68 protein-coding genes, 1 rRNA gene and 4 pseudogenes are annotated in these 92,965 nt (G+C 71.9%); 50 read left to right on the plus strand and 23 right to left on the minus strand.

The annotated features are described in order from the left end of the window. Both KCH_RS37795 and KCH_RS25355 read left to right on the plus strand, forming a co-directional pair. Window positions 1-846, plus strand: an 846-nt coding sequence (locus tag KCH_RS37795) for an IucA/IucC family protein (protein WP_035866776.1), incomplete at its 5' end; no start/stop codon positions are given. Window positions 847-858: 12 nt separating this feature from the next. Then, window positions 859-2,940 (plus strand): ATP-dependent DNA helicase, encoded by a 2,082-nt coding sequence (locus tag KCH_RS25355; protein ID WP_244305431.1) that lies wholly within the window; start codon window positions 859-861, stop codon window positions 2,938-2,940. Between the two features lie 101 nt (window positions 2,941-3,041). Here KCH_RS25355 and lexA read toward each other — a convergent pair. Together lexA and KCH_RS43450 are read right to left on the minus strand one after the other, a co-directional pair. Then, window positions 3,042-3,719, minus strand: a pseudogene (gene lexA, locus KCH_RS25360) (transcriptional repressor LexA); the annotation flags it as partial. Then, the gene (locus KCH_RS43450) at window positions 3,659-3,877 is read right to left on the minus strand and encodes a hypothetical protein (RefSeq protein WP_035866781.1); all 219 of its coding nucleotides are present in this window, start codon (window positions 3,875-3,877) and stop codon (window positions 3,659-3,661) included. The gene KCH_RS43450 and the pseudogene lexA, both read right to left, overlap by 61 nt. A gap of 330 nt (window positions 3,878-4,207) precedes the next feature. Between KCH_RS43450 and nrdR the strand changes: the two genes are divergently transcribed. Both nrdR and KCH_RS25375 read left to right on the plus strand, forming a co-directional pair. After that, window positions 4,208-4,684, plus strand: coding sequence for a transcriptional regulator NrdR (gene nrdR / locus KCH_RS25370; RefSeq protein WP_035866783.1), 477 nt, complete (start codon window positions 4,208-4,210; stop codon window positions 4,682-4,684). Window positions 4,685-4,837: 153 nt separating this feature from the next. Then, the gene (locus tag KCH_RS25375; RefSeq protein ID WP_035866784.1) at window positions 4,838-7,717 is read left to right on the plus strand and encodes a vitamin B12-dependent ribonucleotide reductase; all 2,880 of its coding nucleotides are present in this window, start codon (window positions 4,838-4,840) and stop codon (window positions 7,715-7,717) included. 110 nt (window positions 7,718-7,827) lie between these two features. Here the strand turns inward: KCH_RS25375 and KCH_RS25380 are convergent, their stop codons facing one another. Then, entirely contained in the window at window positions 7,828-8,850 is a 1,023-nt protein-coding gene (locus tag KCH_RS25380; RefSeq protein WP_035866786.1) for a hypothetical protein, read from the minus strand. A 326-nt stretch (window positions 8,851-9,176) separates the two neighbouring features. On the opposite strand from KCH_RS25380, the gene KCH_RS25385 reads away from it, so the two are divergent. The 8 genes from KCH_RS25385 to KCH_RS25420 all read left to right on the plus strand — a co-directional run bounded on the left by KCH_RS25385 (window position 9,177) and on the right by KCH_RS25420 (window position 19,765). Beyond that, a complete protein-coding gene (locus KCH_RS25385) occupies window positions 9,177-9,839 on the plus strand; it encodes an SDR family oxidoreductase (RefSeq protein WP_341865408.1) in 663 nt (220 codons plus the stop codon). Window positions 9,840-9,938: 99 nt separating this feature from the next. Then, on the plus strand, window positions 9,939-10,169 hold the full coding sequence (locus tag KCH_RS25390; RefSeq protein ID WP_035866788.1) for a hypothetical protein: 231 nt from the start codon (window positions 9,939-9,941) through the stop codon (window positions 10,167-10,169). Window position 10,170: 1 nt separating this feature from the next. After that, complete coding sequence (locus KCH_RS25395) at window positions 10,171-10,737, plus strand: Clp protease N-terminal domain-containing protein (RefSeq protein WP_035866790.1); 567 nt, start codon at window positions 10,171-10,173, stop codon at window positions 10,735-10,737. 181 nt (window positions 10,738-10,918) lie between these two features. After that, window positions 10,919-12,289, plus strand: a complete 1,371-nt coding sequence (locus KCH_RS25400) for an ABC transporter substrate-binding protein (RefSeq protein ID WP_063750179.1) — start codon at window positions 10,919-10,921, stop codon at window positions 12,287-12,289. Between the two features lie 89 nt (window positions 12,290-12,378). Further along, a complete protein-coding gene (locus tag KCH_RS25405; protein ID WP_035866792.1) occupies window positions 12,379-13,404 on the plus strand; it encodes a carbohydrate ABC transporter permease in 1,026 nt (341 codons plus the stop codon). Then, window positions 13,401-14,357, plus strand: coding sequence for a carbohydrate ABC transporter permease (locus KCH_RS25410; protein WP_035866795.1), 957 nt, complete (start codon window positions 13,401-13,403; stop codon window positions 14,355-14,357). The genes KCH_RS25405 and KCH_RS25410 overlap by 4 nt, the downstream gene beginning before the upstream one ends. A gap of 199 nt (window positions 14,358-14,556) precedes the next feature. Then, complete coding sequence (locus KCH_RS46180) at window positions 14,557-17,670, plus strand: Ig-like domain-containing domain (protein WP_157032189.1); 3,114 nt, start codon at window positions 14,557-14,559, stop codon at window positions 17,668-17,670. Between the two features lie 580 nt (window positions 17,671-18,250). Then, window positions 18,251-19,765: a DUF4153 domain-containing protein gene (locus tag KCH_RS25420; RefSeq protein WP_157032190.1), complete on the plus strand. Its 1,515-nt coding sequence runs from the start codon at window positions 18,251-18,253 to the stop codon at window positions 19,763-19,765. A gap of 229 nt (window positions 19,766-19,994) precedes the next feature. Here KCH_RS25420 and KCH_RS25425 read toward each other — a convergent pair whose 3' ends face one another. Beyond that, window positions 19,995-21,548: an MFS transporter gene (locus KCH_RS25425; protein ID WP_425268820.1), complete on the minus strand. Its 1,554-nt coding sequence runs from the start codon at window positions 21,546-21,548 to the stop codon at window positions 19,995-19,997. A gap of 136 nt (window positions 21,549-21,684) precedes the next feature. On the opposite strand from KCH_RS25425, the gene KCH_RS25430 reads away from it, so the two are divergent. The 3 genes from KCH_RS25430 (at window position 21,685) to KCH_RS44910 (ending at window position 23,995) form a co-directional block, all read left to right on the plus strand. Then, the gene (locus KCH_RS25430; protein ID WP_167574116.1) at window positions 21,685-22,314 is read left to right on the plus strand and encodes a TetR/AcrR family transcriptional regulator; all 630 of its coding nucleotides are present in this window, start codon (window positions 21,685-21,687) and stop codon (window positions 22,312-22,314) included. A 168-nt stretch (window positions 22,315-22,482) separates the two neighbouring features. Then, a complete protein-coding gene (locus tag KCH_RS25435) occupies window positions 22,483-23,166 on the plus strand; it encodes a ribonuclease HII (protein ID WP_035866799.1) in 684 nt (227 codons plus the stop codon). A 553-nt stretch (window positions 23,167-23,719) separates the two neighbouring features. Next, complete coding sequence (locus KCH_RS44910) at window positions 23,720-23,995, plus strand: hypothetical protein (protein ID WP_244305432.1); 276 nt, start codon at window positions 23,720-23,722, stop codon at window positions 23,993-23,995. Window positions 23,996-24,467: 472 nt separating this feature from the next. Here the strand turns inward: KCH_RS44910 and KCH_RS25450 are convergent. Both KCH_RS25450 and KCH_RS25455 read right to left on the minus strand, forming a co-directional pair. After that, window positions 24,468-25,034, minus strand: a pseudogene (locus tag KCH_RS25450) (hypothetical protein); the annotation flags it as partial. Window positions 25,035-25,336: 302 nt separating this feature from the next. After that, entirely contained in the window at window positions 25,337-27,532 is a 2,196-nt protein-coding gene (locus KCH_RS25455; RefSeq protein WP_035866806.1) for a RecQ family ATP-dependent DNA helicase, read from the minus strand. A gap of 547 nt (window positions 27,533-28,079) precedes the next feature. Between KCH_RS25455 and KCH_RS44915 the strand changes: the two genes are divergently transcribed. Both KCH_RS44915 and KCH_RS41650 read left to right on the plus strand, forming a co-directional pair. After that, window positions 28,080-29,642, plus strand: a complete 1,563-nt coding sequence (locus KCH_RS44915) for an AAA family ATPase (RefSeq protein WP_035866807.1) — start codon at window positions 28,080-28,082, stop codon at window positions 29,640-29,642. Further along, window positions 29,642-30,529 carry an HNH endonuclease gene (locus KCH_RS41650; protein WP_157032191.1) on the plus strand — a complete coding sequence of 296 codons (888 nt, stop codon included), beginning with the start codon at window positions 29,642-29,644 and terminating at the stop codon, window positions 30,527-30,529. The genes KCH_RS44915 and KCH_RS41650 overlap by 1 nt, the downstream gene beginning before the upstream one ends. A gap of 92 nt (window positions 30,530-30,621) precedes the next feature. Here the strand turns inward: KCH_RS41650 and KCH_RS25465 are convergent, their stop codons facing one another. Genes KCH_RS25465 through KCH_RS25480 form a run of 4 tightly spaced genes read right to left on the minus strand, consistent with a single transcriptional unit; the run spans window position 30,622 to window position 36,501 of the window. Beyond that, window positions 30,622-31,062: a hypothetical protein gene (locus KCH_RS25465; protein WP_035866808.1), complete on the minus strand. Its 441-nt coding sequence runs from the start codon at window positions 31,060-31,062 to the stop codon at window positions 30,622-30,624. Further along, window positions 31,059-33,278 carry a hypothetical protein gene (locus KCH_RS25470; RefSeq protein WP_035866810.1) on the minus strand — a complete coding sequence of 740 codons (2,220 nt, stop codon included), beginning with the start codon at window positions 33,276-33,278 and terminating at the stop codon, window positions 31,059-31,061. The genes KCH_RS25465 and KCH_RS25470 overlap by 4 nt, the downstream gene beginning before the upstream one ends. Continuing rightward, complete coding sequence (locus KCH_RS25475; RefSeq protein ID WP_035866813.1) at window positions 33,275-35,008, minus strand: hypothetical protein; 1,734 nt, start codon at window positions 35,006-35,008, stop codon at window positions 33,275-33,277. Before KCH_RS25475 ends, KCH_RS25470 begins: the two co-directional genes overlap by 4 nt. Next, on the minus strand, window positions 35,005-36,501 hold the full coding sequence (locus KCH_RS25480) for a site-specific integrase (RefSeq protein ID WP_244305433.1): 1,497 nt from the start codon (window positions 36,499-36,501) through the stop codon (window positions 35,005-35,007). Before KCH_RS25480 ends, KCH_RS25475 begins: the two co-directional genes overlap by 4 nt. 195 nt (window positions 36,502-36,696) lie before the next feature. Here KCH_RS25480 and KCH_RS47340 point away from each other — a divergent pair. Continuing rightward, window positions 36,697-37,539 (plus strand): annotated as a pseudogene (locus KCH_RS47340) (DUF4192 domain-containing protein); the annotation flags it as partial. A gap of 555 nt (window positions 37,540-38,094) precedes the next feature. Here KCH_RS47340 and KCH_RS25490 read toward each other — a convergent pair. Further along, window positions 38,095-39,408: an alpha/beta fold hydrolase gene (locus tag KCH_RS25490; RefSeq protein ID WP_035866817.1), complete on the minus strand. Its 1,314-nt coding sequence runs from the start codon at window positions 39,406-39,408 to the stop codon at window positions 38,095-38,097. Between the two features lie 1,213 nt (window positions 39,409-40,621). Between KCH_RS25490 and KCH_RS25495 the strand changes: the two genes are divergently transcribed. The 7 genes from KCH_RS25495 to KCH_RS25525 all read left to right on the plus strand — a co-directional run bounded on the left by KCH_RS25495 (window position 40,622) and on the right by KCH_RS25525 (window position 51,019). After that, window positions 40,622-42,871, plus strand: a complete 2,250-nt coding sequence (locus KCH_RS25495) for an amylo-alpha-1,6-glucosidase (protein WP_051653440.1) — start codon at window positions 40,622-40,624, stop codon at window positions 42,869-42,871. Between the two features lie 81 nt (window positions 42,872-42,952). Beyond that, window positions 42,953-43,711: an NUDIX hydrolase gene (locus KCH_RS25500; RefSeq protein WP_035866818.1), complete on the plus strand. Its 759-nt coding sequence runs from the start codon at window positions 42,953-42,955 to the stop codon at window positions 43,709-43,711. A gap of 250 nt (window positions 43,712-43,961) precedes the next feature. Then, on the plus strand, window positions 43,962-45,212 hold the full coding sequence (locus KCH_RS25505) for an ATP-binding cassette domain-containing protein (RefSeq protein WP_051653441.1): 1,251 nt from the start codon (window positions 43,962-43,964) through the stop codon (window positions 45,210-45,212). Window positions 45,213-45,846: 634 nt separating this feature from the next. Next, a complete protein-coding gene (locus KCH_RS25510; protein ID WP_157032192.1) occupies window positions 45,847-46,656 on the plus strand; it encodes a hypothetical protein in 810 nt (269 codons plus the stop codon). A gap of 361 nt (window positions 46,657-47,017) precedes the next feature. Beyond that, window positions 47,018-47,890, plus strand: a complete 873-nt coding sequence (locus KCH_RS25515; protein ID WP_035866823.1) for a FadR/GntR family transcriptional regulator — start codon at window positions 47,018-47,020, stop codon at window positions 47,888-47,890. A gap of 451 nt (window positions 47,891-48,341) precedes the next feature. Further along, window positions 48,342-49,958 (plus strand): RNA polymerase sigma factor, encoded by a 1,617-nt coding sequence (locus KCH_RS25520; protein WP_035866825.1) that lies wholly within the window; start codon window positions 48,342-48,344, stop codon window positions 49,956-49,958. Window positions 49,959-50,167: 209 nt separating this feature from the next. Further along, window positions 50,168-51,019, plus strand: a complete 852-nt coding sequence (locus tag KCH_RS25525; protein ID WP_157032193.1) for a S1 family peptidase — start codon at window positions 50,168-50,170, stop codon at window positions 51,017-51,019. A 109-nt stretch (window positions 51,020-51,128) separates the two neighbouring features. Here the strand turns inward: KCH_RS25525 and KCH_RS25530 are convergent, their stop codons facing one another. After that, the gene (locus tag KCH_RS25530; RefSeq protein WP_035866827.1) at window positions 51,129-51,359 is read right to left on the minus strand and encodes a DUF7455 domain-containing protein; all 231 of its coding nucleotides are present in this window, start codon (window positions 51,357-51,359) and stop codon (window positions 51,129-51,131) included. Window positions 51,360-51,788: 429 nt separating this feature from the next. On the opposite strand from KCH_RS25530, the gene KCH_RS25535 reads away from it, so the two are divergent. The 6 genes from KCH_RS25535 (at window position 51,789) to KCH_RS25560 (ending at window position 58,732) form a co-directional block, all read left to right on the plus strand. After that, the gene (locus KCH_RS25535) at window positions 51,789-53,939 is read left to right on the plus strand and encodes a DNA gyrase/topoisomerase IV subunit B (RefSeq protein WP_425268821.1); all 2,151 of its coding nucleotides are present in this window, start codon (window positions 51,789-51,791) and stop codon (window positions 53,937-53,939) included. 138 nt (window positions 53,940-54,077) lie between these two features. Then, window positions 54,078-54,560, plus strand: a complete 483-nt coding sequence (locus KCH_RS25540; RefSeq protein WP_051653442.1) for a CcdC protein domain-containing protein — start codon at window positions 54,078-54,080, stop codon at window positions 54,558-54,560. Between the two features lie 100 nt (window positions 54,561-54,660). Next, window positions 54,661-55,821, plus strand: coding sequence for a sensor histidine kinase (locus tag KCH_RS25545; protein WP_425268822.1), 1,161 nt, complete (start codon window positions 54,661-54,663; stop codon window positions 55,819-55,821). Between the two features lie 77 nt (window positions 55,822-55,898). After that, a complete protein-coding gene (locus tag KCH_RS25550; RefSeq protein WP_244305690.1) occupies window positions 55,899-56,594 on the plus strand; it encodes a response regulator transcription factor in 696 nt (231 codons plus the stop codon). Between the two features lie 201 nt (window positions 56,595-56,795). Further along, window positions 56,796-57,131 carry a DUF485 domain-containing protein gene (locus KCH_RS25555; protein WP_341865409.1) on the plus strand — a complete coding sequence of 112 codons (336 nt, stop codon included), beginning with the start codon at window positions 56,796-56,798 and terminating at the stop codon, window positions 57,129-57,131. Further along, window positions 57,128-58,732 carry a solute symporter family protein gene (locus tag KCH_RS25560; RefSeq protein WP_035866836.1) on the plus strand — a complete coding sequence of 535 codons (1,605 nt, stop codon included), beginning with the start codon at window positions 57,128-57,130 and terminating at the stop codon, window positions 58,730-58,732. The genes KCH_RS25555 and KCH_RS25560 overlap by 4 nt, the downstream gene beginning before the upstream one ends. Window positions 58,733-58,786: 54 nt before the next feature. Here KCH_RS25560 and KCH_RS25565 read toward each other — a convergent pair whose 3' ends face one another. Both KCH_RS25565 and KCH_RS25570 read right to left on the minus strand, forming a co-directional pair. Then, window positions 58,787-59,692 carry a sucrase ferredoxin gene (locus KCH_RS25565; RefSeq protein ID WP_035873643.1) on the minus strand — a complete coding sequence of 302 codons (906 nt, stop codon included), beginning with the start codon at window positions 59,690-59,692 and terminating at the stop codon, window positions 58,787-58,789. 126 nt (window positions 59,693-59,818) lie between these two features. Next, window positions 59,819-62,265: pseudogene (locus tag KCH_RS25570) on the minus strand (DNA gyrase/topoisomerase IV subunit A). A 224-nt stretch (window positions 62,266-62,489) separates the two neighbouring features. Here KCH_RS25570 and KCH_RS25575 point away from each other — a divergent pair. The 3 genes from KCH_RS25575 (at window position 62,490) to KCH_RS25585 (ending at window position 66,765) form a co-directional block, all read left to right on the plus strand. Continuing rightward, complete coding sequence (locus tag KCH_RS25575) at window positions 62,490-63,824, plus strand: M16 family metallopeptidase (RefSeq protein WP_035866838.1); 1,335 nt, start codon at window positions 62,490-62,492, stop codon at window positions 63,822-63,824. A 29-nt stretch (window positions 63,825-63,853) separates the two neighbouring features. Next, the gene (locus KCH_RS25580) at window positions 63,854-65,221 is read left to right on the plus strand and encodes a M16 family metallopeptidase (protein ID WP_035873646.1); all 1,368 of its coding nucleotides are present in this window, start codon (window positions 63,854-63,856) and stop codon (window positions 65,219-65,221) included. Between the two features lie 350 nt (window positions 65,222-65,571). After that, the gene (locus KCH_RS25585; protein ID WP_035866840.1) at window positions 65,572-66,765 is read left to right on the plus strand and encodes an RtcB family protein; all 1,194 of its coding nucleotides are present in this window, start codon (window positions 65,572-65,574) and stop codon (window positions 66,763-66,765) included. Between the two features lie 68 nt (window positions 66,766-66,833). Here the strand turns inward: KCH_RS25585 and KCH_RS25590 are convergent, their stop codons facing one another. The 4 genes from KCH_RS25590 to KCH_RS25605 all read right to left on the minus strand — a co-directional run bounded on the left by KCH_RS25590 (window position 66,834) and on the right by KCH_RS25605 (window position 69,657). After that, window positions 66,834-68,147, minus strand: a complete 1,314-nt coding sequence (locus KCH_RS25590; protein WP_035866842.1) for an ABC-F family ATP-binding cassette domain-containing protein — start codon at window positions 68,145-68,147, stop codon at window positions 66,834-66,836. Between the two features lie 176 nt (window positions 68,148-68,323). Then, complete coding sequence (locus KCH_RS25595; RefSeq protein WP_035866845.1) at window positions 68,324-68,638, minus strand: branched-chain amino acid transporter permease; 315 nt, start codon at window positions 68,636-68,638, stop codon at window positions 68,324-68,326. Between the two features lie 27 nt (window positions 68,639-68,665). Next, complete coding sequence (locus tag KCH_RS25600) at window positions 68,666-69,322, minus strand: AzlC family ABC transporter permease (RefSeq protein WP_244305434.1); 657 nt, start codon at window positions 69,320-69,322, stop codon at window positions 68,666-68,668. 56 nt (window positions 69,323-69,378) lie between these two features. Then, complete coding sequence (locus KCH_RS25605; RefSeq protein ID WP_035866847.1) at window positions 69,379-69,657, minus strand: HPr family phosphocarrier protein; 279 nt, start codon at window positions 69,655-69,657, stop codon at window positions 69,379-69,381. Between the two features lie 154 nt (window positions 69,658-69,811). Here KCH_RS25605 and KCH_RS25610 point away from each other — a divergent pair, with 154 nt between their 5' ends. The 5 genes from KCH_RS25610 (at window position 69,812) to KCH_RS25630 (ending at window position 76,035) form a co-directional block, all read left to right on the plus strand. Next, complete coding sequence (locus KCH_RS25610; protein WP_035866850.1) at window positions 69,812-72,607, plus strand: bifunctional acetate--CoA ligase family protein/GNAT family N-acetyltransferase; 2,796 nt, start codon at window positions 69,812-69,814, stop codon at window positions 72,605-72,607. A 122-nt stretch (window positions 72,608-72,729) separates the two neighbouring features. Further along, window positions 72,730-73,314 carry a DUF5998 family protein gene (locus tag KCH_RS25615; protein WP_035866851.1) on the plus strand — a complete coding sequence of 195 codons (585 nt, stop codon included), beginning with the start codon at window positions 72,730-72,732 and terminating at the stop codon, window positions 73,312-73,314. A 7-nt stretch (window positions 73,315-73,321) separates the two neighbouring features. Next, on the plus strand, window positions 73,322-74,482 hold the full coding sequence (locus KCH_RS25620; RefSeq protein WP_035866853.1) for an alkaline phosphatase family protein: 1,161 nt from the start codon (window positions 73,322-73,324) through the stop codon (window positions 74,480-74,482). Between the two features lie 46 nt (window positions 74,483-74,528). Further along, window positions 74,529-75,176, plus strand: a complete 648-nt coding sequence (locus tag KCH_RS25625; RefSeq protein ID WP_035866855.1) for a thymidine kinase — start codon at window positions 74,529-74,531, stop codon at window positions 75,174-75,176. Between the two features lie 34 nt (window positions 75,177-75,210). Further along, window positions 75,211-76,035 carry a sulfurtransferase gene (locus tag KCH_RS25630; protein ID WP_035866858.1) on the plus strand — a complete coding sequence of 275 codons (825 nt, stop codon included), beginning with the start codon at window positions 75,211-75,213 and terminating at the stop codon, window positions 76,033-76,035. Between the two features lie 201 nt (window positions 76,036-76,236). Here the strand turns inward: KCH_RS25630 and sepH are convergent, their stop codons facing one another. Beyond that, the gene (gene sepH, locus KCH_RS25635) at window positions 76,237-77,319 is read right to left on the minus strand and encodes a septation protein SepH (RefSeq protein ID WP_084223916.1); all 1,083 of its coding nucleotides are present in this window, start codon (window positions 77,317-77,319) and stop codon (window positions 76,237-76,239) included. 438 nt (window positions 77,320-77,757) lie between these two features. Here sepH and KCH_RS25640 point away from each other — a divergent pair, with 438 nt between their 5' ends. After that, window positions 77,758-78,567, plus strand: a complete 810-nt coding sequence (locus KCH_RS25640) for a hypothetical protein (RefSeq protein ID WP_157032194.1) — start codon at window positions 77,758-77,760, stop codon at window positions 78,565-78,567. 7 nt (window positions 78,568-78,574) lie between these two features. Here the strand turns inward: KCH_RS25640 and KCH_RS25645 are convergent, their stop codons facing one another. After that, on the minus strand, window positions 78,575-79,876 hold the full coding sequence (locus KCH_RS25645; RefSeq protein ID WP_035866862.1) for a D-arabinono-1,4-lactone oxidase: 1,302 nt from the start codon (window positions 79,874-79,876) through the stop codon (window positions 78,575-78,577). A 130-nt stretch (window positions 79,877-80,006) separates the two neighbouring features. Further along, a complete protein-coding gene (locus tag KCH_RS25650; RefSeq protein ID WP_035866864.1) occupies window positions 80,007-81,257 on the minus strand; it encodes an MFS transporter in 1,251 nt (416 codons plus the stop codon). Window positions 81,258-81,438: 181 nt separating this feature from the next. Between KCH_RS25650 and KCH_RS25655 the strand changes: the two genes are divergently transcribed. Beyond that, the gene (locus KCH_RS25655; protein WP_035866867.1) at window positions 81,439-82,575 is read left to right on the plus strand and encodes a ferrochelatase; all 1,137 of its coding nucleotides are present in this window, start codon (window positions 81,439-81,441) and stop codon (window positions 82,573-82,575) included. Window positions 82,576-82,580: 5 nt separating this feature from the next. Next, window positions 82,581-83,381 carry an inositol monophosphatase family protein gene (locus KCH_RS25660; RefSeq protein ID WP_035873649.1) on the plus strand — a complete coding sequence of 267 codons (801 nt, stop codon included), beginning with the start codon at window positions 82,581-82,583 and terminating at the stop codon, window positions 83,379-83,381. 68 nt (window positions 83,382-83,449) lie between these two features. Here KCH_RS25660 and KCH_RS25665 read toward each other — a convergent pair whose 3' ends face one another. Next, window positions 83,450-83,635, minus strand: coding sequence for a hypothetical protein (locus tag KCH_RS25665; RefSeq protein ID WP_035866869.1), 186 nt, complete (start codon window positions 83,633-83,635; stop codon window positions 83,450-83,452). Between the two features lie 469 nt (window positions 83,636-84,104). Here KCH_RS25665 and KCH_RS25670 point away from each other — a divergent pair, with 469 nt between their 5' ends. The 4 genes from KCH_RS25670 (at window position 84,105) to KCH_RS25685 (ending at window position 88,198) form a co-directional block, all read left to right on the plus strand. Next, window positions 84,105-84,758 carry a response regulator transcription factor gene (locus KCH_RS25670; RefSeq protein WP_030458051.1) on the plus strand — a complete coding sequence of 218 codons (654 nt, stop codon included), beginning with the start codon at window positions 84,105-84,107 and terminating at the stop codon, window positions 84,756-84,758. Between the two features lie 104 nt (window positions 84,759-84,862). Beyond that, a complete protein-coding gene (locus KCH_RS25675; RefSeq protein WP_051653444.1) occupies window positions 84,863-86,101 on the plus strand; it encodes a sensor histidine kinase in 1,239 nt (412 codons plus the stop codon). A gap of 214 nt (window positions 86,102-86,315) precedes the next feature. Further along, window positions 86,316-87,293 carry an acyl-ACP desaturase gene (locus KCH_RS25680; RefSeq protein WP_035866871.1) on the plus strand — a complete coding sequence of 326 codons (978 nt, stop codon included), beginning with the start codon at window positions 86,316-86,318 and terminating at the stop codon, window positions 87,291-87,293. Window positions 87,294-87,898: 605 nt separating this feature from the next. Continuing rightward, on the plus strand, window positions 87,899-88,198 hold the full coding sequence (locus KCH_RS25685) for a DUF4193 domain-containing protein (RefSeq protein WP_014138508.1): 300 nt from the start codon (window positions 87,899-87,901) through the stop codon (window positions 88,196-88,198). A gap of 234 nt (window positions 88,199-88,432) precedes the next feature. Here KCH_RS25685 and KCH_RS25690 read toward each other — a convergent pair whose 3' ends face one another. Then, entirely contained in the window at window positions 88,433-88,882 is a 450-nt protein-coding gene (locus KCH_RS25690; protein ID WP_035866874.1) for a DUF3093 domain-containing protein, read from the minus strand. 94 nt (window positions 88,883-88,976) lie between these two features. Here KCH_RS25690 and KCH_RS25695 point away from each other — a divergent pair, with 94 nt between their 5' ends. From KCH_RS25695 to KCH_RS25710, 4 genes are all read left to right on the plus strand, one after another. Beyond that, a complete protein-coding gene (locus tag KCH_RS25695; protein ID WP_035866876.1) occupies window positions 88,977-89,558 on the plus strand; it encodes a PaaI family thioesterase in 582 nt (193 codons plus the stop codon). After that, window positions 89,555-90,022, plus strand: a complete 468-nt coding sequence (dut, locus tag KCH_RS25700; protein ID WP_035866879.1) for a dUTP diphosphatase — start codon at window positions 89,555-89,557, stop codon at window positions 90,020-90,022. The genes KCH_RS25695 and dut overlap by 4 nt, the downstream gene beginning before the upstream one ends. Window positions 90,023-90,173: 151 nt before the next feature. Next, the gene (locus KCH_RS25705) at window positions 90,174-90,971 is read left to right on the plus strand and encodes a DUF3710 domain-containing protein (protein WP_035873653.1); all 798 of its coding nucleotides are present in this window, start codon (window positions 90,174-90,176) and stop codon (window positions 90,969-90,971) included. Window positions 90,972-91,373: 402 nt separating this feature from the next. Continuing rightward, window positions 91,374-92,890, plus strand: a 16S ribosomal RNA gene (locus KCH_RS25710). The last annotated feature ends 75 nt before the right edge of the window (window positions 92,891-92,965 follow it).

The raw sequence follows: 92,965 nt of genomic DNA on the forward strand, positions 1-92,965 counted from the left end.
CGCGACGAGTGCCGGGTGATCCTGCTCGGCGAGATCGCCTCCGTCACCGTCGAACACCCGCTGTACCGGGACCTGCCCGACGCGCCCTACCAGTACAAGGAACTGCTCGGCGCGATCTGGCGGGAACCCCTCGGCCGCCACCTCGACGACGGCGAACGCGGCCGCACCCTGGCCGCCCTGCTGCAGACCGGCTCCGACGGCCGCGCGCTGACCGCCGAACTCGTCGCCCGCTCCGGCCTGGACGTCCGCGACTGGGTCGACCGGCTGTTCGCCGTGATGCTGCCGCCGCTGCTGCACTTCCTGTACCGCTACGGCCTGGTGTTCTCCCCGCACGGGGAGAACGCGATCATCGTCTTCGACCAGCAGGACGTCCCGGTCCGGCTCGCCGTCAAGGACTTCGTCGACGACGTCAACATCAGCGACCGGCCGCTGCCGGAACTCGCCGACCTGCCCGACGGGATCGGCGAGGTGCTGCTCCGCGAGAACCCCGACTACCTGTGCCAGTTCCTGCACTCCGGGCTGTTCATCGGCGTCTACCGCTACCTCGCACCGCTGCTGGAGGACCAACTCGGCTTCCCCGAAGCCGAGTTCTGGGAGCTGCTGCGGGAGCGGATCCTGGACTGCCAGCGCCGCTTCCCGGAACTCGCGGACCGGCACGAGCTGTTCGACCTGTTCGCGCCGCGGATCGACCGGCTCTGCCTGAACCGCAACCGGCTGCTGCTCGACGGCTACCGCGACCGGCCCGACCGGCCGCACGCCGCCGTCCACGGCCAGGTCGACAACCCGCTGCACAGCGCCGCGCACCTCCCGGCCCAGGGGCACCGGATTGTCACCCCGGCCCCGTAGGCTGGGAACGCCATGACGAACGACACCGCACCCCTGCCCGGCGGCCCGGACGCGTCGGCGCCCCCCGTCCCCGCCTCCCGCATCCCGGAACTGCTGCACGCCGCCGTCACCGCCGTCGGCGGCGTGGAGCGGCCCGGGCAGGTCAGGATGGCCGAGGCCGTCGCCGCCGCCGTCGACGAGGGCGAACACCTCCTGGTCCAGGCCGGCACCGGCACCGGAAAGTCCCTCGCCTACCTGGTGCCCGCCCTCGCCCACGGCGACAACGTGGTGATCGCCACCGCGACGCTCGCCCTCCAGCGCCAGCTCGTCGAGCGCGACCTGCCGCGCACCGTCGACGCCCTGCACCCGACGCTGCGCCGCCGCCCGCTGTACGCGATGCTCAAGGGCCGCTCCAACTACCTGTGCCTGCACCGGGCCAACGAGGGCACCCCGAGCGACGAGGGCGAGGGCCTGTTCGACCCGGTCGACGCGCTCGGCGGCCCCACCGGCAAGCTCGGCCAGGACGTCCTGCGGCTGCGCGACTGGGCCGACGAGACCGAGACCGGCGACCGCGACGACCTCACCCCGGGCGTCTCCGACAAGGCCTGGGCGCAGCTCTCCGTCACCTCCAAGGAGTGCCTGGGCGCCGCCCGGTGCGCCTACGGCCAGGAGTGCTTCGCCGAACAGGCCCGCGAACGCGCCAAGTTGGCGGACGTGGTGGTCACCAACCACGCGATGCTGGCGATCGACGCGATCGAGGGCGCGCCGGTGCTCCCCGAACACGGCCTGCTGATCATCGACGAGGCCCACGAACTGGTGAACCGGGTCACCGGCGCCGCCACCGCCGAACTCACCGTCGGCGCGGTCAACCGGGCCGTGAAGCGGGCCGCGAAGCTCGCCAACGAGAAGTCGGTGGACGCGCTCCAGGCCGCCGCCGAGAACTTCCACGGCCTGATGGAGACCGCGCAGCCCGGCCAGGTCGAGGAACTCCCCGAGTACCTCGGCTACGCCGTCGCCGGCATCCGCGACGCCTGCCGCCAGGTCATCACCTCGCTCGGCGAGACCCGCGACAAGGGCCTCAGCGACGAGGACGCCGTCCGCAAGCAGGCGATGGCCTCCGCCGAGACCCTGCACGAGACGGCGGACCGGCTGCTCACCGGCTCCGAGTACGACGTGGTCTGGATCGAGCGCAGCGACCGCTTCGGCCCCGGCACCGCCTCGCTGCGGGTCGCCCCGCTGTCCGTGTCCGGGCTGCTGCGGGAGAACCTGTACCGGGACCGCTCGGTGGTCCTCACCTCCGCCACCCTCAAGCTCGGCGGGGACTTCAACGGCGTCGCCGGGTCCCTCGGCCTGCCCTCCGAGACCAGGCTGCCCGACCACCGCACCCCCGACGGGCCCACCGCCGAGACCGGCGAGGACGCCCCGCCGTACTGGCGCGGGCTGGACGTCGGCTCCCCGTTCACCTACCCCAAGCAGGGCATCCTCTACGTCGCCAAGCACCTGCCGCCGCCCGGCCGGGAACCCGACCGGCCCGAGATGCTCGACGAGCTCACCGAACTGATCGGCGCCTCCGGCGGCCGCACCCTCGGCCTGTTCTCCTCGATGCGCGCGGCCCAGGCCGCGGCGGAGGCCCTGCGCGAACGGCTGGACGTGCCGATCCTGCTGCAGGGCGAGGACACCCTCGGCGAACTCATCCGCGCCTTCGCCTCCGACGCGCAGACCTGCCTGTTCGGCACCCTCTCGCTCTGGCAGGGCGTGGACGTCCCCGGCTCCGCGTGCCAGCTCGTCGTCATGGACCGGATCCCGTTCCCGCGGCCCGACGACCCGCTGATGAGCGCCCGTCAGAAGGACGTCGAGTCCCGCGGCGGCAACGGCTTCATGGCGGTCGCGGCCACCCACGCGGCACTGCTGATGGCGCAGGGCGCCGGCCGCCTGGTCCGCGCGGCGGACGACCGCGGCGTCGTCGCGGTCCTCGACCCGCGCCTCGCCACCGCCCGCTACGGGAGCTTCTTCCGGGCCTCCATGCCGGACTTCTGGTACACCACCGACCGCAACCAGGTCCGACGCTCCCTGGCCGCCATCGACGCCTCGGCTCCGCCGGTCCGGGAGCGATAACAGGGGCGCGGGGAACGGCGCGAAGCGGTAGGCACCCAACAGCAAGGTCCGGTCGAGGACGGTACTCCCGTCCTCGACCGGACCTTGCCGTGCGTCACCCGTCAAAGGCGCCGGAGCACCGCCACGACCTTGCCGAGGATGGTCGCGTTGTCGCCCGGGATCGGCTCGTACGCCACGTTGTGCGGCATCAGCCAGATCTTGCCGTCCTCGCGCTTGAGGCGCTTCACGGTGGCCTCGCCGTCGATCATCGCCGCGACGATGTCCCCGTTCTCGGCGACCGGCTGGCGGCGGACCGTGACCCAGTCGCCGTCGCAGATCGCGGCGTCGATCATCGAGTCGCCCTTGACCGTGAGGGCGAACAGCTCGCCCTCGCCGACCAGTTGGCGGGGCAGCGGGAAGACGTCCTCGACGGTCTGCTCGGCGAGGATCGGGCCGCCGGCGGCGATCCGGCCGACCAGCGGGACGTACGAGGTGGAGGGGCGGCCGGAGGTCTCGGCCGCGGCGGGGCGGGCGACCTCGACGCCGCGGACCTCGTAGGCGCGCGGGCGGTGCGGGTCGCGGCGCAGGAAGCCCTTGCGTTCGAGGGCCATCAGCTGGTGGGCGACCGAGGAGGTGGAGGACAGGCCGACGGCCTGGCCGATCTCGCGCATGGACGGCGGGTAGCCGCGGCGCTGGACGGAATCGCGGATGACCTCGATGACGCGGCGCTGACGCTCCGTCAGGCCCGCTTCGTCGGTGCGGATGCCGGGGGCCGGCCGGGGAGGGCGCGGACGACGGGGGTGGGCACACCGAGCGGGGACTCCTCGATCGGCTGACTACGGCTCATGGTCTGATCCATGCTCTCCTGGTCAGTGGTGCGTGCGGAACGCTCCTGCACCGGGATGGCGGTCTTGGCTTCGACGGTGTGCATGACGCTGGCGGCGCTGGGGGTGGACATCGCGGCGACCCTCTCGACTGGTGCTCCATCTGCCCAGCTCAACTGGCGCCTCTATCGAAAGGTTGCGCCAAACACACGTTCGAGTGAATTTATTCGAGGTCGCCTGACTTGATCAAGCCTCCGGGTGTAAGTCGATTGCATGTTCGACTCGAACAGTCTATGGCGTCCTGGCGGGAGGTGTTCCCGACTCTCACCCGTTCGCCCGGCGTGGCGCGGCGTCCGCCACTAGATCTAGTGGCTAGTGTCCTCGATCGGGCACAGGTCTTGTGTTTGGCTTCGGGTAGAGTGGTCCAAGTCGTTCGCCGTCGGGTCGCAGGGAGGGAGTTCCAGGTGCACTGCCCCTTCTGCCGGCATCCGGACAGCCGAGTCGTGGACAGTCGGGCCAGTGACGACGGGAGCTCCATCCGGCGCCGCCGCCAGTGCCCCGACTGCAGCCGCCGGTTCACCACCGTCGAGACCGCCACTCTGATGGTGATCAAGCGCAGTGGTGTCACCGAGCCCTTCTCCCGCGAGAAGGTGATCTCCGGCGTGCGCAAGGCGTGCCAGGGCCGCCCGGTCACCGAGGACGCGCTCGCCCAGCTCGGGCAGCGGGTCGAGGAGTGCGTGCGGGCCAGCGGCAGCGCCGAGCTCTCCACGCACGACGTGGGCCTGGCGATACTCGGCCCGCTGAAGGAGCTCGACGTGGTGGCGTACCTCCGGTTCGCCTCCGTCTACCGGGCGTTCGACAACCTGGAGGACTTCGAGGCCGCGATCGCGGAGCTGCGCTCCGAGCGGCCCGCGGTTCCCGTCCCGGTGCCCGTGCCGTAACGGCCGGGCCCTCTCAGTTTTTCCCGTTCAAGTCACCGCAGTACCCGTGTGCCGTGGCCGGGCTTCGGCCTGCCCGCACACCAGGAGAACGAACCAGTCGTGCCCGGACTTTTCAGGGCACTTCGGGCGTTTGCCCAGGAGGAGGAGCAAGGCATGACAGACACCACGAGCGGTTCCGCACGCGGGTCGAAGTCGGAGAAGGCCGCGAAGGGCGCCAAGGCCCCCAAGACCGGCCTGCGGCTGGAGCGGATCTACACCACCCCTGGGGTCCACCCGTACGACGCGGTCACCTGGGAGCGCCGCGACGTCGTGATGACCAACTGGCGCGACGGCTCGATCAACTTCGAGCAGCGCGGCGTCGAGTTCCCCGACTTCTGGTCGGTGAACGCGGTGAACATCGTCACCAGCAAGTACTTCCGCGGCGCGGTCGGCACCCCGCAGCGCGAGTGGAGCCTGAAGCAGATCATCGACCGGGTGGTGCTGACCTACCGCGCCGCCGGCGAGAAGCACGGCTACTTCGCCTCCCCGGACGACGCCGAGATCTTCGAGCACGAGCTGACGCACGCCCTCCTCCACCAGGTGTTCAGCTTCAACTCGCCGGTCTGGTTCAACGTCGGCACCCAGCAGCCGCAGCAGGTCTCGGCCTGCTTCATCCTGTCCGTCGACGACTCCATGGAGTCGATCCTCGACTGGTACAAGGAAGAGGGCATGATCTTCAAGGGCGGCTCGGGCGCCGGCCTGAACCTGTCCCGGATCCGCTCCTCCAAGGAACTGCTCTCCTCCGGCGGCAACGCCTCCGGCCCGGTCTCCTTCATGCGCGGCGCCGACGCCTCGGCCGGCACCATCAAGTCCGGCGGCGCGACCCGCCGGGCCGCCAAGATGGTCGTGCTGGACGTCGACCACCCCGACATCGAGGCCTTCATCGAGACCAAGGTGAAGGAGGAGGAGAAGATCCGCGCGCTGCGCGACGCCGGGTTCGACATGGACCTCGGCGGCGACGACATCGCCTCCGTCCAGTACCAGAACGCCAACAACTCGGTGCGCGTGAACGACGAGTTCATGACCGCGGTCGAGAACGGCACCACCTTCGGCCTGCGCGGCCGGATGAACGGCGAGGTGCTGGAGAGCGTCGACGCCAAGGGCCTGTTCCGCAAGATGGCCGAGGCCGCGTGGGCCTGCGCCGACCCGGGCATCCAGTACGACTCGGTGATCAACCACTGGCACACCTGCCCCGAGTCGGGCCGGATCAACGCCTCCAACCCGTGCTCCGAGTACATGCACCTGGACAACTCCAGCTGCAACCTGGCCTCGCTGAACCTGATGAAGTTCCTCCGGGACGACGACAGCTTCGACGCGCAGACCTTCGCCAAGGTCGTCGAGCTGGTCATCACCGCGATGGACATCTCCATCTGCTTCGCCGACTTCCCGACCGAGAAGATCGGCGAGACCACCCGCGCCTACCGCCAGCTCGGCATCGGCTACGCCAACCTCGGCGCCCTGCTGATGGCGACCGGCCACGCCTACGACTCCGAGGGCGGCCGCGCGCTGGCCGGCGCCATCACCTCGCTGATGACCGGCACCGCCTACCGCCGCTCCGCCGAACTCGCCGGCGTGGTCGGCCCGTACGACGGCTACGCCCGCAACGCCGCCCCGCACCGGCGGGTGATGCAGCAGCACGCGGACGCCTCCGCCGCGGTCGCCCCGCTGGACGACCTGGACTCCCCGGTGTGGGCCGTCGCCAACGACACCTGGGCCGACGTGGTCCGGCTCGGCGCGCAGAACGGTTTCCGCAACGCCCAGGCGTCGGTGCTCGCCCCGACCGGCACCATCGGCCTGATGATGGACTGCGACACCACCGGCGTCGAGCCCGACCTCGCCCTGGTCAAGTTCAAGAAGCTGGTCGGCGGCGGCTCGATGCAGATCGTCAACGGCACCGTCCCGCGCGCCCTGAAGCGCCTCGGCTACCAGGACGAGCAGATCGAGGCGATCGTCGCGCACATCGCCGAGCACGGGAACGTCATCGACGCGCCCGGCCTGAAGGCCCCCCACTACGAGGTGTTCGACTGCGCCATGGGCGAGCGGTCGATCTCCCCGATGGGCCACGTGCGGATGATGGCCGCGATCCAGCCGTGGATCTCCGGCGCGATCTCCAAGACCGTCAACATGCCGGAGAACGCCACCGTCGAGGACGTCGAGGAGATCTACTTCCAGGCCTGGAAGCTGGGCGTCAAGGCGCTCGCGATCTACCGCGACAACTGCAAGGTCGGCCAGCCGCTCTCGGCCAAGACCAAGGCCCCGGCGGCCACTTCGGCCCCCGCCCCGGTCGCGGCCCCCGCCGTGGAGAAGGTCGTCGAGTACCGACCGACCCGCAAGCGCCTGCCCAAGGGCCGGCCCGGCATCACCACCTCCTTCACGGTCGGCGGCGCCGAGGGCTACATGACGGCCAACTCCTACCCGGACGACGGCCTCGGCGAGGTCTTCCTGAAGATGTCCAAGCAGGGCTCGACCCTCGCGGGCATGATGGACGCCTTCTCCATCGCCGTCTCGGTCGGCCTCCAGTACGGCGTCCCGCTGGAGACGTACGTCGCCAAGTTCACCAACATGCGCTTCGAGCCGGCCGGCCTGACCGACGACCCGGACGTGCGGATGGCGCAGTCCATCGTGGACTACATCTTCCGCCGCCTGGCGCTCGACTTCCTGCCCTTCGAGACCCGCTCCGCGCTCGGCATCCACTCCGTCGAGGAGCGCACCCGGCACCTGGAGACCGGCTCCTACGAGCCGATCGAGGAGGAGCTCGACACCGAGTCCCTCGCCCAGTCCGCGCCGCTCGCCGCCGAGAAGCCGCACGTCACGCTGCCGGTCGTCGAGCAGCCCAAGCCGGCTCCCGCCGCGCACAACTCCACGGAGCTCGCCGAGATCCGCCTCGGCCTGAACGCCGACGCGCCGCTCTGCTTCTCCTGCGGCACCAAGATGCGCCGCGCCGGCAGCTGCTACCTCTGCGAGGGCTGCGGCTCGACCAGCGGCTGCAGCTGACGGCCCCTCAGGGCCTGCTCTGAGTCGCTGACCTGACAGGGTGTCCCCCCGGATCCTCCGGGGGGACACCCTGTTCCGCGTTCCCTGTTCGCGTTCCGGCGGACCGCCTCTCACTGCACGGCGGCGTAGTGCGGGTGGTCGAAGGACGAGGGGCAGACGTAGAGCTGCAGGTGGTAGCCGCGGCCGATCTGCACCATTGGCGGGTCCGACGGCCGGCGGAGCCCGGTCGGGCCCGCCGGGGGCTCCCGGTCCTCCAGCGGGATCCAGCTGCCGCTCCCGCCGTCCCACTCCCCGGAGTCGACGGTGAACAGCGGCCGGTACGCGGCCCCGCACTCCGGGCAGTCCATCGGACACGGGTCGCAGAAGCTCCACGGGCCCCAGCCGCCGACCTTCCAGCCCGGCGCGACCGACAACTCGTACTGGTAATAGGCCCCGCCCGGCCCCGACCCGTCCGCCGCCTTCGTGCCCTCGCCCCACTCGTGCAGGCGCGCCGCGAGTTCCTCCGGCAGCTCGTGCGGCGCCGGGTACTCCGTCACCGGCTCGGGGTGCAGCGCGCACGGCTCGGGCACGTAGTTGCCGTAGTGGTCGACGTCGAGGGGCGCCGGCGGGTCGGTGAGCAGTTCGCCGACGCCGGCCGAGTCGCGCCAGAACAGGCGGGCGGCGGGCATCGCCTCGTCGTGGTCGAGCGGGCACCACAGCACCTGCAGCAGGTCCGCCCCCGCCGGGCCGGCGAGCCCGGGGACGTCGCGCAGGTACAGCTGGGCGACGGGCAGCAGCGGATTGGGCCCGGTGTGGGCGGGGTGCCCGGCCCCGAGCCGGTCGAGCAGGGCCCGCTGCTCCGGGTCGAGCAGGTTCTCCTCGGGCGCGCGCGGACGCAGCCAGGCCGCCTCCAGCAGCGCCCGGCGCCGGCGGACGTCGTCGAGCGAGACGGGCGGCTCCCAGTGCTGGTGCGGCTCCGTGCAGACCGGCCACTCCTCGCCGGCCGGCCACAGCAGCGGGCCGCCCACCGAACTCTCCCGGACACCCGGCTCGCCCGGCCGCGGGTGCAGCCGCACCGCCTGCCGGGCCAGCGGCGCCAACTCCGGGAACAGGGCCGCGATGTCGACCGGTCGGGGCGGAGTGGTTCTGGCCATGGGAGTCCTTCCGCAGCTGTCTGCTCGTACCGGGCCGCACTCTATGCGGCCGCGCCCACACCGCTGCGCGCGAACTCGGCCGCCGGGCCGGGCGGTTCGCCGCCGCAAGGGGCGCGGCGCCAGGCCCGGGGGGACGGATCGCCCGCCGGCCCGGGCGCCGTCCGTTCCCCGGGTGCGTTGGCCGGGCTGCCGGGGCGGGCGGCGCGGGCAGGCTGGGGGAGGAGAGGGGTGAGTGCGATGGGGCAGACGGTGGTGACGGGCGGGACGGGGACGCTGGCCGGGCCGTGGTGCGCCGGCTGCTGTCGCGCGGGTGCCCGGTGCGGGTGGTGAGCCGGCAGGCACACACGCCGGGGGAGCACGGGTGGGCGGTCGCGGACCTGGTGACCGGGCGCGGGCTGGACGCGGCGCTGACCGGGGCCGGCACGGTGGTGCACTGCGCGACCACCCACGGGAAGCGGGACGTCGACGCCACCCGGCAGCTGGTCGCGGCGGCCCGCGCGGCCGGCGTCGCGCACCTGGTGTACGTGTCGATCGTCGGGGTGGACGCGGTGCCGCTCGGCTACTACCGGGCGAAGGCGGAGTGCGAGCGGCTGGTCGCGGAGTCCGGTCTGGGGTGGACGGTGCTGCGGGCCACCCAGTTCCACGACCTGCTGCTGCGGATGCTGGACGGCCTGTCGAAGGCGCCGGTGCTGCTGCTGCCGCGCGGGGTGGCGTTCCAGCCGGTGGACGTGCGGGACGTGGCCGAGCGGCTGGCGGACCTCGCGGAGGCCGAACCGGCCGGGCGGGTGGCGGACTTCGGCGGGCCGCAGGTGCGTCCGGCGGAGGCGCTGGCGGCGGAGTTCCTGCACGCCCGGGGCCGGCGGAGGCCGGTGCTCCGGGTGCCGGTGCCGGGCGGGGCGGTGAAGGCGCTGCGGGCCGGCGGCAACCTGGCGCCGGAGCACGCGGACGGGCGGATCACCTTCGCGGAGTTCCTGGCGGGACGGCACTGAGAGTTCCCGGCGGGGCGGCACTGAGAGTTCCCGCGGAGCGGCGCCGAATTCTGTCAACCAGGGTTGACGTGGGCGGTGGCGTCAACCTATGTTGACGGCATGAGCGAGACGAGACAGCTCGCGGCCGACGCGAGCAGCAGCGACCCGGCGATCGGCCTGCGCGCCGTCCGGGCGCTGCGCGACCTGGCCGACCGACTGGAGGAACTCCAGGTCGGCAACGCCCGCGGCAAGGGCTGGTCCTGGCACGACATCGCGGTCTGCCTGGGCGTCACCAGGCAGGCGGTGCACAAGAAGTACGCCCGGCGGACGACGGAACGGGGAGGGGCCTGAGATGTTCGAACGGTTCGCGGCGGAGGCCCGCCGCACGGTGACGCTGGCCGGCGACGAGGCGCGGCGCCTGCACCACCGGCACCTGGGCACCGAGCACCTGCTGCTCGGCCTGCTCGCCCAGCCGCAGGACCCGGCCGCCCGGCTGCTCGCCCGGTTCGGCCTCGACCTGGCCGCCGGCCGCAGCGCCGTCGCCGGCCTGGTCGGCGGCCCGGACCCGGAGCGGGACGGGGCGGCGCTGGCCGCGATCGGCATCGACCTGACGGCGGTGCGCGAGGCCGTCGAGTCGACGTTCGGCGCGGGCGCGCTGGACGCCCCGCCGCCGGAGCGGCGCCCGCGGTGGGGCGGGCCGCGCATCACCGAGCGGGGCCGGCAGGTGCTGGTGCTGTCGCTGCGCGCCGCGGCCGATTCGCGGTCGCGCCGGATCGAGACCGGCCACCTGCTGCTCGGGCTGCTGCGCGAGGGCGGCGGCGCGGCGGTCCGGGTGCTGCGCGAGCGGGGCGTCGACCTGGCGGAGCTGGAGCGGGAGACGGAGGCGATGCTGGCGGACGGCCTGTCCGCGGCCTCGTAGCACGGGGCGGTCACAACTGGGGCGCTGCCCGATGAAGGTCGAACGCGCTCCTTGGCGTGGGGTGACCGGTGGGTTAACGTCTTTGAGCCAGCGATCAGCTGGGTACACCCTCATCTCCGGTACAGCGCAGTGTTGTTCGTCTTACGGCTGGCATGCCCATGCCCTGGCTAGGAGGACCGCATTGACCACCCCCGTGACCACTGGACGCCGACGGCTGCTCGCCGTACCGGCCGTCCTGGCACTGGCACTGACAGCCGCCTGCTCGAACAGCTCCTCGTCCGGTGGCGGGGGCGGGTCCGGTGGCGCCGCGCTGACCGGTGACTGCGCCAAGTACCAGGCGTACGCGGGCCATTCGGGCACCAAGGTGTCGATGTACGCATCGATCCTGTCGCCCGAGTCGGACTCGCTGGAGAAGTCCTGGGCCGACTTCAGCAACTGCACCGGCATCAAGATCGTCTACGAGGGTTCCAACGACTTCGAGTCGCAGCTGCCGGTCCGGGTGGCCGGCGGCAACGCCCCCGACCTGGCGATCATCCCGCAGCCCGGCCTGCTGGCCCAGATGGTGAAGACCGGCAAGGTGGTCAAGCCGCCGCAGCAGACCGTCGACAACGAGAACAAGTGGTCGCCGATCTGGAAGACCTACGGGTCGGTCAACGGCACCTTCTACGCGGCGCCGATGAGCGCCAACATGAAGTCCCTGGTCTGGTACTCGCCGAAGGCGTTCAAGGCCGCCGGGTACGAAGTGCCCAAGACCTGGGCCGACCTGATGGCGCTCAGCGACAAGATCGCCAAGTCCGGCACCACGAAGCCCTGGTGCGGCGGCATCGGCTCCGGCACCGCGACCGGCTGGCCGGCCACCGACTGGCTGGAGGAGATCGTCCTCGGCTCGTACGGCGGCGACGTCTACGACCAGTGGGTCGGCCACCAGGTGAAGTTCTCCGACGAGAAGATCACCACCGCGATGAAGACCGTCGCCGACTGGATGCAGAACCCGGCCTGGGTCAACGGCGGCTTCGGCGACGTCAAGTCGATCGCCACCACCACCTTCCAGGACGCCGGCACCCCGATCCTCAGCAACAAGTGCGCGATGCTCCAGCAGGCGTCGTTCTACCGCGCGCAGTGGCCCAAGGGCACCAGCATCGGGCCCGACGGCGACGTCTTCGCCTTCCACCTGCCCGCGGTGAACCCGCAGGTCAACAGCCCGGTCGAGGGCGGCGGCGAGTTCGTCGGCGCGTTCTCCGACCGGCCCGAGGTGCAGGCCGTGCAGAACTACCTGTCCAGCTCCGAGTGGGCCTCCAGCCGGGTCAAGGTCTCCCCGGGCTGGGTGTCCGCCAACCAGGGCGTCGACAAGAGCCTGTACACCGACCCGATCGACAAGCTGTCCGCCGAATCGCTCACCGACCCGGCGGCCACCTTCCGCTTCGACGGCTCCGACCTGATGCCCGCCGCCGTCGGCGCCGGCGCCGAATGGAAGGCGCTCACCGCCTGGTTCGCCGAGGGCCAGTCGATCCAGAAGACGGCCGGCGACATCGACGCCGCCTGGCCCCAGTAGGCCCAGGCCACCGGGCAGCGCGGGCGGGTGCACCACCCGCCCGCGCTGCCCTCCGTCCGCCCCGAGGTCTCCGAGGAAGGACCCTCCGCATGCCCACCGACACCCGGCTCGCCGGGCCGGCGCTCCAGCTCGCGGACTCGCTGTGGCAGGACGCGGCGATCAAGTTCGGCAACACCGGCGGAGCCGTACTGGGCTTCCTGGGCGTCCTGCTGGCCGTGTTCTTCGCGGCCGGCCGGGCCACCGGACGCTTCTCCCGGCCGCTGGCGATCGTGCTGATGCTCGGCCCCGCGATCGTGCTGCTGCTCACCGGCCTGGTCGTGCCGCTGCTGCGCACTGTCGTCCTGAGCTTCCTGGACGCCGACGGCGCGAAGTTCGTCGGCGGGAAGAACTACGGCTGGGCGCTGACCAGTTCACCCATCCACGGGGTGCTGCTGAACACCCTGCTGTGGCTGGTGATCGCCCCCCTCGCGGCCACCGGGCTCGGCCTCGCGCTGGCCCTGATGGTGGACCGGATGCGCGGCCAGGCGGTCTGGAAGTCGCTGATCTTCATGCCGATGGCGGTCTCGCTGGTCGCCGCCTCGATCGTCTTCAAGCTGGTCTACGAGTCGCGCGGCAGCGGGCAGAGCCAGGTCGGCCTGCTCAGCCAGCTCGCCGTCACGCTCGGCTGGGACGACCCGCCGAACTGGATCCTGTCCCAGCCGCTGAACAACTTCCTGCTGATGGCCGTCCTGGTCTGGGTGCAGACCGGCTTCGCCATGGTGGTGCTGTCCGCCGCGATCAAGGCCATCCCGGACGAGATCACCGAGGCCGCCCGGCTCGACGGCGCCACCGGCGTGCGGCTGTTCCTGCACGTCACGGTGCCGATGATCCGCACCACGGTGGTGGTGGTGCTCACCACCATCATGATCATCACGCTGAAGGCCTTCGACATCGTCCGCACCATGACCGGCGGCAACTTCGGCACCCAGGTGCTCGCCAACGAGATGTACTCGCAGAGCTTCGAGCAGTACAACTTCGGCCGCGGCAGCGCCCTCGCGGTGATCCTCTTCCTCGCGGTGGCCCCCCTGGTGGTCTACAACATCGCCCTGCTGCGCAAGGAGCGTGCGACCCGATGAGCGCCCAGCCCACCATCGCCCCCGCCAAGGCCGCCAAGCCCGAACTGCCGCCGGTGAAGGCGGTCCGACGGTCCTTCAGCAGCCCGCTGGCCAGCATCCTGGTGGTCGCCGTCACCGCCCTGTGGACGCTGCCGACCGTCGGCCTGCTGGTCACCTCGCTGCGCCCGAAGGGGGACGTCGCCTCCACCGGCTGGTGGGAGGCGTTCGTCCACCCCGACCTCGGGTTCGAGAACTACCGCTCGGTGCTGTTCGACAACTCCTTCGGCACCTCCGGCGGCCTGATGCCGTACCTGATCAACTCGGTGGCGATCAGCATCCCGGCCACCGTCTTCCCGCTGGTGCTGGCCGCGATGGCGGCGTACGCGCTGGCCTGGGTGCGGTTCAAGGGCAGCGACACGCTGTTCTTCGTGATCTTCGCGCTGCAGATCGTGCCGCTGCAGATGTCGCTGATCCCGCTGCTGCGGCTGTTCTCCGGCGGCGCCCACCTCGGCTCGGTCACCGTCATTCCGGCGCTCAACCTGAAGGACACCTACCTGCCGGTCTGGCTGACCCACACGATGTTCGCGCTGCCGCTGGCGATCTTCCTGCTGCACAACTTCATCGCCCAGCTGCCCCGCGACCTGATGGAGGCCGCGGTGGTGGACGGGGCCTCGCACTTCAAGATCTTCCGGTCGATCGTGCTGCCGCTGAGCGCCCCCGCGCTGGCCTCGTTCGCCATCTTCCAGTTCCTGTGGGTGTGGAACGACCTGCTGGTCGCGCTCACCTTCGCCGGCGGCAACCCGACGGTCGCGCCGATGACCTCCCGGCTCGCCCAGCTGTCCGGCTCCAACGGCAGCCGCTGGGAACTGCTCTCGGCGGGCGCGTTCCTGTCGATGATCGTGCCGCTGGCGGTGTTCTTCGCGCTCCAGCGCTTCTTCGTCCGGGGCCTGCTGGCCGGGTCGGTGAAGGGCTGAGTCCGTTCGATTCTTGAACGCAACGGGCCGTGTTGATTATGTGCAGACAAACCGGTCGGATGCGGAGCGTTCGCGTTCGAGTTGGCCGGAAGTCGTGGCTGTGATGTGAGGGTTCTGCGGACGTGCCGGGGTCGGAGCCGGTAGGACGGAGGGCGGCACTTCTGCCGTTCATCCGGTCATCCGACCTTGGGGGGTTGGCGTGAGGTTCAGAAAACGGCTCGCCGGGCTGCTCGTGGCCCTGCTCGCATCCACCGGACTGATGGCGGCGCCCGCGGCACACGCGGACACCACCGCCGTCCTCGGCAACAACACCGTCGGCACCGCCACCGACTCCGGCGACTCCAACTACATCAACACCTCGCGCTTCGTGACCGGCGCCAGTGGCGGCGCGGTCACCAGCGTCAGCGTGTACGTCGGCGCCGTCGGCGCCACGCCCAACGACCAGTACCAGGTCGCGGTGTACGGCGACGTCGCCGGCAAGCCCGGCGCGCTGCTCGGCTCCTCCGCGTCCGGGACGCTCACCGCGCACTCCTGGAACACCCTGCCGGTCACCGCGACCCTCGCGCCCAACACGCCCTACTGGCTGGCCTACAACTCCAACGGCGTCACCGCCGCGGTCAACAACCTCAACTACTCCACCGGCGGCCAGAGCGGCTACTCCACCGGCGGCGCGGCCTTCGGCACCTGGCCCAGCAACTTCGGCGCCGTCTCCACCGGCAACCTCAACTACTCCATCTACGCCACCTACACCCCGTCCGGCGGCGGCGCGGCCACACCCGGCAACGGCCCCGGCAACGAGGGCCCGATCCTGCTGGTCACCGACCCGGCCAACCCGTACACCTCGTACTACGGCGAGATCCTCAAGGCCGAGGGCCTCAACTACTACAAGCTCGCCGACATCGGCACCGTCACCGCCGCCACCCTCGCCTCCTACGACGTGGTGCTGCTGGCGGAGAACCAGCTGACGGCCGCTCAGACCACCATGTTCACCACCTGGGTGAACGGCGGCGGACGGCTCGTCGCGATGCGGCCCGACAAGCAGCTCGCCGGCCTGCTCGGCCTCACCAGTACGCCCGACACGCTGGCCGACGCCTACCTGAAGATCGACACCACCGCCGCGCCCGGCACCGGACTCACCGCCGACACCATGGGCTTCCACGGCACCGCCGACAAGTACACCCTGAACGGCGCCACCGCCGTCGCCACCCTGTACAGCGACGCCGCCGTGGCCACCACCAACCCGGCCGTCACGCTGCGCACCGTCGGCACCGGCCAGGCCGCCGCGTTCACCTTCGACCTCGCCAAGTCCGTCGTGCAGACCCGCCAGGGCAACGCCGCCTGGGGCGGCCAGCAGCGCGACAACGTGGACGGCATCGAGGCCAGCGAGATGTTCTTCGGCACCGGCGGACAGCTCAACTGGAACAACCTCGACAAGGCGCAGATCCCGATCGCCGACGAGCAGCAGCGCCTGCTCGGCAACCTGATCACCACCATGGACGCCGCCAAGAAGCCGCTGCCGAAGTTCTGGTACTTCCCCCGCGACGCCAAGGCCGTCGTGGTGATGACCGGAGACGACCACGGCATCGGCGGCACCACCGGACGCTTCGACGGCTACATCGCGCAGAGCCCCGTCGGCTGCAACGTCGCCAACTGGGAGTGCGTGCGCGCCTCGTCCAACGTCTACGCCAGCGGGCCGATGACCGACGCCCAGGCCAAGGCCTACTCCGACCAGGGCTTCGAGATCAGCACCCACATCACCACCAACTGCACCCCGTGGGGCACCCCCACCGACCTGCAGAACCTCTACGCCACCCAGATCGCCGCGTGGAAGGCCAAGTACCCCTCGCTGCCCAACCCGGACAGCACCCGCACCCACTGCGTCGAGTGGGACGACTGGGCGACCCAGGCCAAGACCAAGCTCGCCAACGGCATCCGGCTGGACACCGATTACTACTACTACCCGGGCAGCTTCGTGCAGGACCGGCCCGGCTACTTCAACGGCGCGGGACTGCCGATGAAGTTCGCCGACAGCAACGGCGCCACCATCAACGAGTACCAGGCCACCACCCAACTCACCGACGAGGCCGGCCAGTCCATGCCCGGCACCGTCAACACGCTGCTGGACAACGCCTACAACTCCAAGGGCTACTACACCGCCCTGACCGCCAACATCCACACCGACTACGCCGCCTCCACCGCGTCCGACCAGGTCATCGCCTCGGCCAAGGCGCACGGCACGCCCGTGGTCTCCGGCCGCCAGCTGCTGACCTGGCTGGACTTCCGCAACGGCTCGGCGTTCTCCGGGACGACCTGGGCCGCGAACACGCTGAGCTTCAGCATCACCGGCGGCGCGAACGGCCTGCGCGCGATGGTCCCGGTCAACTCGGCCGGCGGCACGCTCACCGGCATCAAGCAGGGCACCACCGCCGTCAACTACCGGATCGAGACCATCCACGGCATCACGTACGCCTTCTTCGACGGCAACGTGGGCTCCTACACGGCGACCTACGGCACCGACACCGTCGCGCCGACCGTCACCGGCTCCGTCCCGGCCAACGGGGCGACCGGCGTCGCCGCCACCGCCGCCGTGAAGGCCTCGTTCAGCGAGCCGGTCCAGGCCGCCACCGTCAACGCCACCAACGTCACCCTGAAGACCACCACCGGCGCCGTCGCCGTGGCCGGCACGGTCGCGCTGGATACCGCGACCAACACCGTCACCTTCACCCCGACTGCGGCCCTCGCGCTCAACACCGGCTACACGCTGACCGTCGCCAACGTGAAGGACCTGGCGGGCAACACCCAGACCGCCGCCTACACCGCGGCCTTCACCACGGCCGGCGCGCCGCCGCAGACCATCGGCAACAACGCCGTCGGCACCCAGCTCGACGACACCAACTCCAACCACCTCAACGGCTCCAGGATCACCACCGGGGCCTCGGCGATCGCGCTCACCTCGCTGAACGTGCACACCGGCCAGACCAGCGCCTCGCCCAACAACCAGTTCCAGATCGCCGTCTACACCGACAACGGCGGCTCGCCGGACGCGCTGCTGGCCACCAGCTCCGTCGGCACCCTGAGCGCCAACGCCTGGAACAGCGCGCCCATCACCTACACGCTGGCCGCCAACACCACCTACTGGCTGGTCTACAACTCCAACGGCACCAGCTCGACCGTCAACAACATGCACTACAGCTCCGGCCCCGCCGGGTCTGGCGTCTACAGCAACGCCAGCGTCCCGTTCGGCACCTTCCCGGCGAGCTTCGGCACCGCGGTGAAGGACAACCTCGTGTACTCGCTGTACGGGGCCTACTGATCGGGCCTACTGATCGGGCCCACTGATCGGGCCCACTGAACGGGCCCACTGAACCGGTCGGTTGTTTCGGGCTGCCGGGGCGGTTTGTGTCACAACTCTGTGACCGAGCCGCCCCGGCGGCTTTTTGAACCTGTTCAGAAGTGGCGTTCGGGCCCTAGAGTCGCCGGCACGACCAGGCGTGCGGCTGGCCGAAAACCGTCGCACGCACGCTTCCTGAGGGGGTTTCATGTCTCAGCCGTCCGACTCCAGCAGCTCCGGCAGTCCTGACGCTGTCAACGCCGGTGGTTCCGGCCGTTCTGATGGGGCCGGTGGCGCCGAGGGCTCGGGTGGTGCGGCGGGTGGCGCCGGTGCGGTGGGTGGTGCTGGTGGTGACGGAGCTTCGGGCAGTGCCGGTGCGGCGGGTGGCGCTGGTGGATCTGCCGGGGGCGTTGGGCGGCCGGAGCCGGCGAACCCCTTTGCGGCGCCCGGGGGGCCGCGGCCCGGGGCGTTCGGGAAGGGGACGCCGGTCGGGGCCGCCGCAGGTCCGGGGGTGAAGGCCGCGTCGGTCGGAAACCCCTACGCGCCGTATCAGCACCGGCCGTTGGACCCGCTGCCCGAGCCGGAGTGGTTGCGGCCCAGCAAGGCCCGGACCGCCGCGCCCGCCAGCCTGCGGGTGCTGGTCGCCGCAGGGGTGTCCGGACTGGTCAGTGCGGTGGTGCTCGGTGACGGGATCGGCGCCAACCTGCTGCTCTGCGCCCTCGCGGGTGCGATCGGCGCCGGGATGACCGCGCTCGGCACCGGGCGGAAGATCAAGCCCTGGCACCTTGCGTTCGCCGCGACCGCGCTGCTGCTCTGCCTGGTGCCGGCCATCAGCGGCGCGGGCGGGGCGGTGACCCTCGCCCTGATCGCCGCGATATGCGTCGGCTCGCTCACCCTGCACGGCGGTGCCCGCTGGGTCGGCGTGGCGATGGGCTCGATCGGCCTGTGGACGCACTTCATGCCCGGAGTGGCCTGGGGGATCCGGGCGCTGAGGGAGCGTCGTTTTCCGGCCAAGGCCCGGGCCGGGCAGGTGTTCAAGGCCGTCCTGGTCTCGCTGGTGCTGCTGCTGATCTTCGGCTCGCTGTTCGCCGGAGCCGACTCCACCGTCGCCGACCTGCTGGAGGGCCTCGTCCCCTCGATGGACGTCGGGGACGTCCCGCTGCGCTTCGTGTTCTTCGCCGCTGGAGTGTCGCTGGCGCTCGGCGCCGCGCACGCCGCTGCCGCCCCGCGCCGCTGGGACCGCACCCGCACCCGGGCCGGCAAGGAGCGCGGCCGGCTGGAGTGGGCGATGCCGCTGGTGGTGATGAACCTGCTGTTCGGCACCTTCGTGGTGGTGCAGTTGGTGGTGCTGATCGGCGGCTACGGCTCGATCATGCGCCGCACCGGGATGACCCCCGCCGAGTACGCCCGGCAGGGCTTCTGGCAGCTGCTGTGGATCGCGGTGCTCACGCTGGTCGTGGTCGCACTCGCCAAGTACTGGGCGCCGCGCAGCAATGCGGGCGACCGGCGGCTGGTGAAGGTGCTGCTCGGACTGCTCTGCACGCTCACCCTGATCGTGGTCGGCACCGCGCTCGTCCGGATGAGCCTGTACATGGACGCCTTCGGACTCACCCGGCAGCGAGTCGACGTCGCCGCCGTGGAGATCTGGCTCGGCCTGGTCTTCCTGATGGTGCTGTTCGGCGCGGTGCTCTCCTCCCGCCGCTGGCTGCCCCGTGCGGTGGTGCTCAGTGCCGCCGTGGCCGTGGCGCTGTTCGGCCTGCTGCGGACCGACAGCCTGATCGCCGAGCAGAACGTCGACCGTCACCGCACCGCCGGCGCCCACCTCGACGTCAGCTACCTGCGCAGCCTCTCCGTCGACGCGGTGCCCGCCCTGGACCGGCTGCCGGACGACCTGCGCACCTGCGCGCTCCAGCCCATCGCCGCCGAGCTCGCCGACAAGCCCGCGCCGCCCTGGTACGCCATGAGCCGGGCCGAGGCCCGCGCCCGGGAGATCCTTGCGGCGAACCCCGTGACCTGGGACCGGGGCGTGGCCTGCCAGCGCGTCGGCCTGGTCGAGGATCGGCGCGAGGACTACTGACGTTCGTCGGTTGCTGGTTGCTGGTTGCTGGTTGCTGGTTGCTGGCGGTCGAGCGGAGTTGGTGACCGGTGGCCGGTGGCCGACCGGGGGCTGGCGGCGGTTGGTGGTCGGGGCTTCGGGCTCATGGGCGGCGGGGGAGGGGGAGGGCTCAGCTCTCCTGCCTCTGCCCCCGCCCACGCCCCCGGCCCCCCGCCGTCGACGGCGGCGTCTCAGGCGAGTTGAGTGGCCGTCATATCGCCATTCCGGCTGGTGCCTCGGCGGGCAGGTCGGAGGCCTTCGCCTTGACCACGAACAGCGCGGACAGCAGGGCGACCGCGGCGAACGCCACGCCCACCACGAAGGCGTGCGAGACGGCGTACGCCAGCACCTCGTTGGCCCAGGTGGTGCCGGGCGGGAAGGCCTGGTGCTGCTGGGCGTACTGCAGGTCGGCCGGGGCGGCGTGGGCGAGGAAGTCCGGCTGCTGGCGGGCGCCCTCGGAGGCCGCGGCCTTGGCGAAGACCGTGGTGAGGATCGACAGGCCGACCGAACCACCGATCTGCTGCACCGAGTTGAGCAGGCCCGAGGCGGCGCCCGTCTCGTGGGCCGGGACCCCGGAGACCGCCATCAGCATCACCGGGACGAATATCAGGCCCATGCCGAAGCCGAAGGTGACCGTCGGGCCGAGCACGCCCAAGGTGTAGCTGCTGTCCACGTCCGTCCGGGTCAGCCAGCTCAGGCCGACCGTCACCAGGACGCTGCCGGTGACCAGGAACGGCTTGGGGCCGAGCTTCGCCTGGAAGGCCGAGGCGAGCTGCGCGGCGATGATGATCGCGACGCTGATCGGCAGGAAGGCGAAGCCCGCCTTGAGTGCGCTGTACCCGAGCACGCGCTGCACGAAGAGCGTGACGTAGAAGAAGATGCCGAACATGGCGGCGGCCAGGCAGAGCATCATGATCAGCCCGCCGGCGCGGTTGCGGCTCCGCAGCAGCCGCAGCGGGGTGATCGGTTGGGCGGTGCGCTGCTCGATCACCACGAACGCCACCAGCAGAGCGGCGCCGACGGCGAACGAGGCGATCGTCACGCCGTTGCCCCAGCCGGCCGCCGGATCCGCGGCGTGGATGAACCCGTACACCAGGCTGACCAGGCCGAGGGTGGAGGTGAGCGCGCCGGGCAGGTCGAAGGTGCCCGGGTGCCGCTCGGACTCGTTGATGTAGCGCGGTGCGGCGATGGCGATCAGCGCGGCGATCGGCACGTTCACGAAGAACACCCAGCGCCAGTTCATGTACTCGGTGAGCACACCGCCGGCCAGCAGGCCTATCGCCGCGCCCGAGCCGGCGACCGCCGAGAAGACACCGAAGGCCCGGTTCCGCTCCGGCCCCTCCTTGAAGTTGGTGGCGATCAGCGCGAACGCCGTCGGCGAACAGATCGCACCGCCGATGCCCTGCAGCGCGCGGGCCGCGAGCAGCATCCCGCCGTTCTGTGCGAAGCCGCCGAGCAGCGAGGCCAGACCGAACAGCAGCACGCCCACGACGAACACGCGGCGGCGGCCGAGGATGTCGCCGGCCCGCCCGCCGAGCAGTAGCAGGCCGCCGAACGTCAGCGTGTAGGCGTTGATCACCCACGACAGGTTGGTGGTGGAGAACTTCAACGCGTCCTGGATGTGCGGAAGCGCGATGTTCACGATGGTCGCGTCGAGGACGACCATGAGTTGCGTGGCCGCGATGACCGTGAGCGTGATGCCCTTGCGCTGGTCGCGACCGGCCCCCGGCGGAGCCGACTTGCTGAGCATGTCGGAGATAGCCACTGTTGTGCCCCCTGCTGGCTACTGCTATCGGTTGCTGTTCGGTAAAGTGCTCGGCGAGGTGGATAGTGAACGGTCCCGTTCACTGCGGGGGACATTAGTCGGCACCGATAGTGAACGCAACCGTCTTTTAGGGTGGATGACGATGGATCAGCCGGACCGGCCGCAGCCGGCCGACGGCCCTGCCGAGGGAACCCCGCTGCGCAGGCGCGGCAAGGCACTTGAGGCCGCGATCTTCGAGGCCGCGCTCGACCAGCTGACCTCCGGCGGGTTCGCCCGCATGACCATGGAGGGCGTGGCCGGAGCCGCGCAGACCGGGAAGGCCGCGCTCTACCGGCGCTGGGCGTCCAAGGCGGACCTGGTGATGGACGCCCTGGTCGCCGCCATGCCGCCGCCCGCGGACTTCCCCGACCTCGGCTCCGCGGAGGCCGAACTGCGGCAGGTCGTGCACGGCTACATCGAGGTGCTCAACTCCCGGATCGGCGCGGCAGTCCGGACCCTGATGGGCGAACTCGACCACGAGCGCGCCGAACTCTTCAAGGGATTCCTGCACGAACGGGTGATAGAGCCGACCACCGAGGGCATCCTCGGCATCCTGCGGCGCGGCGAGGCCCGCGGCGACGTCCGCCGCGGCGCCGCGGTGCCGATGGTGGCCGACGTACTGCCCGCGATGCTGCTGTACCGGGCCCGGGTCTGCGTCGGGATGATCGAGGAGGACTTCTGCGAGGAGCTGCTCGGCCGGGTCCTGCTGCCGATGATCAGACCGTAGCGCGGGGGTCCGGCGACGCCCCGGGTGGGTCGTGGGCGGTTCCGGTGCCGCATGCCGGCCGGTGCTGCACGCCGGCCGGGGCTGTCCGGGCGGCGGCGTAGGCTGAATGGTGCCGGGAACGCCCTCGTCGCGGGCCCGGCTGCCGCCCTGCCAGTGAAGGAACCGTCGATGCCGTACGACCCCCCGACCCACTCGGTCGAGCGCTCCCTGCGCCGGGCCGGAGCCCGCCTGGTGGTCGGGCTGGACGAGGTGGGGCGCGGGGCCTGGGCCGGACCGGTCATGGTCGGCGCCGCCGTCACCGGGCTGCGCCGCCCGCCGGAGGGGCTCACCGACTCCAAGCTGCTCACCGAGCGGCGCCGGGAGGCGCTCGTCCCGATCCTGGAGGACTGGGTGACCGCCTACGCGCTCGGCGCCGCCTCGCCGCAGGAGTGCGACGAGCTCGGCATGACGGCCGCGCTCCGGCTGGCCGCCGTCCGCGCGCTGGAGGCGCTGCCGGTGGAGCCCGACGCGGTGATCCTGGACGGCAAGCACGACTACCTGGGCGGCCCGTGGCGGGTCCGCACGGTGATCAAGGGCGACCAGTCCTGCGTGTGCGTCTCTGCCGCCTCGGTGCTGGCCAAGGTCCGTCGGGACGCGCTGATGGCCGAACTCGGCCTGGACCACCCGGCGTTCGCCTTCGAGGAGAACGCCGGCTACCCCTCGCCGACCCACCGCGCCGCGCTCGAGGAGCTCGGGCCCACCGAACACCACCGGCTGTCCTGGGCGTTCATGGACGCCCTGCCTCGCTGGAGCCACCTCAAGCGGCAGCGGACCCCGATCGACACCGGCGAACAGCTCTCGCTCGGCTTCTGAGCGCCCCGCCCGCGCGGCGCACCCTCCGGAGCACGCTCGTTCCCGCCGCACCTGCGGAACGCCTCCGGGCTCGCCATTTCCGAGGATCCTGACGGTTCGTCAGCATTCATCCACCCGTCACCCGGACGTTGTCGTGCGCCCGCACACGGAGCGCGAGACTTCCAAGTGGTGGGGTGCCCGTGCGCATCCGACCGGCATTTGATAGGAATCCGGGTATGCCTGTCTTCCCCGAGGAGCCGGAGATTCACGAGACGATCCCGGGCCCCGGTGTTCCCCCTTCCCACAAGTCGGACGCACCTGCCCCCCGTATGCCTTCCTCCACCGCCGTCGCCGCTCCGGTCCCGGGCCCCGCCCCGGCCCGCCGCGCCCCACGCCGCCCCGTGCGGACCGCCCGGTCCCCGGCCCGCGGCCCGCACCCCGACCCAAGGCCGGCCCCACGCCGCGCCCCGGCCGGCCGACCGTTCAACTCCTGCCCGTCGCCGCCGCCGAGGCGCTCGACCGCGCCGACGACACCGTCGACGCACTGCTGGAGTCCGGCCGCCGCCCCGGCGACGTGCTGGTCCTGACGGTCGGCGCCGCGCACCCCTGGCAGGACCACGAGCTGAGCTTCGGCGAGGAGAGCTACTGGGCTCAACTCGCCGACGGTGGCGACGTGTTCTACGCCGACGCCGCCACGACCCGGACGCTGCGCCGCGACGTGGTGGTGCTGGTGGTCAACGACAACCACTCGGAGCGGGTGGCCGCTGCGGCGCGCAAGGCGCTGGAGCGGGCTGCGAAGCTGCTGGTGGTCTGCGGCGAGACGGACACCGTCGCCCCGCTGTTCGCCTGACCGACCGTCGGCCATTCGTACTGGCCCGGCCCGGCCCGGCTCCGCCTGCGGGCGGGGCCGGGGCGTTGTCATGTCGTCGTACCGCGTCCCGGTGCGCCGTTGTGGCGTCGGGACGTTCCGACGTTGGGACGTTCCGACGTTGGGACTGCCGGATGTTGGGACCGCCAGGCGTTGGGACTGCCGGCCGTCGGGTCGGTGGTAGCCGGTTCGGTGGTCGGCGGTCGGTGACCGTTGCTTCGGTGGTCGTTGGTCGCCGGGGTGTCGGGTCGTTGGCGCAGGACGGTCCGGCGAGTGGGCGTCGTGGACGGACGGCCGCTCAGCGGGTACCGGTTCGGCGGATCGTCCGGCTGTCGCGAGTGGGCTCCAGGGCTCGGATCGCGTCCAGCGAGGTGACCGGGGCGATCTGCGGTTCGGCCGGTGCCGGTGTCGATGCCGCTGGTGCCGCTGGCGTCGGCGTCGCCGAGCGCTCGGTCCCGGTGTCGGGTGGGACGCGCGGTGGCAGTTCGGTGACGGTGTGGACCGGCCCGAGCGCCCAGGACCCGGAGTGCGGGTTGCGGCCGCGCCGACCGTCGCCGAGCGACTGCCAGCCAGCCGGGGTGAGCGTCAGGTACGAGCCGCAGCGCAGTCCGTGCAGTTCGGCGGCGGCGCGCAGGGCCCACATCCACGCCCCGTCCTGCTCGGTCCAGTCCGGCCCGCCGTCGCGGCAGCGCAGCAGGACGGCGGTCCGGTTCGGGGATATCCGCTTGAGGTCGTGCGGGGTCACTCGACGAAGGTGGCCGAGCAGGGCGTTGCGATGGTCCCAGCCGTCGCTGAACTGCGGGCGGACACCGAACGAGGCCGAGGCCGTCATCCGGTGTTCGGGGTCGAGCACCGCGACCACGGTCGTGCCGGGCTGCGGAAGATGCCGCCGGTGGAGCTCGGTGACGAACTCCCGGGGTGCACGGAGGAGCGGCACGCTGAGCTGCTGCCACTCCGGCAGCGTGAGCGTCCGACGGCTGTCGTAGTGGGAAGGACCTCGGTCGATGCCATTGATCACGATCCTCCTTCCCGTGCCCGCGCTCCCAGAGTCGCGCGGGCGTACGCCGAAGGCCGGGTCCTGAGGACCGGGCGCTGGATACCTTCCAATTCTCGGGCGACACCGGGCCAAGCGGCAATGATGAAATGACAAGCGCCGCTCGCGAGCCGCCTATTTGCCGGGTATGTCCCAGCTCTGCCACAGGGCCGTTCGGCTGACTGCGGCGTGAGCGGTGCGTGAACGGGCAGAGGCTCTCCGGTGTACGGAGCCTGGCGTCCGGTTGCGTCGAAGCGCCGGGCTCCTCGATCGATTCGGTCCGATCCACCTCACCCCCGTACGGCCAGTACGAGGGGCAGCACCGCGGTGGCACCGGCCTGCCGGAGCAGCCGCGCCGCGACCGTCAGAGTCCAGCCCGAATCCACCAGGTCGTCGACCAGCAGGACCGGGCCGGGAGCCGCGGCCAGCGTGTCGGCCAGGCCCGGGGAGAGCGTCAACGCCCCGGCGACCGAACGCAGCCGCTGCGCGCTGTTGCTGCGGGGGCCGTGCGGGGGCTCGCCGGTGGCGTACTCGACCCGGCCGAGCAGGGGCATCCGGCCGATCGAGGCGAGGCCCCCGGCGAAGTCGGACAGCAGCTGTGGTCGGGTGGAGGAATCCAGCGAGACCACGCCGACCGGTCGCTCCAGCCGGGTGCCGTCCGGCCCTTCGGGGCCGGCCCAGCCGCCGGGGCCGCGCGCCCAGTCCGCGACCACGCCGACCACGGCGTCCAGCACCTCGCGCGGCAGCGGGCCGTCCGGGGTGCGCTCGTCGAGCAGCGAGCGCAGCCGGGTGCCCCAGCCGATGTCGGAGAGCCTGCCCAGGGCGCGCCCCGGCTCGGACTGCTGGTCGGCGGGGATGCGGCCGCGCAGTGGGATGCCGAGCGACTCCATGCCGGTCGGCCACATCCGCCTGGTCTCGAAGGAGACGCCGGGGCGGCCGAGGGCGGCCCGGGCCGCGCCGGCGGCCTCGGCCGACACCTCGGCGGACAGCCGGACGTCGGTGCACCGGTCGCACCGCCCGCACGGCACGGCCTCCGGGTCGTCGAGCTGGCGGCGCAGGAACTCCATCCGGCAGCCCTCGGTGGCCACGTACTCCCGCATCGCCTGCTGCTCGGCCTGCCGGGCCCGGGCGACCTTGGCGTACCGCTCGCTGTCGTACTGCCACGGCTCGCCGGTGGACTCCCAACCGCCGCGCACCCGGCGGACCGCGCCGTCCACGTCGAGTACCTTGAGCATGGTTTCCAGCCGGGTGCGGCGGAGGTCGACCGAGGTCTCCAGCGCCGCGGTGGAGAGCGGGCGGCCCGCCTGGGACAGCGCGTCCAGCGTGCGCCGGACCTGCTCCTCGGCGGGGAAGCCGACCGAGGCGAAGTACCGCCAGATCGCCTCGTCCTCCTTGCCGGGGAGCAGCAGGACCTCCGCGCGGTCGACGCCGCGGCCGGCGCGGCCGACCTGCTGGTAGTAGGCGATCGGGGAACTCGGCGAACCGAGGTGCACCACGAAGCCGAGATCCGGCTTGTCGAAGCCCATGCCGAGCGCGGAGGTGGCGACCAGGGCCTTGACCTGGTTGGCCAGCAGGGCCGCTTCGGCCTCGCGGCGCTCGGCGTCCTCCGTCCGCCCGGAGTAGGAAGCGACCGGGTAGCCGCGCTCGCGCAGGAACTCGGTGACCTCCTCCGCGGCGGCCACCGTGAGGGTGTAGATGATGCCGGAGCCCGGGAGGTCGGCCAGGTGGTCCGCGAGCCAGGCCAGCCGCTGCGCCGGATCGGGCAGCGACAGCACCGCCAGGCTGAGGCTCTCCCGGTCCAGCGGACCGCGCAGCACCAGGGCCTGCGCGTCCCCGGCGCCGGTGCCGAGCTGCTCCGCGACGTCCGCGGTGACCCGGGCGTTCGCGGTCGCCGTGGTCGCCAGCACCGGGACGCCGGGGGAGAGCTCGGCGAGCATGGTGCGCAGCCGCCGGTAGTCGGGCCGGAAGTCGTGGCCCCAGTCGGAGATGCAGTGCGCCTCGTCGACCACCAGCAGGCCGGTGGAAGCGGCAAGCTTGGGCAGCACGTGGTCGCGGAAGTCGGGGTTGTTGAGGCGTTCCGGGCTGACCAGCAGGACGTCGACCTTGCCGTCGGCGACCTCCTGCTGGATGTCCGCCCACTCCTCCGGGTTGGCCGAGTTGATCGTCCGGGCCCGGATGCCCGCCCGGGCGGCCGAGTCGACCTGGTTGCGCATGAGGGCGAGCAGCGGCGAGACGATCACGGTCGGGCCGGCGCCGCGCTCGCGGAGCAGCGCCGTGGCGATGAAGTAGACGGCGGACTTGCCCCAGCCCGTGCGCTGCACCACCAGGGCGCGGCGGCTGTCGACGACCAGGGCTTCGATGGCCTTCCACTGGTCCTCGCGCAGTGTCGCGGAGGGCCCGGCGAGGTTGCGCAGCACGGATTCCGCAGCGGCCCGGACGGCGGCGCGGTCGGCTGGGGTGGTCGGGTGGAGTTCGCGCGTCTGCATGAGGTCATGGATACCGTGCTCCACGGACGGACCGCGAATGCCAGGCTGTGGACAACCTGGCGTTCATCAGCTGAGATGCCGTCAGATCGCCCTGTTCGGGCAGAAATTGTCCGCCATTAGGGGTAGCTGATGCTGAACCCCCCGGTTTATCCACAGGGCAGCCGAAATATCCGAAGTTGCGGCGGCAACGGGTCCAGGCTGTGCGCCATGACCGCAGACGACCGCACCACCAAGCCCTCCCTGCGCCCCGGCCACCTCCCGGTCCGGCTGCGCGGCCCCGCCGACATGGCGGAGATGCTCCCCTACCTGCTGGGCTTCTTCCCCGACGATTCCTTGTCAAGTCAGTGTGTTCAGGATGAGCGAGCTGCTGGGTGGCAGGGCAACGGCAAGCGGCCGCCAAGTCGGCAGATGCCGAGTGGAAGCGGAGCAACCCAATCCTCTTGTGGCTGAGGCAATCTGGGTTCGCAGCGATCTGGCCTAGCCGGCCTGCGGTGTGCTGGACTGACGACTGCGCATCAGCCATGCCAGCAGTGGAGCCTGGAGAGTCATGAAGTTTGAGGTTCTATCCCAGCGCCGTTTCCCATCGGAGTCGGGGCCTCGCCGCCTTTTCCTTGTGCCAGACGGCTGGAATGACTATGGCTTTGTTGCTACATACGACCTATGGTTTCGTGATGGGCAGGGGAATCTCAATGCTCTTGGTCAGGTGAAAATCGGTCGGCGTGGATTGACTACTAGTGAGCGCCCAATTCGGCCTGGGTCATTTCAAGAAATCGACCGAGAATGTTTCTCCCTAGGGCAAGATGACTCCTACTATGAGGAGATTCAGTCCCTAGGTGACACCGTCCGCGTTTCGATCCTCAAGGGCCTTCGTGATATTGCATTTGATCCCGAGATCTTTGAGATTGCAATCAACGAGCGCGTGACGCTCGACTCCCTGCTTCGGTCGGTCGCTCGGCCAACTGTAGAAAATCAGTTTCGGAGGATCGCTGGCGGCGGATCCAGATTGACGGACTACCGCTTTCGGTACACGCCGCCACTGCTGGAGGATTCAACCGAGGGGCACCCTAGCAAGTCTCTCGAATTTGAGGTCAAAGTTGGCGCAACTCCGCCGACTAACCTGCATGTGTTGATCGGCCGTAACGGGGCCGGCAAGACCACTATCTTGCAGAATATTGCATTCTCGCTGATTCATGCTCCGGGGCCGACTGCATGGGGAAGCACCGAGATGGTTAATTCGAGTGCTTCGACTTTTACTAACTGCATTACTGTCTCATTCAGTGCCTTTGATACGTTTGACTTGCCCCTTGATGCCGAGTCTGACGATGACTTCATTGGCCGTTCCTTCATTGGACTGCACTCCTTGGATGGCCAGGCGGCCGAACGTTCGCGGCATCTTGGCACACAGCTGTCAGAGGATTTTGGCCGTTGTATCGTCAGGATTGTCGAATCCGGCCGAGTGGCGCGCTGGCTGCGAGCTGTTCAGCTGCTGCGAAGCGACCCTCATTTCGAGCGAATTCAAGCATCCTCTCTTCTTGAGCCATGGATTGATCAGGGTGGCGAGTATGCCGACAATGAGGAATTGGAAAGTCTCCGCGAGGAATCTGTTGCCCTCTTTGGTGATTTGAGCGCAGGCCACAAGATCGTTTTGCTCACTCTGAGTCGACTCATTGAGACCGTGGCAGAGGGTTCTATTGTTCTGCTCGACGAGCCAGAGACGCATCTCCATCCACCACTCCTGGCAGCCTTCATTCGTGCTTTGTCCGATCTGCTGATCAATCGCAATGGCGTTGCGGTCATTGCGACACACTCGCCGGTCGTATTGCAAGAGGTGCCCAAGCTCTGTGTCTGGAAAATCACTGGCTGGGATGACTTCAGGGCCCCCGAACGGCCCACTATCGAGACGTTCGGCGAGAACGTGGGAATCTTGACGCACGAAGTATTCGGCTTGGAGGTAATGGAATCAGGGTTCCACCACGAGCTGCGGAAGGCTGTCGCGCGGCTCGGTAGCTACAGGGCAGTAGTCGATCACTTTGACGGGCAGCTGGGAAGCGAAGCTAAGGGCCTTGTCCGTGTGCTTCTGGCCACGACATCGCGTGAGGGGCGGCCCTGATGTGGCCCCTTGATCCTCCTTCCGTTACGGCCGATGAAAGCTATCTGGCATGTTCGAGAAGCATTCAAGATAGGCGTGAAAAGCCTGGAAAGCCGGCGAGGCCGTATCGGAGACTGCTGGCAGCTGCTGCGCCGGACATTAGTGCGGCCTCGCAGAGATTCGAAAAGGCAGCCGCTGAAGGTTCCCTGCTCGGTCTCAAGGCGGAGGATTTCAGGGTTCCTGGATTCGGTGACGACGAGGCCCACAGGGTCATCTATGCCCGAGGCATGGTTAAAAACAAGGCTGGGCGCCAAATCTACGACGCACTGATGGCTGCCCCAGCTCACGAGCGCTGCCCATTTTGCGGGCACGGGATTGTTCGAGAGCTGGATCACCACTTGCCAAAGTCGAGCTATCCGGCGCTGTGTGTGACCCCCCTAAATCTGGTCCCAGCCTGCAAGGACTGCAATGATCTTAAGGGAAGCTTCGTGCCGAACTCTCCGGAGTCGGTACTAATTCATCCCTACTATGACCGTATCGACGATGACCCATGGCTAAGTGCCAAAGTAGTGCATACGGCAGAACCCACACTCGACTTCTTTGTCGATCCGCCGGATACGTGGGATCAGATTACTGTCAGCCGGGTGAAGCACCACTTTGATCTGTTTGAGCTGGGGCGGACTTTCGGAACTCAGGCGAACAGGTTGGTCAGCAATATCCAGTATGGGGTTGAGAAACTCCTGCGTGCCGTGGGCTCGGATGCTGTGCGTGAATATCTTCAGGAGGAAGCCGAAACTCGCTTCAAGTCGCAGCTCAACGGCTGGGAGGGCGTAACTTTCTTGACTCTCTCTGAGGACGATTGGTTCTGCGAGGGGAATTTCATAGGAAATTCAGGGTCAACTGGATGAAGAAACCAGTTGGTCGCCCGAGAGTACGGTCAAGGAAGTTTGTGGGCAGAGCTATGACAGTAGTCGATTTTGGTTTTTGCGGCGAGTGTGACCTATTGACTGTCGATCTTCGATTGAGTCCGCCTTAGGGGGATCACATTTCCCATTGTCTGATCATCCTTGGATCCTGCTGCCATCTTGGCTTTCGAGATGAGGACTGCTGCAGCTAGGACCGTCTGGTCCGCGACCCACTGGGCTTCTTCTGCGGCCACCCTGGCGTCTTTAAGGGATTGCCGGAGCGCGGCGTTTTCCCTGCGGAGCCGCTTTTCGCTTTCCGGCATTTGCCGGGTCTCTGTGCGGACGCGTTCGTTGAAGAGTTCGCGGAGATCTGCGTGGCGCTTGTAGAGGGCCATGCGGTGGACATCAGCTTCGACGGCCAGGCCCTCGACGGTGAGGCTGCCGCTGGAGCGGGTCGGGGCGCCGGCCAACAGGCGGTCGATGGCTTCCTTGATCCGTTCGCGTTCGGCGGCGTGGGCGGTCTGGTCGGGGTTCATCCGAGGATCTCCTGGGCGGTTCGTGCGGTGGCGTCGTGGGTGTCGGCAACGCCGCGCCACTTCGCGGCGGCGGCGTGCAGGGCCTTGGCCATCGGCCCGGGGACGTACGCGGCGCGTTGTTCGAGGCGGTCGGCGTGGGCTCGGGCAGCCTGGGCGTGAGCGTCGGTGCGGACCGCGTTGCCGCAGCCGGTCTGGCAGGCGAACGGCAGCGGGGCGATGGCGCCCGCGTCCGGCCCGCACAACGCGTTGTCCTCTTTGAACGCGCAGATCAGGAAGCTGTCGGGGTTGTCGTAGAGCAGGTGGCCGCGCATCTGGTTCAGCTGCCGGGTGGCGCGGGCGGTCAGCAGAGCGCCTTCGAAGCGCGGGGTGTCGGCGGCGTCGATCAGGGCCCGGCCGGCGGCCGGGCCGGAGATCCGCTCGCCGGCGGCCGCGGCGTCGCGCAGGTTCGCGGCCGTGTCCGCGGTGGCCAGGACCGTCTCCACGTCCAGGACACTGTGCATGCCGCGCCGTCCCCGGGCGCCGTAGCCAGCGGAGGTGCGGGCGTCGAGGAAGGCCCGCATGTGCCCGTACTGGATCGCCAGGGCCACCAGGCCGCCCGGGCGCCGGGCGACGTGCCAGGCAAGCGTGCGCCGCCAGCGGCTGGGGCTGATCGGCCCGTGCGGGTCGGCGGGGACCGTCTGGCCCGGCAGGCCCTGGCCGGCGGCCTCCTGGTTGATCCAGGCCACGAGGTCCTTGATCCGCTCGGCGAGCGCCGACAGGGTCAGGCTGCCGGGGTTCGTGCGCCGCCGAGTGTCGTGGTGGGTGGAGCTAAGCAGGAGCTCGCCAGGAGGAACCATGCGTTCAAGGACGCGGATGGCGTTGACCACCGGGGTGATCGCCACCCAGGGGACGGTGCGGATCTCGCCCTTGCTGATGTGGTTTCCGTCGTCGCCCCTGACGGACTTGTAGTGCCGGCCGGTGATCAGATGGGGTTCCTCGGCGTCCACGTCAGCCTCGCCGGTGTCCGGGTTCTCGGCGTCCGTGGGGTTGCTGACCTCGCTGTTGATGAGGTGGCGGTTGGCGCCGTCGGAGCCCGGGGAGGGGTCGGGGCAGCACCCGGAGCGCAACGCTTGCACCTCCTGGGGGCGCATGCCCGTCAGATACATGATGATCACGGCGGCGGCTGTGCCCAGATGGCGCCACAGGTCTTCGGCCTCGCCGAAGTCGATACGGGTCCGCCAGGGCCGCCCCTCGATGAGACCGGTGACCGGCGTGGTCAGCGGGCATGGGCCGGGCCGCTGGGCTGCGACGCTGACCAGGTCGTACCTGATGAAGGCCCAGTGGACCTGCTTGAGGCTGGCGCCGGTGAGGTCGGCGATGTAGAGGCGAGCCGCACCGGTCTGACCGCGGGTCGTGGCGGTTGGCAGCGGGGCGGCATCGGCCAGCAGTTTCTGCACGTAGGTGTGGAGGGCGGCGTGGCCTTCGGGGGTGGCGGGGTTCGAGTGTGCCCGGCTGGCTATGCGGGTGCGTTCGTCCCAGGCGGCGAGGATGTCGTCGGCGAGGTCCTCGACGAGGCGGATCGCCCACACCAGCAGCGGGCCGACCACACTCGGGGCCAGCGGTTCGGTGGTGTTCTCCCGGCCGCCTTCCTGTTTCTCCTCGGGCAGGTAGTCGTCGACGCCTTCGATGTCCCACGGCGGCCGGAGGATTCCTGTGGGCAGTGCGGTGAGCTGGTCGAACTCCCACAGTTCCGACAGGAGGGAGAGGTAGTTCTCCATCGTGCGGCGGCTGACTCCCCTCGACCGGAGGGTGTCGGTGAAGGGCCGCCAGTGCACGCCGGTGACGTCGGCGAGCGTGTGCACCCCTTGCCGGTGCAGCCAGCGGGCCCAGGTCATCCACATCCAGATCCGCGCGCTCGCGTTGCTGTAGGTGGAGAGAGTGCCCCGTTTACCCGCCTGCTGGACCATGGTCGGGCGGCGCTCGCCGTTCAGCATGGTCCATGCCAGGGTCGTCAACTCCTTCCGCAGCGGTGCGGGGCAGTTCTTCCAGTGGATCCGGGTGAGGACCTGTCCGGGCCGGTCAATGAGCGGCCCGAGCGACCAGATGTCATCGCGGACGCGGTTGTTGGCGTGGGTGTTGCCGGCGCTGATCCGGTGCGGCAGGACGACCAAGTCGTCGGGGAGCGGGGCGCGCAGGATGTACGGGTCGTCGGCGGGGACGAGATCGGGGCTGGTCACCGGTCCAGTTCTCCCTTCAGGAGGAGGTCGACGATCATGTGGTCGCGTTCGGTCGCGCGTTGGCCGGCGTGGTCGAAGGTGCTCTCACCGACCCGTTCTCGCAGGTTCTCCAGCCGGTGCATGAACTCCTCCCACCGGGTGGCCCAGTGGTGACCGGGCAAGACGCCCCGCAGGGAGAGCAGCTGCTGGTGCAGGACGGCCAGGCGGGAATGGTGGCCGGTGTGGACACGGGAGTTCTCGCAGCCCAGGCAGGCCAGGAAACCGGCTCCGCAGCCGCCGTCGGGCGCGGGCCAGGGGCTGGTCTTCTCATCCGCGCAGTCGGCGGAGACGGTCTCCTGGTGGGCGAAGTCCGGCTGGTTTGCGAGGTGCCCCTTGAAGGTGAGGTCGCGTGCCTGCTGAAGGGCCTCCAAGGCGCCGGCGGCGATGACCGTCCTGGACCGCTTCTGCACGCGCTGGTCCGGCAGGACGTAGACGCTCTCGTGCGTTCTCTGCTTGTGCTGAAGCGGCCGGCCGTCCTCGACGACCGTGGTGCGGCGAAGCGGTTGGAACGGTGATCTCGCCAGCCCGTGTCGCTTGCGCCACGCGTGCGCGCCGTAGTTGGTGATGCCGAAACCGATGGGGCCCACCGGCTGGGAGCGGTCGTGGTCGTTGTGGTTCCTGCCCAGGTGGGTCATTCGGTAGGTCATGAGCAGGTCGGTGCCGGGAGCGAGGCGGGTGACCAGGGCACGGGCGTGGGCGGTGGCCTCCAGTGCCTGTGTGATCAGGCGCCCGTCCGAGCCGGCCCCCGAGTCGGTGATGTTCTCGGTGTCCCACCAGCGTCCCTCCCTGGCGCGGTGCTTCTCGACCTGGACCTGGTAGGTGATCACGCCGCTCTCCCCGGCCGACGGCGTCCGCACCGGTACCGGCACGCGGTGGTACATCGACAGGTTCCAACCCCACTGATCGGTCATCAGCACCGCCAGCGCGATGATCTCGGACCGGGTCGGAAACAGCCGGCCCCACGTCCGCAGCGGATGGGCCCCGCCCAGCAACCGCCCGTTGGTCACTGTGGCCGCGCTGTTCGGCAAGACGGTGCGGGGCACATCGCCGGTGGCGGCGAGATGGTCCAGGACCCGGCCTATCTTCCAGTCGCGGCTGCCCTCGGCCAGTTCTCCGCGGCGATAGCGCTCCAGGTGGGCCGTGTTCTCGCGGATCCGCAGCAATCCGGCCCGGAATTCGGCGCGCGCGGCGTTCTTGAACTGCTCGTGCTCGTCATCCTCCAGTGACGTGCGGGTCGACGGCGCCCTGCGGACCGGCCGGGCCAGCACTTCGGCCACCGGTCCACCGGCCAGCCTCGGATCGCGCCCCAGCAAACGCCGAAGGTTCGCGAGGTCAATGCGGGTGCCGGCGGCCTGGAGGAAGTTCCGCCGCAGGAGATCGACCGTCGGTGCGGACAGCTCGTCCAGGTCCTGAGCCGGATGCTCCTGAGCTTCGAGGAACGTGGCGAACATGGTCAGCGAATTCCAGTAACTGTTCGCGCTGGCATGGGAGTTCCAGCCAGCGGACTGGCCAGCGTACACAGTCGCCAGGGACAGCTGCATCGGGCGCGGGACCTTGAGATCCGCGAAGTCGAACACCTTCCCCAGGCCCCGGTTGTTGACCACGGTGACCCGCAGGCCCGTCGGGTCAGTGCGGGGTGCGGCCTGGAAGTCCGCCGGCGGGGGTACCGCCTTGTGGCCGCGCGGGCTCATCCCTGCCCCTCCTCGTCGCCGGTCAGCTCGGCGTCACGGCCTGCGGACATCGGGTGGGGGTCCATCAGCGCGTCCAGGTCCTGGATGCCGGAGGTCTCCCGCGCCAACCGCGCGAACAGGCCCGTCACCCGCGACTCCGCATCCCCCGCCCCGGCAGTCACCTCGTCGTCCTCGTCGAACGCAAGGATCGACTCCAGCCGCATGTGCCGCACCGGTGAGAGGTAGTGGTCCTTCGTCGTCTCCACGTCCGAGTGGCCCAACAGCTCCGCGACTAGCCACCACGGATCACCGAACAGGTTGGCGAAGTCCCGCCGCTGATCAGGGGTCAGCCCGTACTTCCGCTCCACCAAGTCGTTCAGCACGATCAGCATGAACAAGGCGAAGGAGTGGCGGGTGCCGTGCGGGATCGCCCAGGGCACGCGGCTGCGGGCCTCGGCCGAGCGAAGATGCCGGGGCGTTTCCTGCTCTCGCGCGGTCAGCAGCTCTTTCTCGCACCGCAGGTTCGCCAGCCGGAACACGGTGTTCCAGCGGTCGGGCAGCATCGGCAGGCCCTCTTCGGTCAGCCACAGCCACAACGGCTCCGGTCCGTCCGGTCCCTCCGTGAACAGCCGTTGCCGGTCCCGCCAGTCCAGCCGGGCCAGTTCCGCCCGGCCCGCTGTGCCGTCCCTATCCCCCCACGTGACCTGCGGTCTCAGGCCGCGCGTCACGTCGTTGACCAACCAAATCCCCGGAAGGCTGTCGTAGCGGCCCTTGAGTTGAGCCTGCCGCACCGCCCAGGCCCGCTCCGTTTCCTGGTACGCGGTCACCTGCTGCAGCGCGTCCGCCCGGCCGTAGAACACCCGGCTCTTCTTCGAGCGGGTCAGCGCCCACGGGACCGTGCCATGCGAGTACAAGCCCCGCCGCAACCGCTGCGTCGGCAGTTCGAGCGTCAGCAGCCCACTAATCTCCTGCTTGCGCAACCCCGAACTCAGCCCGAGCTGCACGAATGCGGTGTTCCGCAGTTCGGTCCGCCCGTCCCAGCCTGGCCGCAGAGTTCCATCGGTCCGATACCCGCGAAGCCCCAGATTTATCCAGTGGCGCCACGTCCGCGGTGTCAGCCACCGCACGTTCCGATTTCGAGCGTTCGCCGCCCTGTCCTCACGCCGACCGGAATCCACGGGCAGCGGATGAACCTTTCCCCACTTGAACAGCTTCGTCAGGGCGGCGGTCTCACGGTTCCACTTCGCGCCACCGATCCGTGCCGGGTTCAACGGTGAATCACACCGCCACTCCCGGTATGCGGTTAGGTCAGCTTCGCTGGCCTGCCACCATGCCACACCCCGATCCCACAGCCAGTCCAGCAGCAAGCGGATATCCGTCGCGTAATCCCCACGAGTTGACCGTTCGAGACCCCGGAATGCCGGTGACAACACGAACTTCAGCAGATCGGGATCCACCTGGAAATCAGGACGAAGGAACACCGGATCACCCGGCCGCAAGCCAATCCGATCCACTGCCGACTTCAGATCCCGAACTCCTAATACTCCATCGCTGGGTATCGGCCCCCACACGTGCCAGTCCCTCACGAACACCACTTGCCACCCCGCCACGACACCCCTCCTTGAGCGCTGGAACACACCCAAGCATCAGGGAACTTCTACAGCATCGTCGCGGTGGGCCTGCAGGGCCCAGAACTCGACCAGGGCGGAGTGATCCGGATCGACATCCCGGCTGATCCGGCCTCGTGGGAGCGCACCGCCGAAGAAACCGCCAGGCTGCTGGTCGAGCTGTCCGAGCAGCGCGACCGCCGGCCCGTTCAAGTCCTGCTGTACCTCTGCCGTGATCCCGCCGACGGCACGCCCCTACCCGAAGGGGCACAGGCCGTGCTGGCGGAGCTGCGCCCGCTGGCGGCCGCGCTCACCCAGGCCTTCCAGGGCGAGCAGGTGATCGTCAAGGAGTCGCTGTGCGTCTCGGCGAGCCGCTGGTGGTCCTTCCTGTGCACCGGAGTCGACTGCTGTCCGCCGGACGGCACTCCGGTCCGCGCCGCCCACCAGCCCAGCCCGCTCGCCGCCGCGGCCACCTTCGCCGGCCTCGCCCCGCGAGGCAGCCGAAAGGCGATCGTGGCCGGCCTCGCCGCGGTGGGCCCGCCCCTGTCCGAGGTGCAGCGCCGCGCCCTGGAGGACGCCGGGCCGCCGTTCATCCGCGAGCTGGCCGGCCCCGGCGGCCGCCACGCGACGGTCGGGCGCACAGAAGAGTTGCTGGCCGAAGCGATGGCCGAGTTCCGTCGCGGCGCCCGCGAACTCGACACGGCGCGCACCGCCCGCCTGCTGGTCGGCCTGCAGGACAAGCTCGGCCGGGACCGCGCTGCCGAGTACGCCGAATCGCATGAACTCGCCGCCGCCCAGCGGCTGTGGCGCTACCTCATCCAACGCTGCGTCGACCCGTTCGAACACCTCGCCGCCCCGCCGATGACGTTGCTGGCCTGGACGTCCTGGCTGGCCGGTGACCCTGCCACGGCCCGGATCGTGCTGGCCAGAGCCCTGGAACTGGACCCGGACTACACGCTTGCCCAACTGCTCTACGAATCCCTGAACTCCGGCATCGCCCCGGAGGCGCTGCTCCGGGTGGTCCGGCGCGAACGCACCACCAGGCTGGGCGGGGCCGCACTCCCGGAGCGAACCGAACTCCCGCCGCCCGACCGGGCGGTGCAAATGGACCGGCCGACGGGAGCCGACCGGGCCGGAAGCCGGCTCCACCCGCCCACTGCGGCCCCGCCCGAGCCTCCGACGGGATGCCGCACCGGATCCGCGCAGACCGCCGGGCCGGACCGGAGCTGCTCCGAGCCCGGGTCGGGCACCACCGAGGCCGGCGGGCCGGCGGGGCCGGCGGGGCCACCGAGGCGGCCGAGGACGGCAGCCCAGGCTGCGGTCGCCAGGCAGTCCGGTCCGACGCTCCGTCAGTCTGCCTCCGCCGGCCAGGCGGTGAGCCCCGACCGCATCCGTGCCGGGCGGTCGGAAGCCCCGGACCCCGGGTCACGGCACCCCGACACCAGCAGTCGATCGGAGGCTGACATGCGAACGCTCAACCCCCGCACGCGCGGTGAGCGACTAGATCTCGCCGCGGGCCATCCGCATCAGCCGGTCCAGCACCCGGCGGCCGCTCACCCGCACCCCGTCGTGCTCCCACTCGTTGGTGATCCACGTCCGCAGGGCGGCCACCGAATCGGCGGTCTCCAGCGAATGCGCCGTGTCCACGTACATGTCGTCGTGGTACACCGCCGCGTACACCGGTACCTGGTTCGAAGCCAGGCGCTGCGTGTCGTACAGGTCGGGCCAGTCGGTGCGCTCGGCGAGCAGTTGCGCCGTCTCGCGCAGCGGCCGCAGCGACGGGTCGGTCTCGAACATCCAGGGGTAGATCATCTCGCCGGTGAACAGCACCGGCCCGTCCCCGGCCAGCGCCGCGGCCGCGTCGAACTCGGGAAACTCCTTGCGCACCCGCTCCGCGGACCAGTCGGTGGCCCCGGCGTCGACCGAGCGCTGCCCGTAGATCGACTCGTGCAGCACGGCGTACAGCGGCCCCATCGCGAAGGACAGGTGCGCCTGCGCCCCGGCCAGGAAGGTGTCGGAGAGCTCAGGCCCGTCCGGTCCCTCCACCCAGGCCTCCTCCAGCAGGTAGTGCAGGACGTAGGAGCCGGTGCCACTGCCGAGCATCATGCCGAGCGCCTGGAAGGCCTGGACGGTGAGCTCTCCGCCGTCCGGGAGGGCAGCGGGCCGTTCGATCAGGTGCGCCGCGATTCGCCGTACCGCCGCCACGTCCTGGGGGAAGCGCGCGTAGTGTCCGGCGTTCTTGCGGGCGACCCGGGGGTAGGCCGCGCGGTAGACCTCGTCGGCCGAGCGGCGCAGGCCCGCCAGTCCGCCGGTGACGAACGCCTCGCGCAGGCCCTCCGGCGCCAGCGAGAGGTAGGTGAGGGTGCAGAAGCCGCCGAAGCTCTGCCCGAGCAGGCTCCACTTGCCGTCCTCGCCGAGCAGCTGACGGCGGATCAGCTCGGCGTCGCGGACGATCGAGTCGGCACGGAAGTGCGCCAGGTAGTCGGCCTGCCGGCGGGCGTCGCCGCGCCGGGCCAGGGTCTGCCGGGTGGCCGGGGTGGAGCGGCCGGTGCCGCGCTGGTCCAGCAGCAGCACCCGGTGGTCGTCGAGCGCCCGGTCCAGCCAACCGTCCCGGCCCAGCGGCCGGTTGGCCTTGCCGCCCGGCCCGCCCTGCAGGTACAGCAGCCACGGCAGCTCGTCGTTCTCGCGTCCGGCGGCCACCACCTCGCGGGCGTAGACCTTGATCGCCTCGCCGCCCGGATCGCCGTGGTCCAGCGGCACCCGGAAGAAGTGGTCAGTGGTGACGATCCCGGGGATGCGGCTGAGGGAGGACATGCAACTCCTAGGTGCGAGCTGGTCACAGGCTGGTCGCGGCGCCGGACACCGAGGTCACCGGTGCGTCCGCCGTCGTGCTCGCACCGTATCCTGACGGCGGACAGGAGCCGCCGGGGGGCGTCCGCCACATGCGGAGAACCCCGAACGGCGCCACGACACAGCGGGCACCCCGAGTGCCGGTCGCAGGCCGCCGGAAGAACGGCTGCGCGCGGCCGCATCCGACCGGAGGCCCGCCGGACAGGCGTGACCTGGGGCAGGTGTGCTGCGTTCATCCAGGGGAGCGCCGCCACTCGAACCGGCATCGCCGGGCCGGTAGCGGCCAGAGCGACCGTGTCTGGCACCGGTCATGCGTCGTTCGACCCGGTGCGGCCGGGCCACGGGCGACGCGGGAGTCCGGGCCGGGCCGCCAACCCGGTTGGGGCGGCGGGCCGCAGGTCCGGTTCCGCCCTGGTCAGAGCCGCGTGTTCTGGCGGCAGAGCAGTACAGTCCGCGATCGAGCACGCTCGCGGTCGGCCGGGCCCCCAGCCGTCGGCCGGTCGAGGGGAGGAGAGCCCGGTGACCGATTCAAGGCCACCCCAAGCAGCGCCGCAGCCGCTGCAACCCGTCAACCCGCCCGTGCCGGGCGGCGCTCCGGCGCCCGCCGGAGCATCGGCTCCCCCGTTCCCCCACATCAGGCCGACTCGCTGAACCCCCGTCAGGCCACACCCCCGTACGGCACCCCCACCGGTCCGGCACTCGCCGTCCCCGCCTCGGGGACGCCCGGAGCGGGTCCGACGGTTCCCGGCCAGCCGACGCCCGGAACCCCCGCTTTCGGCCCGCCGCGTGCCGGCGCCCACCAGCCCGGGGTCCCCGTCGGCCCGCTGCCGTACACCACGCCCACTGCCGGCGCGCCGTACGCGCCGGGAGCGACCCCGCCGTTCGGCACGGTCACCACGCCCACGCCCTACGCACCCGGAGTCACCCCGCCGCACGGCACGCCCACCGCCGGCATGCCGCACGCGCCGGGGCCACGCCGCCGTTCGGCACGGTCACCACGCCCACGCCGTACGCTCCCGGGGCCACCCCGGCGTACGGCACCCCGATCCGATCGGTGCCGGGGGCGGTGGCACCGGGCGCGACGGTCCCGGCGCGCGGCGGGGCGGCGCCGCGTGCCGACCATCCGTCAGCTCCCGCCGGGGCGGTGCCCGGTGGGGCGGGCGGCCGGTCGGAGCAGGTGGCCGGTGCGACGGCCCCGGGGCCGGCCCGGCAGCCGGGCCCGCCGGTGCCACCGCGGCCCCAGCCCTCGGCCGCGCACGACGTCCTGTGCGTCAACGCCCCGGCCATGGCGGCCTCCGGCCCGGACGGGCAACTCCGGGGCCAGGGCCTGCACGGCTTCTTCCGGCACGGGGTGCGCACGCTGGCCAGGATGGAGCTGCGGCTCGGCGGCATGGAGCCGCTGCCGCTCCAGGGCACCCTGACGTCCGCGGCGGCGGCGCGATTCGTCGGGTCGGTCCGGGTGCCGGGCGACCTGGATCCGGACCCGGCGCTGACGGTCGAGCGGCTGCGGCACGCCGACGGCGCGGAGACCGTGACGGTCCGGAACACCGGTGGCCGACCGGCCCGCCTCCCGCTGGAGATCGCCCTCGGCACCGACCTGGGCCAGCTCACCGACATCGCGGCGGGCCGGCGTTCGGCCGACTTGCCGGGCCAGGTCCAGCCCGCGGGCCTGCGCTGGGCCGGGCAGGGCCGCGCGGCCACCGTCAGCGCCCGCCCGTCGCCGCACGCGGTGCTGGCCGGCGCGGGCGTGCTCCGGTGGGACTTGGAGGTCCAGCCCGGCGCCCGCTGGTCCGTGGACCTGCGGGTCGAGCTGGAGAGCCCGTCGGCCGGCCGCCCACCGACCGGGCGCGGCCAGGGCGTTCCGCTGCCGTGGTCCGAGCCGGAGGTCCGGGCCGACGACCGCCGCGCCGCCCGCCTGGTCGACCGCGCCCTGGACTCGCTGGGCGGGCTGCTGCTCGCCGACGCGGACCGTCCGACCGACCTCTACACGGCCTCGGGCGCCCCCTGGCGCTTCGGCCTCACCGCCGCGGACGCACTCTGGGCTGCCCGGATGACGCTGCCGCTGGGCACCCGGCTCGCCGCCGGAACGCTCCGCGCGACAGCCCGCCGCCAGCACCTCGCACCCCAGCCACCGGCAGGCGCCGCCCGCCCGTCCGAAGCCGGCGGAAGTGACGCCTCGTCAAGTCCGGCAGCGGCCGGCCCGGCGGCGGGCGGGAGCTCGGCGGCCGGCGGCACCGGCGCGGCGTCACCAGCCCAGTCGGGCACGCCCCAGGGCACGGGGAGTCCGGCCGCCGCAGGGGCGGAGAGCGGTGCGACCGGGCAGGCCATGGACGGTGTGATCCCGGGGCCGCTGCGGCACGGCGGCCCCGAGCTGCCGGCCAGCTGCACGGCCACCGAGGCGACCCTGCTGTTCGTCACCGTGCTGGCGGAGGCCTGGCGTTGGGGCATGCCCCGGGCCGAGGTCGCCGAGCTGCTGCCGGCCGCGGAGCGTGCCCTCGGGGCGCTGCGGGCGGCGGTGGCGGAGGGGCCGGACGGTCCGGTCGGGTTCGTCACCGACTTCGGCCGGACGCCGGAGGAGCGGGCCGCCCGACCGGGTCCGGCCAGGTGCGAGGTCCAGGCGCAGGCCCACCGGGCGGCGCTCCAGGGCGCAGACCTGCTGGACGCGTTCGACCGCCCCGGGGCGGGGGAGTGGCGGGCCTGGGCGGCCGAGCTGCGGGAACGGTTCCGCGAGCAGTTCTGGATCGACGACCTCTCCGGCGGCCGTCCGGCGGCGGCGCTGCTGGCCCCGGACCGTCCGGTGCCGGCCCTCGCCTCCACCGTGGTCCACCTCTTCGACGTCGGCCTGGGCGCCGAGGGCGAACTCCACGAGGGCCTGCTCGACCGGGAACAGGCCAGACTGCTCGCCCAGCGGCTGGTGACCCCCGAACTCGACTGCGGGTGGGGCCTGCGGACGTTGAGCGCGAAGTCCCCGCGCTTCAACCCGCTCGGCCACCGCAGCGGCGTGGTGCGGGTGCAGGAGACCGCGCTAGCGGTCAGCGGGCTGGTGGACGCCGGGTTCGAGCGCGAGGCCGAAATACTGCTGGAGGGCCTGCTGGAGGCGTCCGCGCACTTCGACCACCGGCTGCCCGAGATGTACGCGGGCGAGCAGAAGGTCGCGGACTGCCCACCGGTGCCGCACCCTGCGGCCTGTCGGCCGGCCGCGATGTCGGCGGCCGCCGCGGTCCACCTGGTGCTGTCGCTGGCCGGCGTCCGGCCCGATGTGCCGTCAGGACGGGTGGCCACGCGTCCGGCGAGCACCGCACCGCTCGGCGCGCTGGAACTCACCGGCCTTCGGGTGGCCGGCGAGCCGTTCTCGGTCCGGGTCAGCCGGATCGGTGTCGCGGTGGTGGAGGAGGCGCCGTCGTTCCTGCAACTGGCTGCCAGCTGACTGCCCCGCGGGCGGCCCGGGAGACCGGAAAAGGGTCGTGGTCTGTGTTTTATCGTCAGAGAGACGACTAAGATCGGCGACATGTCGCGTTATGACCCGTCGGCCTTCCCCCCGTTCGCAGTCACGGTTGACCTGGTGGTGCTGACGGTGCGCGACCATGAGCTGTGCGCCCTGTTGGTGAAGCGCGGTGAGGCGCCGTTCAAGGGCTACTGGGCGCTGCCCGGCGGGTTCGTGCGACCCGACGAGGGCCTGGCCGAGGCGGCGTCCCGGGAGCTGGCGGAGGAGACCGGGCTGCGGGCGCAGACCGCGCCGGGCCAGGTGCTGGCGGGGCAGAACCCGTTCGGCGCGCACTTGGAGCAGCTCGCCACCTACGGCCATCCGCAGCGCGACCCCCGGATGCGGGTGGTGAGCGTCGCGTACCTGGTGCTCGCCCCGGACCTGCCGTCCCCGCGCGCGGGCGGCGACGCCAGCAGCGCCCGGTGGGCGCCGGTCAGCGAACTGTTCGGCGAGGACCGGAACGACGGCGAACTGCTGGCCTTCGACCACGGCCAGATCCTGGCGGATGGGGTGGAGCGAGCCAGGTCGAAGATCGAGTACTCCTCGCTGGCAACGGCCTTCTGCCCGCCCGAGTTCACCGTCGGCGAGCTGCGCCGGGTCTACGAGGCGGTCTGGGGCGTGGTGCTGGACCCGCGGAACTTCCACCGCAAGGTCACCGGCACCCCGGGCTTCCTGCTGCCCTCCGGCGGCACCACGACCCGTCAGGGCGGCCGCCCCGCACAGCTGTTCAAGGCGGGCGGGGCGACGGTCCTGAACCCGCCGATGCTCCGGCCCGAGGCCTGAGGTCCGGGGTCCGGGGTCCGCGCCGTGCGCCGCCCCGGGGTCGACTCCCGTGGTGGCAAAGGACGGTGACGTCGCATTAGGTCGGGCGTCAGTGGCGTGAGTGAGTTGTCGCCTGTTCGGGTGAGCTAGGCGCCAATACCGTCCACGACCCATCCGGAATGCCTGGTTTCATCGCTTCCGCGTCCTACTGTGCAGGCTCAGGCCCGGCGGACGAACCCCGGTCTGTCGGCGGGCGAGGGAGCGGGCGGCGATGATCCAGATCACCGGACTGACCAAGACGTACCGGAGGGGCCGGCCCCCGGCGGTGCTGGACCTGACCTTCGACGCCCGTCCGGGGATGATCACCGCGCTGCTGGGGGACGAGGGGGCGGGCAAGTCCACCGCGTTCCGGTTGATGGTGGAGCTCGAACGCGGCCACGGCATCACCCTGTTCGGCGGTCGCACCTACCGGCGGCTCCGGCGTCCGGAGCGGGAGGTGGGCGTGGTGCTGCCGTCCACCCGGCCGGAGGCCGGCCATCCGGGGCAGCGGGCCCGGGCGCACCTGCGGATGCTGGCCGGAGCGGTCGGCGTCCCGGTCCGGCGGGCCGACGAGCTGTTGGAGCAGATCCGGCTGACCCCCGTCGCCGACCACCGGATCGGCACCTTCTCCCCGGGCATGCACCGCCGACTCGCCCTCGCTGCCGCCCTACTCGGCGACCCCGGCACGCTGCTGCTGGACGCCCCGACTGAGGGCCTGTCCCCGCGCAGCGAGGAGTGGCTGCACGGCTTCCTGCGGTCCTTCGCGCTGACCGGCGGCACCGTGCTGATCTCCACCCGCAGCCCGGAGGAGGCCGCCGCACTCGCCGACCGGGTGGTCACCCTGGACACGGGTCGGCTGGCCGCCGACCAGCCGGTGGTGGAGTTCCGCCGCACCCGGCTGCACCCCGAAGTCCTGGTCCGCGGGCCGCAGATGGCCCGCCTGGCGGACCTGCTGGTCGCCCAGGGCGCCCACGTCCGGCGCGAGGGCGGCGCCGGTCTCGCGGTGAGCGGAGTCGGCCGCACCGAGATCGGTGAACTCGCCTACCGCAACGGCGTCCTGCTGCACGAGCTGGCCGACCGCGTCGTGCAGCGCCCGCTCTCCTACCCGGCCGCGCTGCCCAGCGGCCCGGACCCGTCCGGCAGTTCGACCCGCTCCGGCGAGGTGGCGATCCGGACGGACCGCCAGTACGCGGGCGAGCAGTCCCCGACGGACCCCGCTCCCACCCGCTCCCCGAGGCCCGCCGTCGTCGGCCGCCCGTCCGCCCACCCCGACAGCGAGCGCGTCGAGCGCACCGGGCGAACCGAGCGCACCGTCGATCACCGCGGCCTCCAGGCCGGTCGCTGGGCCGCCGCCGCACTCGCCCCCGACCCGTCCGCGCCGAACACCGCCGAGGCGCCAGCGCCGCCCCTTCGCCCGCCCCGGCAGCCCCGGCCGTGCCCGCGCCCACCACGGTGGCCCCGGCGGAGGCACCCGTCGACCTGATCCGGCGGGCACCCCGCGGCGCTTCGGCCCTCCGTCGCGCGAAGCCCCAACAGCCGCACCCCGACCGCCCGGTGAGCCAGGCCGCACCGGCACCGGTAGCAGCACCGGAACCGGCAGCAGCGCCCACCCCGGCGCCGCCCGACCCAGATCCGATCCTGCTCGACGCCGAACAGTTGGCCGCCAACCCGACCGACGCGGAACTGCTGACTCCCGCCCGGATCAGGGGAGTCGGCCGCACCCCCGCGCCGCCCCGGACGCCGCACCAGGCACCTGTGCACGTATCGGCGGCCCCGTCGGCGCACGCCCCGGTCCCGGCTCCGGAGCACGTCTCGGCACAGGCCCCTGTGCGTCTCCGTCCGGTCCACTCCGCCGAGTTGCGCCCCGCCGGTCAGGCGGATGAGGCAGGTCGGACGAGCCAGGCAGGTCGGACGAGTCAGGCGGCCCGGACGAGTCAGGCAGGGCAGGCGGGTCGGCCGAGCGGCACGGTGACGCAGGTCGGTCCGGCGGAGGGCCGGACGCAGGTCGCGGCGGGCGAGGGCGGGGCGAGCGCGTTGCGCAGGCGCGGCGCCGGTGACGAGAACGGGAGTGAGTGACGGTGCGTCTGGTGGCTTGTGAGGTGCGTCGGCTGCGCGGGGTGCGTTCCACGTGGATGGTGGTCGCGGCGGCGCTGCTGCTGAACGGCGCGGTGGCGGCGATGTCCGCCCAGCGGTTCCCGGCGGGGGAGTTGGCGGCGACGGACGCGGCGCGCGCGCTGGCGGGTGTCGTCCCGTGGCTGCCGCTCCCGCTGGCGGCGCTGGCCTCGGCGGTCCTCGGCGCGCTGGCGTACGGCAACGAGATGCGCTGGCCGGGTCTGGCCGCGTCGCGGGTGCGGCTCGGCCGTCGGCTGGGCGCGCTCGCCGCGAAGTCGGTGGTGGTCGGGGCGGCGGCGCTCCTGCTGGCGGTGGCGGCGCTCGCGGTGAACGCGGTGGTGGTCCGGTTCGTGATGCCCGGCGCGGTGGACGCCTCGTCCGTGCTCGCGTCGCCGGACTTCGCCGACCTGACGCACTTTCCGGGCCTCGCGCCCGCCCCGGCGGAGGGCCTGTTCGCAGCGGGCGGGGTCGGTCGCCTGCTGCCGGCGTACCTGGTGCTGGCGGTGGCGGGAGGCTGGGCCGGCCTGCTGCTGTCGGCACTGGTGCGCAGCGCCGTCGCGGGGGTCCTACTGGTCTGCGCGACGCCCGCCCTGCTGGAGCCGACCGCCGGCCTGCTGCTGCACCGCACTGGCCGGAACTGGCCTGTCTGGGTACGGGAGTTGCTGCCCTTCCAGTACGGCCTGAGCTGGGTGCGCGAGGCGGCCGACCGGACGGCGGCCGCGCTGGACACCGTGGTGGTCGCCGCCTTGCTGGCCCCGGCCGCGCTGCTGGTGCTGGCCGTGGTGATCGCCCAGTTCCGCCGCCGCGCACTCTAGGAGCCGACCCCGGCGGCACCCGCACCTGCCGCCGACCCCCTGCCCCCACGAACGCCCCGCCAGCGCCAGCGAACGCGCCCGCATCGCCCACGCTGACGCCATGACAGGCCGCCCTCGCCGCTCCCGCAGTGGGCGCCATCGCGCACAGCCACCCACGCGCCCGCCTGCACCACGGCACGCACCACCGCACACACCGCCGCCCGCACCGCCCCGGAACGGTCGCCGAATTCGAGCCAGGATGACCGATATGCGCATTTCTTGCTGATAAGAAGTCAATTATCCAGTCGCGGCCGATCACCCTTTCGTGTGCTTTTCAGGAGAATGCTCAAGACGGCTCCGCCGATCGCCGACAAAGGATGGCGTGAGTACCCTTGCGCACCCCACCGTGACCGCCGCTCGCCAGGCCGAGTCGATCTCCGCCTCCGAGCTGGACCGTTTCCCGTACGCCGACCGCCCGATGCCGCCCGCCCCCCGCTGGGAGGGCGCGGAGAGCGAACTCGCCCGGGCCGGGCGGAAGACCACCAGCAGCCGCGGCCGCGGCCTGCACGGCCAGCTGGTCCAGCAGCTCGGCCAGATGATCGTCTCCGGCGACCTGGGCGCCGACCGCCCGCTGGTGCCGGAGGAGATCGGCCAGCGCTTCGAGGTCTCCCGCACCGTGGTGCGCGAGTCGCTCCGGGTGCTGGAGGCCAAGGGCCTGGTCTCGGCCCGGCCGAACGTCGGCACCCGGGTCCGCCCGGTCAGCGACTGGAACCTGCTGGACCCGGACATCATCGAGTGGCGCGCCTTCGGGCCGCAGCGCGACGAGCAGCGCCGCGAGCTGTTCGAGCTGCGCTGGGCGATCGAGCCGCTGGCGGCCCGGCTCGCCGCCGGCCACGGCCGGGAGGACGTCCAGCACCGGCTGGTCGAGCTGACCGAGATCATGAGCCAGGCCGGCGGCCAGGGCGACCTGGTCAGCTACGCCCGCGCCGACGCCGAGCTGCACGGCCTGGTGCTGCAGATGGCGGGGAACCGGATGCTGGAGCACCTGTCCGGGATCGTGGCCGGCGCGCTCCAGGTGTCCGGCGGCTCCGGCACCACCTGCGAGCGCCCGTCCGACTCGGCGGTCAGCCTGCACACCCGCCTGGTCGACGCGCTCGGCACCGGTGACGGCACCGCCGCCGAGGCGGCCGTCCGGGCGCTGCTCACCGTCCACCCGGACATCGAGCACGCCGTTCCGGCTCCGCGGGAGCACTGAGCGGCCCAGCCCCGCCCGTTCCGAACGGATGGCCCTTCAGCTGCTCCACCCGCAGCCGGGGGGCCATCGGCGTGTCGCGTCCCACAGGGTGGCCCGTCCCACACCGGTCGGGAGGCCGGGCGACCGCCCGGACGGCCCCGCCTGCCCGGTGGGAGAAGGCGTCACCGGCCCCGTCCGCACCCCCGTCGGGGCCGCCGTCGATAGGCCGCCCGGGGCAGCCGGTACCGGCCGTCGGGTGGTGTGACGGGCGCCACGACGGGCATGCGTAACACTTGAGGGGCGGCAGCGATGTGTACGGAGCGGAAGCAGCTCCGGAATACCAGCACAGGCCTGATGGCTGTGTTGGTGCGCGGCGCTGCTGCCGTCCTGCAGACCCCGGTCACCGTCCACCCACCCGAGTTCCTCGGGCGGTCGGTGCGGGATCGTCCACTCATCGTCCGAGAGGTTGTTCGTGTCGGCCAGCACATCCCGTTCGCTTCCCCCCGAGATCGCCGAGTCCGCGGCACTGCTGGCGCTCATCGAGCGGGGCAAGGCCCAGGGGCAGATCGCCGGTGACGACGTGCGCCACGCGTTCGAGGCGGACCAGATCCCGGTCACCAAGTGGAAGAACGTCATGCGCAGCCTCAACCAGGTGCTGATTGAGGAGGGGGTGGAGCTGATGGTCAGCGCGGCCGAGCCGGCCGGCGCCAAGCGCAAGAGCGTCGCGGCCAAGAGCACCACCAAGCGCACCGCGACCAAGGCGGTCACCACCCGCACGCCGGTCGCCCAGACCAAGCCCCCGGTCCGGATCGCCCCCGCGGCGACCCCGGCCCCGTCGGTGGCGGTCGCCGCCGCGGTGACGACCAGTGAGGTCACCGTCGTCGAGACCATCGGTCTCGCCGACGCCCGTCCGGCGGCCAAGAAGGCCGCCCCGGCGAAGAAGGCGGTGGCCAAGAAGGCCGCCGCTCCCGCGAAGAAGACCGCCGCGAAGAAGACCGCCGCGGCCGGCAAGTCCGGCAAGGGCGACGAGGACATGATCGGCGAGGAGGAGCTCCTCGAGGACGTGGCCCTGCCCGGCGACGGCAAGGAGGGCGAGTCCGAGGAGGAGTCGGACCAGGGCTTCGTGCTCTCCGACGACGACGAGGACGACGCTCCGGCGCAGCAGGTCGCGGTGGCCGGTGCCACCGCCGACCCGGTCAAGGACTACCTGAAGCAGATCGGCAAGGTCCCGCTGCTCAACGCCGAGCAGGAGGTCGAGCTCGCCAAGCGGATCGAGGCCGGCCTGTTCGCCGAGGACAAGCTGAGCCAGGCCGACAAGCTCGCCCCGAAGCTCAAGCGCGAGCTGGAGATCATCGCCGAGGACGGCCGCCGCGCCAAGAACCACCTGCTGGAGGCCAACCTCCGCCTGGTGGTCTCGCTGGCCAAGCGCTACACCGGCCGCGGCATGCTGTTCCTGGACCTGATCCAGGAGGGCAACCTCGGTCTGATCCGTGCGGTCGAGAAGTTCGACTACACCAAGGGCTACAAGTTCTCCACCTACGCGACCTGGTGGATCCGGCAGGCGATCACCCGCGCCATGGCCGACCAGGCCCGCACCATCCGCATCCCGGTGCACATGGTCGAGGTCATCAACAAGCTCGCCCGCGTGCAGCGCCAGATGCTCCAGGACCTGGGCCGCGAGCCCACCCCGGAGGAGCTGGCCAAGGAACTCGACATGACCCCGGAGAAGGTCATCGAGGTCCAGAAGTACGGCCGCGAGCCGATCTCGCTGCACACCCCGCTCGGCGAGGACGGCGACAGCGAGTTCGGTGACCTGATCGAGGACTCCGAGGCGGTCGTCCCGGCCGACGCGGTCTCCTTCACCTTGCTCCAGGAGCAGCTGCACTCGGTGCTGGACACCCTGTCCGAGCGCGAGGCGGGCGTGGTCTCGATGCGCTTCGGCCTGACGGACGGTCAGCCGAAGACGCTGGACGAGATCGGCAAGGTCTACGGCGTGACGCGTGAGCGCATCCGCCAGATCGAGTCGAAGACCATGTCGAAGCTGCGTCACCCGTCGCGTTCCCAGGTGCTGCGCGACTACCTGGACTGATCCTCGGTCCCGAGTCACCTGGACGGGCCTCTCCGCCACCGGCGGAGGGGCCCGTTCGCGTGTCCGGGGGTCGCCCGATGGGGTGGCGGGGGCGCGGACTCCCGGCACGGCGGGTGACGGCGTGACTACGCTGGGCAGGTTGTCGCACTCCGACCGGTGCGGCTCCCGACCAGTGCACCTCGCCTGCACGCCGAACCCCTGGAGAACCGGTGCCCTTCCTGGAACCGTCCGCGCCTCGGCTCCGCCGCCGGGCGGTCGCGCTCGTCGCCCTGGCAGCCCTGCCCGCCCCGCTGATCGCGCTGGGCTCGGCCGCCCCGGCCGCGGCGCAGCGGCGGATCGTCGGGGGGACGGCCGCGAGCACCGGCGACCACCCGTGGATGGTGGCGCTGTCCAGCCGTCCGCAGTTCGGCTCGTCCCGTTCGGGGCAGTTCTGCGGCGGGGCGCTGGTCAGCCCGACCAAGGTGGTGACGGCCGCGCACTGCTTCTACGACGAGTCCAGCGGCCGGCCGACCGACCGGCCCTCGCTGCGGGTGATCGTCGGCCGGGACGACCTGCGGGGCAGCGCGGGGCGGGAGGTGGCGGTGCGCGGCGTGTGGATCGAGCCGGGCTACAGCTTCGCCGCGAACACCCGGGACGTGGCGGTGCTCACGCTGGCCGAGCCGCAGACCGACCGGCCGGTGCTGGAGATGGTCGGCGCGGGCGACAGCACCCCGTACGCGGCCGGGACGCCGGCCACCGTGTTCGGTTGGGGAGACACCCGGGGCAACGGCAGCTACTCGAACACGCTGCGGCAGGTGACGGTGCCGATCATCTCGGACGCCGCCTGCGGGCGGGCCTACCCGGGCGGGCAGGACAGCGCGTTCGACGCGCGCACCATGGTGTGTGCCGGTACGGCGCAGGGCGGCAAGGACGCCTGCCAGGGCGACAGCGGCGGCCCGCTGCTGGTGGCCGGGCGGCTGGCCGGGCTGGTGTCCTGGGGCGCCGGCTGCGCGGAGGCCGAGCACCCCGGCGTCTACACCCGGGTCTCGGCGGTGGCGGAGTCGGTGCGCACCGCGCTGTGAGCCGCGCGACAGCCCGGCGGCGGCCGGGCGAAAACGCCACGGCCGGGCAGCCCACCCCGAAGGGCGGGCTGCCCGGCCGTTCAGGCAGCTCGGGAGACGAGCGGGAGCGTCAGCGCTCGCCCTCGCCGGCCGTCGCCGAGGTACCCGAGAGGCGGTCGCTCTCGTCGTGTATCTCGACGGCGATCTTCTTGAGCTCGGGCTCGAACTTGCGCCCGTGGTGGGCGCAGAACAGCAGCTCTCCGCCGCTGGAAAGGACGACGCGCAGGTAAGCCTGAGCGCCGCAACGGTCGCAGCGGTCAGCCGCGGTGAGCGGGCTCGCAGGGGTCAGAACAGTAGTCACGTCGCCTCTTCTCTAGCTCGACGAGCTGTGTACCAGGATCAACATCCAACCAGGTCGAATTCGTTCCCGCTCGTGGCTTTTCTCTTTGAGGATTCTGCTGTCTCGTTGATGAGGGCGTGCCCCGGGCGCCGGTGGTTCATGCCTGCCGATTCCCATGGTGCGCCGATCACCTCGAACGCCCGATCGGGTCGGGGTCCGGGGTCCGCGTAGCATAATCCTCCGCTGGGTTGGAGCATAAGCCCCGTCCCGGACCCCGTTTGACCGCATCACAGCAGCTCCGCAGCCCTCTCCGGCCGCCCCGGTCCGCCAGGACCCGTGGTGTCGGCAGGAGATGGCAGGGTGGGGGCCGCGTTCGCGGCGGGAGTCGTGTTCGCGCAGCGCGTACAAGGCGCGCGGGCCTCGGCGGCCGGAGTCTCAGTTGCTGAGAGCATGCGGGGTGACCGTCAACATCGTGGAGGAGTGCAGAGCGTGAGTGGAGAAAAGACCGTCCCGTCCTCTCTGGTGACCGGTGAGGGCGGGTCCGACTACACCGCGCGGCATCTGCTCGTCCTCGAGGGGCTGGAGGCGGTCCGCAAGCGGCCGGGCATGTACATCGGGTCGACGGACAGCCGCGGCCTGATGCACTGCCTGTGGGAGATCATCGACAACTCGGTCGACGAGGCCCTCGGCGGCTTCTGCGACAGGATCGACGTTCTGCTGCACCAGGACGGCTCGGTCGAGGTGCGGGACAACGGCCGCGGCATCCCGGTGGACGTCGAGCCCAAGACCGGGCTGTCCGGCGTCGAGGTGGTGATGACCAAGCTCCACGCGGGCGGCAAGTTCGGCGGCGGCTCGTACGCGGCCTCCGGCGGTCTGCACGGCGTCGGCGCCTCGGTGGTGAACGCGCTGTCCGCCCGGCTCGACGTGGAGGTGGACCGGTCCGGCACCACCCACGCGATCAGCTTCCGGCGCGGCACCCCCGGCGCGTTCGCCGAGGACGGCCCGGACGGGAAGTTCACGGCCGGCAGCGGGCTGACCAAGAAGGGCAAGTTCGCCAAGACCCGGACCGGCACCCGGATCCGCTACTGGGCGGACCGGCAGATCTTCCTCAAGGACGCCAAGCTCTCGCTGGAGTCGCTGCACGCCCGCGCCCGGCAGACCGCGTTCCTGGTGCCCGGCCTGACCATCGTGGTCCGTGACGAGCGGCTGACGGAGAGCGAGAAGGTCGAGCAGGAGACCTTCCGCTTCGACGGCGGCATCAGCGAGTTCTGCGAGTTCCTCGCCCCCGACCGTCCGGTCTCCGACGTGCTGCGGCTGCGCGGCGAGGGCACCTTCAAGGAGACCGTCCCGGTGCTCGACGAGCTCGGGCACATGACCCCCACCGAGGTCACCCGCGAGCTCGGGGTGGACATCGCGCTGCGCTGGGGCGCCGGTTACGACAGCACGCTGCGCTCCTTCGTCAACATCATCGCCACCCCCAAGGGCGGCACCCACGTCAACGGCTTCGAGCGGCAGCTCGCCAAGACCGTCAACGAGGTGCTGCGCTCCAGCAAGCTGCTGCGGGTCGCCGAGGACGACATCACCAAGGACGACGCGCTGGAGGGCCTGACCGCGGTGGTCACCGTTCGGCTCGCCGAGCCGCAGTTCGAGGGGCAGACCAAGGAGGTGCTGGGCACCTCGGCGGCCAACCGGATCGTGGCCGCGGTGGTGGCCAAGGAGCTGAAGAGCTTCCTCACCTCCGCCAAGAAGGACGAGAAGCTCCAGGCCCGCGCGGTGCTGGAGAAGGTCGTGGCGGCCGCCCGGACCCGGGTCGCCGCCCGGCAGCACAAGGAGGCGCAGCGCCGGAAGACCGCGCTGGAGACCTCCTCGCTGCCCGCCAAGCTGGCCGACTGCCGCAGCGACGACGTGGACCGCAGCGAACTGTTCATCGTCGAGGGCGATTCGGCGCTGGGCACCGCCAAGCTGGCCCGCAACTCCGAGTTCCAGGCGCTGCTGCCGATCCGCGGCAAGATCCTGAACGTCCAGAAGGCGTCCGTGAGCGACATGCTCAAGAACGCCGAGTGCGCGGCGATCATCCAGGTCATAGGAGCGGGCTCCGGCCGGACCTTCGACATCGACCAGGCCCGCTACGGCAAGGTCATCTTCATGGCCGACGCCGACGTCGACGGCTCGCACATCCGCACCCTGCTGCTGACGCTGTTCCACCGCTACATGCGGCCGATGGTCGAGCAGGGCCGGGTGTTCGCGGCGGTGCCGCCGCTGCACCGGATCGAGCTGACCAACCCCAAGCGCGGCCAGGAGAAGTACCACTACACCTACTCGGACGCCGAACTGCGCCGCACCCTGCTGGAGTTCCAGGGCAAGGGGCTGCGCTGGAAGGACCCGATCCAGCGGTACAAGGGCCTCGGCGAGATGGACGCCGACCAGCTGGCGGAGACCACCGTCGACCCGCGGCACCGGATCCTGCGCCGGATCAACCTCGGTGACCTGGAGGCCGCGGAGAAGACCTTCGACCTGCTGATGGGCAACGACGTCGCACCGCGGCGGGAGTTCATCGTGGACTCGGCGGCCACCATGGACCGGTCCCGGATCGACGCCTGAGCACGGCCTGAGGAAGGGCTCTCCACCCACGGGTGGAGAGCCCTTCCTGCTGTGGTTCAACCCGTGCTCCGAGGATCCGGCGGCCCGTTCTCCGTAGCGTTCTTCCTGTCAGAGGAAACCGCCCGGAAGGCACCCGAAATGACTGCCCTGTCCAACGTCCTGATCGCCGTCGCCGTGATCGTCCTGGTGGTGGGCCGGCAGCTGCGGGCCCGTCGGCTGGACACCGAACGCCGGTTCTGGCTGCTGCCGTTGGTGCTCGCCGCGGTGGCGCTGCGCGACCCGGTGCTGATCGACCCGAACCACCAGGCCGCCGCCGCCCTGATCCTGGCCGGCTCGCTGGTCACCACGCTCGGCATGGGCTGCGCCTGGGGCTGGACCATGCGGATCTGGCGCGACCGGGACGGCGCCCTGTGGACCCAGGGCTCCACCGCCACCGTGTTCGCCTGGGTCGGCGCGATCCTGATCCGGGCCGGCTGGTACGGCGTGGGCGCCGCGCTGCACGTCCACCAGTCCAGCAGCGTGCTGATGCTGTCGCTCGGCCTGCTGCTGCTGGTCCGCTCGACGGCCGTCGCCTGGCGGGCCCGCCAGCTGGACGGCAGCAAGCACACGCTGGCCGCCTGACGGCCCGTCGGCCCCGCACCGGCCGCCCGGCGGCCGTCCGCCCCGGTACCGCCGACGCCACCCGGCGTCGGCGGTACCGGCATTGAGAGAGGATCGTCCGGTGAACACCCTGGAGCGCTGGACCCGCTGGCCGGCCGGAGACGTCCCGATCCGGGAGCGGCACTCGCGGGCCCGGCTGGTGCTGTCGCTGTTCGGGCGGATCGCGCTGCTGTCCACCGTGGTGTTCGGCACCTTCGCCGAACACCACTACGAGGGCTGGCGCCTGCTGCCCCCGATCGGCTGGATCGCGGCCGCCGCCGGGCTGTTCACCGGCTGGTACTTCGCCTGCCGGACGCAGAAGCTGTGGCAGGCGCTGGCCTGCGCCAGCGGGCTGCTGGTGGTCGCCGCGCTGGCCCAGGAGGGCGGGGCGAGGACCCTGGCCTCGGTGATCTGGTGCGGGCTCGCGGTGCTCGCGGTGGTCCGTCTGCCGCTGGCCTTCGGACTGGTCACCGCCGGTGCGGCGCTGGGCGGTTACAGCCTCGGCTCGGGCGACTCGGTGCTGATGGTGGTGGCCGTCGCGGGCGGCCTCGGGCTGCTCGGCTACCTGCTGCGGCTGGACAGCCAGGCCCGCTCCGCGCAGCGCGCGCTGCTCGCCCAGGAGCGGGCCGCGCAGGCGGCGCAGGCGGAGTCCGCGGCGCTCGCCGAACGGGCCAGGATCGCCCGGGAGATCCACGACGTGCTGGCGCACAGCCTGTCCGCGCAGCTGGTGCACCTGGAGGCTGCCCGGCTGATGCTGGACGCCGGCGCCGAGCGGGCCGAGATCCGCGAACGGGTGGTCGCCGCCCGGCGGATGGCGCAGGACGGGCTGGCCGAGACCCGGCAGGCGCTGTCCGCGCTGCGCGGCGAGTTCGCCCCGGTCGCCGAGTTCGTGGCCGGCCTGGTCGCGCAGGCCGGCGCCGAGCTGACGGTGGACGGGGTGCCCCGGCCGCTGCCCGCGGAGGCCGGGCTGGCGGTCCGCCGCACCGCGCAGGAGGCGCTGACCAACGCCCGCAAGCACGCGCCGGGCGGCCGGGTCGCGGTCCGGCTCGGCTACCTGGACGACGCGGTGGAACTGACGGTGCGCAACTCCGGCGCCCCGCGCGGCGCGGACCCGATGCTGGGCGGCAGCGGGAGCGGGTACGGTCTGCTCGGGATGCGCGAACGCGCGGAGTTGCTCGGCGGCGAACTGCTGGCGGGCCCCGAGGAGGGAGGGTGGCGCGTGCTGCTGCGGGTGCCGACGTGACGGGTCCGGGAACGACCGGAGGGCCGATCCGGGTGGTGGTCGCCGACGACCAGACCGTGGTGCGGGAGGGCATCGTGATGCTGCTCGGCCTGCTGCCGGGCATCACGGTGGTCGGCTCGGCGACGGACGGCGAGGAGGCGCTGCGGCTGGTCGCCGAGCACGCCCCCGACGTGGTGCTGATGGACCTGCGGATGCCGCGCTGCGACGGCGTGGAGGCGACCCGCCGGGTCCGCGCCGAGCACCCGGGCACCGAGGTGGTGGTGCTCACCACCTACGCCGACGACGACTCGCTGTTCTCCGCGCTGCAGGCCGGCGCGCGCGGCTTCCTGACCAAGGACGCCGGCGCGGAGGAGATCGCCCGCGCGGTGGCGGACGTCCGCTCGGGCGCGGCCGGGCTCTCCCCGCAGGTCCAACTGCGGCTGCTGGAGCGGCTGTCAAGCGCGCCGACGGCCGCCGCCGGAACACCCGCCGCCGGAACGCCCGCGGCCGGTACGCCGGTGGCCGAGCCGCCGGTTGCCGCCGGACCGCCGGTCGCGGAGCCGCCCGCGCGGGCCGCCCGGCCGGCGCTGCCGGACGGGTTGACCCAGCGGGAGGCCGAGGTGCTGGCGCTGATCGCGTCCGGACTGTCCAACGCGGAGATCGCCGAGAGGTTGTTCGTCAGCCCCGCAACGGTGAAAACCCATATCAACAACCTTTTTGCGAAGACGGCGGTCCGGGACCGCGCGCAGGCCGTCGCGTACGCCTTCAAGCATGGAATTTCGGAAGGTTCGTGACCGCACCTTCCTGTCGCTGGTTCGGGTGAACGTATCTTCACGGGTTTCGCCGTGTGGTTTGTGACGCTCCATCATGGTTCGGTCGTAGTGACCGGATTGATGAGGTGTGGGCAAGTGGCGCAACAGGAGAGAGTTGACTGGTGGGCCGCGTCCGCCTCCCGGCCCAGGGTGGTGGCGCAGCGGCGGAGTGCGGAAGCCGAGGTGCCCCCCACGGAGGAGCGGGTCGGCGGCGCGGTGTACCGGAGTGTCCAGGACAGTGAGGCGTTCCAGGAGATCCGGCGCGGCTACCGCTCGTTCGTGTTCCCGGCCTGTGCCGGGTTCCTGGCCTGGTACCTGCTGTTCGTGACGGCCCAGGCCTTCATGCCGGACCTGCTGGGCCGCCGGATCGCCGGGCCGCTGAACGTGGCCTGGGCGCTCGGCCTCGGCCAGTTCGCGTCCACGTTCCTGCTCACCTGGCTCTACGCCCGCAATGCCCGCACCAAGCGCGATCGAGCGGCCCTCGAACTGCGCTGGGACACCCAGGACCAGCTGCGATGACCCATCACCCCAACCACGGCCTCGCCGTGGCGCTGTTCGCCGTCGTCGTCGCCGTGACGCTGACCATCACGGTCTGGGTCGGCCGCCGCGGCCACGCCGCCGAGGACTTCTTCGCCGGCGGCCGGGACTTCTCCCCGCTGCAGAACGGCTTCGCCCTCTCCGGCGACTACCTGTCGGCCGCCTCCTTCCTCGGCGTCACCGGCCTGATCGCGCTGTACGGCTACGACGGCGTGCTCTACAGCATCGGCTTCCTGGTGGCCTGGCTGGTCGTGCTGATGCTGGTGTCCGAACTGGTCCGCAACGCGGGCCGGTACACGCTGGCCGACGTGCTGGCGCTGCGGATGCGGCAGCGGCCGGTGCGGGCCGCGGCCGGACTGTCGTCCATGGTCGTCACGCTGATGTACCTGATCGCGCAGATGGTCGGCGCGGGCAGCCTGGTCGCGCTGCTGCTGAACACCAACAGCGGGGCCGCCAAGGCGTGGACCATCATCGCGGTCGGCGCCCTGATGATCGTCTACGTGACGGTCGGCGGGATGCGCGCCACCACCTGGATCCAGATCGTCAAGGCCTTCCTGCTGGTGGGCGGTTCGGTGCTGCTCACGGTGCTGGTGCTGGCCCGCTTCCACGGCGACCTGGGCGCGCTGATGGAGACCGCGGCGCGGCGCAGCGGCGAGGGCGAGAAGTACCTGCAGCCGGGCCTCAACTACGGCTCCGGGGTGATCAGCCGGCTGGACTTCGTCAGCCTCGGCCTGGCGCTGGTGCTCGGCACCGGCGGCCTGCCGCACATCCTCAGCCGGTTCTACACGGTGCCGACCGCGCGGGCCGCCCGGCGCTCCACGATGTGGGCGATCGGCCTGATCGGCTCGTTCTACCTGATGGCGATCGTGCTCGGGCTCGGGGCGGGCGCGGTGGTCGGCGGGCACGACCTGCGGGCGGCCAACTCGGCGGGCAACACGGCGGTTCCGCTGCTCGCCCTGGACCTCGGCGGCGGCGACGGCTCGACCTGGGGCCTGCTGCTGTTCGCGGTGATCTCCGCGATCGCGTTCGCCACCATCCTGGCGGTGGTCGCCGGACTCACCCTGGCCTCCTCCGCCGCCTTCGCCCACGACCTGTACGCCCGGGCGCTGCGGCGCGAGAACGGCCGGCAGGTGTCCGAGCGCGAGGAGGTGATCGCGGCCCGGGTCTCCGCCGTCGTGATCGGCGGCCTCGCGATCGTGCTCAGCCTGTACGCGCAGCGGCTGAACGTCGCGTTCCTGGTCGGCCTGGCCTTCGCGGTGGCCGCCTCCGCGAACCTGCCGACGCTGCTGTACTCGCTGTTCTGGAAGCGCTTCTCCACCCGCGGCGCGGTCTGGTCGGTGTACGGCGGCCTGGTCCCGGCGGTGGTGCTGGTGCTGTTCTCGCCGGTCGTCTCCGGGACGAAGACCTCGGTGATCCCCGGGATGGACTTCCACTGGTTCCCGCTGGAGAACCCCGGCCTGGTCTCCATCCCGCTGGGCTTCCTGGCCGGCTGGCTGGGCACCCTGCTGGACCGCGAGCCCGCCGACGAGGACGGCTACGCCGAGCTGGAGGTCCGCGCCCTGACGGGTGCCGGCGCCGCCTGACGGAGCGTCGACGGCCGGGCCCGCACCCTCCCGGGTGCGGGGCCCGGCCGTTTCTCAGCCGGTGAGCGCTTCGAGGGCGGTGACGTCCATCCGGGACGGGGTGCCCGGGGCCTTGCCGCAGCTCTCCGGTCGGGGCGGCTCGCTCGCGGACTCCGCCACCGTCGCCCGCCAGCGGCGCCCGTCGGCGTGCCGCACCTCCACCGTCCAGCCGTCGCCGTCCCGCTGCTGACGCATGGTCAGGTCGGCCGCGGCGCTCTCCCCGGTCAGCTCGCGGACGGCCTGCTCCGCCGCCTGGGAGGGGCGCGGCCAGTACGAGCGGCCGCGGGAGTGGGCGGGGACGGTGTGGCCGGCGGCGGTGGCGGCCAGCACCTCCTTCGCGGACTCCGCGGTGAGCCGGCCGTACGCGTAGCCGTGCGGCAGCACCAGCATGGTGGGGGAGAAGCGGTGCCCGCCGAGGTGGGTGACCTCCCAGGCCTCGCTGTGGCCGGCGGCCGCGAGGTCGGCGGCCAGCGGGCGGCCGAGCAGCGCGCAGCAGCGGTCGCGGCGGCCGTTGGTGCACACCAGGGCGATCGGGCCGCCGACGTGCTCGGCGCCGAAGCCGCCGTGCCGGCCCGCGCCGAGGGCGGCGAAGTCGAGGTCGAGCAGCGCGGCGGGGGAGTCGATCCGGGCGCGGCGCACCCACGGGTCGGCGGGCGAGGTGTGCGCGATCAGCACCTCGTGCCGGGCCGCGGTGTCGGTGTCGGCGTGCCGCCCGGGCCGGCGGATCAGCGCGATCCGGACGCCGGTGCCGTCGGCCGCCCGGTCGAGCGCCGCCCCGAGTTCCGGATCGAGGTGGCTCGCGGTGAGCGCCTTCGCGCCCCAGGGGCCGGGCTGTTCGAGGAGCAGCCAGGTGGTGGCGGTGGCCGCGGTGGCCGCCAGCGGCTCGGTCAGTTCGCGCGACAGCGTCGTACAGGTGCTCACCCGCCACACACTAGTGCGCCGCCGCGGCCCGGCCGCGGAGGGACGGGCCGCCCGGTGGACGCGGAACGGCGGGAACCTCCCGGGAGGCCCCCGCCGTCGGGCAGTTGACGTGCCGTCAGGCCGGCGTCACATCCGGCCGCCGACCGCCGCGATCTGCGCGGGCACCGGCGTGCCGGAGCCGTCGCGGCGCGGGTCGCGCTCCGGGAGGGCGACCGGCTGGCCGTTGGCGGCGGCGCCGAGCGCGGGCACCGGGCCGGCCCAGGCGAACGCCAGGCCGTCCTCGCCGCGCAGGAAGCGCTGGCAGCGGACGCCGCCGGTGGCGCGGCCCTTGCGCGGGTACTGGTCGAACGGGGTGAGCTTCCAGCTGGTCTGCTCCTCGCCGGCCAGCGTGCCGGAGGCGGCGGCCACCGAGAGGACCACCGCGTCCTCCGCCGGGTCGACGGCGGTGAAGGACAGCACCCGGGCGCCGTCGGCCAGCTTGATGCCGGCCATGCCGCCCGCCGGGCGGCCCTGCGGGCGGACCTGCCCCGCCGGGTAGCGCAGCAACTGGGCGTCGGAGGTGAGGAAGACCAGGTCCTCCTCGCCGGTGCGCAGCTCGACCGCGCCGATCACGGCGTCGCCGTCCTTGAGCGCGATCACCTCGAACTCGTCCTTGTTGGCGGGCCATTCGGGCACCACCCGCTTGACCACGCCCTGCACGGTGCCGAGCGCCAGGCCCGGCGAGGACTCGTCCAGCGTGGTCAGCGCGAGCGCCTTCTCGTCGGCCTCCAGGCGGAGGAACTCGGAGACCGCGGCGCCGCCGGACAGCGCCGTGGTGCCCGGGGCAGCGCGGGCAGGTCGATCACCGGCAGGCGCAGCACCCTGCCGGCCGTGGTGACCACGCCGATGTCGCCGCGCGCGGTGGCGGGGACGGCCGAGGCCACCACGTCGTGCCGGGCCCGGGACGGCTCGTCGGTGACCGGCTCCAGGTCGAAGGTGCGGGCGAGCAGGCCGGTGGAGGACAGCAGCACCCGGCACGGGTCGTCCGCGACCTCCAGCGGGACGGCCAGCGCCGCCGAGGGCACCGAACCGGCCTCCAGCAGCACGGTGCGCCGCTCGGTGCCGAACTGCTTGGCCACCGCGCCGAGTTCGGAGGACACCACGGAGCGCAGCTTGGTGTCGGACTCCAGGATCTCGGTCAGCTCGGCGATCTCCTTGAGCAGCTTGGCCTGCTCGGCCTCCAGCTCGACCCGGTCGAAGCGGGTCAGCCGGCGCAGCGGGGTGTCCAGGATGTACGCGGTCTGCGTCTCGGACAGGCCGAAGCGCTCCATCAGCCGGTCCTTGGCCTGGGCCGCGTCGTCGCTGCTGCGGATGATCGCGATGACCTCGTCGATGTCGACCAGGGCGACCAGCAGGCCCTCGACCAGGTGCAGCCGGTCCTGGCGCTTGCGGCGGCGGAAGTCGCTGCGCCGCTTGACCACCGTGAAGCGGTGGTCGACGTAGACCTCCAGCAGCTCCTTCAGGCCCAGCGTCAGCGGCTGGCCGTCGACCAGCGCCACGTTGTTGATGCCGAAGGTCTCCTCCATCGGCGTCAGCTTGTACAGCTGCTCCAGCAGCGCCTCGGGGACGAAGCCGTTCTTCACCTCGATGACCAGCCGCAGGCCGTGCTCGCGGTCGGTGAGGTCCTTGACGTCGGCGATGCCCTGGAGCTTCTTCGCGTTGACCAGGTCCTTGATCTTCCCGATCACCTTCTCCGGGCCGACCGTGTACGGCAGTTCGGTGACCACGATGCCCTTGCGGCGGGCAGTGACGTTCTCGATCGTGGCGGTGGCCCGGATCTTGAAGGTGCCGCGGCCGGACTCGTACGCGTCGCGGATGCCGGACAGGCCGACGATCCGGCCACCGGTCGGCAGGTCCGGACCGGGGACGAACCGCATCAGGGTTTCCAGGTCCGCGTTCGGATGCTTGATCAGGTGCCGGGCGGCGGCCACCACTTCGGACAGGTTGTGCGGCGGCATGTTGGTGGCCATGCCGACCGCGATGCCGGTGGCGCCGTTGACCAGCAGGTTCGGGTACGCCGCGGGGAGCACCTGGGGCTCCTGCTCGGAGCCGTCGTAGTTCGGGCCGAAGTCGACGGTGTCCTCGTGGATCGACTCCACCATCGACATCGAGGCCGCCGTCAGCCGGGACTCGGTGTAGCGCATCGCGGCCGGCGGGTCGTCGTTGCCGAGCGAGCCGAAGTTGCCGTGACCGTCGATCAGCGGCAGCCGCATCGAGAACGGCTGCGCCATGCGCACCACCGCGTCGTAGATCGAGGCGTCGCCGTGCGGGTGCAGACGGCCCATCACCTCGCCGACCAGGCGCGCGCACTTGACGTGGCCGCGCTCCGGGCGCAGCCCCATCTCGTTGGCCTGGTACAGGATCCGGCGGTGCACCGGCTTCAGGCCGTCGCGGGCGTCCGGCAGGGCGCGGGAGTAGATCACGGAGTACGCGTACTCCAGGAACGAGCCCTGCATCTCGTCCACGACATCGACATCGAGGATGCGCTCCTCGAAGTCACCGGGCGGCGGGGTGGGCGAACTGCGGCGGGCCATCGCTGCGGGGCTCCCTTGCGGTACTGGGGTCGGACGCGGGCGTGAACGCCCCCCATTGTGGACCCTCGGTGGGACACCACCCGTCACCCGGGCCGCTTCCGCCGCTGGCGAACGCGCCGGGCGGCCGGACACCTGACGGCGGCGCCGGGCGTTGCACCAGAATGGGGGACGTCACAAGCCCCCGGCCCGGACACTCCGGAACCGACGACGGGAAGGACCCCCGCATGGCCAACCCCGGCCCCGCCAGCGGCCTCGCCATCACCGAACACCGCCTGGCCAACGGCCTGCGCGTGGTGCTCTCCGAGGACCACCTCACTCCGGTCACCGCCGTCTGCCTCTGGTACGACGTGGGCTCCCGGCACGAGGTCAAGGGGCGCACCGGGCTCGCCCACCTCTTCGAGCACCTGATGTTCCAGGGCTCGGCCAACGTCTCCAACAACGGGCACTTCGAACTGGTCCAGGGCGCCGGCGGCTCGCTCAACGGCACCACCAGCTTCGAGCGCACCAACTACTTCGAGACCATGCCCGCCCACCAACTGGAGCTCGCGCTCTGGCTGGAGGCCGACCGGATGGGCTCGCTGCTGGCCGCCCTGGACGACACGTCCATGGAGAACCAGCGCGACGTGGTGAAGAACGAGCGCCGCCAGCGCTACGACAACGTGCCCTACGGCACCGCGTTCGAGAAGCTCACCGCGCTGTCCTTCCCCGCGGACCACCCGTACCACCACACCCCGATCGGCTCGATGGCCGACCTGGACGCCGCCACCCTGGAGGACGCCCGCGCGTTCTTCCGCACCTACTACGCGCCCAACAACGCGGTGCTGTCGATCGTCGGTGACCTCGACCCCGAGCAGACCATCGCCTGGGTGGAGAAGTACTTCGGCTCGATCCCCGGCCACGACGGCAAGCAGCCGCCGCGCGACGGCACGCTGCCCGCCACCATGGACGGCGAGTCCCGCGAGCTGATCCGCGAGGACGTCCCGTCCCGCGCGCTGATGGCCGCCTACCGGCTGCCGCACGACGGCACCCGGCAGGCCGACGCCGCCGACCTCGCGCTGACCATCCTCGGCAGCGGCGAGTCCTCCCGGCTGTACAACCGGCTGGTCCGCCGCGACCGCACCGCCGTCGCCGCCGGCTTCGGCCTGCTGCGGCTCTCCGGCGCGCCCTCGCTGGGCTGGCTGGACGTCAAGGCCGGGGCCGGCGCCACCATCGAGCAGATCGAGGCCGCCGTCGACGAGGAGCTCGCCCGGTTCGCCGCCGAGGGCCCCACCGCCGAGGAGCTCGAGCGCGCCCAGGCCCAGATCGAGCGCGAGTGGCTGGACCGGCTCACCACCGTGGCCGGCCGCGCGGACGAACTCTGCCGCTACGCCGTCCTGTTCGGCGACCCGAAGCTGGTCAACAACGCGCTGGCGAAGGTCCTCGACGTCACCGCCGAGGAGGTCCGGGAGGTGGCCGCGGCCCGGCTGCGCCCCGACAACCGGGCGGTGCTGGTGTACGAGCCGACCCCCGACGACAGCAACGACGACGACAGCTCCGAGAACGAGGAGGCGGCGGCGTGAGCGACACCCCCGCGCAGTACGTGCCGGCGATGGACTTCCACCCGCAGCCGCAGCCCGGCACCCCCACCCCGTGGGCGTTCCCGGCCCCCGAACGGCTCACCCTGGCCAACGGCCTGACGGTGCTTCACTGCCACCGCCCCGGCCAGCAGCTGGTCGCCGTCGACATGGTGCTGGACGCGCCGCTGGCCGCCGAGCCGGAGGGCCTGGACGGCGTCGCCTCGATCCTGTCCCGGGCGCTCTCGGAGGGCACCGACACGCTCACCGCCGAGCAGTTCGCGGCCGAGCTGGAGCGGGCCGGCGCCACCCTGGACACCCACGCCGACCACCCGGCGCTGCGGGTCTCGCTGGAGGTCCCGGCCTCCCGCCTGGAGCGCGGCCTGACCCTGCTCGGCGACGCCCTGCGGGTGCCGGCGCTGCCCGCCGAGGAGATCGAGCGGCTGGTCGCCAACCGCCTCGACGAGATCGTCCACGAGCAGGCCAACCCGGCCCGCCGGGCCGCGAAGGCGCTGTACGCCTCGCTGTTCGCCGAGTCCGACCGGCTGTCCCGGCCGCGGGCCGGCTCCACCGACAGCGTCAAGCGGATCGACCGGGACGCGGTGAAGGCGTTCTACGACGCCCACCTGCGCCCGTCCACCGCCACCGCCGTGGTGGTCGGCGACCTCACCGGCATCGACCTGGCCGCGCTGCTGGAGTCCACCCTCGGCCGGTGGAGCGGCGAGAGCCGCGAGCCGTCGGCGCACGGCCCGGTGACCGCGGACGACACCGGCCGGGTGGTGATCGTCGACCGGCCCGGCTCGGTGCAGACCCAGCTGCTGATCGGCCGGATCGGCCCGGACCGGCACGACCCGGCGTGGGCCGCGCAGGTCCTCGGCACCTACTGCCTCGGCGGCACCCTCACCTCCCGGCTCGACCGGGTGCTGCGCGAGGAGAAGGGCTACACCTACGGCGTCCGGGCGTTCGCCCAGCCACTGCGCTCCGCCGCCGACGGCTCCGGCCGCGGGCTGCTGGCGATCAGCGGCTCGGTGGACACCGAGTCCACCGCGCCCGCCCTTCAGGACACCTGGACCATCCTGCGCACCCTCGCCGCCGAGGGCCTCACCGACGCCGAGCGCGAGGAGGCCGTGCAGTTCCTGGTCGGCGTCGCCCCGCTCAAGTACGAGACGGCCGGCTCGGTCGCCGCGACCCTGGCCGACCAGGTCGAGCAGTACCTGCCCGACACCTACCAGGCCGAGTTCTACCGCCAGCTCACCGAGCTCGACACCGACGCGGCGACCCGCGCCGTGGTCGCCGCCTTCCCGCCGGACCGGCTGGTCACCGTGCTGGTCGGCGACGCCTCGGTGATCGCCGAGCCGATCAAGGCGCTCGGCATCGGCGACGTCACGGTCATCGCCAACTGACGTCCCGTCAGCAGGGCCCGGCGGAGCGTCAGCTCCGCCGGGCCTTCGGCGTTTTATTGCCTTGCGCGCCGTCAGTGCCGCGTGGGTAGATGTCCCCGGCCGCACGAGAGGCGCGCGGCCGGAACGAGCGATGCGGAAGGAGGCGGTCACCATGCGGGTCGAGCCACGACGACGCTCCCCGAGGCTGCCCTTCCGTTGTTCGCCACGAACTGCCTGAGCAGTCGCCGCGCAGCACCGTCTGCCGCCCGCGGTCCCGCCCTGCCGGGCCGCGCCCCCGATCTTCCCCGCCGCCGCACCGGGCGTTCTCGTGCGGCACCCTTGACATCACCGACCCAGGAGGTCGAACCCTTATGTCGTACACCGAGATTCCCGGCGCCCGGGTCCCGATCCGGATGTGGACCGACCCGGCCGCCGTCGAGGGCCAGGCCCTGCAGCAGCTGCGCAACATCAGCACGCTGCCCTGGCTGCACGGCCTCGCCGTGATGCCGGACGTCCACCTGGGCAAGGGCGCCACCGTCGGCTCCGTCATCGCCATGAAGGGCGCGGTCTGCCCGGCCGCGGTCGGCGTCGACATCGGCTGCGGGATGACGGCCGTCAAGTCCTCGCTCACCGCGAAGGACCTGCCGGACGACCTGTCCCGGCTGCGCCACCGCATCGAGCAGGCCATCCCGGTCGGCCGCGGCCTGCACAGCGACCCGGTCGACCCGGGCGCGCTGCACGGCCGGTCCACCGCCGGCTGGGACGACTTCTGGCGGCGCTTCGACGACATCGCGCCCGAGGTCCGCTGGCGGCGCGAGCGCGCCGCCCTGCAGATGGCGACGCTCGGCAGCGGGAACCACTTCATCGAGCTGTGCCTGGACGACGACGGCGCGGTCTGGCTGATGCTGCACTCCGGCTCGCGGAACATCGGCAAGGAGCTCGCCGAGCACCACATGACGGTCGCCCGCTCGCTGCCGCACAACCAGGGCCTGATCGACCGCGACCTCGCGGTCTTCATCGCCGACACCCCGCAGATGGCCGCCTACCGCTCCGACCTGTTCTGGGCGCAGGAGTACGCCAAGCACAACCGGGCGCTGATGATGGCCCTGTTCCAGGACGCCGTCCGCCGCGAACTGCCCAAGGCTCGGGCCACCTTCGGCGAGATGATCTCCTGCCACCACAACTACGTCGCCGAGGAGCGCTACGACGGCGTCGACCTGCTCGTCACCCGCAAGGGCGCGATCCGGGCCGGCTCCGGCGAGTACGGGATCATCCCCGGCTCGATGGGCACCGGCTCGTACATCGTGAAGGGCCTCGGGAACGCGGCCTCCTTCAACTCGGCCTCGCACGGCGCCGGCCGCAAGATGAGCCGGACGGCGGCGAAGAAGCGCTTCACCACCAAGGACCTGGTCGAGCAGACCGCCGGCGTCGAGTGCCGCAAGGACTCCGGCGTGGTCGACGAGATCCCCGGCGCGTACAAGCCGATCGAGAAGGTCATGGCCCAGCAGAAGGACCTGGTCGAGGTGGTCGCCCACCTCAAGCAGGTGATCTGCGTCAAGGGCTGACGCCCCGTCAGGGTTCCGGCGGGGCCGGGAGCAGGCGCCGCGCTCCCCGGCCCCGCCGGCGGCCCGGGCTACTCGGCCCCGACCAGCGCGCGGTAGCGGTCGTGCCACAGGTCCTCGTGCGCCTCCGGCAGCAGCAGGACGCGGTCCGGGCGCAGCGCCGCGAGCGCCTCCGGGTCGTGGGTGACCATCACCATCGCGCCCGGGTACTCGGCGACCGCGCGCAGCACCTCGTCCCGGGAGGCCGGGTCCAGGTTGTTGGTCGGCTCGTCCAGCAGCAGCACGTTGGCGCCCGAGTGCACCCCGTTCGGGCCGAGCACCACCAGCCGGCTGCCGCGGTCCACCGCCAGGTCGACCCCGTTCAGCACCCGGTGGCCGCGGTACGTCTTCGCCAGGCTGATCGCCCCCAGCGGGATCCGCCCGCACGGCGCGGGCTCCGGCAGCCGGATCCGCGCCGTCCGCCCGGCCCGCCGCACCGGCTCGGCCTCCGCCAGCAGCCGGTCCGCCCGCTTCGCCATCGACTGCGCGGCCGACGCGGTGCTCGCGTTGGCCCGCATCCGGTCCGCCTGCGCGTGCAGGCGCGCCGCCTTCCGCTCCGCGTTCGCCCGCTCCCGGGCGCGCCGCCGCTCGTCCGCGGCCTGCTGCACCAGGTACGCCGACCAGCCGGTGTTGTGCACGTCCAGCGCGGCGCGCTGCGGATCCAGGTGGAACACCCGGTTCACCGTCCCGTCGATCAGCTCCAGGTCGTGGCTGATCAGCACCAGCCCGCCCCGGTGGGAGGCGAGGAAGCCGCGCAGCCAGGCGATCGACTCCGCGTCCAGGTGGTTGGTCGGCTCGTCCAGCAGCAGCGTGTCGTGCCCGGCGAACAGGATCCGGGCCAGCTCCACCCGCCGTTTCTGACCGCCCGACAGATCGCCCACCGGCTGCTCCAGCAGCCGCTCGGGCAGGCCGAGGCCCGCCGCCACCCGGGCCGCCTCCGCCTGCGCGGCGTACCCGCCGCACCGCTGGAAGCCGTCCTCGGCCCGGGTGTACGCGCGCAACGCCCGCTCCAGCGCGGGCCCCTCGGCCCCGGCCATCGCGGACTCGGCGGTGCGCAGCGCCCGCTGCGCCTCGTCCATCCCGCGGGCGGACAGGATGCGGTCCAGCACCGGGACGGCCGGATCCGCCGCGCGGGAGTCCTGCGGCAGGTACCCGGTCGATCCCTGGCGCTGCACGCTCCCGGCGGACGGCTCGACGAGGCCCGCCAGCGTGGACAGCAGGGTGGTCTTGCCCGCGCCGTTGCGGCCGACCAGGCCGACCCGGTCGCCGGGGGCGAGGTGGAAGGAGATGTCGTGCAACAGCAGGCGCGCGCCGACGCGCACGTCGAGACCACAGACGGTGATCATGAGAAAAGACGCTCCGAAACAACAGCAAGAGGACACACGGGTGGCGTGGAAGCGGGTCCGCTTGCTAGGAGATGAAGAGCGTCGACATGGGCACGAGGCTACGTCGGGGGCCGGGCGGGGCGCACCCGAATTACCGTCCGTGCCGGTCGGACGGGGTCAGGCCGGTTCGGCGCGGTTCAGGTGAGGTTCAGGGCCAGCATGTAGACGGCCGTTCCCGCGACGATCGAGAGCAGGGCGTTGCGCCGCCACAGGTGCAGGCCGAGGGTCGCCGCCAGGCCGGCGGCGGCCGGGCCCGCCTCCGCGAGCGGGACGTCCCGCAGGGTGTAGACGGTCAGGATCACCATCACGCCGGCCGGCATGGTCGCCGCCAGGAACCGCAGCAGGCCGGACTCCCGCAGCCGGCCCAGCAGCACGAACGGCGCGGCGCGCAGCAGCAGCGTCACCGCGAACATCGTCAGCAGGCCCGCCAGCACGTACCGCCAGTCAGGCACGACGCCCCCTCAGCAGGTACCGGACGGTCAGCGCCGCCACGAACAACCCCAGCGCCACCACCAGCAGTTGGCCCTTCGCCAGCAGCAGCGCGGCCAGCGCGCACAGCAGCGCGAGGACCGGGCCCGGGACGTCCCGGGTGGCCCGCCAGCCGTCCACGGCCAGCACCGCGAACAGTGCGGTGAGCGCGAAGTCCAGCCCGCGGAGGTCGCCCGGCAGGGCCGCGCCCAGCAGCGCCCCGTCACCCCGCCGAGCACCCAGTACGCCTGGCAGAACGCCTGGACGGCCACGATCCGGCGGCCCGTCAGACCCGGGCGGGCGGCGGCCAGGGCGTACGCCTCGTCGGTCAGCGCGTAGACGCTGTACGCCTTCGCGGCGCGGCCCCGGACGCGGTGCAGGGGGAAGGACAGGCCGTAGAAGACGTGCCGGAAGTTCACCAGGAACGTGGTGACGGCCACGGACGCGAGCGGGGTCAGGGCGAGGAACAGGCCGATCGCGAGGAACTCCAGCGAGCCCGCGTAGATCAGCAGCGAGAACACCGGCGCCCACCACCAGTCGAACCCGCTCTGGACCAGCAGCACGCCGAAGGCGACGCCCAGGGGGTACAGGCCCAGGCCCACGCCGAGGGTGTCCGCCGCGGCGGACCTGACGGCGTGCGGGTCTTCGGCTTCGGTTGAGATCGCCACCCGAGGACCCTACGACAGACGGATGGTCGCCAGCAGGGGACCGTGGGAGGTCGCAGCTACGCCGCGGGCAGCTCGTCCAGGCCTTCCTGGACGAGCTTGGCGACGCGGTCGAGCGCGGTGTCGGCGCCGTCGGCGGTCGCGGAGAGGACGACGGTCTCGCCGCCCTCCGCGCCGAGGGCGAGCAGGCCGAGCATGGAGCCGGCGTTGACCGGGGTGCCGCCCTCCTTGGCGATGGTCATCGGGACGCCGGTGGAGGTGACGGCCTTGACGAAGATGGAGGCGGGACGGGCGTGCAGGCCCTCGGCCCAACCGATGGTGACGCGGCGCTCAGCCATGAGAGGTGCCTTTCAGGTGGTGCAAGGTGGTGCAAGGGTTGTCTAGACCAGTGTTGCACGCCGCCCTCGGCGGGGCCCGGCGGCGAGCAGGGTCAGCGTGCCGTGCCGAGCACGGCCGGCGCCATCAGGCTCGCCGACGACTACCCTGACGACCGTGGAGCACGACACCGTCAAGCACGCCACGGCGCGCGAAGAGGCCGGGCACGGTTATCCGCAGCACTGGGAGGCCGACGTCCTGCTGCGCGACGGCGGCACGGCCCGGATCAGACCGATCACCGCGGACGACGCGGACCGGCTGGTGGAGTTCTACGAGCAGGTCTCCGACCAGTCGAAGTACTTCCGCTTCTTCGCCCCGTACCCGCACCTGTCCGACAAGGACGTGCGCCGGTTCACGCACCACGACTACGTGAACCGGGTCGGCCTGGCCCTGGTGGTGCGGGACCGGTTCATCGCCACCGTCCGGTACGACCGGATCGACAAGCAGGGCATGCCGTCCACCACCGGCACGGACGCCGAGGTGGCCTTCCTGGTGCAGGACGCCCACCAGGGCCGGGGCATCGCCTCCGCGCTGCTGGAGCACATCGCGGCGGTCGCGCAGGAGCGCGGCATCCGCCGGTTCACCGCCGAAGTGCTGCCGGAGAACCGGAAGATGGTGAAGGTGTTCACCGACGCCGGCTACACCCAGCGGCGCAGCTTCGCCGACGGCGTGGTGCACCTGGAGTTCGACCTGGAGCCCACCGCCGCCTCGCTCGCCGTCATGCGGGCCCGCGAGCACCGCGCCGAAGCCCGGTCCGTGCAGCGGCTGCTGACGCCCCGTTCGATCGCCGTGGTCGGCGTCTCGCGCAACCCGCAGTCGGTCGGCCGGGCGCTGCTGCGCGACCTCCGGGCCGGCTTCGACGGCCCGGTGTACGCGGTGAACCGCAGCGCCGACCCGGGCACCCTGCTGGACGGGCTGCCGAGCCACCGCTCGGTGCAGGCGATCCCCGGCCCGGTCGACCTGGCCGTGATCGCGGTGCCGGAGTCCGCCGTCCCGGCGACCGTCGCCGAGTGCGGCGCGCACGGCGTGCAGGGCCTGGTGGTGGTCACCGCCGGGTACGCCGAGACCGGGCCGGACGGGCGCGACCGGCAGCGCGAACTGGTCCGGCAGGCCCGGGCCGCCGGCATGCGGGTGATCGGCCCGAACGCCTTCGGCCTGATCAACACCGACCCCGAGCACCGGCTGAACGCCTCGCTCGCCCCCGTGCTGCCCGAACGCGGACCGTTCGGCGTGTTCTGCCAGTCCGGCGCGATCGGCGTCGCCCTGCTGGAGGCCGCCCACCGGCGCGGCACCGGCATCTCCTCGTTCGCGTCGGTCGGCAACCGGGGCGACGTCTCCGGCAACGACCTGCTCCAGTACTGGGAGGAGGACGACGCCACCGGCGTGGTGCTGCTCTACCTCGAATCCTTCGGCAACCCGCGGAAGTTCACCCGGATCGCCCGCCGGCTCGCCGCCGCCAAGCCCGTCGTGGTGCTCAAGGGCGCCCGGCACACCGGCAGCCTGCCGCCCGGCCACGCCGTCCAGCCCGCCGCCACCCGGCTGCGCGACGCCACCGTGGACGCCCTGTTCCAGCAGGCCGGCGTGATCCGGGTGGACACCATCACCGAACTCTTCGACACCGGCGAACTGCTGGCCGGGCAGCCGCTGCCGTCCGGCAGCCGGGTCGCGATCGTCGGCAACTCCGACTCGCTCGGCCTGCTCACCTACGACACCTGCCTGAGCACCGGCCTGCGCCCGCGCACCCCCGTCGACCTGACCACCGGCGCCAGCGGCGAGAACTTCCGGATCGCCCTGGACACCGCACTCAGCGACCCGCAGGTGGACGCGGTGATCGCCGTCGCCATCCCGCCGATCGGCGTGCACGGCCCCGAGGCCGCGCCCGAACTGGTCGAGGACGCCCCGGAGATCGCGCAGGCCCTGCTGGACGCCGCCGACCGCGGCCGGGAACTCGGCAAGCCGCTGGTGCTCGCCCACCTCGCCCTGCCCGCGCTGGTCGGCCGGCTGCGCGCCGGGGGAGTCCCCGCCTACCCGGCGCCCGAGCGCGCCGTCCACGCCCTCGCCGACGCGGTGCGCTACGCGAAGTGGCGCCGCCGCAGCGCCGAGGCCGAGGAGACCGCCCGCGTCCCCGAACTCGACCACGTCGACGAGGGCGCCGCCCGCGCCCTCGTCGAACAGGCCCTGGGCAGCCGCGAAGCGGTCGCCGCCCGGCTTCAGCCCGGCGGCGCCCGGGTCACCGTGCCCGAGGCGGAGGCCGCCGCGCTGCTCGGCCACTACGGCATCCGGGTCAGCCCGACGCTGGCCGCACCGGACGAGGGCAGCGCCGTCAAGGCGGCGGCCACCCTCGGCTACCCCGTTGCGCTGAAAGCCACCGCCGAACACCTGCGCCACCGCCCCGACCTCGGCAGCGTCCGGCTCGACCTCACCAGCGAGGCCGAACTGCGCCGCGCCCACCGCGAGCTGGACGCCCTGCTGGGCGGCGCCGCGCAGGCGGAACTGGTGGTGCAGCGGCTCGCCCCACGCGGCGTGGACACCGTGATCGGCGCGGCCGTCGACCCGGCGGTCGGCACCATCCTCTCCTTCGGCCTGGCCGGCGCCCCCGCCGAACTGCTCGGCGACGTCGCCCACCGGCTGGTCCCCGCCACCGACCGGGACGTCGCCGAACTGATCCGGGAGGTGCGGGCCGCCCCCCTGCTGTTCGGCTGGCGCGGCGCGGAGGCGGTCGACACCGACGCGCTGGAGGAACTGCTGCTGCGCGTCTCCCGCCTGGTCGACGACCTGCCCGAGGTCGCGTCCGTGGACCTGGAGCCCGTGGTGGTCGCCCCGAACGGCCTGACCGTGCTCGGCGCGCGGGTCCGAATCGCCCCGCTGCCGGTCCGCACCGATCTGGGACCGCGCGCCATGAGCACGCTGTAACCTTGCGTGGTTGCCCGCCCGGCAGGAGCGGACGACCTCCGGGCCCGACGGCAGGACGACGGGCCGGGCGACCCCGGCGCAGTGCCACCCGCCGGACCGGCGGGACATGCCAGGATGGAGATATGGCGAAGACCGGTACCACCACGCAGGACCTGCGGTCCGCGATCGAGCGCAGCGGCTACTACCCGGCGCTGGTCTCCGAGGCGGTGGAGTCCGCGGTGGGCCCCGAGCCGATCAGCTCGTACCTGGTGCACCAGGAGACCACCTTCGACGCGAACGAGGTCCGCCGGCACGTCACCGTGCTGGTGCTCACCCCGTCCCGCTTCGTGGTCAGCCACACCGACGAGCAGAACGGCGACGCGGCCACGCCCGTCCCGTACGCCACCACCTCCACCGAGACGGTCCGGCTGGACCGGATCAGCTCCGTGGTGATCAGCCGCATGGTCGCCAACCCCGAGACGTACACCCCCGGCACCCTGCCCCGCGAGGTCGTCCTCACCATCGGCTGGGGCGCCGTGCAGCGCCTCGACCTGGAACCGGCCGGCTGCTCCGACCCCAACTGCGAGGCGGACCACGGCTACACCGGCTCCGCCACCGCCGACGACCTGTCGCTGCGGGTCAGCGAGGCCGGTGACGGCCCCGAGACGGTCGCCCAGGCGCTGGTGTTCGCCCGGGCGCTGTCCGAGGCGACCGTGGCCAACGGCTGAGCCCGGTATGCATCACGGCTACGACTCGTTCCATCCGCTCGACCCCGCCGACGCCCCCGCCCCGCGCTACGGCTGCGCCGCCCTCTCCGACCTGCTGCCCACCCTGGCGGCCGGCCTCGGCGTGCCCGGCCACCGCGCCACGCTGCCGCTGGAGCCCGCCGACCGGGTCTGCGTCTTCCTGGTCGACGGCCTCGGCTGGGAGCTGATCCGCCGGCACCCCGACTGGGCGCCGTTCCTCAACTCGCTGACGGCCGCCGGAACGCCGATCACCTCCGGCTTCCCGTCCACCACCGCCACCTCGCTGGCCTCCGTGGGCACCGGCCTGCCGCCGGGGCAGCACGGCCTGGCCGGGTACACGGTGGCGATCCCCGGCCGCGGGCAGCTGATGAACCAGCTGCGCTGGCAGCCGCCGGTCGACCCGCACGGCTGGCAGCCCTACCCGACCGTCTTCGAGCAGGCGCAGAACGCCGGCGTGGCCACCGCCCAGGTGTCCTCCCCGCTGTTCGCGGCCACCCCGCTCACCCAGGTCGCGCTGTCCGGCGGCACCTTCCTCGGCCGCACCACCGGCGAGGAGCGGATGGACCGCGCCGCCGCCTGGCTGGCCGAGCACGACCGCGCCCTGGTCTACACGTACCTGAGCGAACTCGACGCCGCCGGGCACCGGTTCGGCGTCGACTCCGACGAGTGGCGGCTCACCCTGTCCACCGTCGACCGGCTCGCCCGCCGCCTCGCCGAACAGCTCCCGCCGCGCTCCGCGCTGTACATCACCGCCGACCACGGCATGATCGACGTCACCCCGGAGAACCGGATCGACTTCGACGAGGACTGGGAGCTCTCCGCCGGCGTCGCCCTGCTCGGCGGCGAGGGCCGTGCCCGCCACGTGTACGCCCACCCCGGCGCGGCCGGCGACGTGTACGCCGTGTGGAGCGAGGTCCTCGGCGAGCAGATGTGGGTCGCCACCCGCGAACAGGCCATCGCCGCAGGCTGGTTCGGCCCGAACGTGGACGAGCGGGTGTACCACCGGATCGGCGACGTGGTCGCCGCCGCCCGCGACGACATCGCGATCATCGCCAGCCGCAACGAGCCCGGCGAGTCCCAGATGATCGGCCTGCACGGCTCGATGACCCCCGTCGAACAACTCGTCCCGCTGCTCGAAGTCCGCGGCTGAGACCGGCCCGTCAACCACCCCCGCCCGAAAGGCTGACGCTCCACCCATGGCTGAACTGGTGTTCTTCTCGGGCACGATGGACTGCGGCAAGTCGACGCTCGCCCTCCAGATGGACCACAACCACACCGCGCGCGGTCGGCAGGGCATCATCTTCACCCGCCACGACCGGGCCGGCGCCGCCACCATCTCCAGCCGCCTCGGCCTGCGCGCCGACGCGGTCGAGGTCGGCGACGAGTTCGACTTCCAGGCGTACGTCGTCCACCTGCTCTCCGCCGGCGGCAAGGTCGACTACCTGATCTGCGACGAAGCCCAGTTCTTCTCCGCCGGACAGATCGACCAACTCGCCCGCATCGTGGACGAGTTGGGCATCGACGTGTTCACCTTCGGGATCACCACCGACTTCCGCACCAAGCTCTTCCCCGGCTCCCAGCGGCTGATCGAGCTCGCCGACCGGGTCGAGGTCCTCCAGGTCGAGGCACTCTGCTGGTGCGGCGCCCGCGCCACCCACAACGCCCGCACCGTCGGCGGCGTCATGGTCGTCGAAGGAGCCCAGGTCGTGGTCGGCGACGTCGCCGTCAACGAGGACGAGATCGGCTACGAGGTGCTCTGCCGCCGCCACCACCGCCGCCGCCTCACCGCCGCCACCGCCCGCGCCGCCGTCCTCTCCCCGGACGTCCTCCCGTTCGAAGGCTGACACCGCGTCAGGCCCGGCGCGCGACAATGGCGGCATGACTTCGCCGCTGATCACCGTCGCCGAACTCGCCGCCGCCCTCGACACCCCGCACCCGCCGGTGCTGCTCGACATCCGCTGGCAGCTCGGCGGGCCGGCCGGCGCCGAGGAGTACGCCAAGGGCCACCTGCCCGGCGCCCACTACCTCGACCTCGACCACGAGCTCGCCGACCCGCCCGGCACCGCCGGCCGCCACCCGCTGCCCGACCCCGAACGCCTCGCCACCGCACTGCGCCGGGCCGGCGTCGACGCCCACCGCCCCGTCGTCGCCTACGACGCCGGGCCCTCGCTCTCCGCCGCCCGCGCCTGGTGGCTGCTCCGCTGGGCCGGCCACACCGACGTCCGCGTCCTCGACGGCGGCCTCGCGGCGTGGCTCGCCGACGGGCAGCCGCTCACCACCGAGACGCCCGCCCCCGGCGACGGCGACTTCAAGGTCTCGCCCGGCCACCTGCCCACCGTCGACGCCGCCCGCGCCGCGGAACTCGCCCGCACCGGACTGCTGTTGGACGCCAGGGCCGGCGAGCGCTACCGCGGCGAGACCGAACCCGTCGACCCCCGGGCCGGCCACATCCCCGGCGCGACCTCCGCCCCCACCACGGAGAACCTCGCGGCGGACGGACGCTTCCTCCCCGCCGGAGTCCTCGTCGAGAGGTTCGCCGCCCTCGGCGTCACCGACCCCGCCACCACGGCCGTCTACTGCGGCTCCGGCGTCACGGCCGCCCACCAGCTCCTCGCCCTCGAACTCGCCGGCCACCAGGGCGCGGCGCTCTACCCGGGCTCCTGGAGCGAGTGGTCCGCGAACCCCGCGAATCCGGTGGGCTGAGACCCGTCAGCGGCCCGGGGAACGGCGAGGCCGAGCGGCTGGTGGTCGAGGACCGCGGTAGGTCATGACTGCGGCGGGCCCGAAGACAGGGGCCCGAAACGACATGACCTCTCCGCGCCCCGCTGACCACCAGCAGTCCCGGCCTCGCCGTTCCCCGAGCCCCCGGTGGAGCTCCCGCAGGGACCCGGGAGAGCCGGTCCGCTACTCGGGCTTCTTGCGCCGCGACCCGAACACGATCTCGTCCCAGCTCGGCACCGTCGCCCGCCGGCCGGGGCGGACGCCGTCCGCCTCCGCCTGGCGGTCGGTCGCGCCGACCATGCGGTCGCGGTGCGGGGAGACCGAGCGCGGCATCAGGATGTCCGCGTACGCGGAGCCCGCGCCGACGCTCGCCGCCGGCGCACTCGCGGACTCCTCGATCTCCTCGGGCTCCTCGGTGACCGCGGTCTCCACGCTCGGCCCGACCGGGGTCAGGTCGCCGCGGTAGGAGGGCACCACGTCCAACAGGCTGGTGAGGGAGTCCCGTTCGGGGGAGACCGCGACGGCCTCGCGGGCCTCCCGGGCCTCGCGCACCTGCATGATGCGGTCGGCGGAGGGCCGCTCGATCATCGGGCGGGCCGGGCGGTCCTGGGGGAGGCGGGCGATCCGCGGGATGAACGGGAAGACCGAGTCCTCCTCGCGTTCCACGTTCTCGCCGATCAGGGCGCGCGCCTCGTCGTCGTTGGGCTGCACCAGGCGCCGCGGCGGGTCGTAGGACCAGGCGGCGCGCCGGTGTTCGCCGTCGGCGCGGTAGACGAGGATGACCTCCCAGGTGCCGTCGTCGCGGCGCCAGGAGTCCCAGCGTTCGGTGTCCTTCTCGGCGCCGCGCAGCGCGAGGCGCTCGGCGACGGCCTCGCCGAGCTGCGGGCCGGTGGACTCGCCGTGGCGGCGGATCGCCGTCTTGCGGGCCCGCTCGGCCATGAAGGCGCGCTCGGCCAGCACCGGACCCTCGAAGCGGCGGACGCGTTCGACCGAGATGCCGGCGGCCTGGGCGACCTCCTCGGCGGAGGCGCCTGCTCGTATCCGCGCCTGGATGTCCCGCGGGCGGAGGTGGCTCTCCACCTCGATCTCGATCTGGCCGAGCCGCGGCCGGTCACCCCGGACGGCGGCGCGCAGCCGCTCGTCGATCGGAAGGGTGTACTCCGTGCTGTCGGCAGCCTTGAGCACCAGCCGTGTGCCGTCGTTGCTGACGGCCACGACGCGCAGTTCGGGCACGGTTACCTCCCGGGTGGTGCCTGCCGACGTCACCTGCGTCGCTGCTCCCGTACTGAGTGTGGCCTGCCCGCTGGCGAGTGGCCACAACCTTGCAGAGTTACCCGGCGTGTCGGGCTTTCGCCCGTGCGCGCCGCTGTGGCACGGTTGCCTGTTTGCCACGTCGACGGTCGACATCGCACCCGGGCGCCCGGGCCGTCGTCTGACGGAGTGTCGACAGGCGGGACCGAAGGCTCAGGCTCCACGAACAGTACTCCATTCGTGGCATCCACAGGGGCGGCTCGCCGCTCAAGTCTCCCGCGAATCATCGGAATCTCACGAGGGCGCACCCCATAGGACGGCCGGTGATCGGCGGACGGTGATCATCTTCACATATATCGACCGGAAGGAACCGGATTTTCGACCCTTGTGTCCTTCTTTGGGCAAGATGGAGAGACTTGTTCGAAATTCCGACACACCGACCGAGGGACCGGGATGCCGCAGCAGAGGGAGCAGTTCGCGCACGGAGCGGCCTCGGCCGAAGAGAAGGGCGAGCGCAGACGGCTTGATCTGACGGTCACTCAGGTGGCGGCGAGTGCGCTGGCGACGGTGGTCGGCGCGGTACTCGCCTCGGAACTCGGAGTGTACGGAACGATACTCGGCGCGGCCGTCGTCTCGGTGGGGGCGACGACCGGAAGCGCGGTGTTCCAGCACCTCTTCAAACGCACCGGGGAACAACTGCGCAACGCGGTGGAACGCGGTGCCGAATCCGCTCCGGCGGCCCGTCCCCGGCCCGCTCCGGAGGGCGGAATCAGCCAGGAGTGGAACGCGCCCAGCCTGGTGCGGGCGAAACGCCGCTGGACGTGGAAGTCCTACGCGGCGGCATCCGCACTGGTGTTCGCCATTGCGATGGTGCCGATCGTCGCGGTGGAACTCGCCGCCGGAAAACCGCTGCACGACATCACCACCGGCCAGGACGGCAGCGGCACCTCGTTCAACCCGTCCCGCCCGTCCGGCGGTCAGGGCGAACAGGGCGACCAGGGCGACCAGGGCGGCAAGGAGGACGGGAAGCAGCCCGCGCCGGCGGCCTCGCCGAGCTCCGAGCCGTCCCGGCCGGGGCCGAGCAGCCTCCCCTCGCCCGGGAGTTCGGGCTCGCCCGCGCCCAGCACCTCGGCCCGCCCGTCCGGCGCGCCGGAGCCGAGCTCCGCGCCCGGCGCCGGCGGCTCCCCGGCCGCGACCGGGGAGGCCTCGCCGGCTCCGGCCGCGGGCGGGGCGGCCGAGCCCGGGGCGGGGCCCACGGGCTGACGGCCGGTCAGTCGCCGAGCACCCGGCGCAGGTAGTCGTTGGCGAAGCGGCGGTCCGGGTCGACCTTGTCGCGCAGGGCGGTGAAGTCGCCGAAGTGCGGGTAGGCGGCAGACAGGTACTCGGCGTCGCGGGTGTGCAGCTTGCCCCAGTGCGGGCGGCCCTGATGGGCCGTCATCAGCTTCTCCACCTCGGTGAAGTAACCGGCCTCGCGGGTGCCCCGGTACAGGTGGACGGCGATGTAGGCGGTGTCCCGGCCGTTCGCGGTGGACAGCCACAGGTCGTCCGCCGGGGCGACCCGCACCTCGACGGGGAAGCTGATCCGCCAGCCGGAGCGCTCCACCAGCGCCTTCAGTTCGCGCAGCACGGTGGTCGCCGCCTCGCGCGGCACCGCGTACTCCATCTCGACGAAACGGACCTTGCGGGGGCTGGTGTACACCTTGTACGCCTGGTCCGTGAAGCGGCGCTCCGACCAGGCGCGGCTGGCGATCTGCGCGATGGCGGGGATCGCGCCGGGGAACGCCCGGCCCACCCGGCAGGCGCCCTCCCACACGGTGTTGGAGACGAAGTCGTCGTCCAGCCAGGCCTTGAACCTCGGCAGCGGCGCGGCCGGGCCCTGGCTGCGGTTGTTGCGCTTGGTCGAGCAGCGGTCGGTGTGCGGGAACCAGTAGAACTCGAAGTGCTCGTTGACGGCCGTCAGGTCGTCGAAGCGGTCCAGCACCTCGTCGAAGCCCATCGGCTGCTCGTGCGCGGCGAGCAGGAACATCGGCTCCACCGCGAAGGTCAGCGCGCTGACCACGCCGAGCGCGCCGAGGCCGAGGCGGGCGCCCTGGAACAGCTCGGCGTTCTCGGTGGCGGAGCAGGTCCGCACCGTGCCGTCGGCGAGGACGATCTCCACCGCCCTGATCTGCGCGGCCAGCGAGCCGGAGTCCCGGCCGGTGCCGTGCGTGCCGGTGCTGGTGGCGCCGGCCACCGTCTGCACCTCGATGTCGCCCATGTTGGTGAGCGACAGGCCGGCCGCGGCCAGCAGCCGGTTGAGCCGGCTCAGCGGGAGGCCCGACTCGACGGTGACGGTGCCGGCGGCGCGGTCGATCCCGCGCACCGCGGTCAGCCGGTCCGGGCGCACCATCACGGCGTCGCCGGCCGCGGCGATCGCGGTGAACGAGTGGCCGGAGCCGACCGCCTTCACCCGGCGGCCGGCCTCGCCCGCCGCGCGGACCACCGCAGCCAGTTCCTCGACCGTGCCCGGCGCCGTCACCTGCGCGGGCCGCGCGCTCTGGTTCCCCGCCCAGTTCCGCCAGACCTCGGTCATCTCCAGAGCCCTCCCGCTCGCGCGTTCCCGCCTGCCGGTTCTACCGGTGGGTAGGGGGAGCGTAGTCACTGCGAACCGGCCGGTCCATGGTCCGAAGAGTCGAACATGAGGGAAGCTCACATCGTCGAGCCTACGAGGCGACGGCCTCCGACGCGGGCGCCTGCTGCTCGACCGCGGCCAGCTGCCGGCGCAGCCGGCCCATCCCGGCGTACCCGGCCAGCGCGCCGAAGCCCGCGGCGGCCACCGGCACCCAGTAGCCGTTGGCGGCGCCGTTCGCGTCCACCACCAGGCCGGCCGCCGAGGAGCCGACCGCCACGCCGAGCGCCAGGCCGGTGGTCGTCCAGGTCATCCCCTCGGTCAGCTGGGCGGCCGGGACCAGGCGCTCGACCAGCGCCATCGCGGTGATCAGCGTCGGCGAGATGGCCAGGCCGGACAGGAACAGCGCGGCGCCGACGCCCACCAGCGCGGCGGTGCCGTGCAACAGCTCGGCGGCCAGGATCAGCGGCACCATGCCGGCCGCCATCACCGTCACCCCGATCAGGAAGCGGCGGGCCATCGACCCGGTCAGCTTCAGGGTGCCGAACACCGCGCCCGCCAGGCAGGAGCCCAGCGCGTACACGGCGAGCACCGGACCGGAGGCGCCGGTGTGCTGCTGGGCCTTGGCGAACGCGACCGTGACCACCTCGACCGAGCCGAACACGCCGCCGGTGGCGACCAGCGTCATCACCAGGATCTGCAGGCCCCGGTTGGCGATCGCGCTCGGCCCGGAATGGTGCGCCGCCGGATGCACCGGCGGCTCGGTGCGCCGCTGGCCGGTGAACAGCAGGACGCCGACCACCAGGAAGATCCCGGCCAGCAGCACGCCGGACTCGGGGAACACCGTGGTCGCCAGCGAGACCGCGAGGATCGGGCCGACGATGAAGCAGATCTCGTCCGCGACCGCCTCGAAGGAGTACGCGGTGTGCAGCTTCGGCGGCTCGTCCCGGTACAGGTGCGCCCAGCGGGCGCGGACCATCGAACCGGTGCTGGGCATCACGCCCATGCCGGCCGCGAACAGGAACAGCGTCCAGTCGGGCAGGCCGGTCCGGGCGCCGAGCAGCAGGCCGGCCGCGGCCAGCACGGTGGCCAGCGTGGCGGGCAGCGCGACCCGGCGCTGGCCGTGCCGGTCGACCAGCCGGGAGATCCACGGGCCGAGCACCGCGGCGGAGACCGCCAGGGTGGCCGACAGCGCGCTGCCGAGCCAGAAGGTGCCCTTCATCTCGGCGAGCATGGTGACGGTGCCGATCCCGGTCATCGAGATCGGCAGGCGGGCTATCAGCCCGGAGGACGAGAAGGCCAGACTGCCGGGGGCGGCGAAGATCTGGCGGTAGCTGGACAGCACGGGGGCTCCGTCGGACGGGGTGCGGCACGGGGGCAGGACAGCCGCCTCACGGTGGTAAGGCACAACTGTCGTCCAGACAGCTTACGAACCGTGATCCATCGTCCGCACCCGGGATATTCCGGACACCCGCCACCGGAAGCCCTGCACCGGCCGCGCCGTCACGGGTGGCAGGATCGGGACCATGCCCGACACGCGCACCCCCACCGACCCCGCGCCGTACGACGCGCTGCTGCTGCTGTCCTTCGGCGGGCCGGAGGGCCCCGAGGACGTGGTGCCCTTCCTGGAGAACGTCACCCGGGGACGCGGCATCCCGAAGGAGCGGCTGACCGAGGTCGGCAAGCACTACTTCCTGTTCGGCGGCGTCAGCCCGATCAACGCGCAGAACCGCGCCCTGCTGGCCGCCCTCCGCAAGGACTTCGCCGACCACGGACTCGACCTGCCGGTGTACTGGGGCAACCGGAACTGGGCCCCGTACCTGGTCGACGCCCTGCGGGAGATCGCCGACGACGGACACCGCCGGGTCCTGGTGCTCGCCACCAGCGCCTACGCCGGGTTCTCCGGCTGCCGCCAGTACCGGGAGAACCTCGCCGACGCGCTCGCCCGGCTCGCCGCCGAAGGCCGCCCCGAGCTCACCGTCGACAAGCTCCGGCACTTCTACAACCACCCCGGCTTCGTCCGGCCGATGATCGACGCCACCCTCGCCGCACTCGCCGAACTCCCCGACGCCGTACGGGAGAACGCCCGGCTGGCGTTCACCACGCACTCCATCCCGACCGCCATGGCCGAGACCTCCGGCGCCCCCGACGACCCGGCCCGCGGCACCCCCGGCGGCGCCTACGTCGCCCAGCACCTGGACGTCGCCCGGCTGATCGCCGACGCGGTCGCCGAGCACACCGGCGTCGCCGACCGCCCCTGGCAGCTGGTCTACCAGAGCCGCAGCGGCGCCCCGCACATCCCCTGGCTGGAACCCGACATCTGCGACCACCTGGCGGACCAGCACGCCGACGGCGCCGAAGCCGTGGTGATGGTGCCGATCGGCTTCGTCTCCGACCACATGGAGGTCAAGTACGACCTGGACACCGAGGCGGTGGCCAAGGCCGCCGAACTCGGCCTGCCGGTCGCCCGGGCCGCCACCGTCGGCGACGACCCGCGGTTCGCCGCCGCCGTCCGCGACCTCGTCCTGGAACGGGCCGCCGCCCAGCGCGGCGAGCCGGTCACCCGCTGCGCGCTGGGCGCCCTCGGCCCCAGCCACGACGTGTGCGCCACCGCCTGCTGCCCCAACCCCCGCGCGCCCCGCCCCGCCGCCGCCGAAGCCTGAAGGATCTGATCGTGGACCTGCTGGACGACCTGCTCGCCACCGCCCTCGAAGCCGCCACCCGGGCCGGCGAACTGCTCCGCGACGGCCGGCCCGAGGACCTCGGGGTGGCCGCCACCAAGAGCAGCCCGGTGGACGTGGTCACCGAGATGGACCTCGCCTCCGAGAAGCTGGTGCTGGAACTGATCTCGGCCCGCCGCCCCGACGACGGCTACCTCGGCGAGGAGGGCGCCGAACGCCCCGGCACCAGCGGCGTCCGCTGGGTGGTCGACCCGCTCGACGGCACCGTCAACTACCTGTACGGGCTGCCCTCCTGGGCGGTCAGCGTGGCCGCCGAACTGGACGGCGAAGCGGTCGTCGGCGTGGTCTCGGTGCCCGCCCGCGGCGAACTGTTCCAGGCGGTGCGCGGCCGCGGCGCGACCCTGAACGGCCGCCGGCTGGCCGTCCGCCCCGCCCCGGCCTGGGGACAGGCGCTGGTGGCGACCGGCTTCGGCTACCTGCGCGAGCGCCGGGTGCACCAGGCCGAGGTGCTGCACGCGCTGATGGGCGAGGTCCGCGACATCCGCCGGGCCGGCGCCGCCGCCGTCGACCTGTGCGACCTGGCCGCCGGCCGGGTCGACGGCTACTACGAGCGCGGCCTGGCCCCCTGGGACCACGCGGCCGGCGTGCTGATCGCCCGCGAGGCCGGCGCCCTCACCGGCTCCCGCCCCGGCCTGCCCGCCGACGGCGAACTCACCGTCGCCGCCCCGCCCGGCGTGTTCGAGCCGCTGCAGGCCCGGCTGGAGGAACTCGGCGCCTGGCACGACTGACCGGCCGCGGACAGCGAGAAGCCCCGGCACGGGGGACCGTGCCGGGGCTCGTCGGTGCTGGGAGGGGATCAGGCAGCGGAGCGGTGCGTTCCGAGCACCGGGTCCACGCCGTGTTCGGCGGCGAGGCGCTGGAGGTCTTCCAGCTCGGACTGCTCGACCTCGGCCAGGAACTCGTCCCCGGACTCGATCGCGCGGTGCAGATCCTGCTCGGCGTTCTTGATCCGCTGAAGGATTCCGGCGGTGAAGGCGTCCATACGGGCCCCCTTTTCCTGTGTCGGACGGGCACGGCCCGAGTCAACCCCCCGGCTCGGAATCGGATGAACCCCGGACGGGCACCCGACGACCGGTGCAGGATCCGGTCGGGTGCTCGGGCGGCGCGTGGGCCGCGACCCGGTGGCTCTCGATCCCAGACCGGTGCGGATGGGGCACTCGGCGGGTGGTGGCCGCGATGAGCCGCGGTACGGCGGCATCACGGTGTGCACGTGTCCTCCCCACCCCCCGGGCGGGGAAACCTCAACTCCTCGGAAAGTTGCCCGGGTCACAGTCCAACCGGCATCCGGCGGCTCCGTTTTCGCCGTCGGCGCACCGGACTTATGACTGCTTTACCGCGCGACCAGGCAGGATGGAGGCACCGTCGGATCCGCCTGCTCGGATCCGCGCCCGGCGCACCACGGCCCGCACGGGCAGCACGGCCTGGGCCGCTCCAGGAGAAGGGAAACCACCGTGCGGGTACTCGTCGTCGAGGACGAGCAGCTGCTCGCCGAGGCCGTCGCCACCGGTCTGCGCCGGGAGGCCATGGCGGTCGACGTCGTCTACGACGGGGAGGCCGCGCTGCAGCGGATCGCCGTCAACGACTACGACGTGGTGGTGCTCGACCGGGACCTCCCCCTGGTGCACGGCGACGACGTCTGCCGGCGCGTCGTCGAACAGGGCCTGGCCACCCGGGTGATCATGCTCACCGCCTCCGGCGACATCAGCGACCGCGTCGAGGGCCTGGAGATCGGCGCCGACGACTACCTCCCCAAGCCCTTCGCGTTCAGCGAGCTGGTCGCCCGCGTCCGCGCCCTCGGCCGCCGCGCCACCGTCCCGCTGCCCCCCGTGCTGGAACGCGCCGGGATCAGCCTCGACCCGGGCCGCCGCGAGGTGATCCGGGACGGCAAGCCGGTCCAGCTGGCCCCCAAGGAATTCGCCGTGCTGGAGGTCCTGATGCGGGCCGGCGGCGCCGTGGTCTCCGCCGAGCAGCTGCTCGAGAAGGCCTGGGACGAGCACACCGACCCGTTCACCAACGTGGTCCGGGTCACCGTGATGACGCTGCGTCGCAAGCTCGGCGACCCGCCGGTGATCGTCACCGTCCCCGGTTCCGGTTACCGGGTGTGACCCGGCCCGCCGAAACCACCACCGCCGCCTGAGAGGACTTCCGGCCATGACCACCCCGCCACTCCCCGGCGGGGCCCCGGCGCGCCCGCCCGGGCCCGGGCCAGGTGCCCCCGCGTCCGAACCACCCGCCGCGCCGGAACGGCCGCGACGACGACGCCTACCGTCCCGGCGACGGCCTGTTCGCCTGGCTGTCGCTGCGGCCCACCATCCGGATCCGGCTCACCCTGCTCTACGGCGGGATGTTCCTGATGGCCGGGGTGGTCCTGCTGCTGCTGATGTACTACTTCGTCCGCTCGGCCTTCCAGACCGACCTGGTGCCGCACTTCACCCTCGGCCAGGGCGTCACGCTGCGCGCCTACGACGGCGCCACCCTGACCAACCAGGGCGAACTCGACCGGTGGCTCGCGGACTTCCAGGCCACCCGCAGCAGCGAGGCGCTCTCCACCCTGCTGCGCAAGGCGCTCACCGCCCTGGTCTGCCTGGCCGTGATCGCCTTCGCGGTCGGCTACACGGTGGCCGGCCGGGTCCTCCACCCGCTCGGCCGGATCACCCGCACCGCCCGCGAGGTGGCCGGCTCCGACCTGCACCGCCGGATCAACCTGGACGGCCCGGACGACGAGCTCAAGGAACTCGCCGACACCTTCGACGAGATGCTGGAGCGCCTCGACCGCGCCTTCGACTCCCAGCACCGGTTCGTCGCCAACGCCTCGCACGAGCTGCGCACCCCGCTGGCGATCAACCGCACCCTGCTGGAGGTGCAGCTCTCCGACCCGAGCACCTCGCCCGACCTGCAACAGCTCGGCAAGACCCTGCTGGCCACCAACGAGCGCAGCGAACAGCTGGTGGAAGGTCTGCTGCTGCTCGCCCGCAGCGAGAACGAGCTGACCGAGCGCCGCCCCGTCGACCTCTCCGAGGTCGCCCAGCGCGCGCTGGAGCAGATCCGCCCCGAGGCCGGCAACCGGGAGGTCGAGCTGCGCCCCGACCTGGCCGCCGCGCCCGCCCACGGCAACGGCGTGCTGCTGGAGCGGATCGCGCTCAACCTGCTGCAGAACGCCGTCCGCTACAACAGCCCCGGCGGCTGGGTGGAGATCACCACCGCGACGGTCCGCGGCGGGGGCGGCGAGCTGGTGGTGAGCAACACCGGCCCGGTGGTGCCCGGCTACGAGCTCGACCACATCTTCGAGCCGTTCCGCCGGCTGAAGAGCACCGACCGCACCCGCAGCGACAAGGGCGTCGGCCTCGGCCTGTCGATCGTCCGCTCCGTGGTGCGCGCCCACGGAGGCACCCTGGAGGCCACTGCCCGCCCCGGAGGAGGCCTGCGCATCCAGGTCCGCATCCCTTAGCCGCCCGGCCGCCCTCCGGGCCGCCTGCGCCCGCACACGGCGTTTTCCGGTGCCGCGCCCCGGCGCCCGGACGCCTCCAGCCGCCCCTGCCCAGCCATGTCGGAACGACATAAGCGCTGGACAGGGGCGGCTTGTCATTTGCGGCCGCGACAACTTACGGTGTCGTAACCTACGGAGCCGTAGGTCCGCCCGCACAGCCGCAGGAGCAACCGCCTTGACCATCGCCCCCGTGCAGCGCACCGCAACGACCGCCTGGACCGACGCCAGGCTGATCCTCGCGCTCGAAGAGGTCGTGGAGACCGAGCTGAACCGCCACCTCAAGGCGGCCAAGGAGTGGATGCCGCACGAGTTCGTGCCGTGGAGCCAGGGGCGGGACTTCGACGGCGTGCTCGGCGGCGAGGCCTGGTCCCTCGACCAGTCCAAGGTCACCCCGCTGGCCCGGATCTCCCTGGTGGTCAACCTGCTGACCGAGGACAACCTCCCCAGCTACCACCACGAGATCGCGAGCATGTTCGGCCGCGAGGGCGCCTGGGGCACCTGGGTGCACCGCTGGACCGCCGAGGAGGGCCGGCACGGCATAGCGATCCGCGACTACCTGCTGGCCACCCGCGCCGTCGACCCGGTCGAGCTGGAGCGGGCCCGGATGGCGCACATGTCCGAGGGCTTCGAGTCCGACAACGCGCACAGCATGCTGCAGTCCGTCGCCTACGTCGCCTTCCAGGAGCTCGCCACCCGGATCGCCCACCGCAACACCGGCCACCACTCCGGCGACCCGCTCTGCGACCAGCTGCTGGCCAAGATCGCCAACGACGAGAACCTGCACATGGTCTTCTACCGGAACCTGCTCAGGGCCGCCCTGGAGCTCGCTCCCGACCAGACCATGCGGGCCATCGCCGACGTGGTGATCAACTTCCGGATGCCCGGCCACGGCATGCCCGGCTTCGAACGTTCGGCCGTCCAGATCGCCATCGGCGGCATCTACAACCTGCGGATCCACCACGACGACGTGCTGCAGCCCGTGCTGCGCCACCTGAAGGTCATGGAGATCACCGGCCTCGGCCCGGTCGGCCAGCAGGCCCAGGACGAGCTGGGCGCCTTCCTGGACGGCCTGAACACCCAGGCCACCCGCTTCGACGAGCGCCAGGCCGCGCTGCTGGCCCGCCGCGCCGCCGCGGCCGCCGCCAAGGCCTGACCCCGCACGGGCCCCGACGGGGCCCACGGGCGGCCGGCCCGGCGACCGCGCCCCGGCCGGACCGCCGACCGAACCTCCGGTCGCACGGGTCGCGCGGGTACGGACGGCCGCTGTTCGATTCCGGTCGGTATGCGGACAATCCGACCGCGCGCGGCCGGGTCGAAAGGCCCGTTTTCACGGGAAACGCCCGCAGTCGCGCCCAATGTGACGAACATCACACTCCGCCGGACGGCCGCTTCGCGCCACCCGGCGGAGTGATCACCCGTTCGGGTGGGTCGGTCGCGCTGAGTCATCATGCCGGGCAATCGCGCCCGCCCCGACCGGTCGTCAAGAACCGCCCTCCGCCGCCGAGTTCAGGCCCCGACCGCCGGGCAACGGCCACCCAACGTCACGATCACCGGCTTCCGTCCCCGGCGGGTTCACCCACACGGTGGACCCCGTTCGAGCCCCGTTCGATCACCTCAACGGGCCTCGGGCCGGGTGTCGATTGAGTAACAGGGCTTGAAGTAAGGCACAATCTCGGCCTCGGGTCGGGCACAAGACCGGCCCCCCAGGCGTTACGTGCGCTGGAGATACCGCACACACCCAAAGGGGGAGAGCGAAACATGGCAACGGACTACGACACCCCACGCAAGACCGATGACGACCTCAACGAGGACAGCATCGAGGAACTGAAGGCCCGCAGGAACGAGAAGGCCTCCAGCTCCGTCGACGTCGACGAGTACGACGCGAACGAAGGTCTGGAGCTTCCGGGCGCCGACCTCTCCAACGAGGAGCTCTCGGTCCGCGTGCTGCCGCGGCAGGCCGACGAGTTCACCTGCATGAGCTGCTTCCTGGTCCACCACCGGAGCCAGCTGTACAGCGAGAAGAACGGCCAGCCGATCTGCCGGGACTGCGGCGCCTGAAAACGGAGCGGCACTGGCCCGGGCGGGCGACACCCCTCCGCCGGCCCGGTACGCCGCCCCGTCCGGCCTTGAGCAGCGAGGCCGGAGGCAGAAGCAGCGACCGTCCCGAGCGGTCGCACCCGGCAGTGCGCGAACCGCGCGCCTGCACCCGCAGTGCTCGCAGACAAGCCGAAAGGGACGGCCCCACGTTGGTGGGGCCGTCCCTTTCGGCGTTCTGCGTTCCTTCTCCGCCGGTCAGCGGTTCCGGCCGCCCGCGGCCTCGCCCAGCGCGTCCGCCAGCCGCTGCGGCGACCGGGTCGACAGGTACAGGTACGGCGTCGGGTCGGTCGGGTCCGTCACCGCGACCTTCAGCGCCGTCGGCACGTAGCTGCGCAGCAGCATGAACGCCCGCGGATCGGCCTTCACCGAACGCCAGGCCACCGCCTCCTTCGGGTTCAGCACCTCGGCCTCGCCCAGCGCGCTCACCGGGATCCGGGCCTGCCCGGCCACCAGCGACCCCTGCACCACCCGGATCCGCGCCGAGCCGTAGCTGCTCAGGGCCGCCGCACCGGCGGCCACCCCCACGACCAGCCCGATCAGGGCGCCCAGCCCGCTGAACCGGAGCAGGATCAACCCGAGCGAGAGCCCGAGCGCCACGGGCAGCAGCCACCAGGACCGCGGGACGGTGAGACGTTCCTCGTACATGCCTCCATTGTGGGCGCAGCACACGCCGCGCCCGGTGGCCGGGGCCCCTCGGCGAGCCTGTCCCGGGAAGCTACTGACAGGTAGGGTCGCCGCTGTGAACGGATCGACCCCCACCACCCCGCCCGCGGACGCCGTGCTGCCGGCCCGCTCCCCGTACGCCCCGGCCCCCGGAACCGTCATCGGCTCCCACTACGACGACTGCTTCGGCTGCGGCCCGCACCACCCCCACGGCCTCCAGCTCACCGCCGTCGCCGGCGAGGAACTCGACGTCACCGCGCAGTTCACCGTCAAGCCGGCCCACCAGGGCGGCCCCGGCCTGGCCCACGGCGGCGTCCTGGTGACCGCCATGGACGAGACCCTCGGCACCCTCAACTGGCTGCTCGCCGCCCCCGCGGTCACCGGCCGCCTGGAGACCGACTTCGTCCAGCCCGTCCCCGTCGACTCCGTGCTGCACATCCACGCACGGGTGACCGGCGTCCACGGCCGCAAGGTCTACAGCGCCGCCGAGGGCCGCATCGGCGGCCCCGACGGACCGGTCGCGATCCGCGCGCAGGCACTGTTCATCCAGGTGAAGCTGGAACACTTCACCACGCACGGCCGACCCGAGGACGTGCAGAAGGTCCTGGACGACCCGGACCTGATCAAACGTGCCCGAGCCTTCGAGGTGAACCCGTGACCGACCCCGCCCGCCAGCCCGTCGACATCCTGATCCGCCGCCTCGACCCGGAGATCCCGCTCCCCGCCTACGAGCACCCCGGCGACGCCGGCGCCGACCTCCGCACCACCGTCGACGCCGTGCTCCAGCCCGGCGAGCGGGCGCTGCTCCCCACCGGCATCTCCATTGCGCTACCGGACGGCTACGCCGCGTTCGTGCACCCCCGCTCCGGTCTCGCAGCCCGTTGCGGAGTTGCACTGGTGAACGCCCCGGGGACGGTCGATGCCGGGTACCGTGGTGAGATCAAGGTGATCGTCGTCAACCTGGACCCTCGGGAGCCGGTCAACTTCGAGCGAGGCGACCGAATCGCCCAGCTGGTCATCCAGCAGGTCGAGAAGGCCCGCTTCCACGAAGTGGGTGAACTCCCGGGTTCGGTCCGGGCCGAAGGCGGGTTCGGCTCGACCGGCGGTCACGCCGCGGTCTAGCATGCGCCGCGGTCTCGGCTCCGCCGGGCAGCACGACGAGCGGGTGGAAGCGATGCAGTTGCAGCGGTTTTCGGCCGGTCCGATGGGTAGCAGTTAGCAGATATTCGCGTTCGGTCTTGGATTCGGTCTTGGACCGGGAAGGACAGTGACCGTGTTCCGTCGTCGCAAGAGCGAGGACGCTGTCGAGCAGCTCGCCGAGGACGCCATCAGCGCCGACGAGACGGCCGATGACGTCGAGGGTTCCGTCGAGAACGAGGACGGCAACGACACCGAACTCGACCCGGCCGACCGGGTCGGCCTCCCGCCGGCCCCGCGCCCCGACGGCCCGTGGGACATCTCCGAGCTGGAGACGCCCGGAGAGGGCCGCGTCGACCTCGGAGGCCTGCTGGTCCCCGGTGTCGAGGGTATGGAGCTCCGGGTCGAGGTGGCCGGGGACGCGATCGTCGCCGCCACCCTGGTCCTCGGCAACAGCGCCATCCAGCTCCAGGCCTTCGCCGCCCCCAAGTCGGAGGGCATCTGGGGCGAGGTCCGCGAGGAGATCGCCTCCGGCATCACCAGCCAGGGCGGCGCCATCGAGGAAGAGGAGGGCTCGCTCGGCTGGCACCTCCGCGCCCAGGTCCCGGTGCAGCTCCCCGACGGCACCCAGGGCGTCCAGCTGGTCCGCTTCGTCGGCTGCGACGGACCGCGCTGGTTCCTCCGCGGCGTGATCTCCGGCCAGGCCGCGGTCCAGCCCGAGATGGCCGGCCTGCTCGAAGAGGTCTTCCGGCAGACCGTCGTGGTCCGCGGCGAGGCCCCCATGGCCCCCCGCGACCCGATCGTCCTCAAGCTCCCCGAGGACGCCCAGATGGTCGCCGACGGCGCCGCGGCCCCCGCGGACCCGGAGTCCCCCTACGCGGGCGGCAACATCGACCCGTTCTCGCGCGGCCCCGAGATCACCGAGGTCCGCTGACCTCCCGGGCCGCCCAGCGCCCCTCGTCCGCCCCCGCACCGATCGCGTGCGGGGGCGGATTTGCTTTGCGGGAGCCGATCCCCGTACAGTTCCGGAGTCGCACCGAGAGGGGCGAACGAAAGCGAGTTCGAGGAAACACCGGTGAAACGGTGAAGAAAACCTCTGATAAGCTGGGAACACGAAAGAACGAAGCGCCCGGAGGGTCCGCAGGAATGCGGCTCGAAGGAAGCGTCCGTTCCTTGAGAACTCAACAGCGTGCCAAAAGTCAACGCCAGATATGTTGACATCCCCGGCCGGTCTTGATGATCGGTTGGAGATTCCTTTATGAAGTAACACTAGCGAGGACGCAGTGCGCAGGACCGCCCTATTCCGGTGGTTGCTGTGCCGCTCCCCGTGGAGACATTCACGGAGAGTTTGATCCTGGCTCAGGACGAACGCTGGCGGCGTGCTTAACACATGCAAGTCGAACGGTGAAGCCCTTCGGGGTGGATCAGTGGCGAACGGGTGAGTAACACGTGGGGAATCTGCCCTGAACTCTGGGACAAGCCTTGGAAACGAGGTCTAATACCGGATACGACCTTCTCCCGCATGGGGGTTGGTGGAAAGCTCCGGCGGTTCAGGATGATCCCGCGGCCTATCAGCTTGTTGGTGGGGTAATGGCCTACCAAGGCGACGACGGGTAGCCGGCCTGAGAGGGCGACCGGCCACACTGGGACTGAGACACGGCCCAGACTCCTACGGGAGGCAGCAGTGGGGAATATTGCACAATGGGCGAAAGCCTGATGCAGCGACGCCGCGTGAGGGATGACGGCCTTCGGGTTGTAAACCTCTTTCAGCAGGGAAGAAGCGCAAGTGACGGTACCTGCAGAAGAAGCACCGGCTAACTACGTGCCAGCAGCCGCGGTAATACGTAGGGTGCGAGCGTTGTCCGGAATTATTGGGCGTAAAGAGCTCGTAGGCGGCCTGTCGCGTCGGATGTGAAAGCCCGGGGCTTAACCCCGGGTCTGCATTCGATACGGGCAGGCTGGAGTGTGGTAGGGGAGATCGGAATTCCTGGTGTAGCGGTGAAATGCGCAGATATCAGGAGGAACACCGGTGGCGAAGGCGGATCTCTGGGCCATTACTGACGCTGAGGAGCGAAAGCGTGGGGAGCGAACAGGATTAGATACCCTGGTAGTCCACGCCGTAAACGTTGGGAACTAGGTGTTGGCGACATTCCACGTCGTCGGTGCCGCAGCTAACGCATTAAGTTCCCCGCCTGGGGAGTACGGCCGCAAGGCTAAAACTCAAAGGAATTGACGGGGGCCCGCACAAGCAGCGGAGCATGTGGCTTAATTCGACGCAACGCGAAGAACCTTACCAAGGCTTGACATACACCGGAAACGCTCAGAGATGGGCGCCCCCTTGTGGTCGGTGTACAGGTGGTGCATGGTTGTCGTCAGCTCGTGTCGTGAGATGTTGGGTTAAGTCCCGCAACGAGCGCAACCCTTGTTCTGTGTTGCCAGCGAGTAATGTCGGGGACTCACAGGAGACTGCCGGGGTCAACTCGGAGGAAGGTGGGGACGACGTCAAATCATCATGCCCCTTATGTCTTGGGCTGCACACGTGCTACAATGGCCGGTACAAAGGGCTGCGATGCCGTGAGGCGGAGCGAATCCCAAAAAGCCGGTCTCAGTTCGGATTGGGGTCTGCAACTCGACCCCATGAAGTTGGAGTTGCTAGTAATCGCAGATCAGCATGCTGCGGTGAATACGTTCCCGGGCCTTGTACACACCGCCCGTCACGTCACGAAAGTCGGTAACACCCGAAGCCGGTGGCCTAACCCGTAAGGGGAGGAGCCGTCGAAGGTGGGACCAGCGATTGGGACGAAGTCGTAACAAGGTAGCCGTACCGGAAGGTGCGGCTGGATCACCTCCTTTCTAAGGAGCACATAGCCGCTTGCGAGCGAATGTCTCGCACGGTTGCTCATGGGTGGAACGTTGACTATTCGGCAC

This window comes from Kitasatospora cheerisanensis KCTC 2395, from assembly GCF_000696185.1.
GTDB lineage: Bacteria > Actinomycetota > Actinomycetes > Streptomycetales > Streptomycetaceae > Kitasatospora > Kitasatospora cheerisanensis.

Excerpts from the sequence above, each read along its gene's own strand:
- KCH_RS25505 (WP_051653441.1), top strand. The coding sequence starts at position 43,962 with ATGATCCAGATCACCGGACTGACCAAGACGTACCGGAGGGGCCGGCCC.
- KCH_RS25560 (WP_035866836.1), top strand. The coding sequence starts at position 57,128 with ATGACCCATCACCCCAACCACGGCCTCGCCGTGGCGCTGTTCGCCGTC.
- KCH_RS25685 (WP_014138508.1), top strand. The coding sequence starts at position 87,899 with ATGGCAACGGACTACGACACCCCACGCAAGACCGATGACGACCTCAAC.
- KCH_RS25490 (WP_035866817.1), bottom strand. The coding sequence starts at position 39,408 with ATGTCCTCCCTCAGCCGCATCCCCGGGATCGTCACCACTGACCACTTC.
- KCH_RS25405 (WP_035866792.1), top strand. The coding sequence starts at position 12,379 with ATGCCCACCGACACCCGGCTCGCCGGGCCGGCGCTCCAGCTCGCGGAC.
- KCH_RS25435 (WP_035866799.1), top strand. The coding sequence starts at position 22,483 with ATGCCGTACGACCCCCCGACCCACTCGGTCGAGCGCTCCCTGCGCCGG.
- KCH_RS25665 (WP_035866869.1), bottom strand. The coding sequence starts at position 83,635 with ATGGACGCCTTCACCGCCGGAATCCTTCAGCGGATCAAGAACGCCGAG.
- KCH_RS25575 (WP_035866838.1), top strand. The coding sequence starts at position 62,490 with ATGGCCAACCCCGGCCCCGCCAGCGGCCTCGCCATCACCGAACACCGC.
- KCH_RS25620 (WP_035866853.1), top strand. The coding sequence starts at position 73,322 with ATGCATCACGGCTACGACTCGTTCCATCCGCTCGACCCCGCCGACGCC.
- KCH_RS25395 (WP_035866790.1), top strand. The coding sequence starts at position 10,171 with ATGTTCGAACGGTTCGCGGCGGAGGCCCGCCGCACGGTGACGCTGGCC.
- KCH_RS25580 (WP_035873646.1), top strand. The coding sequence starts at position 63,854 with ATGGACTTCCACCCGCAGCCGCAGCCCGGCACCCCCACCCCGTGGGCG.
- KCH_RS25455 (WP_035866806.1), bottom strand. The coding sequence starts at position 27,532 with ATGCAGACGCGCGAACTCCACCCGACCACCCCAGCCGACCGCGCCGCC.
- KCH_RS25655 (WP_035866867.1), top strand. The coding sequence starts at position 81,439 with ATGCCCGACACGCGCACCCCCACCGACCCCGCGCCGTACGACGCGCTG.
- KCH_RS25540 (WP_051653442.1), top strand. The coding sequence starts at position 54,078 with ATGACTGCCCTGTCCAACGTCCTGATCGCCGTCGCCGTGATCGTCCTG.
- KCH_RS25475 (WP_035866813.1), bottom strand. The coding sequence starts at position 35,008 with ATGAGCCCGCGCGGCCACAAGGCGGTACCCCCGCCGGCGGACTTCCAG.
- KCH_RS25640 (WP_157032194.1), top strand. The coding sequence starts at position 77,758 with ATGCCGCAGCAGAGGGAGCAGTTCGCGCACGGAGCGGCCTCGGCCGAA.
- KCH_RS25645 (WP_035866862.1), bottom strand. The coding sequence starts at position 79,876 with ATGACCGAGGTCTGGCGGAACTGGGCGGGGAACCAGAGCGCGCGGCCC.
- KCH_RS25615 (WP_035866851.1), top strand. The coding sequence starts at position 72,730 with ATGGCGAAGACCGGTACCACCACGCAGGACCTGCGGTCCGCGATCGAG.
- KCH_RS25590 (WP_035866842.1), bottom strand. The coding sequence starts at position 68,147 with ATGATCACCGTCTGTGGTCTCGACGTGCGCGTCGGCGCGCGCCTGCTG.
- KCH_RS25375 (WP_035866784.1), top strand. The coding sequence starts at position 4,838 with ATGACAGACACCACGAGCGGTTCCGCACGCGGGTCGAAGTCGGAGAAG.
- KCH_RS25380 (WP_035866786.1), bottom strand. The coding sequence starts at position 8,850 with ATGGCCAGAACCACTCCGCCCCGACCGGTCGACATCGCGGCCCTGTTC.
- KCH_RS25690 (WP_035866874.1), bottom strand. The coding sequence starts at position 88,882 with ATGTACGAGGAACGTCTCACCGTCCCGCGGTCCTGGTGGCTGCTGCCC.
- KCH_RS25550 (WP_244305690.1), top strand. The coding sequence starts at position 55,899 with ATGCTGCTCGGCCTGCTGCCGGGCATCACGGTGGTCGGCTCGGCGACG.
- KCH_RS25535 (WP_425268821.1), top strand. The coding sequence starts at position 51,789 with ATGCGGGGTGACCGTCAACATCGTGGAGGAGTGCAGAGCGTGAGTGGA.
- KCH_RS25355 (WP_244305431.1), top strand. The coding sequence starts at position 859 with ATGACGAACGACACCGCACCCCTGCCCGGCGGCCCGGACGCGTCGGCG.
- KCH_RS25585 (WP_035866840.1), top strand. The coding sequence starts at position 65,572 with ATGTCGTACACCGAGATTCCCGGCGCCCGGGTCCCGATCCGGATGTGG.
- KCH_RS25605 (WP_035866847.1), bottom strand. The coding sequence starts at position 69,657 with ATGGCTGAGCGCCGCGTCACCATCGGTTGGGCCGAGGGCCTGCACGCC.
- KCH_RS44915 (WP_035866807.1), top strand. The coding sequence starts at position 28,080 with ATGAAGTTTGAGGTTCTATCCCAGCGCCGTTTCCCATCGGAGTCGGGG.
- KCH_RS25390 (WP_035866788.1), top strand. The coding sequence starts at position 9,939 with ATGAGCGAGACGAGACAGCTCGCGGCCGACGCGAGCAGCAGCGACCCG.
- KCH_RS43450 (WP_035866781.1), bottom strand. The coding sequence starts at position 3,877 with ATGTCCACCCCCAGCGCCGCCAGCGTCATGCACACCGTCGAAGCCAAG.
- KCH_RS25625 (WP_035866855.1), top strand. The coding sequence starts at position 74,529 with ATGGCTGAACTGGTGTTCTTCTCGGGCACGATGGACTGCGGCAAGTCG.
- KCH_RS25630 (WP_035866858.1), top strand. The coding sequence starts at position 75,211 with ATGACTTCGCCGCTGATCACCGTCGCCGAACTCGCCGCCGCCCTCGAC.
- KCH_RS25465 (WP_035866808.1), bottom strand. The coding sequence starts at position 31,062 with ATGAACCCCGACCAGACCGCCCACGCCGCCGAACGCGAACGGATCAAG.
- KCH_RS41650 (WP_157032191.1), top strand. The coding sequence starts at position 29,642 with ATGTGGCCCCTTGATCCTCCTTCCGTTACGGCCGATGAAAGCTATCTG.
- KCH_RS25500 (WP_035866818.1), top strand. The coding sequence starts at position 42,953 with ATGTCGCGTTATGACCCGTCGGCCTTCCCCCCGTTCGCAGTCACGGTT.
- KCH_RS25410 (WP_035866795.1), top strand. The coding sequence starts at position 13,401 with ATGAGCGCCCAGCCCACCATCGCCCCCGCCAAGGCCGCCAAGCCCGAA.
- KCH_RS25430 (WP_167574116.1), top strand. The coding sequence starts at position 21,685 with ATGACGATGGATCAGCCGGACCGGCCGCAGCCGGCCGACGGCCCTGCC.